Origin of the sequence: Micromonospora sp. WMMA1363 (assembly GCF_030345795.1) — a bacterium.
Classification (GTDB): Bacteria; Actinomycetota; Actinomycetes; order Mycobacteriales; family Micromonosporaceae; genus Micromonospora.
On record NZ_JAUALB010000001.1, the window covers coordinates 3,802,792 to 3,916,608 of the forward strand.

Consider the following 113,817-nt stretch of genomic DNA (forward strand, 5'->3'; position numbering starts at 1 on the left):
GAAAACGGTTGCGGAGTTTGGTGGCCGGTGGTGGTGACCATCTCCGCAACTGCCGGTGCAACTCCGCACGATCGTGCGGAGTTGCGGAGTTGGGTTTGTTCTATGGGTTGGATCTCCGCAGGGCGTTTCCCCTGGTGGTTCGGGGTTTGTGCGGAGTTGCGGAGTTGCGGAGTTGCGGAGTTGCGGAGTTGCGGAGATGGTTCAGCGGGTTTCATCGGTCGTCTCTCTTGACCCAGAACAGGCCCCGGTCGCCGCGTTCGGTTTTGCCGGCGCGTAGGACGTAGTTGCCGCGGTACCGCCCGGCCTGTCCGGTCAGGAGTTTGCCGAGGTGCAGGGGGTTGGGTAGGCGGCCGGATTCGGTGGTGATGAACTGCCCGTCCCAGGGGTCGTGTACGTCGCTGCCGAAGTGGGTCGGTTCGGCGTCGCGGCGAAGTTCGGCGGCGGTCATCGGTCGGTCGCCGTGGCGTTCGTGCCAGGTGGCGAGGAATGCCCCCCAGCGTTGTTCGCCTTGGTCGATCTCGCGGACGTCGGCGGCGTTGGTCAGGAATCCGTCGATGTCGTGGTGGGCGAGGAACCCGCCGAGGTACTGCGCCCACGGCGTGAACTGCCGCATCGTCACACCCGTCACGCGCGGGGCTCCCTGGCGGGTCCAGTCGAGCACGAGCACTAGCAGGTGCCACAGGACGATGAGTTGGTTCGCGGGGACGGTGATCCACTGGTCGAGATGGGGGATGCCGAATCCGGACTGGTCGCGGAGTTCGGGACGGGGCATGTCGGGGTCGAGATGCACCCGCACGGTGCGGGAAGCCATGTCGCCTCCGACTTGCAGGTTGTTACCGGTGGCCATCCATAGCCGGTCGTTGACGCTGGCGATGTTGCGCGACGCGCCCAACTGGCGGTCGGACCACTCTCCGGCGGTGACGAGCAGCGCGAGGGTGGGCGAGTCGATGACGGTGCCTTCGGCGAGGTTGTCCCAGATGACCACGCCGACCTGTTCGGCGAATACGGCGGTGATGGACTTGCGCAACTCTTCGTCGGAGTAGGCCCAGGGCATGACGCGCTGGCCGTAGAGCATGCCGGGGCCGGCGGTGAGGATCGACTTGCCGGATGAGGGCATGGTGGCGTCGATGAGCGCGAACGGGGTCAGGGATCGGGTGAAGTGTCGCAGGATCGGCGTGGCCAACAGGGCGATGTAGTTGGCCCGGTCGGCGGCGCTGGTCCAGGGAAAGTCGCGTAGGAATCGGCCGAGCAGGAACCGCCGCGCCTTGGCCACCTGCTCCGGGGTGGGCGCGTCCGGCACGGTCGGCAGCGCGACCTTGGAGGCGAGGTAGAAGCCGGTGGCGGGATCGTAGCCCGGCTGTTGCAGCAGGGTGCCGTCACGGCGCAGAACCGGAGCGCCGATGATTCCGCGCAGGCCAGGCACGTTTGGCCATGTCTTGCCGGCCAGCACGGACGCCAGTACCTCTCGGGAAGGGGTGGCTTCTTCCTCGTAGGTGGTGGGGTTGCCCTGCTCGTCCTTGCGGGACTTGATCCGGTAGACGTCGGCGTGTTCGGCGAGCAGCCCCGCGAGGCTGGCGGGTGTGATGGTGCTCGCCGACACCGGCAGCGGGGAGTTCTCGTCGGCGGCGGCGGCGACGCCGCCGGAGATGGCTTCCATGTGCACGAGCGTGCCGCCGGAGACGTAGGTGTTGGGCAGCAGTCCGTCTACCAGGGCGGATTTGAGCGCGCGGATGCTCTCGGGTCCGGTGCCGATCTTCACGGGTGGTTTTTCTCGTTCGGTCATGCTGCCTCCTTCCGTGGATGGGTGTTGGGCCGCGCGGCTGCGAGCACGCTTGTTCGCCAGCGCAGGGCGTAGGGCAGGCAGTTGGCGCAGTTGCGGTGTCGTCCGGCCTGGACGCATTCGGCGAGTGCGGGTCGGCGGAGTTTGCGGGCCTCGACGGACCAGGCCATCGAGTCGGCGGAGGTGAGGAGGTGGCCGTATTCGGCCAGCCCGAGGGTTTTGAAGCCGAAGCCGTGTAGCCGCCGCATGCCGCACCCGTGCAGCCCGGTCAGGATCGGCGCGGCGGCGCGGGTGCCTTGTCGTCGGCAGACGGAGCCGATCCCGACCAGCGGCATCGTGGTCAGGTCGACGCGGAGCATCGTCCAGTACAGGTCGACGCAGCGTAGGTAGTCGTCGGCTTCCCAGCCCTGTACGACGGGGATGATGGGCAGGTCGGGGGCGCGCTCGCGTAGCTGCGCGTAGTTGGCGACGGTGCGGCGCTGATGCTCGGCGACGGTGAGGTGGGTGCCGGCGAACCGCTGCCCGGCGGCGGTGCCGCCGTTGATGACGATCGGTTCGCACATCCAGTCCTGCGGGGCGGCCCACAGCATCAGCCCTGTCTCGTCTCGGTAGCGGCGTAGCCGGGTGATGTAGTCGGTGGGGGTGACGGTCCACCGGCCGTACTGCTGGAGCTCGGTGAACCCGCCGGAGTCGCACGCCCACGCCGCAGCCGCGCGGGGCAGGGTTTGTACACCCGTAGCCGCCGGTCGGACACGAACAAGGGCACACCGGCCTGTGCCAGCCATCCGGGCTGATGGGTGCCCAGCAGGAACAGCGGCCCGCTCATGCGGCCCGCCCTGCGGCGGTCAGGTGGCGGGGGTGGCGTGCGCCGGCACGCAGGCCGGATGCGATCGTGCGGGCGACCTCCCGCGCTGACAGCCCGGTCGACAGCGCGGCCGGTTCCAACGCGGCGTACACGTCGTCCTCGGTGAGCGCACCCCCGGTGGCGAGTTCACCGAGTACCGCCGCGCTGATGAACAGCACATTGTTCCGCTCCCCCTCGGGCGCGGAGGTGAGGTGGTCGACCTGCCGGCGGATCGCCGCGGCGACGTACCGGCCGTACCGGTCCGCCGGCAGCGCCACCGCGGCAGGCCGGTAGGCGGGCCGCGTGACTGGGGTGAGCAGCGACGCGAGCCATCCGGGCAGCGGGCAGGGGTCGCAGTCCAGGGCGATGGTGTAGGGGCGGGCGTTGACGGTCGATCCGGCGGCGACGACGTAGCCGCCGTGGGCGCGGGTGTCGACCTTCCAGCCGATGCCGCCGCGTTCTCCGGTGGTGTTGCGCAGCTTCGGTCCGGTGTCGGGGTGCTGGTAGAACAGGTGGCTTCCGCCCCGGCCGGTGGTCTGCGTGTAGGTGGCGTCGATGGTGCCGCCGTGCCGGGCGGCCAGGGCGGCGAGTACGTCCACCCCGTCCCGCATGCCGGCCCATTCCGGGGGCGGGGTGTCGCCGGGATGTTTGGGCACGTCCAGGTCGACCACCAGCAGCCCGGACGGGCCGCACGCGATCCCGACCCCGTACGGGCGGTGCGACCAGGCGCGGCGGATACGGTCGGGGTCGGTGGTGGCGCGTTCCTCCCACCCCACATGCCGGCCCGCAGCCTTGCAGCGCGGGTCGGCGCGGTCGCACTTCTCGGCGGTGCACCGGTTCGGGAACGCGGGCCGTTTCGCCTCATCCTCGTCCGCGTGCGGGTGGTCGGGACGCAGGGGAAACACGTGCCAGCCGCGCGCCGCACAGGCGAGCGCGGCGGCCAGCAACACGGAAGCCTCAGGCATGACGTGACGGTCCTTCCAGGGCGCAGGCGAAGGGTGGCCAGCGCCGTTCGGGCGCTGGCCACCAGGTGGTGAGCGCGCGTAGCGCGCCGGTCAGGTGTTTCGGGGTTATCCGGGGTGCTGCCGGTGGTGGGCGGCGATCAGGCGGCCGACGACTTCGGCGACGTGGGGGACGACGGCGTTGCCGAGGGCTCGGACGCGGGCAGGCTCCAACCGGTCGGGAAGCCCATCAGCCACTCGACGGCTTCCCCGCTCGGCCTCCATGAGCCCGTTTTCTGGATGACCCCACGCACCCGCTCGGTCACCGACGGGCGCATGCGCCGACCGGTGCCGCCGTCGGGGTTCGCGCGGATCGGCCAGCCGGAGCGGCCCATGCTCGCCGTGGGGGTGGGCCAGTAGGAACAGGCGTTCCCGCACGTGTGGTGCACCCACGGCGCACGCGGAAAGCACGCTCCATCGCGCATCGAACCCGAGCGTGGCTAGGTCACCGAGCAGCCACCCGAAAGCGACTCGATCGCGAAGGAGAGCTGCGACGTTTTCCACGAGCACGTATCGGGGTCGTACCTGGCGTACCACGTCGAGGAACCAGGGCCATCCCCACCGGTGGTCAGCGATCCCACGGCGGCGGCCCGCCGTGGAGAACGGGGGTGACGTTCAGACGTAGGTAGAGCCGGGCGCGGCCCGCGTCGGCACCGGTGAGCGGTCGGTGCGGGCCGCGCCACGCGAGGTGGCCGGTGGTGGTCAGGGCGCGGGCGGCGGCGTCGAGGTCGGCGGGGGTGCCGGTCAGCCGGACTTCGAGGCCGGACAGCGGGGTGTCGCGTTTTGAGGGCCGGTCGGCGTAGCCGGGCATCAGGCGGCCTGCGTTGTCGAGACGACGGCGCAGATGTCGGGCTGGTCTTCGGTGATGTGGGTGCGGTCGTAGTCGTCGGCGCAGGCGTGCAGGGTGTCGAGGACATCGGTCAGGGTTTGGGCGGTGTGGTTGTTCCAGTTGGAGACGATTTCGGTGTCGGAGCAGCAGAGCGCGCCCATGTAGTCGCCTTCGGGGACGCGGCCGTCCTGCCACAGGAAATAGGTCAGGCAGTGGATGGTGTCGTCTCGTAGGGCGGCGGTGTCGGGGTCGCTGTTTCGCCGGTCGGTGATGGTGGCGGGGTAGCCGTAGACGGCGATGGTGATGGCGTCCAGGGTGCGGGACGGTGGATATGAGGTGTGCTCGTCGGGGGTGTTTCGGGTCCAGCCGTGGAGTTCGAGGTAGCGGGCGGCGTGGCGCAGGATGGTGGCCGGGGTCAGGTCGGCCGGCATGTCGGGTCGGGGCCGGATCGGGTCAAGCGGGGCGGTGGTCACGTCGTTCTCCTTCGGCGGGTTGGCGATCGTGAGGAGCACGTCGGCGTGGCAGGGCTTATCCAGGGGGCACCAGCAGGCCAGGTTCTTGCCGGCCAGTTCGGCGCGGGCGGCGCCTGCGTAGTCGGGGTGCTCGGCGACCCAGAGACGGAACAGGCGGACGGCGCCGGTCCTGCTTGCGGAGGTGGCGTCGGCGCCGAAACGGTTCCCCCACTTGGTGGGCCGCCCGACGTAGACGGTGTTGGGGGGCATGCGCCATCCGGCGGTGCGGCGGCGTTGGATGCGGTGAGGGTTCATCGTGGGGTTCCCCTGTCGTGAGGTTGTTGCGGGCGACGTGGCGGTGCTACCCGTGGTAGCGCCGGTCGGTGTCGTCGGCGGATTCGCGCAGCGCGTCGGCGTGGGTGTTCGGGGTGAATGGGCGGGCCGGGCGGGCGGCGGGCGCGGTGGGGGCGGTGTGGGTGGCGCGGCGGTAGGTGTTCATGACGGCCCGTCCCCACCGCATCCGCACGCCCTTGCCTCGGCAGGGGCGGCAGGCGCGGGTGCGGCGGGTGCGGTGGTGTCCGCTGCCTTTGCATCGCAGGCAGGGTGAGTAGGGGGTGCGGGAGCACTGTTGGCGGTAGATCAGCGCGCCGATCGCTGTGGTCGTGAGGCCCCACCAGGGGTGCCCGAACCCGACCGTGAGGCTACCGACAGTGATCAATGTTAGTCCGGGTGTGGTGCGGGCGGTGATCCAGAGCAGGGCGGCGAGCAGGACGAACATTGCCCATAGCGGGTGTCGGGTGGGGGTGGTCACCGGGGCCTCCAGGGCGGTTTTTGGGTGTGCGCCGCCTACCGGCCGCGAGGGTGCGAGTCGGCTGGTAGGGGTGTGGTTTTGGCGCAATGTGGTCACCTTGCGGACCCGCAAGGCCTTGCGGCTGTATCCACAAGGCCTTGCGGGCGCTCGGTGATCGTTTACGAGGTGCGTCCGGGCCTGTTTCGGTCAGACGAGACGGGGTCAGGCATCCCGCTTGCTGTCACGTTCCGTGATCGCGGTTTCGAGGTGGGCAAGGCGGATGCCCTGGCGGGTCTTCTCGATCCCGGCGTCCACCGGCGCGTCGGCCGGGCGGACCTGTCCGATGGGGACGGTGGGAGACTTCCAGCCGGGTGCCTCGGCCTTGATCGCGGCCGTCAGCGCGGCTTGCGACTTCCACCGACCGGGGTGGCGGATCTCCACCCGGTGAAAGATCACATCGCCGTGCAGTGCGATCTCATCGCCGAGGAACACCGCGCGTACGTCGTCGAGCGCGTTGAAGGCGGGGGCGGTCTCGGGCTGCTCGATGATCCCGGCCGCCGCGCCGGTCAGCGTGCCGGCCTTGGTTCGCCCTGCCAGGGCGGAAGCCACGATCCGTTTGACGTCGGGGAGGACGAACGTGGTCCGCACGCGGACGGGTTCGCCGCCTTCGGAGCCGATGTACCAGCAGGATCCCCGGTCGTCGGCGGCGGTGCCGGCCGCGCCGCGGCGGAACGCGGTCGCGTCGACACCGCGCCGGTAGGCGCCGGTGCCGAGGATCATGTCGTTACCGGGCTGTCCGTTCTGGTGGAACGCGACCCGCACGATCGGCAGGGAGCTGATCGAGGTTGGGATGGAGTCGGTGTCGGTGCGCTGGGAGGCGATCTCGACGTGGATGCCGCAGGCCCGGCCGATCTTCATCAGGTTCGTCAGCAGGGCGGCGATTTCTTTGCCGTATACCGGATCGGCGAGACCCTCGTGGATCTCGTCGATGATGATCAGGATCCATGGCATGGTGTGTTTCTTCGACCGGGCGAGCCGGTCGGTGAGCGCGGCGGCGTTGTTGTCCAGCAGCTCGGAGCCGACTTTCTTCAGGTCGGTCAGGACCCGGCGGCGGCGGATGACCTCCCGCGTGGTGGCGTTGAGGAACTCGACCAGCATCCGGCCGGTCTCGGTCGGGTCGGCGTCCGCGCCGTAGGCGTAACAGACCGGTTCCAGTTCGGCGTAGTCGCCCATGCCCTTGAAATCGAAGATCGCGACCTGGGCGCCGTCCACGTCGGAGCAGCCCAGACACGCCAGCCCGATCAGGTAGGCGGTCTTCCCGGAGCCTGGGGTGCCGGTGGTGATGCCGTTCGCGCCGGGCAGCGGCCACCGCACCGGCCGGTTACGCGGGTCGTAGCCGATCGTGCATGGGGCGCCCACGTTGACCGGCTTGCCGAGGTAGGCGAACCGCTTCGGCTTGGTCTGCCCCGGGTCGATGTCCAACACCAGGATCTCCACATGCCCGGGGACGCCGGTGGGGGCCTGGGAGAGGTGCACCATCGCGGGCGGGCGTTTCAACCCACCGGCGATGACAATCGCTTTGGCCATCACCATCTGCGTGGTCACACCCGGGATCGGATGGGTTTCGGCGATCTTCCCGCCTGCGCTGTCATCGCGGAAGATCACATCGACCGGGGAGTGTCCGGCCTTCACCACCTCGCGGAACTGGCCGATGCCGGTGGCCAGCAGCGCCCCGGTCACGGTGTCGTTGGTGACCGGCGGATACGGCGACGGCTCCCGAAACTGCGGGAAGAACGGGGCGGTGCGGGCGCGGCCGTACCAGACCAGCCAGCACCCCAACCCCACCCACACCGCCACAGCGGCGCGGCCGGCGTTGCCCCGGATCACCTCACCCCGGCCGAGCCACAGCAGCACCCCGACCACTACGACCAGCCCGGCCAGTGGCAGGAGTGTGCGGGAGCGGACCACCTTCCGGCGGTCCTTGACCTCCCGGTGCCGCTCCGCGCGGGCCTTCAACCACGCGTCCACGTCGGCTTTGCCGTCCACGGCCCCGGCGGTCTGATCGGCCACCGTCAGGCCCTGCCGGTCATCAACGAACGCGAAGAAGTCCGTGACCGAGCGGGCCACGCCTCGGAACCACCAGCCGGACGCGCGCACCGACCACGCGCCGAGCACCACGAACGTGTTCCACACGTAGCGCCGCTTGTAGGTCCACAGCCGGCGGGCCTTGTGCCGCCACCCCACCGCCCACGCCCACTGCTTCAACTCCGGCGGCGCGTCGGTGACCTGCGCGGCCACGATGTCACCTTCCAACACTTCCCCCGCGTCCCCGGGCCGGCCGGTGGGCGCGGGCGGCGGGTTGTCCTGCACTGCGGGCGCAACGCCGGTCGAGTTGTCGCGCCGCTGCCGCGCGGCGTCGAGGTCGACCACCTCACCGAGGTCCTGCTCTGCGGCCTGCCAGTCGAAACGGTCCTCATTCGGGGACGTCATGATGGGGGCTCCTCCAACGGTCATGGAATCGGGTGGGGGCCGGCGGCACGGCACGGTTTGCGAGGCCAGGGCCGTGCCGCCGGGCGGGCGACGGGTCAGCGGGCGGTCAGTAGCCGTGTCGGCGGAGGGCGTCGTAGGCGGCGGCCTGGTCAGCCGGCGCGGCGGAACGGAACGCCCGCTCGAACTTGGCCTTGGCGTCGCGGAACTCGCGGCTGTCGATGTCACGATCAGCGGCGTCGGTCTCGGCCATGCCGAGCTTGAGCAGGGTGCGCACCGCATCCCGGTTGATCGGGGCGGGGGTGGGGGTGGGCTTCTTGCTGAACAGACCCATGACGGGTGCTCCCTTCCAACCGCCAGACGCTCTGGCAGCCACCACCCGGCACCGGGCAACCCGGTGCCGGACGGAGGCGGCCAGTTAGCGGCGGCGGCGCAACAGGCGGGTCAGGGGGCCTTCGGTGATCGTCTGGGTGGTGTACTCGTCGTATCCGCGCAGGTGACGCGGCAGGGTCGTCTCGACCACTTCCACCCGCCCGGAGCTGATCTGGTGGCTGTACTGGCGTTTCGTGCCGAACACGCGGGGTCCTCTCGTAGGGGGTGAGGGCAGGTGGGTTACCGGATGGTCAGGCCGCCCCGGATCTCGTCGGCCTGCCGGCCGACCGTGGCGCGGCCAGCACGGATGTTCTCGGTCCGGCCCGGTGTCGTGTCGCTGGTGTCCTTCGGGGTCTTGCTGCCGGTGTCACGGCGGCCGAAGACCTGCCCGGCCTGAACGGCGACGCGGTCGTTGCCGGATGCGCGGTTGGTGCGTCCCACGGTGGTTCTCCCTTGGTTGTGCCGTCAGCGGGTCTGGCGGCCACCGCACCCCACCGGACCGGCGACGATGATCCGGTGGGGGCGGAGGCGGTCAGGTCAGCGCCGCCACCACGGGACGTTCTTCTCCGCGTCGATGACCCGCCTGTTGGCGGCCAGGTACTCCGGCGTCACGTCCCGGCTTTTGCGACTGACCCGATCCAGCTCACGGCGGGCGTCACGGTGGCGTTGGATCGCGGCCTTCTTCTCGTCCTTGCTCTTGCCCATGTCGGGCGCTCCCTTCCGGCCGTCCAGACGGTCTGGCGGCCACCACCCGACACCAGCCCTCGGGGGTTGGTGCCGGACGGAGGCGGTCAGGTCAGCGGCGGGCGAGCCGGTCAGCCGCGGTACGGCCGGGACTGCCAGCGGGGAGTCGGGCCTCTCGGGTGGCGGTCACCGCGATGCTGGGGCAGTAGCCGCACCGGCCGGTGTTCGCGCAGGTGCAGGCAGGAGGGCGGGTATTCTTGGCCATTCGGATCGGACTCCTGTCCGTGAAGGGGCCGGCGGCACAGCACTGGTTTCTGAGGCCGTTTGGGCTGTGCCGCCGGGCGGGGGGTTAGTTGGCCGGGCGGCGTACGCAGGTCGTCAGCGCTTCACAATCCGTGCGGTCGACCCCTTGGGGTACCCGCCCGTTTTCTCCACGCTGTTCTTGATTCGCTCGGCGTCTTTCAGGTCGCGCGCATCCGTGGCCCACGTGCACGTGCGGCCCGGGTGGTTCTCCGTCGCGACTACGTAGAACGGGTCCTTCTTCGCCATAGCTGGGGGTTCTCCTTCGTCTGGTCGCCGGGGTGGCGGCCTCCGCTGACCGCCCGGCCCGGTGCGGGTCCGGGCCGGGCGGCGTACGCAGGTCGTCAGCTCTGGCTGGCCTTCCGCACCTTGGCCAGGTGCTCCTTGCCCATCCGGTACGACTCACGCTCGTACGCGATCTTCTCGGCGGCTCGCTTGAAGATGCCCATCGGTCAGTGGTCCTCTCGCATCAGGTGGCGGGTGTCGGTGAGCTGGGTCGGGTTGGTGGTGAGCTGGTCGTCACCGTCGAGCCAGCGGATGTGGCATCGCTGGGTGCACGGGACGATGTAGGGGCATCCGGGCGCTCCGCCGCGTAGCTGCGGGTCGGGATGGCACAGCGGCGGGATGGCGGTCGCGTGGGTCATACGGCAACCGCCACGCGGGTACCGTTGACCGGTGTTGCCGCAGCGTCCGGCGTGGTTGGTGAACCGGTGTCGGGGCGGGGGCGGTGTCGTTTGACGGTGCTCACGCTGACTTCCGCGAGTCGGGCGATGCGTTCGTGGTTGGCGGTCGGTTCGGCGGTGTGCGCGGCGATGACCCGCTCACCGGCGGTCAGTGACCGGGCCGTGGGCCGGGCCGGGCGGGCCGGCTCACGAACCGGTTCACGCTGGACCAGCGGCGCGGCAGGGGCAGTCTTGGGGGTGTCCTTGTCTTTCTTGGCTTCCGCGCGGGCGGCTCGTTCGGCCTTCCGGGCGGCGTGGGTTGCCTGCCGGCCGGCGGTGCGCGCGGCGCGTTCGGTGTGGTAGCCGTCCCATGCTTTACGCGGGTCGCGTTCGTTGTGCTCGATCGACCAGCGGGCCGCCATCAGGGAACGGATCGGGAACATGCGGCGGCGTTTCGGGGAGAACTCCACCCCCGCGTCGTCGATCAGGTCGGCGTCCTCTGCGAGGAGTTGCACGTGTTGGGCGCGGCGGGTGTGCAGTCCCCACAGCCATGGGGACAGCAGGGACAGCAGGGCGAACGCGACTGCTGCGGCGGTGGGGGAGCTGCCGTCGGCGAAGTGGGCGTAGTTGATGGCGGCGACCACGGCGGCGATCAGCCACGCGGCGCGGCGCAGGCTGGCGGCGGTGGCGTGGGCCTTGAGTAGGAGGGCGTCGTGGGCGTGCCACTGGACGTAGACGGCGATGGACTCCAGGGCGGCGGCGAACGCCACCGCGAACGTCACCCGAGACGGCCCGTTCCACGCGGCCGGGGCGATCTGCGAGTAGGCGTAGGCGGCTTGGGCGTAGGCCGCGCCGCCGTTGATCAGCAGTAGCGGCAGCACCGGGCGTAGCTTCGCGGCGAACTCCGCCCGGGCCGTGCGCTGCCGCTCCCGGCGCTCGGCGCGCTCGACGCGGCGGGCCGCGGCGCGGCGGCGACGTTCCTGCTCATCCGCGACCGCTTGGCGGCGGGCGTGCTCGGCGGCGGCTTCCTGCTGTTCCCGGTCGAGCTGCGCCATCAGCCGGGCGCGTTCCACCTCGGCGGCGGCGGATTCGCGGTGGGCCGCCGCGCGGGCGGCCAGGATCGCCGGGTCCTCCGGCGGGCGACGAAACATCGTCGGTGTCCTTCCTGGTCAGTCGGTGAGGATGTCGGCAAGCAGGGCACGGTGGGCGGCGAAAACCTTGCCGCGGTAGGCGTCGGCCAGGTGCCGCACGACGCAGCCGTAATCGACGGCGGGCACCCACACGGCGCGGCGGGCGTCGTCGGCGCCGGTGACGTCGGGCAGCGCTCCGACGTGGCTACCGAGGTCGATGCGGACGGGGACGGTGACCATCCACGCCTCATCGGAGGCGCGCGGGTCGGGGCACGTAGCGGGCCGGCAGCGTCTTCGCCCACGGGGCGGTGTGGGTGGCGATCAGGCCGGTTTCCTCGGCCAGTTCTCGGAACGCCGCGTGGGTGGGGTTCTCGCCGGGGTCGACGTGGCCGCCGGGCAGCGCCCACCCGTGTCCGTCGCCGCGCTCGATCATCAGCAGCCACCGCCACCCGTCCGGGTCGCAGGCGGTGACGATCGCGTCGGCGGCCAGGGCCTCGCCCCAGTGCCCGAGTTCGTTGCGGCCGTACCGGATACCGGTCGGCGCGTACGGGTTGACCGGGCGGCCGTCCACCAGGGGGAACGGGATCGCGGCGGCGGCCCGGCGGGCCGTCCAGTCGATACGGGTCGGGTCCATCTCCGGGTCCGCCCACGACGCTCCGGCGGCGATGCCCGCGAGGACGGACGGGTGGGTGAAGGTGCGGCCGGTCATCAGGCCACCGCCAGGGCGGTCAGCCGGTCGGCGGTGTCCGTGTCCAGCGGTTCGGCGTCGGGGTATTCGGTGGCGGTGGCGTAGAACTCCCAGCCGTGCCACGTCGGGTAGGCGTTCATCGACCGGTACGAGCGGCCGTCGTCGGCGGTGCCCTGGTGCTCGCCGATCAGCATGTCCGGGTCGTTGAGCCCGGCCAGGTGAAGCCACGACTTCAGTTCGGCGATGCTGTCGAACTTGACCGACAGCGACACGTTCGGGGTGTGGACGGCGATGCCGGTCGGGTTGGCCAGCAGGATCAGTTCGGCCATGACGGCGCGGCGGTTCTTGCGGGTCATCGAACCAGCTCCATTCCGGAAGTGGGACGGTCAGCGGCGGGGGTGGCGCGGCGGATGGCGGTAGCCGTGCCGTCCGCGTGCTGCTCGACCAGCCGGCGGGCGACCAGCAGGGACACGAGCATCGCCGCCGGGCCACCGGCCACGATCAGCAGGACGTACCCGGCGGCGGTCATACGGCGGCCACCGCGGGAAGGAAATCAGCCGGGGTGGTGACGGTCGGCTCGCAGCACCTCAGCCGCACCCGGATGCCGCGCCAATCGCCGTGCACGTTGGTCAGTACCTTCGGCACGTCATCGCTGCCGTAGGGCTGGCTGCGCCGGTCCGTGTCCGACAGACACAGGAACCGCACCCAGCGGCGCAGGTCGGCGTGCGTGGCGAAGTCCAGCTCCAGACCCCACGCGTCGGACGCCTCGACCCTGGCAGGCAGCGGCAAACCGTCACAGGCCATCACCGCCGCGGCGGTGAACAGCACATCAGGCAGACTCGGGGCCATCACCGGCCACCCCCGGCGAGGGTGGCGGCGAACGTGCCGATCCCGGCCACGACCGACCGCACCATGCCGGCGGTGTCAGTCGGGTTGGTGACCGCGTAGAACACCACGAAAGCGGCCACCACCCAGCCAAGAAGCTTGCGCATCACTACCTCACAAGAAAGAAAAGAAGGGAACAAGGAGGTCAGGCCGCGTCACGACGCGGCACGGCATCACGCGACACGGCACGGGCGGCCAGCAACGCGCAGGCCTCCCGCAACACCCGACGCCGCGCCCGGCGGACCTGCTGACGAGTCACCTCGCTCGGCCCGAAACGCAGCACCGCGATCTGCGCGTCCAGCAACAGCACCTCGGCCTCGATCAGCGGCATCTCCGCCTCGATCTCCGCCAGGTCATCGACGCTCGGCCCCTCAAGGCCGGCATCATCCAAATCGAAGCTCACTTACGGTTCCTCCGACGCTTCCCCGCCGCGCGACCACGGCGGGGAACACAGGTAGACGGCCGGCACGCCCGGCACAGGGTCTGCTCCGGCGAAAGCGGTGCGAGCTGGCCGCAGCTGCGGCACTCGCACCAAACGGCGCTGCTCTTGGTCGAAATCCGCACGGCGGCGGCGATGCTCACAGACATGACAGGCACCTCTCCCAGCTCGAATCAGGTCGGATCAGGTAGGACAAACAGCCCGGGGCGCGGCGCATGGGCCGCGCTCCCCGGGCGACGAACAAGGCGTGCCGCACAGGCACGCGGGCGACCCTCGGTTGAGCAAGCAAGGGGCCCAAACCCCTAAAGCGGACACGTCTTGCGGCCGGACACGTCAACAGCCGACGCTCGCCTGCCACCCCTAGATCGCATGCATCGGGACCCAATCGGGGAGACGGATCTCCCTGCGCCCCGGACCTCTGTGCAGTTGTCAAACATCGAGCGCCACGGCGGTCCATCAGATTCACGAGCGGCGCAGCCGAAGCCACCTCCGCCGGCTGTGGAGCCGCCAGCGCTACAACTTGGCGTTGTATTCGCACACTACAGCACGACGTTGTATTCGCGCAAGCACCACTACCGCGTAGGCTTGTAGTGATGACTTCGAGCGAGCTGCCCACCGACTGGTGGACCACAGAACACGTGAGGGCCTACCTGGCGTCTGTCGGCGTGCCGATCAGTCGTGCGACGTGGGCGTCCTACGTCTCACGCGGTCAGGCTCCCGCACCGGATCGGATGTTCGGCCGATCCCCGGCCTGGCGGCCGAAGACCATCCAGCAGTGGCAGGCCAGTAGGCCGCGCCGGGGCACTTCCGTCGACTAGCCCGGATCATCAGGTGTCCCCCTCTCTCGCCTCCGATCGGCAGCGGCACCTTGTCTGCCTGGAATCGAGAGTGCCCGTTGCGCTGGCGATGTGGCAGACCCCACGCGCGGACACGAGGGACACGGCCCATGTCCACTGAGGTCCCTCGCCAGCTCAAGCCGAACTTGGTGCTCGTGAACCGCCGGAAGGCAGCAGGCTGGGACTCGCGGAAGCGGGCAGCGCGTGAGCTGCACCGCTTAGGGCTGACTGGCGGGTTGCGAGAGACGCCTACAGTCGAAGCGATCGAAAAGGCAATGTACCGCCATGAAACCGGGCGAGTAGCGGTTACCGATCCGATTTACCGGCAGCTCTACTGCCTGGCGTACGGCGCGAAGCCTCATGACTTGTTCGGTCAACTTGACAGCACCGCGGCAGACCGCCCGCACTTCTCCGTGCGATCCCACAAATTCGTGCCCGCGTACATAGGCGCGGAAGGCGCAGCATTGTTGCGCGACTGCCTCTCGCTCGACCCTGCCGAGGGGCAATGGCACGCGTGCTCCGTTGCGCCCGTTGATCACCCGGAGGGTGAGTGCTTTCTTTACCTCTGGCCTTGTGGGTCCGTCGTCTTTCATCTAGTCGAAGACTTGCAGCTCTCTACCATCGCTTCACTTGCTGCATGGCGGAAGGTGTCCTACGGCGACAATATTAAGTGGGCGGCCGACTATCTCTCTCGGTACGTGCGTGCCGTTGATCAGAGCGCGCTTTACGTCCTCGGCACACACTGGTTAACCGAATCGGCTTGGCCTCCCGAGTTGCTAGACGTTGCGCTCCGGATAATGTCTACACCGTCGGTGCTTCTGCACAGGAATCGGCCGATGGACGATGAGCATCTAGCTCATGCAGAGTTGATAGAGCAATCGTTGCTGGCGGAGGGATACGACCACGCGGGTATCGAGTCATTCGGCCTGCGCGGGATCTCGTCCGGCTTCGCCTCTTGGTCTGGTGTCGTTTACCATCCGACAGCACCGGACCGGGCAATAACAGAGACCGAGCTTGTAGCATGTGAACTGGCAGTTCAGTCAATGTGGGCGTTCACCGACGCTATAACCCGCCAGATCGAACATGGGCGAGACCCTGAAGTTCCGGCGGAGCACGGATGGCGGTACCTTCGAGGAGTTCGTTCACGCCTAACAACTTCACGGCCACGGGAAACGGGCCAGCATCAGGCGATGCGGAGAGCCATCTTGCGAACAAGCGACCTCATGCCTGCGTTGGAGCAGGCAATCGAAACACTCCGAGACGCGGATAGAGGTTGAGATGACGGCAGGTCAGCCGGTGCTCGTGGTGACCGACATGCAGAACGGCTTCGTGCGAGAGCAGTCGGCGCATGTTGTGCCGATCGTTGTCGACCTGGTTCGCCGATGGCAGGAGTCTGGCGGCGACGTTCTTTTCACGCGATACTTCAACTATCCCGGTAGTCCATTCGAGCGTTTTTTCGAGTGGAGCCGGCTCCAGTCTTCCCCTGAGACTGATATTGTGCCTGAGCTGCAACCGTATCTGGGCCGTGGGACGATGCTGGACAAGCGAATTTACAGTCCGTTCACCATCGACAGTGAAGCGGCGTTTGAGCGGCGCGGGTGGAGCACTTTCTACTTCTGCGGGATTGCGACAGAGAGCTGTGTTTTGAAGGGTGCTGTCGATGCCTTCGAGCGCAACCTCACGCCGTGGCTGATTGCCGACGCGTCGGCCAGCCATGCCGGCGCTGAGGCTCATGCCGCAGGGCTCTTGGTGGCCCGCCGCTTCATCGGCCCGCGACAGGTCATCACACGGGCTGACCTTCCTGCCGCGCTCATCGGTGGCCAGCCCTTCGAGAGCTAGAGAACGGGCGGGTCGGAGTGGTCTCAGTTGCGGTCTCATTCGGGGCCGTACGCGGGGGTTCACCGGACCATCGACAGCGCTCCGGCCACAGCTCACGTACCGTGTCGGCCCACCCTGTACGGGTGGTTGCAGACTTCGAAAGCGTGTGATGGCCTGCGCACTCCAGCAGCGCGGGGAGAATTCTGGGAGACGATCATGGGGAAGGTAGCGCCAATCCCCCATGCAGACCAACACGTGCCGACACGCTGACCTGCATGGATGGCGGTACGTCAAGGTACAACAGGTAACCGGACGTAATTCGGGACGAAGAGGTCGTCGGTTCAAATCCGGCCACCCCGACAGAGGTAAGGGCCTGACCAGCGGGAACGCTGGTCAGGCCCTTACGTGTATCGATGGGGTTTTGAATCACCCCCCGAAAACCCCCGGAAACGCCGGGACGCAATCAGATTCGCCAGCGATGCGGGACGTTCGCCGTCGGACGCGGGGACCCGCGCCCGCGCCCTCCCCGGAGCGATGGCACTGACAACGTGATAGGTCGGCGCTAGCGTGACTACATGAGCGGCGGGGAGGGCCTGACACGGATGATCGTGTCAATGATGGTGGCCGGCGAGGTGGCCGCCGTCGACGCCCGGGCTCCTGCCGGCGCTCACGCTGCGGTCCTTCTGGCGGTTCGGCTACCGGGCGGTCAAGCGCTTCTTGATGTCTTCGACACGGAGGTACGCGCGGTGCCTGACCCAAGCGTCGGGCGACGCGTCCTGGGCCTGACTCAGGCTCTGTGGGCGGCGGTCGGGCGAGGCTGGCTTGAGCCGTGTGCTGCTAACGGCCAAGCGCTGCTGGTGTTGACGGACGCAGCCGCGCGGGATCTTGCTAGTTCCCTCAGCGAACTCGAGTGCACCCAGCAGTCGGCGCTTCGTCAGGCCGGTGCCGCTTGGGCGACGGCCTCGACCTGCCTGAAGAACTCGGCAAGAGCCTTGCCGTCTCCAAGATCCGCGTAGCGGTCCAAGGAGCGGATGGCTCGCCACTGCCCAGCTACCGTCCGCGAGTGTGCGACCAGGCGGATCTCACCGGCATGGGCGCCACGTGGCACTTCGGCCGCCTGCACCCGGTAGCTGCGCCGCTTCGAGGCGATCTTGTCGGGGGGCCAGGTGCCGACCCACTCGCCGAGCAGCTCCGTTCCCGCGGTCCGCCGCCAGTCCACGTATCGCAGTCCGTTGAGCTTCCGCAATGCAGCGCGGGCCGTGTCGGGCCGCTTCGTCGGGTCCACTCGGATGAGCGAGCCGACGAACCTTCGTACGTTCGGCGGAACCCAAGGTGGAAGCGTGTAGCGCCGGTCGTCAAGTGCACGCTTTCCGGCGGCAAGGCGCGCATCCACGTCGGCGAAGCCGATGGTCTCGTACTCGAACCTGCCGGCGAGCATCTCTACTGTCACGACGCCGATCGAGTACAGGTCGGATCGGGATGTCACCTGCCCCGTGACCTTGGCCTCCGGCGCGAGGTAGAGCGGTGTGCCGCCGTAGTCAGGCGCCGTGTTGCTGTGCGAGTCGATCCTGCCTGCCGAGCCAAGATCGGCAAGTACGGCATTCTCGCGTGCCTGGTCGAGTAGCACGTTGCCGGGCTTCACGTCCCTGTGGACGTACGCGAGGCCCTGGTGTAGGTACTCCAGAGCGTCCAGCATCTGACCACAGATCCGCAGCGCGCCGGCGACACCGAACTCGTGCCCGTCCATGAGCGCGTTGTAGACGCTGCCGCCCGGGTGGTAGGCGCAGATGAAGGTCACAGCCTCCAGCCCGACAAACTGCGGATCGGGTTCCCATTGGGCGTCCCATACCTCGATCAAGTGCTTGTGCCGTGCCTCCTTGAGGCCGGGAAGACCTGAGTCACATGATCAGAGAGCCCGCCCTTGCGCGGCAGGCCAAGCCGGGACCGAAGCGTCGCACGTGCGAGCCGGACGCAGGGTACAACCGCATCGACGGCGACCGACGCCAGCAGCGCCTCAGCGGTGAACCGGGTCCGCATGTCCGCGATCTTCGGGACTCGTCCGCCCGCTTCGAGGTCCAGGATCACCACCCGATCGGGGGACAACGCCTTCAACGCATGGGCGCTCTCGGCCCGGAATGCCTCGATGGCGTACCCGGCCTGGGAGCCGGTGCGCAACTCAACACAACCCGGCTCCGTTTCCTGTGCTCCCTCCTCGCTGACCAGGCAAAGCCACAGCTTGCCGCCCACGGCGTTCACACCCAAGACGTTCAACGTCGCTACTCGCTCCTCGCCGGTGCCTCGCCCGCAGAACGCCAGGGTAGGCGCTCGCTAGTCGAGGCCGCCCGATGCCAGGGTCCTAACAGGCCAATGAACGGTACTCCGGCCGGCGCCCCTGCGCGCGTCGTCGGTGGAGCTGTCGTCGGCATGTCGTCCCTAGATCGATCTTGAATCGGACGGACGGCGCGCGTTCACGACCGAAGACGACGAACGCCCCGGGCCGCAGCCCGGGGCGTTCGTCGTCTTCCTCTAGTACTGCAACGGCGGGTCGTAGCTTCGGGTGCTGATCATTCGTTGGTTGGTTGTGGTGGATGCGCGGGTGGTCGGGTCGTGGGATGCCGGGTTGGAGGAGTTGTTCTTCCGGTTCGCGCATCGGTTTGAGCGGGTGGAGCCGCGGCGGCGGGCATGGGCGTATGTGCGGGGGCTACTGGCACCGTTGGAGCGGCGTAACGGCTGGACCCTCGCGGAGCAGGCTGGGCATGTGTCGCCGGACGGGTTGCAGGGCATGCTGTGCAGCGCGGCGTGGGACCGGGACGCGGTCCGCGATGACGTGCGCGATTACGTGGTGGACCAGATCGGCGATGCGGCCGGGGTGCTCATCGCTGACGAGACGGGGTTCGTCAAGAAGGGCCGTGCGTCGGCGGGGGTCCAACGGCAGTATTCGGGTACGGCGGGCAAGACCGAGAACTGCCAGATCGGCACGTTCCTGTGCTACGCCACGCCGCGGGGTCGGGCGTTGATCGATCGGGAGTTGTACCTGCCCAAGTCGTGGACCGGTGATCGGGACCGGTGCCGGCGCTCGGCGATCCCGGACGCCGTCGGGTTCGCGACCAAGCCGCAGCAGGCGCAGGCCATGCTGGAGCGGGCGATCACCGCGGGGGTGCCGTTTTCGTGGTTCACGGCCGATGAGGCCTACGGGCAGAACCCTGGCCTGCGGGGCTGGTTGAAGGATCGGGACATCGCGTACGTGATGGCCACCCGACGCGACGATCGGGTGCCCTCCGGGCTGCACACCACCACCGGTGTCGACGAGCTGATCGGCAGGGTGCGTGCGGGCGCGTGGCAACGACTGTCGTGTGGTGACGGCGCGCACGGGCCGCGCCGCTACGACTGGGCTCGGCTGCCGATCCGCCGCACCTTTGCCCACGGCCGCCGCGGCTGGGTCCTGGCCCGACGCTCGATCACGGATCCCGGCGACATCGCCTACTACGTCTGCTTCGGCCCCCGCGGCACCCGACTACGCGACCTGGTGCGGGTCGCCGGTAGCCGTTGGTCGGTGGAGGAATCGTTCCAGACCGCGAAGAACGAGGTCGGCCTGGACCAGTACCAGGTCCGCCGCTACGACGCCTGGTACGCCCACATCACCCTCGCGATGGCCGCCGCCGCGTTCCTCGTCGTCACCCGCGCCCTCGAAGCCGCAAAGGGGGCACCACCGCAAACGAGCGCAGCCAGATCCCGGAAGGTGTCAACCTTTTTGGGGCGGTCGGTTCAGGGGTTCGTTGACTGAGTCGTGGTGTCCTCGGGCTTGTTGATCCACGCGGTGGTGGGCAGGGCGGGTGGTTGCGGGATGCCGCGGACGAATCGTTCGGGGTTGCGGGTGTAGGCGGCGGTCAGGACGTCGGCGCGGACATCGCGGACCTGCCGGGCGTGGCCGTGGTGGACGTCGTGTGGGGTGTGCCAGCCGATGCCGGAGTGCCGGTGGATGGTGTTGTACCAGGTGAAGAAGGCGCGGCAGTGAGCTCGGGCGTCCTGGACGCTGCCGAAGCGGTCGGGGAAGTCGGGCCGGTACTTCAGGGTCTTGAACTGGGCCTCGGAGAACGGGTTGTCGTTGCTGCACCTGGGCCGGGAGTGGGACTTGGTCACGCCGAGGTCGGCCATCATCTGCGCGACCGTCTTGGACGCCATTGAGGTGCCGCGGTCGGCGTGGATGGTCAACTGCTCACGCGCGACGCCCTGCTTGGTGATCGCGTCGGACAGCAGCCGTTCGGCCAGGGCGGCGTCCTCGCGCTCGGCGAGCAGCCACGCGACGGTGTAACGGCTGTAGATGTCGATCACGCTGTAGAGGTGGTAGAAGTCCCGCTTGGCCGGGCCGCGCAGCTTGGTGATGTCCCACGACCACACGCGATTGGGGGCGTCGGCGATCAGTTCGGGCTTGACCTTCGGCGGGTGCACCGCGTGACGGCGGCGCTCCCTGACTTCGCCGTGGGCACGCAGGATCCGGTACATGCTCGACACCGACGCCACGTACACGCCCTCGTCGAGGAGGGTGTGGTAGACGGCCGCGGGGGCCATGTCGGCGAAGTCCGGGCTGTTGAGCAACGCCCGGACGCTGTCACGCTCGGCCGCGCTCAGGGCACGTGGCTGCGGCCTGGGTTCACGCCCCGGCCGCGGTGGCGCAGGCGTCTGGCGGTGCCGGCGGTAATGGTTGGCCTGCGGCCGGCCGGTGGCTCGGCACGCCGCCCGGATGCCGATCAGCGACGTCAGTTCGGTGATCGCAGCGTCGATCATGGTGTCGGCTCGCTCCCGCTGTGCTGGCTGTCGGTCGCGAGTTGCCCCAACAGCGCGGAGAGTTTTCCCTGCACCTCGATCACCTTGCGGGCCTTGTCCAACTCGGCGCGCAGCCGCTCGTTGTCTGCCCGCAACCGGGCTGCCTCCAGCACCGCCGGATCGGTCTTCGGCCGCCCGGCCGGCTTGGCCAGGGCCTCGCGGGCGCCGGCGTCACGCTGATGCTTCCACGCCGCGAGCAGCGACGTGTACAGGCCTTCCCGACGAAGCAGGGCGCCCTTGCCGGCCTTATCGAGGGTCTCGTACTCGGCCAGGATCCGCGCCTTGTACGCGGCGGTGTATGTCCTTGTTCGGGGCTTTGCTGGTACCTCGGGGTCGGGCACCGGGTGATGCGATGTCACGGGGGTGGATCTCCTTGCACGCCCTCACGGGTCAGAGTTTCAGCAGGTCAACCTGCCTTCCCCAAGGATGACACAGAGGGGACTTCTTGTGTTCCAGCCACTTCTCGTCGTTGACGCAGTCAAGGACGCTCGCCTCGGTGGGCGCGTCAGACGGCTTCAGCGCCGTCACCTTGGGGTCGATCTTGAGTTCGCCGAGCGTGACGACGTCCTGGGAGCGGTTGGTGTAGAGAGCGCTGGAGATCAGCCGCAAGGCGTTGCCGGTTGCGTACTTGTTCAGATCGGGCGCCTCCGGGTCCGAGGTCTTCGCCGCCTCCACGAACGCGCTCCACATGCCGCGGTACGCGATCAGCGCATCCCGCTCAGCGGCAGCGCTCGGGCCGAGGCTCGGCGTCGCCGATGGCGTTGGCGCGCTGGTTGGCGCGCTCTTGGGCTTGTCCGAGGTACACCCCGCGCCGAGCATGACGGACGCCGCGACGAGACCAACCAGAACCGGACGGGTGAACACCGGGCAGTACCTCCCCAACTCGTAGACGGCCCCCCGTCGAGGAACCGCGTCTGCGATCCTTGACACTGGCCACTGAGGATCGAGCCAATCAAGGTCACGAATCGTGTGTACACCCTCACCCCATAGGGACCGCAACGTGTGTACCTGCACGTACGCACCTTCAAGGGGCTGAACTCACGTACCTCGACGTACGTACCTAGAGGTGTGGACATTGAGGTGCGTACCTCGCGGCTGCCCCTCAGAAGCCATCCGCGAAACTGTCACCCAGCCGACAGATCCGTCGATTTCGATTGCGGGCTACACTCCCCGAAATGCTTGTGGCCGCAAGAAAGGTGACCGCGATGAGCGACCACGGCCGCACCGACAGGGCGCTGACGCTGCTTGCGCGGCCAGGCGCCTACGAGGTGCTCCACGCGATGCAATCGCGCGACGGTACGGCCACGTTCGCCGAGATCAGGACCGCAGCACGCCAGCCGCTAGCCCTCCTGCGGGCGCTGGCGACCGAAGGCTTCGTGCGCAGCTACCACAGCGGAACCTTGGACATCGAGCCGTGCGAGCGGACCCACTTCTGCCTGACCGCCAAGGGCGAGGCGGTCACCGGCCACCTCGTGCGGCTCCAAGAGTGGGTCACCAGCCGTCCGACTCGTCGTGGCAGCCGAAGAGCTGCGGGGTAGGGATATAACCCCTCGATCTCCACATTTAAGGCGAGCAAGCCTCACCTAAACGCACTGACCCTTACCTGGTTCACAGTGGACAGAGGTCACGGCGATCACAAACGACTGGCCGAACATTTGTATGCCCCGATAGAATGATCGCTTGCTCGCGCGCTCGTGTCGGGGGAGGTGAGTCGCGCTGCCGAAAGATCTCGAACCCATCCTCAACATCGCCAAGCGAAAGCTGACCCGCGCCATCCTGACCGCCCTCCGAGACGGCCCCCTCCGGTACACCAGGGTGCTCCACGCCGTTTCGCAGACCAGTCCGGACGTCGTCCACTCGCGCACCCTGACCCGCACGCTTGCCCACCTCCAGTCGGAGGGCCTGGTCGAGCACCACCTCGACACCGAGGCCGCCGACTACCGGCTCACCAGGGCCGGTACCGAACTGGTCGACCTCCTGGCCGAACTCGACCGCTGGACCCAAGAACGATGGCCGGACGAGGACGACGAGGGCAAGTCGTAGGCCGTGGACGTTCTCGCCGCGAGCGGCCTTGCCGTCGCGGGCGCGCTTGCCGGCATCCCCATCGCCGCCATCTCATACGCCGCGCCGGCTCATGGACGCCTCCAAGTGCCGGCAGGATGGTGGCGCGGCGCGCCCGCACGACCGGCGGCCGTCCTTGCTGTCTCGCTGATGGCCGGAGCGGCAGCCTGGCTCGTGGTCTGGCGGCTTCCGACGACGATCATGCCCGCATTCTGGGCCTTCGCCGTTGTCGGCGTCGGCCTTGCCGTCATCGACGTCCGCAGACGCCGTCTGCCGTACGCCCTGACCGGAACCCTGGCGACCGTCTGCGTAATCTGCTTCCTCGTAGCTGCCGCGATTAATGGGAACTACGCCGCACTCCTGCGAGCGGTCGTGGCCGGGTCGGCCACGACGGCAGCACTACTCCTCATTGCGCTGGCCCTGCCGGGGCAACTCGGCCTCGGTGACGTGGCGCTCGCGGGGGCGATAACGCTCAGTCTCGGCTGGCTGAGCTGGCAAGCCGCGGCCGTCGGAATTCTCTGCGGGCTCATGATCCAAGGCTTCCTGGGTGTCGTCGCCAAGGCTCGAACCCGCATCGACAGCGCGCTACCGATGGGACCTGCCCTCCTCGCAGGCTGGCTCTCGGGAGCTTTGCTCGCGCCGATCCATTAGGGTGCGGCTCTGGTGAGGTGCGGCGACACGCTGTGTGGCCTGGGGATGTGTTACTGGTTGTGATGGTGAAAGGGATCCTCCCGCTATGTTCGTCGGTTGCGAGACACGAACATCAGCAAAGAGGGAGCCCGGTGCAAGAGTACGCATCCGAGACGGCGGACGATGCTTTCGCCGGCTCATCCGTGCGGTTCGGCGCGATGGTGGACTTCCTGTCCGGTGAGCATGCGGCGGGGATGACTCACGCCGAACTGGAGGAGCGGCTGCATACCGATGGCATGCGGTTGCTGTGTCAGTTGTTGCAGGACAGTCTGGATCTTCGTGCCAGTCGGGAGGAACGGCTCGACGAGGTGACCGACGCCGATAGCCATCTGCGGGGGTGGGCCGAGCGGGGGCGGCAGCGGACGCTGGCCACCCGGTTCGGTGAGGTGGTGGTGACGCGTATCGCCTACCGGGCGCGGGCGCGGGCCGATCTGAACCCGGCGGACGCGGTGTTGAACCTGCCCGTGGAGAAGCACTCGCATGGACTGCGCCGGTTGGCCGCGGCCGAGGCGGCCCGCGGCTCGTTCACCGACGCGGCGGCCGCGATTGAGCGGGCCACCACGGTGCGTATCGGGAAACGGCAGGTCGAGGCGTTGGCCGCCGCAGCGGCGATAGATGTGGATGCCTTCTACACCGCCCACGCCCCGGACTGGTCGGCCGATGATGATGTGCTGGCGTTGTCCTTCGACGCCAAAGGGGTGGTGATGCGCCCCGACGGGCTCCGCGCGGGCACCGCCAAGGCCGCGGTCAGCCAGAAACTGGCCGGCCGCCGGTCCAAGGGCGAGAAACGCAACCGCAAGCGGATGTGCGAGGTCGCCGCGGTCTTCGACGTGACCGGCAAGCCGCGCACCATCGCCGACATCCTGCCCGAGGACCCCGAAGCGGCCCAAACTGCTACCCCGGCGCCGGTCACCTCCGGCAAGTGGCTGCACGCCAGCGTGACCGACGACGCCGCGGCGGTGATCGCCGCCGGGTTCGCCGAGGCCGACCGCCGCGACCCCGACCACGCTCGGACCTGGATCGCCCTGGTCGACGGCAACACCCACCAGATCGACCGGATCCACGCCGAGGCCAAAACCCGCAAGATCACCTTGCCGGTTGTTGTGGACTTCATCCACGTCATCGAGTACCTCTGGAAGGCCACCTGGTGTTTCCACCCGGAGGGCGACCCGAACGCCGAACGGTGGGTCCGCGCCCAGGCCCGGCAGGTGTTGGCCGGACGGGCCGGCATAGTCGCCGCAGCCATCCGACGCAAGGCCACCTACCACGGCCTGGACCCCGGCAAACGCAAACCCGCCGATGTCGCCGCCGCCTACCTGCTGGCCAAAAAACCGTACCTGGACTACCCGACCGCGCTGGCCAACGGGTGGCCGATCGCCACCGGGGTGATCGAAGGCGCCTGCCGCCACCTGGTCAAAGATCGTATGGACGTCACCGGCGCTCGCTGGGGCCTCGACGGCGCCGAAGCAATCCTCAAACTCCGCACCCTGATCAGCAACGGCGACTTCGACCAGTACTGGACCTGGCACCTGGCCCAGGAACAACAACGCATCCACAACAGCCGCTACCTCGGCGGTGCCATCCCACAATAGACGATCACCTCAGAGGAGCCGCACCCGATCCATTAGGGTGCGGCTCTGGTGAGGTGCGGCGACACGCTGTGGGGACTGTACAAATAACGGCTGATCGACCGATCAAGGGAGAGACGCCAGATGACGACCGAGACCACCGTGGGACAGCCGGCCGTGGAGCCGGTGGGTGCGGTCACGGATGAGCAGTTGATCGCGATGCTGGTCGATCGGGCTCGTGGTGACGGGTTGAAGCTGACCGGCGAGGGTGGGCTGCTGCAGCAGCTGACGAAGCGGGTCCTCGAGTCGGCGTTGGATGGGGAGATCACCGACCACGTCGGCTACGACAAGCACGACCCGGCGGGTCGGGGTAGCGGGAACACCCGTAACGGCAGCCGGACCAAGACGGTGCTCACCGACGTCGGGCCGGTCGAGGTGCGGGTCCCACGCGACGCCGCCGGGACGTTCGAGCCGCAGATCGTGCGTAAGCGGCAGCGGCGTCTGACCGGCGTCGACGACATGGTCCTGTCGCTGTCGGCCAAGGGCCTGACCCACGGCGAGATCGCCGCGCACCTGGCTGAGGTCTACGGCGCTGAGGTGTCGAAGCAGACCATCTCCACGATCACCGACAAGGTCATGGACGGCATGGCCGAGTGGCAGAACCGGCCCCTGGACCGGGTCTACCCGGTCGTGTTCATCGACGCCATCAACGTCAAGATCAGGGACGGTCAGGTCGCGAACCGGCCGATCTACCTCGCGATGGCGGTCACCGTCGACGGCCACCGCGACATCCTCGGTATCTGGGCCGGTGACGGCGGCGAGGGCGCCAAGTACTGGCTGCACGTGCTCACCGAGTTGAAGAACCGCGGCGTGGCCGACGTGCTGATGCTGGTCTGTGACGGGCTCAAGGGACTGCCGGAGACGGTGGAGACGGTGTGGCCGCGCACGATCGTGCAGACGTGTGTGGTGCACCTGCTGCGCAACTCGTTCCGCTACGCCGCCCGGCAGGACTGGGACAAGATCGCCAAAGCGCTGCGGCCGGTCTACACCGCGGCGACCGAGGACGCCGCCACCGAGCGGTTCCTCGAGTTCGCCGAGGCGTGGGGCCGTAAGTATCCGGCGATCGTGAAGCTGTGGGAGAACGCGTGGGCGGAGTTCGTGCCGTTCCTCGCCTTCGACGTGGAGATCCGCAAGGTCATCTGCTCCACGAACGCGATCGAGTCCGTCAACGCCCGTATCCGCAGGGCCGTGCGAGCTCGTGGCCACTTCCCGAACGAGCAGGCCGCACTCAAGTGCGTCTACATGGCCTTGATGAGCCTCGACCCGACCGGAGCCGGCCGCCGACGCTGGACCATGCGCTGGAAAGCACCACTGAACGCCTTCCAGATCGCCTTCGAAGGCCGGCTCACCCCGGCCAACAACTGACCACCTCAACAACCAAGATCAGCCGTTAACTTGACACTCCCAGGCCCGGCAGGTGTTGGCCGGACGGGCCGGCATAGTCGCCGCAGCCATCCGACGCAAGGCCACCTACCACGGCCTGGACGACTCTGCTGCCGAATTCGTGACACGCCGTCGGGATCGTTCGTACTGGCCGGTCACGGGGTCATGATCCCTGTTCGCGGTCGTGTTCCTTCCGTCGGTGGCTGCGGGATGGGGTGTACGGGTGTCGATGCAGCCGCGGTCGCGGGTCCAGATTCCTGATCAGACGGTGCTGGTGGCCCGCGCGGCGTTCCCGAACGGCAGCGTGGCGATATCAGCGCGTGACCACCTGGGTGAGGTGTTCACCGACGAACAGTTCGCTGCCGCGTTCGGTGTCCGGGGCGCTCCGGCCGAATCGCCGGGCGCCTTAGCGCTGGTGACCGCGTTGCAGTTCGCGGAGAACCTGACCGATCGGCAGGCCGCGCGGATGGTCGCCCGGGCGATCGACTGGAAGTACGCGCTCGGCCTGGAGCTGACCGATCCCGGCTTCGACGCCAGCGTGCTGTCCAAGTTCCGTACCCGGCTGGTCGAGCACGGCCTGGAAGAACAGGTCTTCACCGCGATGCTGACCGTGTCGACCGGCAAGGGCCTGATCGCGGCTGGTGGTAAGCAGCGCACCGATTCCACTCACGTGATCAGCGCGGTGCGAGACCTCAACCGTCTGGAGGTGGCCGGCGAGTCGGTACGGGCCTGCCTGGAAACGTTGTCGGTGGCCGCACCGGACTGGCTGGCCACCGCTATCGACGTCGGCGAGTGGGCGCACCGGTACGGGCCACGCATCGATTCCTGGCGGCTACCCGCCTCGCAGGCCAAGCGGGACCGCCTCGCCCAGGTCTACGGCACCGACGCCGTCGCCCTGCTGCGCGCGGTGTTCGCCCCTGCCGCCCCGGTCTGGCTGGCCGAACTGCCCGCGGTGCGGACGCTGCGCACCGTGCTGGTGCAGAACTATCTGATCACCACCGACAGCAGGGGGCGGGAGGTGATCCGGCGGCGGGAGGCGGACACGGACGGTCTCCCGCCCGCCAGATCCCGGATCACCTCCCCGTACGACACCGACACCCGGTGGGCCGCAAAAGGCGACGACCTGTTCTGGAACGGCTACAAGGTCCACCTGACCGAGACCTGCGACCCCGACACCGAGCACGGCACCACCAGCGACCACGACGGCCAGACCGGTCCCCGGCCGACACCGAACCTGATCGTCAACGTGGCCACCACGGCGGCCACCGTCCCCGACGTGAAAGCCACCACCGGCATCCACCAGCACCTGCACGACCGCCGGCTGCTGCCCGCCGAGCACTACCTCGACTCCGGCTACCCCTCAGCCGACACCATCGCCACCGCGCAGACTTTCGGCGTCACCATGGTCACCCCGGCCCTGCTCGACCAGTCCGCCCAGGCCCGTGCCCGCACCGGCTACGACAAGACCTGCTTCACCATCGACTTCGACACCCGGCAGGTCACCTGCCCCCAAGGACACACCAACACCTCCTGGAGCCCCACGGTCCAACGCGGCACCGAGGTCATCGTGGTCAAGTTCCCCACCACCACCTGCGGCCCGTGCCCCGCCCGCGCCCAGTGCACCACCGCGAAACGCGGCGGCCGGCAACTCACCTTCTACCCCCGCGACCTCCACCACGCCCTCACCGCTGCCCGCACCCGACAGACCAGCGACAGCTGGCACGACAAGTACAAGCTGCGCGCCGGCGTCGAAGGCACCATCAACCAGGCCCTCGACATCACCGGCATCCGCCACACCCGCTACCGCGGCCTCGCGAAAACCCGCCTCCAACACGTGTTCTCCGCGATCGCCCTCAACCTCGTCCGACTCCACACCTGGTGGACCGACCACCCCCTACCAACAGCCCGGACCAGCAACCTCCAACGCCTCGATCACGCCCTCGCCGCCTGAACCCCGAATTGGGCAGCAGAGTCCTGGACCCCGGCAAACGCAAACCCGCCGATGTCGCCGCCGCCTACCTGCTGGCCAAAAAACCGTACCTGGACTACCCGACCGCGCTGGCCAACGGGTGGCCGATCGCCACCGGGGTGATCGAAGGCGCCTGCCGCCACCTGGTCAAAGATCGTATGGACGTCACCGGCGCTCGCTGGGGCCTCGACGGCGCCGAAGCAATCCTCAAACTCCGCACCCTGATCAGCAACGGCGACTTCGACCAGTACTGGACCTGGCACCTGGCCCAGGAACAACAACGCATCCACAACAGCCGCTACCTCGGCGGTGCCATCCCACAATAGACGATCACCTCAGAGGAGCCGCACCCGATCCATTACGCGTGACTACCCGGCCCCGGGCTGGCGATCTTCGATAGCCCGAGAAAGGGAACACCTCACCTCGGGGCGTCCGCGACCCGCGGCGTACTCGACGAGGTTCGCTACCAGGCGAGCGCCTCGCGCCTGTAGAACAACTGGCCACTCGGGCCGTCGTCTGGGAGCGTGGCTAGCCACGCGAACGTGTCTGCGGCCTCTTCCGGACTTTGCTCCGCCTTCCCGTATGCCAGGCGGGTATCGACCTTCCCGGGAGACGCGGCGTTGACCAGGATGTTCTGGTCATGAAGCTCGGCAGCGAGGATGCATGTCAATGCGTTCAGTCCGGTCTTAGCCACTCGGTAGGCGACGCTGCCCGTACCCATCTGCCCAAACGTGCTCATGTGGGTAGTGACGTTCACGATGCGGCCGTACTTGATCTTGCGCATCTCGGGTATGGCGGCCGTGCAGCAGCGCCAGGCACCCATCAGATTGGCGTCGATAGTCGCTCGAACCTTCTCCATGTCCACCGTGCTCGCCGCCTGGCCGCGGTCGATGGCGACGGCGGCGTTGTTGATCAGGACGTCGAGGCGTCCGTACGTGAACCCGGTGTCCGCCATCGCCCGCGCAACGCTTGCTGGATCGGTGACATCGAGTTGATGCGACGAGACGGATAGACCCTCGCCACGAAGCTTTGCAGCAGCCTGTTCTGCCGCCTGCTCGCTCCTGGCGGTCAGCACGACGTGCAAGCCTTGCTCGGCCAACCCCCGCGCAATCGCGTAACCAAGTCCCCGGTTGGCCCCCGTGACAACCGCTACCCTCTGCCCCTCGGTGCTCATGCGACTATGCGATCAGACTGTGGATCTGTTCGTCTAGAGCAACCACGGCTGGGTGCTGGTGCTTCTTGATCTTGGCATGGATGCCGGTCAGGCGGTTCTTGTTGCGCACGGACCGAGCGGCAGCGATGTCCGGCACCGCTCGACTTACCAGATCGCAGGCGTGTTCGACGTCGCCCAGTCCAAGGACGCTATCCGCACGCCAGATGAGGTAAGTTGCCCGGTCACGGCGACGCTCCTTCGGCTGCATGGCGAGCGATTGCGCCAACCAGTAGTCAGCCGTCTCCCGGCGTTCCAGCGCGAGGTAGCACGCTGCGACTTGGGCGCAATATTCCGCTTGGTCGAAGTAGCTGGCCCACGCCGGCGTCGTCCCCTCGTCGGCCTGGCCCATCGCCTTCTCTGCCACTCCTAGTAGTCGCTCGCACTCCCGCGCTTCCTTACGAACGGCATGTGTCCGGGCCTGCCGGACAGTGAGCATGGCGACTACCCGAGCAGGCGCATCCTTAGCGCCTTCGCGCGCCGCCTGCGCGAGGGTCAGGGCCTCGTCGGAGCAATCGGAGTCAACACGTTGCAGGCTCATGCACTTGAGGATGTTGGCGCCCAGCGCTCGATCATTAGCCGCATGAGCCGCACGTAGCGCAGCCACCCAGTACCTCTCGGCTGCCGCATGGTAACCGGCATCAAAACTCGTCCAACCCGCTACCCGTCCCAGCTCTGCGGCGACGGAGTACGCGCGCTTGCCAAGGCGCTCGGTGTACGTGCCCTTGGCCAGCAAGTCAGTCACCAGCCTCAGCTCGGCGTCCACAACGTTGCGAATATGCCCTCCACCAAGCGCGGCATCCATCTGGCGGAGGGCGGGCAGACGTTGCTCCAGGCAGGTCACAAGCTCCGCGTCGATGTGCCCACCTCGGAGCACTGAGACCAGTTGGGGCGGGTCGATCCTGAGCCACTGGTCGGCTAGGCTAGCGGCGGCTCCGACGCCAAGGATGAGGAAGCCGCGACGATCTAGCACGGCACCTCCCGCCGTCCCATCCAATGCCTGGACGCATCCGTCCGTCGTCCAGGGCGCATGGATGTTGATCCGTTCACCCACGGGCAACCAGTGTGGCCAACCCAGGCTATGTACCAGCTCGGCCGGAACTTCAAGCTCGGCGGCCAAGGCAAGTTGAGAGTCCGCATCAGGTACTACTCCCCAGTGCTCCCATCGCCATGCCTTCTCTCGACGGGCGGCGCTGTTGCCGACGCGAGTGGCGATCACTTGAGCGAGGTCTTGATACGTCCACCCGCGCTCGTGCCGAACGTAGCTCAGTGGGTGCACAAGCAGCGAGCCTTGACCGTTGAGTAGACGCCTTGCCATTTCGGCCTCCCTCGATACCCGAGCACTGTAGCGCTGGCATTAGTGCGGATCGGCCCCTCGCTTGGGGATGGGTCGGCCACCGGCAAGAGACAACAACGGGACAACGGGTCATCGGTGGACCCGTCAGCCCCGTGCACGGTTTGCTGTTTTGCAACCGGTCCCGTGTCGATGGCGTGACTTACCGTACAGCGCCAGGGCGGCGAACCGGAGCCTGCAATCCGCTGGTTCTCCGTGGGGTGGTGATCATGAGTCGACCTGAACCGCCGGCTGTCTGGCAGCACGATCACCCACTGAGGACGCATTTCGAGAGCGCATCGCGCCCGTCGCACCATGACACTCGGTCCGCCGCTGCTGTCACCTGGCCGGCGGCGGACCGGGCAGCGACGCCGCAGCCGACCCGGGGAACCGCACCGGTTCAGGCCCGGCACGCCGCCCCAGAACCGTCCGGACGCCCGCCAACGCCGCCATCCGGGCCACAGGCGCCCCCGAAACCGCCGGTGCCGTCAGCGACGCCGCCTCACACTCGTTGGCCGCTGCTAGCTGATGATCTCTTCCGGCTGGCGCACCACGACACGACGGGACGCCCCCTGTTGCACTCGACGGTGGCTGGTCTCGGCTTGGCCGCGGCGTTGCTGGCCGAGCTGGTCTTCACCGACACGATCGTGATCGAGCAGGACCGAATCTTCGTCGCTACCCGCGTTCCGCCGAGTGACGCGCTCGCGCACACGGTGCTGGATCAGCTCAGCGGCGAGGCGACCGCACACAGTGTGCGGACCTGGCTCGCGTTCCTGTCGCAGACCTCGCGTGAGCAGGTGGGATCACGGCTGCTGCGGTCGGGACACGTCCGTGCCGAGGTAACCCGGCGGCTGCTAACCAAGGTCACGACCTACGTCCCTACCGACGCCAACGTGGCGGCGTGGCCGTGGGCGCGGCTGTCCACCCGCCTGCGCAACGGCCAGCCGCTGGACGGCTTCGACACCGTCCTGGCCGGGCTAGTGCTCACCACTGACCTGCACCGACACGTCCTCGACGGCGCACCGGGACACGTCATCGCCGGTGTTCGCCAACTCGTCGCCACCACCTCGCCGTCCATGCGTCTACTGCTGCAACACACCGAGGCCGCCGTCGGCGACGCGGTCCTCACCGGTCACTGACCCCTTTCGCATACGAGGAGCCCTCACCATGTCCGTACCCGGCCCCCGGACGCCAGCGAGCAACGTCTCGCTCGCGCTGGCCCGCGCCCGTCTCGGCGTGTGGCCGGTGGTGTTCATCGTGATGGCCGCCGCCGCCCCGCTGACGGTGGTGGCCGGCGGCGCCACCACCGGATACGCCGTCACCGGTGTGACCGGTATCCCGATCGCTTACCTCGCCGTCGCGGTGGCCCTCGGCCTGTTCTCCGTCGGCTACGTCGCCATGTCCCGCCGCGTCGTGAACTCCGGCGCCTTCTACACCTACGTGTCCCGTGGGCTGGGCAAGGTGTCCGGCGTCGGGGCCTCGTTCGTCGCGGTCGCGGCCTACAACACCATGCAGATCGGCCTCTACGGCGGGTTCGGCGCCGTGCTCGCCGCCCGGCTGGAGGACTCGCTCGGCTGGTCGGTGCCGTGGGCGGTGTGCGCGTTCGCCGGCTGGGCGGTGGTGGCGGTCCTCGGGGTGCGGCGCATCGACCTCAACGGCCGGGTCCTCGCCGTGATCCTGCTGGTCGAGATCGCCGTCGCGGTCGTGTTCGCCGTGGTGCAGCTCGCCCACCCGGCCGATGGGAGGGTCACCTTCGACACCCTCGCGCCGGCGAACCTGCTCGGGGCCGGGATCGGTGCGGCGCTGGTGACGGCGGTGGCCGGGTTCGTCGGGTTCGAGGGCACCGCCGTGTTCTCCGAGGAGTCGAAGGACCCGCAGCGCACCGTCGCCAAGGCCACCTATCGCGCCCTGGCGATCATCGGCCTGCTCTACGCCTTCTGCGCCTGGGCCATGTCGGTCGCCACGGGACCGGACCGCATCGTCGAGGCAGCGAAGGCCGACGGCACCGAGCTGATCTTCAACCTCGTGCGCCCGTACGTCGGCTCGTTCGTGGTCGGTCTCGGGCATCTGCTGTTCGTCACGAGCTTGTTCGCCGCGCTGCTCTCGTTCCACAACACGGTGGCGCGGTACCTGTTCGCTCTCGGCCGCAAGCGGGTGTTGCCCCCGGCTCTGGGGCGGACCAGCACCCGCACCCGCGCCCCGAAGGTCGGCTCCATCACGCAGTCCGCGCTCGCCGCGATCGTCCTCGTCGTCTACGCGGCGATGGGCTGGGATCCAATAGTCCACCTGTTCTTCTGGCTCACCGTCGTGGGCGGTCTCGGCGTGCTGATCCTGATGGCCGGCACCTCGGTCGCGGTCATCGCGTACTTCGCCCGCCCGGGGAACCGCGACGGCATCAGCGGGTGGCGGTGGCTCATCGCCCCCGCGCTCGCGTCGGCGGCGCTGCTGTGGATCCTGTGGGCCACCATCGACCAGTTCCACACCCTGCTCGGTGTCGAGGCGACCAACCCGCTGCGGTGGATCTTCCCCGGGGCGTTCGCGGTCGCGGCCGTTCTCGGCGTGCTGTGGGCGCTGGTGCTGCGGGCCGCCAAGCCGGACGTGTACGCCGGCATCGGGCGCGGTGCGAACAGCGTCACCACCGAGGCGGCCGAGGCGCTCGGCCGGACCAACCCGGCGCCGGCTGGGAGCGGGTGGTGACCATGGCCCCGTTCGCACCGACGATTCGCCGCGCCACCCCGGCCGAGTCCGACACCGTGGCCGCCGTGCTCGCCGAGGCGTTCCTGCACGGCGACCTCGGCCCCTGGCTGGTCCCCAACGTCGACACCCGCGAGAAGGTGTACTGGCCGTACTTCCGGCTCCTCACCGAAGGTGCCCAGGCCGCCGGCTGGATCGACGTCACCGACGACCTCGCCGCCGTCGCCCTCTGGTACCCGGTCGGAGACCGGTTCGACGTCGAGATCCCGAACTACGACACCCGCCTCGCGCAGGCGTGCGGCCAGCACCTGCACCGGTTCGTCGCCCTCGACCAGGCGATGCACGAACACCACCCCACCGGTACGCCGCACCACTACCTCGCTCATCTCGGCGTGCACCCGGACCGGCAACGCCAGGGTCTTGGCAGCGCCCTGCTGGAGCACCACCACACCCAGCTCGACGCCATCGGAATGCCCGCCTATCTGGAGGCCACCAGCAGCCGCCATGGCGTCCTGTACCGCCGGCATGGCTACCTTCCCCGCCCGGGGTACCGGCTGCCGAAGGGGCCGGAGCTGTACCCGATGTGGCGACGCCCGCGCCCGACCGGGGAGGCGGAATGAGGGTCGGGTATAGCTGCTGGGGGTTCCTCGGCCCCGGGGTGGTGGACACGCCGGACGGGTCGCGGGCCTACCGCCGCCCGCTGATCGACGGGCTTACCGCCGCCGGGCACGAGGTGGTACTCGTCCAGCGCAACCGGGACCTGGCCGAGGCGGGCCTGGACCTGCGCGGCCAGTACACCTTCGGCGGCCTACCCGACCTCGACGTGCTGATGCTGGAGTGGCGGTGGCCGCTGCCGGGCCGCAACACCACCCCGTGCGGCACCCCAGGCCACACCTGCGACCTGCACCGGCAAACCGAGCTGCTGGAGCACTACACCCGCGCGTGCGGCACCCCCACCGTGATCTGGGACCTCGACCGGCAGCTCCCCGCCGACGACCCGCTCCGCGCGCTTCCGAACGTGACGGTGTGCGAGTTCGCCCTGCACCCGACCCCGGGCGCCACGACCCTGCTGTGCCCGGTGCCGGACACGGCGCTGGACGCCGCCGACCCCGCCGCCCTCGCCGCGCTGACCCGGCCGCTGTCGCTGGTGTACGTCGGCAACCAGTACGACCGCGACGACGCCTTCGACCGCTACTTCGCCCCGGCCGCGCGCCACGTCGGGCACCGGGTGGCCGGCAAGTGGCCGCGCACCGAGCGGTGGCCGCACGTCACCTTCACCGGCCGCTGCCCCCTTGCCGAGGTGGCGGCCATCCACCGGCAGTCCCTCGCGACGGTGCTGCTGCTACCCGAGCGGTACAACGCGGTCGGGCACATGACGTCCCGGCTGTTCGAGGCCCTGCTCGCCGGCTGCCTTCCTCTTCTGCCGGCCGAGTTCGTGGGCGGGGAGGCGTTCGTGCCGCCGGTGCTGCGCGTCAGCGACGGGGCGGACGTGGTGCAGCGGGTCGAGCAACTGCAACGCATGGCCGGCACGACCGAGCACGCGGACCTGATCGCGGCGTGTTTGGGCTTGCTCGAGCCGATGCGGCTGTCCCGGCAGGTCGCCGTCCTCGACGACGTCTTCACCACCCTGACCAGCCTGAGCCCCCGGAGGTAGCCATGGTCTACGGCCCCACCTACGACAGCTTCGAGCAGGCGTACCTCGCGGTGCTGCGCACCGTCGCCCGGCGCCACCAGTACGAGACGAACGGGCGCGGTAAGAAGGCCCGGGAGATCATCAACAGCAGCTTCACGATCACCGACCCAGTTGACCGCACCCCGTACCTGGCCGCCCGGCGGACCAACATCGTGTTCAACCACGCCGAGGCGCTGTGGTACCTGACCGGCCGCGACGACCTCGACATGATCGGCTACTACGCGCCGCGGCTGCGCGACCTCGCCATCGAGGGCCGGCTCACCGGCACCGCCTACGGACCGAGGCTGTTCACCCCGAACGGTCCGGATGGGCGCAGCCAGTTCGACCGCGTCGTGTCCCTGCTACGCGAGGACCCGGACACCAAACGCGCCGCCATGGTCATCATGCGGCCCGACGAGCTGACCGACCCGACCCACCCGGACGTGGCCTGCACCCTCGGCCTGCAGTTCCTGCTCCGTGACGGCGCGCTGCACGCCGCCGCCTACATGCGCGGCAACGACGCGGTGATCGGGCTGCTGTGCGACACGTTCTCGTTCACCTTCCTCCAGGAGTACACGGCCCGCCGCCTCGGCGTCGAGGTCGGCACGTATGCCCACCACGTCGGTTCCATGCACGTCAACCTACTCGACCTGGACCGCGTCGATGCGATCCTCGCCGAGGCCGCCGGGCCGACCGCCCGGCCGAGGTTCCCGGTTCCGTCGATGCCGGCCACCAGCCACGACGACCTTGCCCTGGTCATGGCCTGGGAGGAGAGCCTGCGCACCAACACCCGCCGCCTCGACCCGGTGCGCTTGGACCGTGTCTCGCTGCCGCTGTACTGGCAGCAGGTACTCGCCCTGTTCGAGGTGTACCGGCAGATCGTCCACGACCCGGACGGCACCGTCGGCCCGGACGCCATGGCCGCGTTGCATCCCGGCCACCGGTGGCTGGTGGCCCGCCGCTGGCCGGACCGGATGCCCGCCACGATCCGGGCCGGGTGGCCGTCGTGACCCCGCCGCCCGGGGTGGACTGGTCGGACTGGACCGTGATCATCCTCAAGCCCGACTGCCTGGCCCGTGGCCTGCGTGAACCGGTGCTCGTCTGGGTCCAACGCGAGGTCCAGGTGGTCGACGTCCGCACGGTGTGGCCCACCGAGGCGCAGATCTTCGTGCACTACTCCGACATGTTGCCGCTGTCCGCGAAGATCGGCCGCGACGTGCCCGCCGAGCTGCGGCGCATCTTCGTCGGCCAACCCACCGGCCTCGCGCTGGCCTACGGTCCCAACGCCGCACCGAGGCTGCGTGAGCGGCTCGGCCCGACCGACCCGGCCACCGCGCCGGCCGACACCATCCGGGGCCGCTTCGGCATCGACAGCCTGCGCGCCGCGATGGCCGAGGGCCGCCTGGTCGACAACCTGATCCACAGCTCCGACACCGTCGAGGTCGTACCCCGCGACTTCGGCATCTGGTACGGCCCCGGCGCCGCGCACCTGCTCCGCGCCCCTGCGACCCCTTCCGGAGGTACCCGGTGACCAGCACCGCCGCACCGACCTTCACGTCCGGCCCCCGGCTGCTGCCGGTCATGCCCGCCGACCAGCAGGCCGACCTGGACCCCTACATGGCGCAGGTCGTCGGCTACCGCAAGTCTGGGCTGAGCCTCAACCACATCATCGGCTGCCCCCTGGAGTGCGGCTACTGCGTACGGCACTTCTGGGGCAACTTCGAGGTCAAGGTCCCGCACCTGCTGATGCCCACCGACGAGGCGATCGACCGGCTCGTCGGACACGAGGCGTTCCGCCCCGACGTCACCCCGATCCAACTGTTCAACAAAGCCACCGACCCGTTCCTGCCCGGCGTCAAACCGCACCTGTTCCAGGTCCTGCGCGCCATGGACGCGAGCGGCTTCACCAATCACGTCCTGCTGATCACCCGGTTCAAGGTCACCGAGGCGGACATGGCCGCGCTGGAGAAGCTGCGGCACCTGCGGGTCACGCTGCTGTTCACCTACTCCGGGATCAGCGACCCGCGCGTGGAGCCGATCTCCAAGAGCGAGATCACGGTGACGTCGATCCGCACCGCCGCCGCGCACAAGCGCCGTACCGGGGTGGTGCTGTACTGGCGGCCGATCGTGCCCGGCTGGAACGACGCCCCCGACACCATGGCGCACGTGCTCGACATCGGCCGCGATGCCGACGCGATCGTGTTCACCGGCTACTACCACAAGCCCGAGAACGCCGACTACCTGCGCGGACTCGGCGTGCCCGTGCCGTTCGGGGAGGACTACCACCGGCGCAAGACCATGCCCGCCGACCTCGACGCCGCCGTGGTCGCCGCCTGGCGTGCCTCCGGGATCAGCACGCCGCTGTTCCGCAAGACGAGCTGCGGCGTCGCCTACGCGCACGAGGTGGCCGACTACAACGGCCACTGGGGCGTGCGCGAGCTGTGCGACATCTGCCCCGCCGCCCAGCAGCGGCGCTGCGCCGACGACCACACCCAACCCACCCCGGCCAGCATGGACCGCATCCTCGGCCAGCTCGGCTACCAGACGCAGTACGTAATCGAGGACGGCCACGTGTGGACCCACGGCCTCGGCGAGCAGCGCCGCTACGCCATCCAACACGGCCTGCGGTACCAGATCTGGGAACTCGACCAGCCCCACCACCTGCACGCCCACGGCCGATCCCTCACCGGACACGGCACCGACGCCACGCAGGTCGAGGCGTTCACGGCGGTGCGCCGGCAGTTCGAGCAGGAGGCGCGGTATGAAGATGACTGACCCCGACACCCGGCAGGACGGACCCGTGACCGGCACCGACGCCTGGCACCAGGCCGACCTCGTCGCCCTGGACCTGGAAGGCAGCGGCGCCCAGGACCGCGACCACGAGGCCATCCTGGAGATCGCGCTCGTCCCCCTTGCCGCCGGGCAGCCGGCCCTCGCCGATGCGTACGCCACCCTGGTCAACCCGGGCCGCCCCATCCCCGCCCGGGCATGGATCGCGCCCGGACTGACCAACGACGTACTCAGCCGCGCCCGGCCGTTGACCGCGATCGAGCCCGAGCTGGCCGGCCGCATCACCGGCCGGTGGCTCGTCGGGCACAACATCGGCGTCGACTGGCGCCTGCTGCACCGCCTTTGCCCCTCCATCGCGCCGGCCGGGCTCATCGACACACTGCGCCTTGCCCGCGCCTGCCGCATCGACGCCGGCGGGAACAGCCTCACCACGCTGCTCGAACACCTCGACCTCACCGCCACGGTCACCCAGGCGGTGCCCGACGGCCAGCCACACCGAGCCCTGTGGGACGCCACCGGGGCGGCCATCCTCGTTGGCGGCCTCGTCACCCGACGGTGGCCCGCCGGTGTCGCACTAGCCGGCCTGTGCGCGGTGGCCGCCCTGCCGGACCTCGTACCGACGCAGGCACCGGACACGTTGTTCTGACCCCAGCTCAGTACGTAGGTCAGCCGAAATGAACCAACCGTGACGCGGCGAGTCGAGTCGCTAGCCGCGGTGTTGACCTGAACAGCGAGAAGGCCGGGCCATCCAACCGGGCGGCCCAGATGAAAAGGAGAGTGCAACCAGTGAGCGTCGACACGGTGAGCGCCGAGGGCCTACATGCCGCCATGGTCGATCAGCTCGTCGCTGATCACGCCGACAAGGGGCTGACGATGCGGCCCGAGGTGGAGGCGGCCCTTCGCGCCGTCCGCCGCCACCTGTTCACCCCGGATGCGCCGCTGGAGGAGGCGTACCGCGCCGACCAGGCCGTGATCACCAAGCGACGCGGCGACGAGGCCGTCAGCTCGGTGTCGGCGCCCTGGCTGATCGCGGAGATGCTCGGTCAGGCGGCCGACGCCGTCGACGGCGGACTACGCGACCGGCACGTGTTGGAGATCGGCTCCGGCGGCTACAACGCGGCGCTGCTGCGCGAGCTGGTCGGGCCGGCGGGCTCGGTCACGACCGTGGACATCGACCGCGACGTGACCGACCGGGCCACGGCGTGCCTGGCGGCGGCCGGCTACGACGACGTGACCGTCGTCTGTGCCGACGCCGACCAGCCGATCGGCCACGACCGCTCCTACGACCTGATCATCGTGACGGTCGGCGCGTGGGACATCCCCCCGGCCTGGACCGGACAGCTCGCCGCGACCGGCACCCTGGTCGTGCCGCTGCGCACGTTCGGAATGACCCGCTCGTGGGCGCTGCGCCGGACCGGTAACCGGCTAACCAGCCACAGCCAACGCCTGTGCGGCTTCGTGTCCATGCAGGGCTCCGGCGCCCACGAGATGCGCTACGTCGACATCGCCGACGGCGTGCACCTGCGGCTGGACGAACTCGGGCAGCAGGTCGATCCGGAGGCCATCGGCGCGCTGCTGTCGCAACCGCCGGCGCAGGAGTGGGCCGGGGCGAGCCTGCCGCCGCGCACCGTCCTGGCCGACCTCGACCTGTGGCTCGCGGCGCGCATCACGCAGGCGGGGCAGCAGTTCGTGGTGCTCACCGCCCAGCAGGAGGCCATCGACGCCGGCCTCGTGAACCCGGCGTGGCGCTACGGCACGCCCGCCGCCCTGCACGACGGCACCTTCAGCTACCGCTCGGCGCTCAAGTGGACGGGCGACCTGTTCGACGTGGGCGCCCGCGCGCACGGCCGCGACGCAGGCGCGGCGGCCGAACGGATGGTCGAGCACATGCGCGCCTGGCTGGACGCGGGCAGCCCCTCGCCGATGCTGCACGTCCTGCCCGCTGGAACTCCCGACGGCGACCTGCCGGCCGGGACGGTGCTGGACAAGCGGCACAGCCGCGTCGTCCTCACCTTCAACCCCTCGTAGAAAGGCACGCCCATGAACGAAACGGTCGTCCCCACGGTCGCCCCTGAGTTCACCCTGGACGTCACCCTCGTCGACGCCGGCCCCGCCGCGACCGGCTACGCCACCGGCACCGACGACAACTGCGGCTCGGGCAACACGGGCTCCAACGCCTGCACGACCCGCTGCGACGCCGGCAACTGACCCGACCGCTCCCCGCACATCCAGGCCCGGCGTCGCACGGCGCCGGGCCTGCCGACCCCCTCGGTGGTGCAGCATGATTCCCGCGCCTGGTGCGGCGCTGATCAGAGTCGCCGCGTACCCGAGCGATCTCAACCTGCCCGGCTGGCCCGACCTGGCATCCGACGAACCGGAACAGTGGCGCACCTGGCTGGACACGGTGTGGAAGCTGCCACGGTTCGCGGAGGCCGTCACCTCGGCAGCGCCCGAGCTGGCCGGGCAGATCGCTCGGGCGGTAGCCGGCGAGCCAATCGCGGAGCAGCGGCTACGCCGCCTCGTCGGAGCAGCGGTCAAGTACCTGCTGCGGTGGACCACCCGCGCGACTCCGTTCGGCACGTTCGCCGGGGTCGCCCCGGTCCAGTTCGGTGCCCACGCAGCGGTCCGCCTGGGCGAGGCCCACCACGCGGTCGCCCGCCCGGACGGAGCATTCATCGCCGAGCACACCGCGCGGGCCGAACAAGACCTCGCCACCCTGCGCACCGTAGAGGTGGTCACGAACTCGCTCGGATTCCAGCGCGGCGCCACATGGGTGCTCCCATGTGCCCGTGCAGAGGGCGACCGGCGGTGGGACGCCGAGATTCGCCTCACCGGCCCCGTCCAGGCTGCGATCCAGGCGGCACAGTCGCCGATCGGCTTCGCCGACCTCGCCGCGAAGATCGCCGGTACCGCCGAGGTCGCCGCAGCCGAGCGGCTGCTGGCCGAACTGGTGCAGGTCGGGGTGCTGCTGTCGGCGCTGCGGCCGGCGATGACGGTCACCGACCCGGCCGCGCACGTAGCCGGCCGCTACGCCGTACCGCATCCCGGCCATCGGATCGCGGTCGACCTGCGCGCCGACGTCGCGGTGACGCTTCCCCCGGCGGTGCTACGCGAAGCGGGCCGAGCAGCGGCGACGCTGGTAGCAGTGGCGCCACCGCTGCCTGGGTGGGCCGAGTACCACCGCGCGTTCATCGAGCGGTGGGGTCCGGGAGCGGCCGTGCCGGTCCGCGACGTGCTCAACGTGCTGGGGTACCCAGCCGGCTACCGAGGATCGACCCGCCGCGCCCCGGCGGGCTTCACGGCCAGGGATCGGCTGCTCGGGCAGCTCGCGCAGCAGGCCGCGCTGGACGGCTGCGCCGAGGTGGTCCTCGACGACGCGCTGATCGAGCGGCTGCGCGCCGATGACGACCGGCCGCCGGTCCCGCACACCGAACTACGGTTCACCCTCGCCGCCGACACGCTTCGGGACCTGGACCGGGGCGCGTTCACCCTGACGGTGCTCAGCGGGTCACGGCACGCCGGGGTTTCCGCCGCCCGGTTCCTGCACCTGCTCACCCCCGCCGAGTTCGCCTCCTTCCAGCGGATCTACCAGGACTTGCCGACCGCCCAACCGGGTGCGGCCACCGTGCAACTGTCCGGCCCTCCGCTGGACGCCCGCCTCACGGCGGTGGCCCGCGTACCCGAGCTGCTGCCGGTGCTTCCGCTCGGCGACTATCATCCCGCCCCACCGTGGAGGGTGGAGGATCTGGCCGTGACCGGCGACGGCGAGCGGCTGTGGCTGGTGTCGCAGAGCAGCGGCCAGCCCGTCGAGCCGCTGTTGTGCAACAGCGTCCTGCTGCCCTCCCTGCAGCAACCGCTGATGCGGCTCCTCGCCGAAGTCTGGACCGCGTGGAGTGCGCCGTGCAGCCGGTTCGAGTGGGGCCACGCGGCCGGTCTGCCGTTCCTGCCCCGCCTGCGGCGCGGACGCACCATCGTGCACCCGGCCCGCTGGGTCATCGACCGCGCCGCGCTGCCCGGCCGGACCGCCGGATGGGCGCAGTGGCGCGACGCCTGGCAGCGGCACCACCGCCAGCGGTATCTTCCGCAGCACGTCCTTCTCGGCGGCGACGACGTGCGGCTGCGCCTCGACCTGGACGAACCCGCGCACCTGGCGGTTCTGCGCGAGCACCTCGGCCGGCACGCCCGCACCGTGATCACGGAGGCGCCCGGCCCGGCGGGCTGGATCGACAACCGACCGGCCGAGCTGCTGCTCACCCTCACCCACCCGGCACCGGCCACCCGGCCAGCTCGACCGGCCCGGCCCGTCTGCACCATCCAGCACCGGCCCGGCCGGTCGCGGTGGCTGGAGGCACGCCTGTACGGACGGCTCGATGCCCTCCTGGCCGACCTCGCCGGCCGGCCCGCCGACCACCTATCGGCCGGCTGGTGGTTCGTGCGCTATCCCGACCCCGAGCCCCACCTGCGGCTGCGCATCCCGCTTCCGGACGTCGACCGGTTCGCCGAGACCGCGCGCCACCTCGCCGACTGGGTGACCGATCTCCATGACGGCGCCCTCGTACACGACTACAGCCTGCACCCCTACCGGCCCGAAACCCGCCACGGCGCCGGGGCCACCCTCGCCGCTGCCGAAGCGGTGTTCGCCGCCGACTCCCGCGCTGCGATGCGCCGGCTGACCGGTGACCGGCAGGCGGCCACCGCCGCCGGCATGATCGCCATTGCCGACGGGTTCACCGGCGACGGCCTGGGCTGGTTGGCCGCCCATGTTCCCCAGCTCACCGGTTCCCGCCTGGACACGGCGCAGCTCGACCTCGCCCGAATGCCGTTCCGTGACGAGCAACTGGCCGCAGCGTTGGGCGCCTATCGGACCTTGGCCGAGAGGGACGGACTCGACCCGGACCGGGTCCTCGGCGACCTGCTGCACCTGCACCACGCCCGGATGATCGGCGTCGACTCCACGTCGGAGCGGCACTGCCTGCGGCTGGCCCGGACCGTCGCCCGTACCGCGCACGCCCGGCAGGCGGCATGAGCGCCGGACAGTCCCTCGCTGACGGTGCGGCTGGCGTCGCCCTGTTGCACCTGGAGACCGGCAACTGGCCGGCAGCGTGCGAGGCGCTGCGTCAGTCCACGGCCGGGGGCGTCAGCATCGCGGACGGTGCGAGCCTGTTCTATGGCGCCCCCGCGCTCGCGTTCGTCCTCGCCGCCACCGACCAGCCAGGGCTCGCGCAGGCCAGGGCGATCACCGCCGAGGGCACCGTCACGGTGACCCGCCACCGGCTCGACGCCGCGCACCGCCGCATCGACCGCAACGAGCAGCCGCACTTCGCCGAGTACGACCTGATCCGCGGGCTGACCGGCCTCGGCGTTGCGCTGCGCAGGCTGGGCGATAACGACCCGCTCCGCGAGGTGCTGGACTACCTCGTCCGGCTGACCGAGCCGCGAGGCTCCCTGCCCGGCTGGTGGTGCTGGAACGGCCCCGAGCGCCAGCAGGCGGCGCCGATCGGCGGCCACGCCAACCACGGCATCGCCCACGGCATCACCGGCCCGCTCGCGCTGCTCGCCCTCACGATGCGCGACCGCATCACGGTCGACGGGCACGCCGAGGCGATCACCCGGATCTGCGAGTGGCTAGACACTTGGCAGCAGCAGACGAACGGCACGACCTGGTGGCCGCAGACCGTCACCCTCACCGACCTACGGCGCGGCGCCCCAGCGCAGCAAGCCCCGCTACGGCCATCCTGGTGCTACGGCACCCCCGGCATCGCCCGCGCCCAACAGCTCGCCGCGCAGGCCCTGCGCGACACCCAACGGCAGCACCTCGCCGAGGTCGCCTTCGCCGGCTGCGTCACCGACCCGGCGCAGATCGAGCTGCTCAGCGAGCACGGGCTGTGCCACGGCACTGCCGGGCTTCTGGCCACCGCCCGGCGCATCGCCGCCGATGCGCTCACCCCGACACCACTCGCCGCTATCGAAGACCTCCACCGGCAGGTCATCCCGGGTACCGACGTACCCGAGGGGCTGCTCGTCGGCACCACCGGAGCCGATCTCGCCGCCGTCGCCAGCACCGCAACCTCCTGGGACGCCTGCCTCCTGCTCGCCTGACGAAAGGGTCCGCCGTGGATGACAGCCCCTGGCAACAGATCAACATCAGCTACCCCGGCGATACCCCGCAGGAACGCGAGCAGCGCGCGGTCGACCACCTCGGACGGGTGCTTCCCGCTGCCGAGGCTGCCGGGCTGATCACCTCGTGGTGGGTCATCCGCAAAGGCGCCTGGCGGGTCCGCTACCTGCCCACCGGGCAGCAGCGCAGCCGAGAACGAGCACGCGAGCTGATCACCGACGGGGTGAGCTGGACCCCCGACATCTACGAATCCGAGACGCACGCCTTCGGCGGCGTGGACGCCATGTCCGCCGCGCACGCACTGTTCCACCACGACAGCCGCCACCTCCTCGCCTACCTCCACCGGCACCCGACCGATCGCCGGGAACGCTCGCTCGTTCTGTGCACCGCGCTCATGCGTGCGGCAGCGCTCGACCTCAACGAGCAGGGCGACGTCTGGGCACGAGTCGTCCAGCACCGCGCCGGCCACCTGCCGCCCGTCCCCGACCACCGCACGTGGGAAGGCTTCACCGACAACGTTCGCCACCTGCTCACCGGCACCGCCCGCACGACCGACGACTGGTACGCCGCTTTTGCCGACGCCGGCACGAGTCTCCAACGCCTACGCGAGACCGGCCGTCTCACCCGTGGACTCCGTGCCGTCATCGCACTCCACGTGATCTTCCACTGGAATCGGTTCGGGCTGTCCGCCCCCACCCAAGCCACCCTCGCGCAGGCGGCCACCGAAGCGATCTTCGGCGCCGCCCCCACTCCATCGGGCCGGCACGCGCCAGCGGTGAGCACCTGAACTCGCCTGCGAGGTTGCTCCGTTGCAGGACTCCGGGCTCCGCTGACGACAAGGAGTGTTCTTCGTGCCAACGCCCCGCACCAACAACGCCGGTCCCGACGATCCCGCGCCCGTGAACGTCCCTCGCCAGGCCAGCCGCGCCGCCGACGCCTCCGTGCTGCCGGAACTGCGCAGCATGTGGTGGGAGACCGGCATCCGGGCACGCGCGGAAACCGGGCTGCTCGGGGTGTTTGCCGAACTACCCGGCCTGGTCGCCGAGGCGCTCCGGATCAGTTGGCGCGCCGATCGAACCCGTACCTCGGTCGTCGCCGTGGCGACCGTCGGCGCGGCCGTGATGTCCACGCTCGGGCTCCTCGCCACTCAGCGGGTGCTGATCGAGCTGTTCGCTGGCGGCCCGACCCCGCAAAAGGTATGGGCGGCAGCGCCCGCGCTGGCGGCCCTGGCGGCGGCCATCGCCGTACGCGCCGGTGCCGGCATCGCCACCGGGTACGCGCTCAACGGACTGACCCCCAGAGTCAACCAGCAGGTAGAGCGGGTCCTCTTCGAGGTCACCACCGCCGTGCGCCTCGACGCGTTCGACGAGGACGCGTTCGCCGACGACATGGAACGCGCCTCGCGCGGCAACGAATCCGTGGTCGAGCTGGTGCAGGGCTCGATGAATCTCCTCGCGGGCCTCGCCGGGCTACTGGCCGTCACCGTGGCGGTCGTGGTGATCCACCCGCTGCTGCTCGTCGCCCTGCTGGTCGCCACCATCCCGAACGCCTGGGCATCGCTGCGCGCCGGCCACCTGCGATACCAAACGTTCCTGGCCGGCTCCGTGCGCCGCCGCCGACGCTGGCTACTGCACCGACTCATGGCCGAGCGATACTCCGCCGCCGAGCTGCGCTCCTACGGGCTCCGGCGGTTCCTCCTCGACCAGTACGACCGCGTCATGGGCGCCGAAACCGACGTCCAGCTCGCCCTGGCCCACCGGGTCACCACGACCACCAGCATCGGCTCGGTGATCAGCGGACTCGCCACCGGCGGCGTCTACGTGCTACTCGGCGCGCTGCTGCTGGACGGGCAGATCCCGCTCGCCGCCGCAGCCACCTGCGTGATCGCCGTGCAGGCCGCCCAGCGGGCACTATCCACCGTCACGCTGCACATCGACCGGGTGTTCACCGAGGGCCAGCACTTCGCCGACTACACCGGCTTCATGAGCCGCGCCGCCGACTACCTACCCGCCGACACCGATCCAGCCGTGGCCACCGAGGCCGCCCCGCTCGCCGAACTGGCCGTCAAGGGCGCCACCCTGACCTATCCGGACCGCGACACCCCGGCCGTCGCCGGTGTCGCCCTGACCATCGAGAAGGGGCAGACCGTCGCGTTCGTCGGCGAGAACGGCTCCGGCAAGACCACCCTCGCTGCCATGATCGCCGGACTGCGCACCCCCAGCGCCGGGACCATCACCTGGAACGGCCAGCCGCTGCACGACTACGACCAGCCCTCGCTAAGAGCGCGGATCGCCGTCGTGACGCAGGAGTACCACAAGTGGCCCTTCACCGCCGCCACGAACATCGCCCTCGGCGACGCCGACGGCGAACCCGACTCAAACCGGATCCAGGCCGCCGCCGTCCGCGCGGTGGCCCACGGCATGATCACCGAACTGCCGGACGGCTACGAGACCCTGCTCGACCGGACGTTCGCCGGTGGGCAGGACCTCTCCGGCGGGCAATGGCAGCGCATCACCGCCGCTCGAGGCTTCTACCGCACCGCAGACCTGCTCATCATGGACGAGCCGTCCTCAGCCCTCGACCCGCGCGCAGAGGACGCCCTGTTCCAAGCCATCCGGGACCGGCAAGGCCGGGCCACCACCATCCTGATCACCCACCGGCTCGCCAACGTCCGCCACGCCGACCGGATCTTCGTTCTGCACCACGGGCACCTGATGGAGGCCGGCAGCCACGACGAACTCATCGCGGCCGACGGCCTCTACGCCGAGCTGTACAACCTCCAGGCCGCGGGCTACCACGGCTCGGCCGAAGAAGCGGACAAATGATCATTGACCGCAGCCGGGCGGCTGACGATCGTCGGCACAACCGAGACCGTCGAGCGCGTCTTCCGCCCGCTGCGCATGTCACCGCTGTTCCCCAGGCCGGAATACCCACCGCACCCCGGATAGCCGCCCACGCGGCGGTCGGCGTACCGGAACGCCGTTGCCGGCGACAGCCTGGCCGACGATCAGACCCCCGGCGCCGATGGTCGACGAACCGGCCGCCAGTTTTCGCCCCACGGCGGGAGGTCGGGCGGGCGCGGAAGGTCGCCACAGCCGGGACCGTACGGCGGCAGTACGACCGGCGGACAGGCTCGCCCCCGATGTTCCCAGCGACGGTGCCCGCCACAGGTGCAGTCTTGGTCGTGTACTTCGACGGGCACCCACCGCGTCCCGCACGTCGGACACGAAGGCGGATCGTCGGCCGCGTCCCACTCGCGGATAGACCAGTAGCGGTAACTTTCGATCAAGACGTTTCGACGTGCAGCCATGACGGCCGCGCGTAGGGCTGCCGCGCTCGTCGCGGTGATGATGGCCTCCGAGGCGCCCGAAGGCGAGCCGCCCGGAACCCACCGAGCGGCAACACGCCAGGTCAACGGCCACCCCGCCACGTGGCGTGATCATACGCCTGATCGAACATCCGTTCGAGGAAGATCGGGGGCGTTCGAGTCAAGGCCGAACTGTCCTACCCGGCTGGCAACATGTGCGCATGTCGATCCCGCAGGCTCCACGGACGACCGGAACGCTGATGCTGCAGGTTCTGGGGAGGGTGGCGCCTTGTCCTCGCTGCGCGCACCAGATGCTGTGGGTCCTAGCCCTCTTGCCCGTAGCCCGGCCGAGGCCCGGTGAGTTCGTGAAGGTCGACCAGGAGGGCGCATTGGCGCTCGCCGAAGAGATCCTTCGGGGCGCCGACCAGGACATCGTGGCCCGGAGGTTGCAACCCCGGCCATCCGGTTCCCGAGGCGCCAGCTTCAACCCGAACACGTGCACCGGCTGCGGCGCGCAGGCGGACTGGCACGACTTCGATGCCGTCGTAGATGCATCGATCTACCACGGACAGGTCGAGGTGGCGCGCGGACGCGTCGGCGTACGCGATTGGCGCCGCGCCGTCGCCGCACAGCACACGGTCATCTGCTGGCTTCCGGAACGCTGACCATGACGCGCGTGACCCGTGTGCCGTCACTGCCCTGATTCCGACCCGGGGGCGGTGATGGCTATTCCGCGTCGTGGATGCCGCGCGTCGCCCCCCGTTTACCCCCCGAAAACCCCTTCCAAGTGTCGACCATTAGCGACGAACGTTGATCACCAGTCGGTCGCGTTCGTGCAGGTCAGTGACAGGTTTTGACGATCAGCGACATACCCCCGGCCGCTTTGGTTGTCAAGAAGAGGTCGTCGGTTCAAATCCGGCCACCCCGACCAGAGTTAAGGGCCTGACCAGCAGGAAATGCGGTCAGGCCCTTAAGTTTATCTATGCGTTTTTCAATCCCCCCGGAAACGCCGGAGGGCAATCAGATTCGCCGGGTGGGCGCGGGCCGTACGACGGTTCGTCTGGGCGGCCTGGGACTGCCCAGGGTCGCTTGCCGCCTGGCCGGGACCGAGCCTCTCGAGGATGTGGGGGCTGTCGGGGGCAACGGCCGGCTTGACGATGTAGTGCTTCTTGGTGATCACCTCGTCCTCATGGCCGAGTTGACCGGCGGCGTTCCTGGCGTCGGCCTCCTTGTCGATGAGGCTGGCGACGGTCTTGCGGGCAGTGTGCGGCGTGACCCATTCGAGGCCGGTGTCGACACGAGCTTGACGCCACTGACGCCGCACGTTCTGCGGCGACAGCCAGGTGCCGCGCCGGGACGCGAAGATCGCATCGTGAGGGTTGTTGGCTGCGGTGAGCTTGCGTGCTATCAACATGCCAACCGCGAAGCGAGGAAGCACGACGGTCCGATAGCCGGCGCCGGTCTTCGTCCACGCCTTGCCGGACGAACCCCTTGCCCTTCACATAGGCGATCGTGCCGCAGATGGTCAGGGTCGGCTCGGCTCTCGTAAGAGTCCGGTCGGCGAGAACCGGCGCCGCAGCGCCGAGGCCGCCGAGTTGGAGCGGCTGCGGCGGCGCGACGAGCGCCTTGAGGCGGACTTGGCGCGGACGAAGACCGCCCCTGCCCTCCTGCAGGGTCGGGTTGCGCAGTCAGTCGCGACCCACCGACGGTCCTCGGGCGCAACCTCTTCCGGGCCAGCATCGCGTCGACGGCCGCGTCAAGGGACTCCGGAGGGGCCGGCACGCGCAGCCGTTCGAACAACTCCAGCGGGGGGTTCATCCGCTCATCGGACAGGTAGCCGGACTCGTCGATCACCTCTCCGCCACCGCACTCGGCTAGCGCAAGCGTGGCGGCGATGGCCATCACCTGCGAGATCCGAGTCCGCTCGGCCGTCACCCAGGCGAACAATCCCGTATCCGGATCCGCCCGAACGCGGCTCGCTCTGGCAAACGCTCACGAGGGTCGAGGCCGAGTGTTCGATGACTTCGAAGATCATCTCCGCGACGACGGTGAGATATTCGCCGGGCGGAGGGGGCGCCACTCGATACGGATCGATGGTTTGCCGCAGGATTGACTTCGGCACCGGGTCACTGGGCTCGCCTCGACGCCGGGCGGCGGTAGCCTCCCGCGCCTCAACACTCCCCCGCAGACCCGGCTGGCCGAGCAGGCCGGCCAGCCGGACGTCCGTCAGGTCGAGCGCGTCCTGAAGGGTGAACGGACGGTTGACTCTGCTGATCCACTCGATCGCCATCGCTGTCGATCCTAGCTGCAGTCGCCCCCGAAGCAGCGGATCCAGCCGGTCTTGGTCTTGATGTGGATCTCCTTGATGTAGCCCTGGGTGGGGATGGCCCGCAAGGCTCCCTCGCCCTTCGCGAAATTGAGCATCCTTGCGTGGTCCATATTCGGTGCCTCGACGTAGAGGATGACGCCGCGGTGCGGCGTACCTGCTGATCCGGCTCAACCAGATCATGCACGGCTGGGACATCTTGTGGGTGCGCCGGAGGCTTGGAGCTTGTCAGGCGGGGGTGCGATGGGCAGCCAGCGGGAGCCAGCGCGGGCGCCGTCACACCGGCCACAGACCACGGAGATCGAACGGCCGGGGCGGACGTTACCCGGGCTACCGCTCGTCGAGCAGGTCGCGCAGCTCACGTAACGCTTCGCGGAGCTGGTCGGCAAACGTGTACATCATGCCGGCGACCGGGCGCGGGGTGCTGAGGTACAGGTTGAACCGGTCCGACAGCAGCACGTACGCGATCCCGATGCAGCGACTGCTGGTGGCCCCGAACCCGAAGTAGCGGATGCTGGTCGACGGCGCCGAGCTGGTGCTCAGGTAGTCGTCGCGCATCGTGAGCCACCCCGGCGTCTCGTACAGCCGGGACGACTCGGGCACGCCGAGCGCCGCCCCACGCCGTTTTTGGATCAGCTGCAGCTGCCACAGGTGCTGTTCGGGTGCCGCACCGGCCTGGCACTGCTTCGCGCGGTCGACATGCTTGTCGGCCGCGGCCCGGAACGCTGCCCGCCGCTCGTCGGGTGAAGCGGCAGGGTCCTCCGACGTGGCCACGAACCGCAGCACCTCGGGCGTGACGACGCGCATCGCCTCGGTCCGCCCCCGCAGGTACTGGCGGGTGGCGATGGACTCGTACGTGGCGCCGATGAAGCCCTTGGCCCGCTTGTGCGCGAGCTGGTATGCCATCTGCACGAACGCGTCCGGCGACATTCGTAGCCGTTTGACCTCGTCCACCCCGAACTCGTCGAAGGGCAGGGTCACGGTGGCGGTGTCCGCGCCGTATTGGGCGAACGACCGTGCCGCGGCGACGATGTCGGCCCGCAGCGCGTCGTCGAGCACGAACGTGATCGCCTCGATCGCCGGCACCCCCTGCGCCGTCGCACCCGACTGCGCGGCGTGTTCCTCGGGCGACGCGGCGAGCATCGTGTCGACGAAGCTGAGGACGGTGGTGCCGTCCAGCCCGCAGTGCTCGACGTTGATGCCGGCCGTGCCGTCGGCGAACACGATGAGCGACATTGCCTTGTCGAACCACCGGTTGCCGCTGTCGCCGTGCAGCAACTGGTCGCAGGCCGCCAGGTCGTCGGCCGGCGTCCGGTCCTCTAGGCACACGCAGAACAGTGCCGTCTCGACGGTGTCCAGAGCCGCGGCGTTGCCGGGATCCAAGGCCATCAGACGGTCCCTGGCCGCCGCCCACTCGGTCCGGGCCATCGTGGTGAGGTGACCAGCCGCGGTGGCCGTCGCGCCCCGTGCGACACCGGCCTTCTCCACCTCACGCAGGCCGGCCGCCAGGTTGTCGAGGGAGTACGGGCGCCCGTTTGGACCGACCACGTCCATCCGGAACGCGTTGCCGCGCTGGAACACCACGATGTGCCGCGCCGTCGACGGACCTGGCATCTCGTCGCTGTACGGCGCTCGAACGGTGTCCTGCATTGGTCCCGGGATGCGGGTGGTCGAGAACAGGAACTTGTTCTGCTCCATCGACAACGGCTGCCCGCGCGTCACGATCGGCGGGATGCGCTCGTCGTCGAGCTGGGTCTTGTAGTTCACGGCGGCAGCGATGAGCCTCGCCGCGCGCTCCACCTGCGGCTCGGCGAACCCGCGCAACGGCGTGTCGCGGAACAGGAAGACAAAGTTCGCGTTCAGCGCGATCCGGTCCCGGCGACCGAGATAGCGCGCCGGCCAGAACGTGTCCAACCAGCTGTGTGTGGCTGGATCCGCGTTGTACCGAACCAGATCGGCGTGCAGTTTCGGCCCCGGACCGTCGGCGCGACCGAACTCCTGCACCGCGGCCTTGGTGTCGGCGAACTCTTCCTCCGTCAGCAGCGGCGCAGACCACTCGAGGAACCGGGCGCAGGTGTCCTCCAGCGCGGGCAACGGCACCCGCGGCAGCGTGTCCTCGTTGTGGAACGTGCTCACGTGGTCTCCTGGAAACTCGCTGCTCATCGGGCGGCCTTCCGGGTCAGTGACTGGTCCACGTCAGGTCAAGGGGTCGGGAGCGCCGATGGGCCGGGAAACACAGCGCTGAGCGTACGCCGTCGGTCTCCAGACCGTCCGGATCAACGCCGGCGGCGGACGTCGTCTTCAGCACCTGCCACTGTTCCCGGTCGGCCGCGAAACGGCGCTGCCGGAACAGCCCGGTCCACCCGCACCGTGTCGCATCCGAGGGCCGCGAGGGCTGTCGGTGATCGGTGCGAACGGGAACATCCACAGCGGGAAGTCCGCCGTCCACGGCAACCCGTCGGAATTCAATGGTCGAGCTCACGCAGGGTGGTGAGATAGGCGCGGGGATCGTATTGCGTGGGGTGCGGCTCTGGTGAGGTGCGGCGACACGCTGTGTGGCCTGGGGATGTGTTACTGGTTGTGATGGTGAAAGGGATCCTCCCGCTATGTTCGTCGGTTGCGAGACACGAACATCAGCAAAGAGGGAGCCCGGTGCAAGAGTACGCATCCGAGACGGCGGACGATGCTTTCGCCGGCTCATCCGTGCGGTTCGGCGCGATGGTGGACTTCCTGTCCGGTGAGCATGCGGCGGGGATGACTCACGCCGAACTGGAGGAGCGGCTGCATACCGATGGCATGCGGTTGCTGTGTCAGTTGTTGCAGGACAGTCTGGATCTTCGTGCCAGTCGGGAGGAACGGCTCGACGAGGTGACCGACGCCGATAGCCATCTGCGGGGGTGGGCCGAGCGGGGGCGGCAGCGGACGCTGGCCACCCGGTTCGGTGAGGTGGTGGTGACGCGTATCGCCTACCGGGCGCGGGCGCGGGCCGATCTGAACCCGGCGGACGCGGTGTTGAACCTGCCCGTGGAGAAGCACTCGCATGGACTGCGCCGGTTGGCCGCGGCCGAGGCGGCCCGCGGCTCGTTCACCGACGCGGCGGCCGCGATTGAGCGGGCCACCACGGTGCGTATCGGGAAACGGCAGGTCGAGGCGTTGGCCGCCGCAGCGGCGATAGATGTGGATGCCTTCTACACCGCCCACGCCCCGGACTGGTCGGCCGATGATGATGTGCTGGCGTTGTCCTTCGACGCCAAAGGGGTGGTGATGCGCCCCGACGGGCTCCGCGCGGGCACCGCCAAGGCCGCGGTCAGCCAGAAACTGGCCGGCCGCCGGTCCAAGGGCGAGAAACGCAACCGCAAGCGGATGTGCGAGGTCGCCGCGGTCTTCGACGTGACCGGCAAGCCGCGCACCATCGCCGACATCCTGCCCGAGGACCCCGAAGCGGCCCAAACTGCTACCCCGGCGCCGGTCACCTCCGGCAAGTGGCTGCACGCCAGCGTGACCGACGACGCCGCGGCGGTGATCGCCGCCGGGTTCGCCGAGGCCGACCGCCGCGACCCCGACCACGCTCGGACCTGGATCGCCCTGGTCGACGGCAACACCCACCAGATCGACCGGATCCACGCCGAGGCCAAAACCCGCAAGATCACCTTGCCGGTTGTTGTGGACTTCATCCACGTCATCGAGTACCTCTGGAAGGCCACCTGGTGTTTCCACCCGGAGGGCGACCCGAACGCCGAACGGTGGGTCCGCGCCCAGGCCCGGCAGGTGTTGGCCGGACGGGCCGGCATAGTCGCCGCAGCCATCCGACGCAAGGCCACCTACCACGGCCTGGACCCCGGCAAACGCAAACCCGCCGATGTCGCCGCCGCCTACCTGCTGGCCAAAAAACCGTACCTGGACTACCCGACCGCGCTGGCCAACGGGTGGCCGATCGCCACCGGGGTGATCGAAGGCGCCTGCCGCCACCTGGTCAAAGATCGTATGGACGTCACCGGCGCTCGCTGGGGCCTCGACGGCGCCGAAGCAATCCTCAAACTCCGCACCCTGATCAGCAACGGCGACTTCGACCAGTACTGGACCTGGCACCTGGCCCAGGAACAACAACGCATCCACAACAGCCGCTACCTCGGCGGTGCCATCCCACAATAGACGATCACCTCAGAGGAGCCGCACCCTATTGCGTGTGGCTGCCGCCGAGCGAACTTTTCCAGTCCGGTCGAAACGCACGGGGCGACTCCTCGCGATTACTAATCCAGCAACTGGTCGACTCGCACGGCATTGCGCTCGGCGTCGCGGTGCGCGGGCAGGACCCGGCCGAACAGCTGCCGCGTACGGGCGGCGCTGCCCGTCACGCCGGGGCGTTCGGAGTAGGCGAAGATCGCCGAGTGCCGGGCGGTGGAACCGCGCACCGCGCTCACCCGGTGCAGCGCGTACCGGCCTTTGAACAGCTGGAGGTCACCAGGGCGCAGGGCCAGGGCCCGCACCGGTGAGCGGTCGGCGCCGGTGAGCACCGAACGGACGGCGCCGAAGTTCTCCGCGCCCGCCGAACGGATGTTCGGGCAGTACTCGAAGACGCCGCCCTCCTCCGGTTCCTGGGTCAGCATGCTGACGGTGAACTCGTTGGTGTCGAAGTGCCACGGGTGCTCCATGCCGGGCTGCACGACGTTGAGCACCAGGCCGGACAGCGGGTCGGCGAGCTCGTGCAGGTCCGGGAGTTCGAAGCAAGCGGCGACGAAGCGCACGAACGACGGGTCGATGTAGAGCCGGTGGATGACACTGTCGGTGGGGATCCGGTCGCGCGGGACGAACGCGTTGCCGCGATGCATGACGATGCGGCCTGGGTGCTCGGCCGGCAGGTCGTCGATCTCGATGTTGTAGACGTTGGTTTCCTCAACGTCGTAGTACGCCAGTGGGGCAACCCCGACGCCCTCCCGCCGCAGCGCCTCCCGTCTGCTCGGCACAATGAGCTGATCTCAGCGACGCGAATGTGTTGATTGGTACGACACGGGCGAACCGGGTCACGCCGGACGGTGCTGGAAGTGGGCGTGGAGCCATCGATAGACAGGTCTTTGCGACAAGATCCACGTCTTCGAGAGGGCTCCACGTGATTGCCTATCGTGCCATGGTCGACGTCCCCAGGGAACTCGTGCAGTACCTCGGCCGGCTGCTTGCCGCGCAACGCCGAGCCAAGGGGACACGGCGCGACACCCGCGCGTTGACCTGCTTCTACCAGGCACTCCTGGTGCTCGTCTGGTTCCGCAAAGGCGAGGACGCGACCCTGCTGGGCGCCGGGTTCGGCATCTCCCGGGCCACTGCGTACCGGTATATGGCCGAGGGTGTCGCAGTGTTGGCCGCGCAGGCCCAGGATCTACACACAGCCCTGCGCCGGGTCGCCGACGACGGCTGGTCGTACGTGATCCTGGACGGAAAGCTGTTCGACTGCGACCGGGTGGCCGAGACCACCCTCAGCGTCAAGGGCGACACGATCGACGCCTGGTATTCCGGCAAGCATCGTGACTTCGGCGGAAACGTTCAAGCGGTCATGCGCCCGGACGGCCTGCCGGTGTGGACCTCCGCGGCGATGCCGGGGCATCTGCACGATCTGACCTGCGCCCAACAGCAGGGCATCACGGCTGCCCTGAACTGGGCCGCCTCCGAACTCGACCTGCCTACCCTGGCCGACTCCGGTTACGAAGGCGCAGGTCAAGGCGTCAAAGTCCCGGTCAAGCAGCCCACCGACGGGCAGCGGCTCGCTCCCGACAACCGCGCCTACAACCGGCTGCTACGCGGACTGCGCTGGCAGGGCGAACGCGGCTTCGCGATCCTGGTCGGACGCTGGAAAACCCTCCGGCATACCACCGCCAGCCCACACCGGATCAGCGACATCCTCGCCGCCGCACTCCACCTGACCCATTTCGAGTACAAGTACCTACCGCAAAGTCGCTGAGATTACTTCAATGAACTCCGCCAGCACGCTGCATCCGAGTTCGCGCAGTTCGGTGCGCGTTCGGGAAACGATGCGCTCCCATGCGTCGCTTCCCGGGTCGGCCAGTGGATAGCGCGCGGTGTCCACGATGTCCATTTGGACGGATCCCTTCTTCAATGGTGGCGACATGAAGAATCGTGGAATCCTAACAAGATTGACCCGCGGCTAGCTCGATGATGGTTACGTTCTTCACAGCGCCGCGGCCCGCTGGACCAGCCCGGCTACCGGTAGTCCGCCCCGGGACCGGCCCCGTCAGCAGGTCAACGTGGGCTCACCTCCACAACTGACGTGTCATCGATGGTCGATGTCTTGGAGCAACATGTTCCAGACATGTGCTACCTTCCCGCCGGCGCGCTCTGGGAGCTGCTTCCAATGGGGGTCCGCGAGCCCCGAGGGGCCCGCGAGTACCGCTGCGTCGCCGTCAACGCTGCATCGCCATCAACGTGGGCTCCAGGCCCGCGGTCGTGGTGAGCGACCACGCCCGGCAGACGAGGGCCAACCACCCGGCCATCTACCCGCACGCGGCGTCAACAGACGTGACCGGGCCTGGAACCAGATCCAGGCCACCATCCCGTACCAGGTCCCGGCCGGCCCCACCGTGATCGACGGCATCACCCGCGGCCCGCATCAGAGCTTCGGGCGAACTCGAACGGCTACCTGCTCAGCGCCCCAGGTCGCGATATCGCCGCACCGCCAACGGCAGGAAGATCGCAGTTAGTACCGCTGGCCAGACGAGCGCGAGGAGCACCGAGTGCCCCACGGCCCAGCCGTCGGCATTCCAGGTCGGGTTGCCGAACAGCTCCCGGATTGCCGTGGCGGTGGCGGACAGCGGGTTCCACGTGCTGATGGCGCCGAGCCAGCCCGGCATCGTGTCCGGCGATACGAACGCGCTGGATAGGAATCCGACCGGCCACACCAGGACCTGGACTGCGACGGCCGACTCCGGGGTCTTCAACAGCAACCCGAGGTAGATGCCAACCCAGGTGAAGGCGATCCGCAGCCAGAGCAGCAGACCGAGGCCCGCCAGCGTGAGCGGTAGGCCGCGGTGAGTTGTCCAGCCCACCAGGAGCCCGGTCATGATCATCACAGCGAGACCGGCCGTGGCGTTGAGCAGGTCGGCCGCACTGCGCCCGGCGAGGATGGCTGGGGTTGTGACCGGCATGGCCCTGATCCGTTCCGTGACGCCCTTCGCGGTATCGGTCGTGACGGCCACGACCATGCCCTCCAGCCCGAAAAGCATGGTCATCGCGAGCGTGCCGGGGATGAAGAAGTCCATGTAGTGCCCGTCCGGTACGGCCATGGCGCCGCCGAAGAGGTAACCGAACATGAGGACGACGAGGACCGGGAACAGCAGCCCGAGGGCGATCGAGACCGGTCGGCGTCGCCAGTGCCGCAGGATGCGTCCGGTCAGGGTGGCGGCGTCGCGTGCCGTCGACAAGGTGGTCATGACGTGCGCTCCGGCGTCTGGGTGAGGTGAAGGAAGACCTCGTCGAGGGTTGGCTTGCGGGTGACGGTTTCGACCCGATCGGGTCCAACTTTGGCTTTCAGCTCGTCTGGCGTTCCGTCGGCTACGACGCGGCCGGCGTCGATGACGGCGATCTGGTCGGCCAGTTGGTCTGCCTCCTCCAGGTACTGGGTTGTCAGCAGAACGGTGGTCCCGGCACCGACGATGGACGTGATGGTTGCCCAGACCTCGATGCGGGCGCGGGGATCCAGGCCGGTGGTCGGTTCGTCGAGGAACAGCACCGGCGGGGAGAGGATGAGGCTGGTAGCCAGGTCCAGGCGTCGACGCATGCCACCGGAGTACCCCGAGACCGACTGGTCGGCGGCAGCGGTCAGGTCGAACTGCTCAAGGAGTTCGGCGGCCCGCTCGCGGGCTGTGCCCGTGGGCAGGTGATACAGCTTGCCGAACAGCACCAGGTTTTCTCGGCCACTGAGGATCTCGTCCACGGAGGCGTTCTGGCCGACCAGGCCGATCCGGTAGCGCACGGACGCGGGATCGGTCAGGACGTCGCGGCCAGCCACGCTGATCCGGCCGCGGTCCGGATGCAGCAGGGTCGTCAGGACCCGTACCGCCGTGGTCTTTCCGGCGCCGTTCGGCCCGAGTAGCCCGCAGATGGTGCCGGCCCGAACGGTGAGGCTGAACCCGTCGAGAGCTGCCTTGTCTCCGTAGTGCTTGTGTACATCTTCGGCTCGGATGGCCATATCTTCGTACGCCATACGAAGAAGCGTAGCACAAATTCCGTACGGCGTACGACACAGGCTTCGTATGATGGTGGTCATGGAGATCAGCGGCAGTGACGATCCGGCGCGGACGGTCGAGATGCTGTGGGGCACCCGGCAACTCCCGCGGCGGGGGCCCAGGCACGCGCTGACCAGCGCGCAGGTGATTGCCGCCGCGGTGGAGATCGCCGACGGGGACCAGGACCTCGCCACACTGTCGATGCGCCGGGTCGCGGAGTCACTCGGCGTGGGCACGATGTCGCTGTATACGTATGTCACTTCGCGAGAGGAACTCGTCCAAGGCATGCTCGACGCTGTATACGGGGAAGCGGTCCGCGAACTGGGCGACCGGGGAGACCAGCCCTGGGCGGACGCGCTACGTCGGGTCGCGCACGTCAACTGGGACCTGAGTATGCGTCACCCGTGGGTCCTGCAGGTATTCACCGGCCGCCCACCGCTGGGACCGAACACGATAGCCAAATACGAGCGGGAGCTGGCTGCAGTCGACGGGATAGGCCTGACCGACATCGAAATGGACGCGGTCGTCACGCTCGTGCAGACCCACGTCGAGGGAATCGCCCGCCGCAGAATCGAGGCGGAGCGGGCTGTGCGGCGCACTGGCATCACCGACCAGCAATGGTGGGAAAGGGTCCAGCCAACCATGGCGGAAGTCTTCACCCCGGCCGACTTCCCGATCGCGGCGCGCGTCGGCCAGGCCGCCGGCGAGGCACACCAGGCGGCCCACAGCCCTGAGCACGCGTACGCCTTCGGCCTGGACCGGCTCATCCAGGGAATTGCCGAGCTGGTCAACGACGAGGATCGCCCGAGAGCCTGAGAGGACCAGCCCTTCGGGTCGATGCCACCGTCACCGCCGCGACCGAGTCACTCCTCGATGGTGGTAGTGGGCGACCCGAAATGAGCGCCGTGACCTGACAGCAATTCTCACGGCTCGCCATATTCACGGTGATCCAGAAACGGCAACCTGGAGGTAGCGTGTCAAGGATTTCCCGGATGGTCGGCTGCGCGTTGGGCGGGGGGATGTCCCTGCTGCTGATCGCGGCGTCGCCGGCGTCGGCGTCGGTGGTCATCACCGACCTCAACTCCACCCTCGAAACACAGCTTCGGCACATACTGACGAAGCCAGCAGCAGCGGGCTTTCAAGTCGATTGATGCCAAACCGACGATGAGCGGGACCGCGGTCACCCCGGTCGGCAAGCCGAACGTCAACCAGGTCACGCCGTTCTTCGTGGGCACGGCAGCACTGGACAACCCCGACGACATCAAGCAGCTGCTGACGAGTCAGCCCATGTCGAAAGAACTCACTACCGGCACCACCACCGTCACCACGGGCTTCTCCAGCTCCGCCAAGGTGTCCGTGACGTTGAAATCTCGGAGGTGGTGGGCCTCGGCGCGGACGTCACGAACACGATCTCCTACTCGGATGCGGTCTCGAGGACCGCTACGACGAAGGACACCTGCACCCTCCCCTCGCAGAAGATCGAGGTTCCGGCGCGGACGCGCGCCTGCGTCTACGGCAGCCTCGTCGGCAAGCGGGCCGTCGGGAACCTGGCCTTGCACACCAAGATCACGGGAAACGCGGACGTCCTTACCCGACCCCACGTCGTCGCCAATCTTCAACATCGTCGATGTAGCCCAGTCGCGGGGCGGCCCCGCGCTCTCGCCGGGATTCTCACTGAACCGCTCCACCAAGTCCCTGGACTTCACGGGTAACGCCACGTATGACTCGATATACGGCACGCACTACGACCTGACCTGGAAGTATTTCCCGCTCGGGACCCTCTGCCCGGAGACGGCACCGTCCGTCACCACGTCCGGGGACGCACCGGCCGACGCGTCGGCGGAGGCACCGGGCGCGGGAGTGGTCCACCGGTACACGATCCCGCTGGACGGCACGGTCCACTGACGGAGGCGTCGGACCGGCGGTGACTCCGGCAGGATCCGCACAGCTGATGGAACAGTCACCGGCGGACAGAACCCCGGGCGTCCGCCACGACGGCCCGGGGTTTCCGCATCCTGGTGTCTCACCGGAGATCAGGATGAGGTGGCTCCGGTCAGACGAGTGTGGCAAGGTCCCATGGTGCCCATGCCCACGATCCTCGTCGCGGAGGACGACCCCGCCATCCGCCGCGCAGTCGAGCAGTCCCTGCTGCTTGAGGGTTACCAGGTCGTCGCCGCGGGTGACGGCCTTGAAGCCGTCGCCGCGGTCCGCCGGGACAACCCGGATCTGCTCGTTCTGGACATGATGATGCCCGGTCTTGACGGCCTCGCGGTGTGCCGGGTCCTGCGGGCGCAGGGGGACCGGACGCCGATTCTCGTGCTCACCGCCCGAACCCTGGTCTCCGACCGCGTGGCTGGACTCGACGCCGGCGCCGACGACTACCTCGTCAAGCCCTTCGAGCCGGAGGAACTCCTGGCCAGGCTGCGCGCCCTGCTGCGCCGGGCGGCCCCGGGCGTCGGCCCGGACAACCCTGCCGGAGATCAGCTGGAAACAGCCGGTGTGCGGCTCGACCCATCCGCGCGCCGGGCGTGGCGGTGCGGCGCGGAGATCACCCTGTCGCGGACGGAGTTCGACCTGCTTGAGTTGCTGATGCGCAACCGCGGGGTGGTGCTGGACCGCGCCACGATCCACGAACGCATCTGGGGCTACGACTTCGGCGCCGGTTCGAAAAACCTGAGCGTCTTCATCAGCTACCTGCGACGTAAGCTGGCCCACCCGAACGCACCCGAGATCATTCACACCGTCCGGGGCGTCGGATACACGATCCGCGCGTCGTGACTCCCCGCTACCTGGCCAGACCCAGTCTGCGTCTGACCTTCTCCCTACTGTTCGCCTCGGTAGCGGCACTGGTCGCCGTCGGCGTGGGCGCCCTGAGCTACGGTCTGGCGTCCACGTTGATCTGGCGGGAGACCGACGACCACTTCGACCGCGCGGCCGAGACCGTGGCGGAATTGACGATCGACGCCGGCGATCTGACGCCGGAGGACCTGGCCGAGCCGGACGAGTACGAGGTCAATCTCGGTGACCTCCTCGCCGGATCCGACACACTGATCGGCCAGATCCTGGGCCCCGGAGGGCAGGTGGTCGACGAGGGCTACCCCCGGCCGCTTCCGGTGTCGTACACCGATCGAACGGTGGCCGCGTCCGAGGAACCGGGGCGTACCAGGATCAGCGAGGCAGAAGTTGACGGCACCCGGGTACGGATCATCACGGTCTCACTCGGCGGGGGGCGCGGAGCCATCCAGGTGGCACAGCAGCTGAGCGAGGTGGACGGGCTGCTCACGAGCCTCAGGACCAGAATCATGGCGGTCGGCGTCGCGGTCTCGGTGGCGGCCGGGGTGTGCGGCTGGTTCGTCGCGGGTCGGGTGACCCGTGGGCTCGTCCGGCTGACCCGGGTGGCGGAGGAGGTGGCCCTCACCGGACGGCTGGACCTTCCCGTGCCGGCGGGCGGGCGGGACGAGGTCGGCCGCCTCGGTGCGGCCTTCGACACGATGTTGGGTCAGCTCGCCCGGTCCAAGGACGCCCAGCAGCGGCTGGTGCAGGAGGCGGGCCACGAGCTGCGTACCCCGCTGACGAGCTTGCGGACCAACATCGCTCTGCTGCACCGCTTCGACGAGTTGCCGCTCGCCGCCCGCGGTCCGCTGCTGACCGACCTCACCGTGGAGTCCCGGGAACTGATCAATCTGGTCAACGAGTTGGTGGAGCTTGCCACGGACACCCGGGAACTGGAGGCGGCCGAGCCCGTCGACCTCACGGAAATCGCGGAGAAGGTTGCTCAGCGGTTTCGAACCCGCTCCGGCCGGGAGATCATCGTACGGGCCGACGCCGCCGCCGTCACCGGCCGGCCACAGGCCCTGGAACGAGCCCTCGCCAACCTGGTGGAGAACGCCACCAAGTTCGATTCCTCCGGAGGCCCGGTGGAGATCGTGATCCGCAGGGGTCGCGTCGAGGTGCGGGACCGTGGCCCCGGGGTGCCGGATCTGCCGGAGGGCCGGCTCTTCGACCGCTTCTACCGCGCTCCCGAGGCCCGGCGCATGCGAGGCTCGGGGCTGGGGCTGGCGATCGTACGGGATGTGGTGACAGCACACGACGGAACGGTGTTCGCCCGCAACCGCGAAGGCGGAGGCGCCGTGATCGGCTTCGAGCTGCCGGAACGCTGGCCCGACTGAGCCCGACCGCTCGTGGTGCCGGCTTGCCGGTCGCCGACCACGCTGTGGCCCGTGTGGAAAGGGACTCCCGATCCGGTCGGCCCGCGAGCCCCTCACCCGCGTGCCGGGTGCAGCTTCCGGCCCCCGCCCAGCAGCGACGGACGCCTGCGGGCAGCGAGATCCTCGACCCACCCGAACGCGCACGCCGCGACCAGGACCAGCAAGAACTCCACGCAGATCAGGGCCACCGCCGCCGGCATGGGCCATCCGGCGAACACGCCACCCTCGGCGAGCGACCAGACCAGGGGCAGCAACGGGTAGTGCCAGAGATAGACGGTCACCGCACGAGCATTCACCCGGTCGGTCAACGCGCGGAGTCGAGGAGACCGGTCGACCAGCCCGGCACCCGGCCGGAAGCGCAGAAGCACCACCGCGAACGCGAGGGAGAGCAGGGTGTTCAGCACCAGGTTGTCGTAGAGGCTGAGGGAGCCGAACTCGATCTCTTCCGCTGCCCGGTACGTCCACCACAGACCGGTGGCCGCCAGCGCGGCGGCCAGGAGCACGGTTACCCGGCCGTTCATCCGGGACAGCAGACCGTCGTGGTGGGCGAACCCGATCAGCCAGCAGGCCAGATAGACGACGAAACTGCTCAGCAGCCCCTCCGAGCCGCCCAGCATCGAGCTCAGGACCCCCTCGGAACTCAGGACCCCCTCGCCTTCGGCGGCCCACAGGTCGAGGACAACCACCCCGCACACCGCCACGGCCAGCACCGCCCAGGGGCTCAGCCGGAACACGCGCAGCAACACGGGTGAGAGCAGCACGAACCACAAGTACGCGCGCAAGTACCACAGGACTCCGGTGAAGGCGTCGCCCAGCTCGGACCCGTTGGAGGGCGGATCACCGACCGGAAGGATCCAGTAGAGGTACTGCCACGTCGGGAGGAAGGGCTCGTCCGTCCCGCGCGCCTCCCACCACATCAAGGGTACGGCGATCAGCGCCACCATCCACAGTGGCGGCAACAGCCGGCGCAGCCTCCCGCGAATGACCCGTGTGGTTCCCTTCCGGCGATCGAGGGACGCGGCCATCAACGATCCGCCGAGCGCGAACATGATTCCCATGGACGGGAAGACCAATGTCATCCAGGGAGCCCCGACGGTGTGCAGCACGACCACGCGCAGGATGGCGACGCCCCGCAGGAGGTCGAGGTAGCGGTCACGTCCCACCGCTGACGCGGGGACCGGAGGGGTGGACGCGTCCTTCCCCTCGTCGCCGGTCAGCGGGGAACCTTTCCCGGTGTAGAGCACAGAAGTCTTCCTCACTCGGTGAATCCCACAGGGGCAGCGCCCCCACGATGGCCGCGCCAGGTGAAGGCACGTTTGGAGGAAGTCAAGAAGTCGGTAAGAACCCCGACCGCAGCGGGCGGCGCTGCCCGATGCCCCACCGCCGCGGGACGTTCCCGGCGGCACCCGGCCGTCGATACGGCCCCGAGTCATCTTCCCCGCACGCCGACGGGACAGCGCTCGGCGACGATCCTGGATACCGTGACGTCGCGGGCTGGAGCCCAGCGCCCACGGATTGTCCACGACGGCGGTATTCCTGGCAGGAATAAATATGCGTGGCCGGAATACCGCTCGAGGACGGGTGCCCCAACATGACCAAGGGTGATCGGCAGTCCGCACCGGAAGCCGCACGTCGTGCCGCGGCGCGACCACCTACCAGCCACGCTGTCGCCACGGGGCGCGACGCGGGCCCGGCCCCGGGGAACGCACCGGCCGGCCACGCCAGAGATCGCACGTGTGTACGAACTGGGCAGCACCCGCGCCGCGCTCGCTACCCTTGGTCTCGCGACCCGGCACCCGCCGGGCCCCTGCCGACCTGGGACGACGTACGAGTGGATCACCAGCGAGTCATCCGTGACGTCACGGTCCGACTGCCGATGGCGTCGACCGCTGCCGAGGCGTGCCAATGGACCGTCACCGCACTGGCCCGGTACACACCGGCCACCATCTCAGTGCTACTCCAGGTCCACGACAGGCTACGCTGCATCGCGGCCACCGGATCCTGGCAGGTCTACTCGACCGTCCCGCCGGCCACCGGCATCGTCGGGCGGGTCTACGCGTCCGGCCGCGCCGCTGTCATTCCGGCCGTGACGGCGGACCCGGGCTCCATCCCGGTACACCCCGACGCCAAGAGCGAGCTCTGCGTACCGGTCCCGGATCCGAGCGGCCGTTCGATCGGCGTCCTCGACCTCCAGTGGAGCGGGCCGGCCGACCTGGCAGCCTGGCGGGACACGGCGGAACGTCTGGCGGCCCGGCTCGGGGCACGGATCGTCGCGCTCGGCGGGCCGCCGGCCGAGAGCCGCAGCGAGAAACTACTCCGGCATGCCGCCGCGCTGGCCTCCGCGCCCACCGAGTGGGACCTGATGCACGCGGCGATCACCGCCGCCCGGGAGGTCTCGACACTCTCCGCAGCCGTCCTGGTCCTGGCCGACCAACGCGGCCCCCGGCTGGGCGCGCCCACGGCCGCGCCGGGCGAGTTGGAGTCCCGCATCCGGGCGGAGCTGGCCGAGTCCGGCCCCGATGCGCTCGGTCGGATGACCAGTCTCGCCCACCGGTACGGCGCCGGCTACACCCTCGGAGAGGCCGGCCACCCGCCGACCGCGGACCACACCCCGCTCACCCGTGCCGGGGCCCGCACCCTGGTGGTGGTGCCGGTGGGCCCACCCGACGGCGGCGGGCTGCTGCTGGTCGCCGATGAGCGGCTGCTGCGCCCCGACCCGACGACGGTCAACCTGGTGGAACTGCTCGCCAACCAGGCATGGAGCGCCCTGGACCGGCTGCGCGCGCTGGCCCGGCTCCGGGAGCAGGCCAGCTCCGACCCGTTGACCGGCTTGCGGCACACCGGGCCGTTCGGTCAGCGGATCGCCGCGGCGATCCCGGGGCGTACGGCCCTGCTCGCGATCGACGTGGACGGGTTCAAGAGCGTCAACGACACGTACGGTCACCAAGCCGGTGACCGGGTGCTGGTCGGCCTGGCCCGGGCGTTGGAGGGGGCGCTGCGGCACGGCGATGAGCTGTACCGGATCGGCGGCGACGAGTTCGTGGCGGTGATCGAGGTGAACCGTCCCGAGGAGGCCATTCGGATCGCCGAACGCCTGACCGTGGCGGCCCGGCGGATCGGCCGGACGATCAGCGTCGGCGTCGCCCTCCCCCACCCGGGCGAGTCACCCGACCGCACCCTCCGCCGCGCGGATCAGGCCCTCTACGCGGTCAAACGGTACGGCCGCGACGGTGTCCGCCTCGCCGCCTGAACGTGGCGCGCGGTGCGGCCCGTAGGGCCGTTCATGCCTCGGACCGCAGCCAGGTCCGCCGTCAGTCGGCGGACCCGCGCCGGGCGGCCCGCCACCGCTCCGGGTCCAGGGTCCGGCGGACTCCGGACATCGCCACGTGCGCGAGGTCGCCGCCCTGGGCCGCGCGGTCGAGCCGGCCGGCCGGCTCGAAGCCCAGTTTTTCCAGCACCCGGACGGACGGGTCGTTTTCCGGCACGGCGTCCGCCCGGATCTCCCGGATACCCGGCTGGGCGACGATGTGGTCCAGCAGCAGGGCTGCCGCCCGGGTAGCCACTCCCCGGCCCTGCCAGGCCGGCAGGACGGTGAAGTAGATCTCCACCACACCGGGTGTCTCGGTCGGGGCGGCGCCCAGCGATCCGAGGTAGCTGTCGTCGGCGGCGTCGGCGATCGTCAGGGAGACGACCTCCTCGTTCGTGCCGTACGACGAGATGACGTAGTCGAGCATGACCCGAGCGCCCTCGACCGTTTTCTGCTCCGGCGTGAATGCCATGTAACGGGTGGCATCGGGATCAGTCAGAAACCGTGCGAAGGCGGCCAGATCGGCAGGCTGGTGCGGTCGGATGACGATGCCACCGTCACGCGTCGGTGGCGGGCAGGTGAGGTGCACCTTCGCGGCTCCCGTTCGTTCGGTTGTACGAATAGCGGAGATCGTCCCCGCACCAGGAGCCGTCAGGCCCGGGCCAGTTCCGTGGCCAGGAGTTCGGCGATCTGGGCGGTGTTCAGAGCGGCGCCCTTGCGCAGGTTGTCGCCGGTGACGAAGAAGTCGAGGGCGCGGGGATCGTCGAGGGCGCGGCGGATTCGGCCGATCCAGGACGGGTCGGTGCCGACGGCGTCGATCGGCATCGGAAACTCACCTGCCAGCGGGTCGTCCACGAGGATCACGCCGGGCGCGTTGCGCAGCACCTCGCGGGCGCCCTCCGCGTCGACCTCGGTGGCGAAGACCGCGTGCACGGCCACCGAGTGCCCGGTCACGACCGGCACCTGGACGCAGGTCGCGGAGACCTTGAGGTCGGGCAGCGCGAGGATCTTGCGCGACTCGTCGCGCAGCTCCATCTCCTCCGACGAGGATCCGCCGTCGCCAGGCGATCCGGCCCAGGGCACCACGTTCAGCGCGAGCGGCGCGGGGAACGGGCCCAGTTCGTCGCCGACCGCCTGCCGGACGTCACCGGGGCGGGAGCCGAGCCCACGATCACCGGCGATCTTGCTGAGCTGGGTGTGCAGAGCATCCACACCGGCTTGACCGGCCCCGGAGACCGCCTGGTACGACGACAGCACCAACTCGCGCAGGCCGTACTCGCGGTGCAGCGGGGCGACCGCGACAATCATGGCGAGCGTCGTGCAGTTCGCGTTGGCGATGATGCCCCTGGGCCGGTTGCCGACCTGCTCGGGGTTGACCTCGGGGACGACCAGCGGGACGTCGCGGTCCAGCCGGAACGCGCCCGAGTTGTCCACCGCGATGGCACCCCGGCGCACCGCCACCGGCGCCCACTCGGCGGACACCTCGTCGGGCACATCGAACATCGCCACGTCGACGCCGTCGAACACCTCCGGGGTCAGCGCCTGGACGGTCAGCTCCTCGCCCCGGCAACGGATCAGCCGACCGACCGACCGGGCGGAGGCGATGAGCCGAATCCCTCCCCAGACGTTTCGGCGCCCGGTGAGCAGCTCGCACATCACCGTACCGACGGCACCCGTCGCCCCGACCACAGCCAGGGTGGGCAGCGACGCCACCGCGCTACCGCCCGGTCCCCGCGTACACCACCGCCTCGGTGTCGCCGCTGAGGTCGAAGGCTTCGTGGATGGCGCGCACGGCGGCGTCCAGGTCGGTGTCGCGGCACACCACGGACACCCGGATCTCCGAGGTGGAGATCATCTCGATGTTCACCCCGGCTTGGCCGAGCGCCGCGAAGAAGCCGGCGGCCACCCCGGGGTGCGATCGCATGCCGGCGCCGATCAGCGAGACCTTGCCGACGTGGTCGTCGTAGAGCAGACCCTTGAACTTGACCACGTCCTGGATCTTGCTGAGCGCAGCCATGGCGGTGGGGCCGTCGGTCTTGGGCAGGGTGAAGGAGATGTCCGTCCGGCCGGTGCCCTCGGTGGAGACGTTCTGCACGATCATGTCGATGTTGATCTCAGCCGCGGCGACCGTGTCGAAGATCCGCGCGGCCGCACCCGGCTCGTCGGGCACACCGACAATCGTGATCTTGGCTTCGCTGCGGTCGTGGGCGACCCCGGTGATCAGCGCCTGTTCCACGGAAAGGTCCTCCATCGATCCGGTGACCATCGTGCCGGTGTTGGTCGAGTATGACGAACGGACGTGGATCGGCAACCCCGCTCGGCGGGCGTACTCCACGCTTCGCAGGTGCAGGATCTTGGCGCCGCAGGCGGCCAGCTCCAGCATCTCCTCGTAGGTGATCTGCTCGATGTGCCGCGCGTTCGGCACGATGCGCGGGTCGGCGCTGAACACTCCGTCGACGTCGGTGTAGATCTCGCAGACATCCGCGTTCAGCGCGGCGGCCAACGCGACCGCGGTGGTGTCCGACCCACCGCGCCCCAGCGTGGTGACGTCCTTGGTGTCCTGTGAGACGCCCTGGAAGCCGGCGACGATGACCACCGCGCCCTCGTCGAGCGCGCCCTTGAGCCGCCCGGGCGTGACATCGATGATCCGCGCCCTGCCGTGCACCGAGGTGGTGATGACGCCGGCCTGCGAGCCGGTGAACGAGCGGGCTTCGTACCCCAGGTTGTGGATCGCCATGGCGAGCAGCGCCATGGATATCCGCTCCCCCGCGGTGAGCAGCATGTCCAGCTCGCGGCCCGGCGGCAGCGGGCTGACCTGGTTGGCCAGGTCCGTCAGCTCGTCGGTGGTGTCCCCCATCGCGGAGACCACCACCACGACGTCGTCGCCGGCCTTGCGGGCGGCGACGATCCGCTCGGCCACCCGCTTGATCCGCTCGGCGTTGGCGACGGAGGACCCGCCGTACTTCTGCACCACGAGTGCCACGACGGCGCACTCCCCTCCCAGTGACCCTGAGCGTGCCGACGCCGCCGGATGGGGGCCGGCGGCGCATGTCAGCTACGTTCAGCCTATCGGGCGGGCCGGTCTGCCGGGTCGGGTGATCCCACCATCCGGCCGAGGTGACAGGGGTCCGGTGGCGTACGACACGCCGGCCCGACCCCGCGGGCGGGAGCCCGAACCCGGGCCTGCACACCCGAGAATGGGCGGGTGCCCGTCCGCCTCCGCCCCGCCGTGCCCAACCGACACCCGGCGACGCCGCCCTGCCGGCGACTGACCGGTCCGCTCGCCCTGGCACTGCCGGCGCTCCTCGTCGTCTCCTGCGCCGCCGACCGGTCGGCTGCCCCACCGACGCCGGCGGCGCCGCTGCCCGGGGCGGGCGGGGCGGACACGGCGCGGGACGAGCTGGCCGCCCGGGCGGCGGCGGCCCAGGACCGCCATCTGGTCGCCAGCTACACGCTGCGTGCCCCGGGGGCTCCGGACCGGACGGTCCTGGTGACCACCGCCGCCGACGGCGGATGGCGGGTCGACGTGCCGGGGGGCGTGTCGGGCGGGGAAGTTGACGTATCACTCGCCGCGACCGGGGATGGACTTTTCCAGTGCGTCCTGCCGTCGGCCGGTCGCCCCGAGCCGGCCGGCTGCGTCCGGCTCGGGGACCCTGACGAGCCTGTGCCACACCGACTGGACCCCTGGGTCCAGCACCCGTTCACCGACTGGCTCGACGTGCTGACCGACCGCCGGTCGCCGTTGTCGGTGTCCTCCGCGCAGCCTCCGGCCGGCGCGGCCGGGAGCTGCTACTCGGTGGAGACCACCTCCGCGTCCGTGAACGCACCGCTGGACGTGGGGATCTACTGCTACGACGCCGACGGGACGCCCACCGCGGTCCATACGGCCGCCGGGGCGCTGACGCTGGCCGGGGCGCCCGCGCCCGGCCCGGTCAGCGTCCAGCTTCCGGGCCCGACGGTGGAGGGTGGACCCGCGGGGACGGCCGCGCCCGGGGCGAGCAACGGAACGCTCTAGCACTCTATCCGTTACGGGTGGTTCCGCCCACATTCATCCCCACCGTCACGGCCAGAAACCGCCTATAGGGGATAGTTAGCCCTATGCCCGACCTCACTCCGTTGCTCGCCTTCCGGTGGAGCCCCCGTTCCTTCGACCCGCGCACCGACCTCAATCCCGCCGAGATCGGTGTCCTTCTCGAGGCGGCCCGGTGGGGCGCCGTCGGCAGGCAACCGGCAGCCCTGGCGGTTCGCCGTCGGCCATCGGGACGACGAGACATGGAAGCGGATCATGGCCAACCTGTCGGAGCGCGACCAACGATGGGCCGGCCGCGCGTCGGCGCTGCTGCTCGCGGCGCACATCGCGCCGGATGCCGAGTCGTCCGGGTACGGGGCCTACGACCTCGGCCACGCGGTGGCGCACCTGACCGTGCAGGCGACCGCCCTCGGGCTACACGTGTGCCAGCTACGCGACCTGAACCGGGCTGGCCTCGCGGCCGACCTCGACCTGCCTGGGGACGTCCGGCCCGCCGTCGTGGTGGCGGTGGGTCGGCTCGGTGATCCGCTCAGCCTCCCCGCCGACCTGCTGGACTCGGAGTCCGGCCTGCGCCGCCGCCACCCCGTCGCCACGCTGCTGCTCTCCGGCGCCACCGCGAACTCGGTCTCATAGTGCGGACGATCCCTCCCGAAGGCCGCCCCACCACGTAGGGTGAGTCTGTCATGTGGCAGGCGCTTCTTCTCCTTGGTCGCCGCGACGAGGCCTGACGGCCGGCACCTCGTCGCGGGGTCGAACCGCGCGCCGCCCAGCACTTCCGATCTCTTCGGCACCACCGCGAACACTCGACTGCTGACGTCACATGACCACAGGAGCATTCCGTCATGGCTCACCCGACCGGCACCACCAACGCCGAAACCGATCCGATCGCACGGCAGCGGCCCAGCCGCATGCCCTACCACCGCTACCAGCCGTACCAGCGGCAGTTCCGCATCGACCTGCCGGACCGCACCTGGCCGACCCGGCACGTCGAGGCCGCCCCACGCTGGTGCGCCGTGGACCTCCGGGACGGCAACCAGGCCCTGATCGACCCGATGTCGCCGGAGCGCAAACGCCGGATGTTCCAGCTCCTGGTGGAGATGGGCTACAAGGAGATCGAGGTCGGCTTCCCCTCGGCCAGTCAGGCCGACTTCGACTTCGTCCGCCAGCTCATCGAGCAGGACCTGATCCCCTCCGACGTCACCATCCAGGTGCTCACCCAGTGCCGGGAACACCTGATCGACCGCACCTTCTCCTCGCTGCGCGGCGCTCGACAGGCCATCGTGCACTTCTACAACTCGACCTCCGCGCTGCAACGCCGGGTGGTCTTCGGGCTCGACCACGACGGCATCACCGACATCGCCGCCCAGGGCGCCCGGCTCTGCCAGAAGTATGCGGAGATCCACACCCCGAACACCGCAATCCACTACGAGTACTCACCGGAGTCGTACACCGGCACCGAGCTGGACTACGCGCTGGAGGTCTGCGCCAAGGTCATCGAGGTGGTCGACCCGACCCCGGACCGAAAGTTGATCGTCAACCTGCCGGCCACGGTCGAGATGGCAATGCCCAACGTGTACGCCGACTCCATCGAGTGGATGCACCGGCACCTGCCTCGACGGGACAGCCTGGTGCTGAGCCTGCACCCGCACAACGATCGGGGAACCGGGGCGGCCGCAGCCGAGCTGGGACTGCTGGCCGGCGCCGACCGCATCGAGGGTTGCCTGTTCGGCAACGGCGAGCGCACCGGCAACGTCGACCTGGTGACCCTCGGGCTGAACCTGTTCTCCCAGGGCATCGACCCCATGATCGACTTCTCGAACATCGACGAGATCAAGCGCACCGTGGAGTACTGCAACCAGCTGCCGGTGCACGAGCGCCACCCGTACGCGGGCGACCTCGTCTACACCGCCTTCTCCGGCTCCCACCAGGACGCGATCAAGAAGGGCCTCGACGCCCTGACGATGGACGCGGTAGCGGCCGGCGTGCCGATCGACGAGTACCCGTGGGCGGTGCCGTACCTGCCGATCGACCCGAAGGACCTGGGCCGCTCCTACGAGGCGGTCATCCGGGTCAACTCGCAGTCCGGCAAGGGCGGCGTCGCGTACATCATGAAAACCGAGCACCAGCTCGACCTGCCGCGCCGGCTCCAGATCGAGTTCTCCGGCGTGGTCCAGCAGGTCACCGACCACGACGGCGGCGAGGTCGACCCGCGTGCCATGTGGGAGATCTTCGCCGGGCAGTACCTGCTCGACCACCAGGCCGACCCGGCCGTCACGCTGACCGACTACACGATCGGCACCGTCGCGGGCAAGGTCGAGATCACTGCCCGCGTCGGTCACGGCGACCGGCAGCATGCCATCACCGCTGTCGGCAACGGCCCGGTCGACGCGTACGTCAACGCGCTTCAGTCACTCGGCGTCAGCGTCCGCGTGCTCGACTACCACGAGCACGCGCTCTCCTCCGGCGGAGACGCCCAGGCCGCGGCGTACGTCGAATGCGTGGTCGACGGCCGCACGGTCTGGGGCGTCGGCGTCGACGCCAACATCGTCACCGCCACCATCAAGGCGGTGACCAGCGCCGTCAACCGCGCCCACTAAGCCGAGGGAAAGGGTCCCCGGTCAACGCCTGGCGTACCGCAGGGACCCTTCCCCGCACTCGTCAGGCGGGCGCCACGCGTGGCTCGGCCGCACCGTCCCACACCACCGCCTGGGCGACGACCACCCGGTGGCCGTCGGTGGCCACCGACGGCGACCCGTGCAGTCGGTAGCCCTCGGCCAGCGCCTCGCTCACCCGGCGGCAGAAGTCAACGTCGTCGGGCCCGGTGAGCAGCCGGTACCGGAGCCGCTTGTCATGATCACTCATCAGACGACGGTAGCACCCACCCGGTGTGTTCGCCGCCCGGTGTGTTCGCCGCTCGCCGCTCGGGAGTGTCGACAGCGGACCCTTACGCTACCGCGGGCATCGATCCTGTCAATCACCTCGGCGGGGTGGACGCGGGGAGGGTGTGGCAGGGCTGGGAGGCGGGCGCCGCGCGGGGTGGCCGGTGGATGAGCAGGACGGCCAGCGCGGCGCCCGCCAGCAGCAGCCCCGCGCACCACACCATCGCGGACCGGTAGGCGCTGGTCAGCTCGGCCGGCTGCTCGTAGTCGGTGCCGGAGAGCCCGACCAGCAGCGGCAGTGCGGCCACCGCGAGCAGGCTACCGGCGCGCGAGGCCGCGTTGTTGAAGCCGCTCGCCACCCCGGCGAAACGGTCCCCCACCGCGGCCAGCACCGAGGCGGTCAGCGGCGCGACCACCAGGGTCAGCCCGACCCCGAAGAGGGTCACCCCGGGCACCACGTCCCACCAGTACGACGCGTCCGGCCCCGCGCCCCGCAGCAGCAACAGTCCGGCGGCGGCGATCGTCGGACCGACGGTCAGCGGCAGCCGCGGCCCGATCCGCGCCGACAGGGCGCCGGCCCTCGGTGACCCGATCAACAGCAGGATGGTCATCGGTAGAAGTGCGATCCCGGTGCGGAACGCCGACCAACCGACCACGTTCTGGAGGTAGACGGCGAGGAAGAACGTGAAGCCGCTGAGCGCCGCGTAGACCACCACCGTGAAGACGTTCAACACCGAGAAGAGCCGGCTGGTGAACAGCCCGGTCGGAAGCATCGCGGTGTCTCCCCGGCGCCGCTCCACCAGGACGAAGACCACCGCGCCGAGCACCCCGGCCAGGGCCGCCGACAGCACCGGCACCGAGCCGAAGCCCCGGGTGGGCGCGTCGATCAGGGTGTACGCGACGCCGGCCAGGGCGATCGCCCCGAGCAGCGCGCCGAGTACGTCGAAGCGACGCCGTCGACGACCGGTCCCCTCGGTCCGCGAGACGTCCTCGTCCCGACTCTCCGGCACCCACCGCATCGCGGCCAGCACCACCAGCACCGCCAACGGGACGTTGAGAAAGAAGATCCAACGCCAGGAGAGTGCGTCGATCAGCCAGCCGCCGACGAACGGGCCGAGCGCGGTGGAGACGCCGGAAAGCCCGGACCAGGCACCGATCGCCTTCCCCCGGTCGTCCGGATCGAAGCTGGCCTGGAGCACCGACAGCGATCCCGGGGTGAGCAGCGCGGCGCCCGCGCCCTGAAGGATCCGGGACGCGACCAACTGCCCGGTGTCCTGAGCCAGCCCGCAGAGCAGCGACGCGATGGTGAACCAGGCAACCCCGAGCAGGAACACCCGCCGCCGCCCGAAGCGGTCGCCGAGCGCGCCGCCGAGCAGGACGAACGCGGCGAGCATCAGCAGATACCCGTTGATCGTCCACTGCAGACCGGACACGGTGGCACCGAGGTCGGCACCGAGTCGGGGTAGCGCCACGTTGACCACGGTGGTGTCCAGGAAGACCATGCCTGAGGCGAGAACCGCCGCGAGCAGTGTGCCACGGCCTGGGGCGGTGCCCATCCGAAGGGCGGGTGCTGTCATGGCTCCCAATCTGCCGTGCACCATGAAGGGAGACGCTACGAAACGCCGAAACCTTCCCGGGGTACTGTGCGGGATCGCCGGGAGCCGCCAAGCTGGAGGGGTGTCGTCTGTGCGTACCAGATCAGGACCGGGCGCGGTGGTGCTCGTGGCGGCGCTGGCGCTCGGCGCGACCGGCTGCGTCCCGGTGGACGAGCCCGGCGCGGCGCCGACGAGCGACGGTGGGACCGCGGCCGAGATGCTGGCCGAGCTGACGGTGGCGAGCGCCGGGTCGATGCGGGGCTACAGCCGCAGCCGTTTCCCGCACTGGCGAAACACCGGCAAGAACTGCGACGTCCGGGACACGGTGCTCAAGCGTGACGGGGAGGACATCAAGCTCTCCGGTTGCAACGTGGTCGGAGGGCGCTGGACGAGCGTGTACGACGGCCGCGTCCTGACCGATCCATCCGACGTGGACGTCGACCACATGGTGCCACTCGCCAACGCGTGGCGATCCGGCGCCGACGAGTGGACCGACGCGAAGCGGGGCGACTTCGCCAACGACACGGAGCAACCGCAACTCTTCGCGGTTTCGCAGAACTCCAACCGGGCAAAGGGTGACCAGGATCCGTCCCAGTGGAAGCCGGCGAACCGCTCGTACTGGTGCCGCTATGCGGAGAGCTGGGTCGCGGTCAAGCACCACTGGCAACTCACGGTGACCAGCGCCGAGAGGGGTGCCCTGGCCGACATGTTGGAGGGCTGCACATGGGCGAGCAAGCCGTGACCGGACCCGGGGCGGGCCCGGCGCCCGAGGGGATGCCGGGTGTCGGCGACGACGGGTCGGCGGCGACCGGCGACCGCGCCCCGAGCACGGCCGGCATGACCGTGGACGGCGCGGCCGGCGCCGCCCTCCCGGGGGCGGGCATGAGCGCCGACACCCCGACCGCCACCGCCAGCGGGACGTTGGGCGCCGGGATGAGCGCCGACGCCGAAGGACCGGCCGGTGGGCCGCGAGCCCGGACCACCGACATCGTCCCGGGGCCGGGCGGGGTGATGACCGACGAGGTCGGCGTGGTCACCGGGGACCTGACGCTCCGCACGGAGCACGCCGACGGTCAGGTCACCCTCCGCGTGCAGTACCGGGAGGCCGACGAGTGGTACGCGGTGACCGGCGCTCGGGCGGTGCTCGCCGACCCGGCCGGCGTGGACGCCGTGCACACGATCGCGGTCGCGCTCCTGCACCGCCCCGAGGGCTGAGACGACGCCGTTCAACACCAGTTGGCTACGCCGGCTCACCGTCGACTAGACGTACGAGCCGGGCTCGCTCGGGGTGGCGACGGTCTGCGGGTCGTCGCCGTCGTCGAGCGGGTGGGTGACCCGCACGTCGACCTTGTGCGGGCGTAGTTCGCCGCTGGCGATGTGCTCGGCCCAGTGGCAGGCCACCCGGCTGCCGCCGACTTCCCGCAGCGCCGGCCGCTCGTCGGCGCAGCGGGTCGGCTGCGCCCACGGGCAACGGGTGTGGAAACGACAGCCCGCTGGCGGGTTGGCCGGCGACGGCAGGTCACCGGCGAGCAGGATGCGCTCCCGGCGGTCCTCCACGTCCGGGTCCGGCACCGGCACCGCGGACATGAGCGCCCGGGTGTACGGGTGCAGCGGCTCGGTGTAGAGGCGGTCGCTCGACGCCTCTTCGACCAGCGCGCCCAGATACATCACGCCGACAGTGTCGGAGATGTGCCGGACGACGGCCAGGTCGTGCGCGATCACCAGGTAGGTGAGGCCGAGGCTCTCCTGAAGCTCGTCGAGGAGGTTGACCACCTGGGCCTGGATCGACACGTCGAGCGCGGAGACCGGCTCGTCGGCGACGATCAGCTCGGGCCCGAGGACCAGCGCCCGGGCGAGGCCGATACGCTGCCGCTGCCCGCCGGAGAACTCGTGCGGGTAGCGCGACAGCGCCCAGCGGGGCAGCCCCACCTTGTCGAGCGTCTCGCCGATGATCGTCCGCCGCTCGTCCCGGTTGCCGCCGATACCGTGGGTCTGCAGGCCCTCGGTGAGGATCGACTCGACGTTCTGCCGAGGGTCCAGGCTCGACATCGGATCCTGGAAGATCATCTGCATCCGGCGGCGCATCGACCGCAGCCGGCCCGCCGGCAGCCTGGTCAGCTCCACGCCGTCGAAGACGACCTCGCCCCCGGTGGGCGGGGTCAGCTGGAGCAGTGCCCGGCCGAGCGTGGACTTGCCGCACCCGGACTCGCCCACCAGGCCGTACGTCTTCCCGCGCGGGATCCGCAGGTCGACCCCGTCGACCGCCTTGACATGGCCGACCGTCCGGTCGAAGAGCACCCCCCGCTTGATCGGGAAGTGCACCGTGAGGTCGCGTACCTCGACGAGGACGTCGTTCTCGCTCACGCCGCCACTCCGCTTCGCTCGGCACCAGCGCGAGGCATGACGCGCTCGGGCCCGACGGTTCGCTCGCTCACTGGTCCTCCTCCTCGCTGGGCGCCGGACTTTGGCCCGGTACCGCGGGTGGGTCGTTCTGGGCGGCCTGCGCCCGCACCGGGCCGGGCTCGGCGTCGGTGGACACCGCTGCCCGAGTCTCCTCGGGCGGCGTCGTCCCGGGCAGCGGTGCCGGGTTGACGCACCGGTAGCTGCGACGGTCGTGGGTGAGCACCAGGGCCGGTGGCTCGCCCACGCAGGCGTCGACCCGCCGGGAGCAGCGCGGGGCGAAGGCGCAGCCGTCCGGCCAGGGCAGCACGTCGCGCACCGAGCCGGGGATCGGGGTCAGCCGCTCGCCGCGCCCGCTGTCCAGGCGCGGCACCGAGCCGAGCAGACCCACCGTGTACGGGTGGTGCGGCTCCCGGAAGAGCGGACGCCGCCGGGCCGTCTCCACCACCCGGCCGCCGTACAGCACGTTGATCGTGTCGCACAGGCCGGCGACCACACCCAGGTCGTGTGTGATCATCACCAGCGCGGTGCCCGATTCCCGGACCAGTTCCTTGAGCAGTTCCAGGATCTGCGCCTGGATGGTGACGTCCAGCGCGGTGGTCGGCTCGTCCGCGATCAGCAGCCGGGGCCGGCAGGCCACCGCCATGGCGATCAGGGCGCGCTGCCGCATGCCGCCGGAGAGCTGGTGCGGGTACTCCTTCAGCCGGCGCCTCGGGTCCGGGATGCCGACCCGGTCCAGCAGCTGGGCGGCCTCCTTCTGCGCCGCCTCGCCCTTCATTCCGCGGTGGCGGGCCAGCACCTCGGTCACCTGCAACCCGATCGGGATCACCGGGTTCAGCGACGAGAGCGGATCCTGGAAGATCATCGCAACGTCCCGGCCGCGGATGTCGCGGCGGGACCGGTCATCGAGCTGGAGCAGGTCGGTGCCGTCGAAGACGGCCTTGCCGCCGACGCGGGTGCCCGGCTGCTTGGGGAGCAACCCCATGATCGCCAGCGAGGTGACGCTCTTGCCGCAGCCGGACTCGCCGACCAGGCCGACGATCTCACCGGCGTCGACGGAGAACGAGACCCCGTCGACCGCGTGCACGGCGCGCTGGCCACGCCGGGCGAAGGTGATGGAGAGGTCTTCAACATCAAGCAGCGCCATGCTGTGCCGCCCTTTCGATCGCGACTGCGGGGCTCGCAAGCTCACTTCTCGCGCTCACCGGACCTACTTCCGCAGTTTCGGGTCGAGGGCCTCGCGCATCGCCTCACCGAGCAGGGTGAAGCCGAGCGCGGTGATGATGATCGCCACCGCGGGCAGGATCGCCAGCCGGGGCGCGGCGTCGAGGTAGCGCTGTGCGTCAGCGAGCATCACGCCCCACTCCGGGATGGAGGCGTCGTTGTTGCCGAGTCCGAGGAAGGACAGGGCCGCGGCCTCGATGATCGCGGTCGCCAGGGTCAGGGTGGCCTGCACGATGACCGGAGCGAGCGAGTTCGGCACCACGTGGGTCAGCGCGATCTTCGGCCGACGGACACCGAGCGAGGTGGCCGCGAGGACGTAGTCGCTGTTCGACTGGGAGATCATCGAGCCGCGCAGCAGCCGGGCGAAGACCGGAACCGACACCACACCAACCGCGATCATGACGGTGGTCAGACCGGCGCCGAGGAGCGCCGCGATGCTGATCGCGAGCAGCAGGCTCGGCATCGCCAGCAGCATGTCGACGAAGCGCATCAGCACGTTGTCGACGGCCCGGCCCATCTGGCCGCCGAGCCCGGCGGCGGCGCCGGCGACGCCACCGATCAGCGAGCCGACGGCGAGACCGATCAACGTGGCGACCACGCCGACCAGCAGGGTCTGCCGAGCGCCGACGACCATCCGGCTGAACTCGTCGCGGCCGATGTGGTCGACGCCGAACCAGTTCTCCGCACGCCAGCCCGGGATGAAGCCGATGTTCTCCCGGACCTCACCCTTCCAGAGCTGGGCGTCCGGGGCGTACGGGACGAAGAGCGGCCCGATCAGTGCCACCAGGACGAAGACCGTCAGGACGCTCGCGCCGACGATCGCCGCGGGGTTGCGGCGCAGCCGGCGGAACGCCTCCTGCCAGAGGCTGACGCCGCGCTCGTCGTCCCGGGCGGCCAGTTCGGCGAGCCGGTCGATCTGCTCCTTCTTCCGCCGGCCAGTGATGATCGTCATCGGACCCTCACTCTCGGGTCGATCAGGCTGTAGGAGAGGTCGACCATGAGGTTCACCAGCACGTACACCACCGCGATGATCAGGATGAAGCCCATCAGCACCGGGTAGTCGCGCTGGCTGATCGCCTCGGCGACGAACGCCCCGATGCCGCTGAAGGCGAATACGGTCTCGGTCAGCACCGCGCCGGAGAGCAGGCCGCCGGTGAGCAGGCCGATCGAGGTCACCACCGGGAGCAGCGAGTTACGCAGCACGTGGCGGCGTCGCACGGTCGGCTCGGTGAGGCCCTTGGCCTCGGCGGTCCGGACGAAGTCCTCGTTGAGTACTTCCAGGACGCTGGCCCGGGTGATCCGGACGATGATCGCCAGGGGGATGCTGGCCAGCGCGACGCCGGGCAGCACGAGGTGCCAGATGGCGTCGGCGGCTGCGTCCCACTCCCGGGTCATCAGTCCGTCGAGGACGAAGAAGTTGGTTATCCGGGTGGCGTCGATGGTCGGGTCCTGGCGCCCGCTGGACGGGAACCAGCCGAGGTTCTCCGAGAAGATCGCCTTGAGCACGTACGCGAGGAAGAAGACCGGGATGCAGATCCCGATCAGCGAGCCACCGACCGAGAGATGGTCCAGCAATCGGCCGCGGCGGCGGGCGGCCAGGTAGCCCAGCGGGATGCCGACACCGATCGCGATGATCATCGCCGTCGCGGTCAGCTCGACGGTGCCGGGGAAACGCTCCACGAACTCGGTGATCACCGAGCGTTTGGTCGAGGTCGAGGTACCGAGGTCGAGCCGGACCAGCCGCCGGACGAAGCGGCCGTACTGCACCAGGATCGGCTCGTCGAGCCCGAGATTCCGCCGGATCGCGGCGCGCATCTCGGGAGTGCCGCGCTCGCCCAGGATGGCGGTCTCGGGGCCGCCGGGCAGACGGCGCAGCCAGATGAAAAGCAGGAGGGAGAGCCCGAACAGCGTGGGTATCAGCTGGAGCAGGCGTCTGACGATGAACCGGAACACGGTGACCTCGAAGGGGTGCGGAGGGGCGCGGGCGGACGCTGATCTCCCAGCGTCCGCCCGCGGTCCGTTGCGTCAGGTCAGGACTTGAACTCGGCGGTGGCGTACCGCTCGTCGGTGAGCGGGCTCGCCTTGATGCCGGTCACGTCCTTGCCGAACACGATCGCCGGCGGCGAGTGCGAGACCGGCACACCCGGCAGGAAGTCCATGATGGACTTGTTCAGGGCCTTGTACTTCTCCACCCGGGCCGCCGCGTCGGCGGTCGAGTCGGCGTCCTTGAACTGGGCGAAGAGAGCCGGGTTGGTGAAACCCCACTCGTCCTTCGGCCGGTCGAAGAAGGTGCCGATGAAGTTGTAGGCGTCGCCGTAGTCGCCGGTCCAGCCCAGCATGTGCAGGTCGTGCTTGTCGCCGGAGGTGGTGGCGTTCAGGTAGTCCGGGCTCCACTTCAGCGGGATCTGCTCGACGGTGATGCCGACCGCCTTGAGGTCCGCCGACAGCAGTTCGAAGATGTCCTTCGGGTTCGGCATGTACGGGCGGGTGACCTCGGTCGGGTAGTGGAACCGGAGGGTCAGGTTCTCCGCACCAGCCTCCTTGAGGAGCTGCTTGGCCTTCTCCACGTTGTACTCGTACTTGGTGACGTCACCGTTCCAGCCCTCGACGGTGTCGGGGATGAAGTTCTCGGCCACCTTGGCGCCCGGGGGCAGCTTCGAGTCGACCAGGGCCTGACGGTTGAGCGCGTGTGCGATCGCCTGCCGAACCTTGATGTCGGCCAGCTTCGGGTTCCCCTTCTGGTTCATCGCCAGGTAGAGGATGTTGAAGGCCGGACGGGTCAGGACGTTGAAGCCCTCGTTCTTCAGCGGCTCGACGTCGGCCGGGCCGACCAGGTCGTAGCCCTGGATGTCGCCGGAACGCAGCGCCTGCTTGCGTGCGTTCTCGTCGGAGATGGTCTTGAAGATGATGGTCTTCAGCCTGGCCTTGTCGCCCCAGTAGTCGTCGTTGCGCTCGATGGTGAGCGTCTTGTTGGCGACATCCCAGGCCTTGAACCTGAACGGACCGGTGCCGGTCGGGTGCGCCGTCGCGTACTCCGGGTACTTGATGTCCTCGGCGGTGCCGCCGACGTTGCTGGCGTCGTACTTCTCCAGCGCGGTGGGGCTGTGGATCGAGAACGACGGCAGCATCAGGGCGGCCGGGACCTTGCTGGAAACCCGGGTGAAGGCCAGGTCGACGGTGGTCGCGTCCTTGGCGGTGCAGGACTTGAAGAGGCTCTCCGGCAGGTCGGCGCTCTCGTTCTTGGCGAAGCCGCCCATGACGTCCTGCCAGTACGCGGTCACGTCGGGGCTCTGCATGAGGCCCGTGGCGTTGTACCAGCGGTCGAAGTTCGTGCAGACCGCCTCGGCGTTGAAGTCGGTGCCGTCGTGGAACTTCACGCCCGAGCGGAGCTTGAAGGTCCAGGTGGTGCCGGCGTCATCCGGCGTCCAGGACTCGGCCAGACCGGGAGTGACCTTGGTGCCACCCTCCTCCGGACGGACCAGGGTCTCGAAGACCTGACGGGCCACGCGCAGCGACTCACCGTCGCTGGCGAAGCTCGGGTCGAGCACCTTCGGATCTCCGGCGACGCCGAAGACGAGGGTCTCCTTCTTGCTACCGCCGGAACTGTCGTCGCGGTCGCTCTCGGCGCAGCCGGCTACCGCGAGCGCCGCGACCGTCACGGCCGCGAACGCGGCCTTCGGCCTGGATGCACGCATGGTGCTTCACCTCGTCCTTAGGGGTGCGGACAGACTGGTGACCGGGGTCACCGATGGCCGGAACCATAGCTCCCGGGTCGACGGTGCGGAAACTGCCGGATAGGCGGTTGGTATCGGATCGTGTCTTGTCCGCGATCTGGCCGACGATTCGAAGGCAAATGGACGGATCTACCGAATGATCCGCATCCGCGATGCCAAACTGTTACGTCGAATCGACCTTTGAGGCCGCCAGGTGTCACGGCTGTCGGCCCAGCTCAGCGAGGAGACACGGCGGCCGGCATCAGACCGCCCGGCGGCCCTCGAAGGCACGGCCGAGGGTGATCTCGTCGGCGTACTCCAGGTCGCCGCCCACCGGCAGGCCGCTGGCCAGCCGGGTCACCGCGATCCCCATCGGCTTGACCATCAGCGCCAGGTAGGTGGCGGTCGCCTCGCCCTCGGTGTTCGGATCGGTGGCCAGGATCAGTTCCCGTACCGCGCCCCCGCCCAGTCGGGTCAGCAGCTCCCGGATCCGCAGGTTGTCGGGACCGATCCCCTCCAACGGATTGATCGCGCCGCCGAGCACGTGGTACCGGCCGCGGAACTCACCTGTCCGCTCGATGGCCACCACGTCCTTCGGCTCCTCGACCACGCAGAGCACCTCGTCGGTGCGACGCGGGTCGCGGCAGATCCGGCACTGCTCGGACTCGGCCACGTTGTAACAGCTGGTGCAGAACCGCACCAGCTCCTTGACCTTGCGCAGCGCGCCGGCCAGCCGGTTGACGTCGACCGAGTCGGCGGACAGGACGTGGAAGGCGATTCGCTGGGCGCTCTTCGGGCCGACACCCGGCAGCCGGCCCAGCTCGTCGATCAGGTCCTGGATGGCGCCCTCGTACATCGGCTACTCAGAAACCCGACAGGCCGAGGCCGCCCATGCCCCCCGCGACCGGGCCCATCTTCGTCTCGGTCAGCGCCCGGGCCGCCTCCGCCGCGTTGTGCACGGCCGCGACCACCAGATCCTCCAGGGTCTCGACGTCCTCCGGATCGACCGCACCCGGATCGATCTTGACGGACTTGAGCTCCCCGGTGCCGGCGACGGTCGCGGTGACCAGACCCCCACCCGCGGTGCCGGTCAGCTCAGCCTCGGCGAGCTCGGCCTGCGCCTTGGCGATCTGCTGCTGCATCTTCTGCGCCTGCTTCAGCATCTGCTGCATGTTCGGCTGTCCACCTGGGCGCACGGATGGCTCCTTCTCGCACTCGTCTGCACGGCCGCCGCCCAGCCTAGCCGTTGTGGCCGACCTCGCCCCGCCCGGTGCTTCCCACGCCGCCACGCGCCACCCATGATCGGGACAGTCCAGCGAGGGGAGCGACGGATGCCCTATGACCAGGCGGCCGCGGCCATGGAGAAGCAGGCGCAGGCGTGCCGGAACATGGACGCCGGCCTCTACGCGGACCTGCTGGTCCGGGCCGCCGACGACGTCCGCGCCGCCGGTCCGTGCGCCGACGTCGTCGAGGGGTACGCCGACGCGCCCGTCTCCGCCGTCGTACCGCTACGGGTACTCGGTGGGGTGCACGCGCTCGTGCTCACCGGGCGGGCACCCGAGCTGGCCCGGTTCTATCCCAGCGCCGGTGGCGCGTATCGGGCCGGGGACGCGAACGCCGCCTGGACCGCGTTCCGGGCTGTCGTCGCCACCGAACGGGACGCCGTCCGGGCCTGGTTGCCGCGGCCGCCACAGACCAACGAGGTGGGCCGGGCAAACCTCCTACTGGCCGGGCTACTGCACGCCGTCGCCGAGACTGGGCAGCGGCCGGTACGCCTGATCGAGCTCGGCGCCAGCGCCGGGCTGAACCTGCGCGCCGACCGGTTCCGAATCGTCTCCGGAGACTTCGCGTGGGGCCCGGTCGACTCACCCGTCGTGCTGCCCGACGCGTGGCGGGGCGGCGTACCCGGCTGGCTGCGGGACACGACGCACACCGTCCCCGAGTTGACCGTGGTGGAACGTCTCGGCTGCGACACCACTCCGCTGGACCCGGAAAGCGCCGCCGGCGCACTGGCGCTGCACGCGTACGTCTGGCCGGAGCACACCGCCCGCGCCGCCCGGCTGGCCGGCGCGCTGGATCTTGCCGCCCGTATGCCGGTGGAGGTGGTCCCGGCCGGCGCCGCGGACTTCCTGGCCGGGATACGGCCGGAGGCCGGGACGCTCACCGTGGTGTGGCACTCGGTGATGCGGCAGTACGTGCCAGCGCAGGAGTGGGCTCGGGTCATCGACGAATTGGCCCGGCTCGGTGCCGCAGCCACCCCCGACGCCCCGGTGGCGCACCTGCTGTTCGAGCCGTATCCGAGGGCCGGCCGGTACCGGTTCCAACTACGCGCTCGGCTCAACACCAGACCGGAGCGGCTGCTCGCCGAGGCCCACCCGCACGGCCTACCCGCCAGAGCGATCTGAGATCTCTCCCTGCCGGCCCACACGGACGGTCTCGCTCCACCGGACGCCGGCGGCATCGTGGCATCCCGCCGGCCCCGCGACGACGCGGCAGGGCGGACCGTTCGGCTGTCAGGCGTCGACCTCGTTGATCGTCTCGGCACCGAACGCCTCGCGGAGCAACTGGACCGCCTGCTCCTCGCTGGACTGCCGGGCGGTTCGCTCGTCGATCACCTCGTCCAGCGGCTCGTCACCCGGATCGAAGCCCTCGTAGACCGGGGTCGCCGTCGGGGCGGCGCGCGCGCCGCCCCGACGCGCCGCCCCGTCGTGGTCCGGGTCGTAGGGCGGCTCGCCGGCCCAGTTCGGGTCGGCCGTCCTCCGCGCCGGAACACCCGCCCGCTGTCCTTTGCCCGCCCCGGCGGCAGCCGCTGCCGCCCGGGCAGCAGCGATCGCGCTGCTCACCGACGCACCGCCGGTCTGGGCCGCAGCCGGTCCGGCCAGCCGAGGCACGGCGGACAGCGCGGCTGCTCCGCTCCGGTCCGCCGAAGCACCACCCCCGCCGGGCCCAGCCACCGGGTCCGCTGCCGCCGAGCCACCCCCCGACCAAGCCACGCCCGCGTCGGCTGCCGCCGTGGCGCCACCGGGACGGGCCGGCTCCGGCCAGTCGCCCGCACCACCCGCGTCACCACCGGCTCGGGCCGGCGCCGGCCAGTCCTCGTCGTTCCCGGCAGCACCGCCCGGTCGGGCCGGTTCCGGCCAGTCCGTATCGTCGCCGGACGCCGACCCGTCGTCGGATCCAGCGGCCCGACCGCCCAACCCGTGCCCGGAACCATCGCCCCGACCGGCCGCGCCACCGGGGTGATCCCCCGCACCACCACCGGCACCCCCCGGTCCCGGCGCCCGGTCATGACCAGCTCCGTCGTTTGCGTCCCCCGCGCCCCCGGTCGTGTCACGACCGCCGGTGGAGCCGTTCGCACCACCGGCCGCGTCGCGACCAGGACTGCCCTCGGCGCTACCGGACAGGACGGAAGACCCGCTTCGGGCGGGCGATGAAGCGGGGCGGGACGCGCCGCCGCGCTCGCCAGCCACCTCGCAACGGATCTGCCAGCGCCCGCCCAGCTCCTCGTACAGGGCGTCGGTGAGCACTACGGCGTGGTCGGCCACCATCCGGGCCAGCACCGACGACTTGACGGTCAGAACCAGGGTGTCCCCGTCGAGGTCGCGGACCACCGCGTCGCGCATCAGCGCCGCGATCCGCTTGTTGGTCCGGTTGACCTTGCTCACGACCTCGGGCCACGCCCGTCGCACGGCGACCGCGTCCAGCGCCCCCGGAGCCACCGCGCCAGGCCGCGGCGGAGCTGGCGTCGCCGGGTCCGGCATCACCGCCGGCGGGGGGGCGGACCGACGGCCGGGACTCCCCGGGTCGGCCGGTGCCACGGGACCGCGGGTGGCGCCAGCCGCCTCCGGCGTGGTCCGGCCGCCCAGCTCGCCCCCACCGCCCGGCCCGCCCACGCCATCGGATACGGCGACGTCGGTCGGCCCGGAGTCCGCAGCGGTGGCTGCCCGCACCCGCACCGGCGTGTCGTGGGCGGCGGCCGGCTCGTCGGGACCAGCCCCCGACGCGGCGGTCGACCGGGCGCCGGCCCGGACGCTGGCGTTGGCGGCGGCGACACGGGCGGCGGCCACCCCGGACGGGCCCGCTGGGTCGCCCGTGGCCGCGGCGGGAGCCACACCCGCGGCGGGAGACGCCGGGCGGACCTCCGGGTGGTCAGTGGTCGGCACGGAGCCGGCGGCGGCCGGCACGTCGGTGCCAGCGAGGGCGAGCCGACGCTCCATGCGCTCCAAACGCTGAAGGAGGCCGCCGGCCGAGTCGTCGACACCCGGCAGCAACATCCGGGCGGAGATGAGCTCCAGCAGCAGGCGCGGCGCGGTGGTGCCGCGCATCTCGACCAGCCCGTCGTGCACGATGTCCGCGCACCGGGACAGGGTGCCAGGGCCGAGCCGCTGGGCCTGGCTGGTCATCCGCTCGACCTGATCGTCCGGCCCGTCGATGAGTCCCTTGGCCACGGCGTCCGGCACCTGCTGGAGCACGATCAGGTCGCGTAGCCGCTCCAGCAGATCGGCGGCGAACCGGCGGGGATCGTGCCCGGCCTCGGCGACCCGGTCGACGGTGACGTACGCCGCCGCGCCGTCCCCGGCGGCGAGTGCGTCGCACATCTCGTCGATCAGGGCCGAGTCGGTGACGCCGAGCAGGGCGGCGGCCCGGACGTAGGTGACGCCCTCCGGGCCTGCGCCAGCGATGAGCTGGTCCAGCACGGAGAGGCTGTCCCGGGCGCTGCCGCCGCCGGCGCGCACCACCAGCGGGAAGACCGCCGGCTCAACCTGGACGTCCTCAGCCTGGCAGAGCTGCTCCAGGTACGGCCGGAGCACCTTCGGCGGAATCAGCCGAAACGGGTAGTGGTGGGTCCGCGACTTGATCGTGCCGAGGACCTTCTCCGGCTCGGTGGTGGCGAAGACGAACTTGACGTACTCCGGAGGCTCCTCGACCAGCTTGAGCAACGCGTTGAAGCCGGCTGACGAGACCATGTGCGCCTCGTCGATGACGTATATCTTGAAGCGGCTCTGCGCCGGCGCGAAGAACGCCTTCTCGCGCAGCTCGCGGGCATCGTCGACACCGCCGTGGCTGGCCGCGTCGATCTCGATGACGTCGATCGAGCCGGCGCCGTCGGTGGCCAGCGCCCGGCAGGAGTCACAGGTGCCGCAGGGCTCCGGGGTCGGACCATGCTCGCAGTTGAGCGAGCGGGCCAGGATGCGGGCACTGGAGGTCTTGCCGCAGCCTCGCGGGCCGGAGAAGAGGTACGCGTGGTTGAGCCGCCCACCGCGCAACGCCCGCGACAGCGGCTCGGTGACGTGCTCCTGACCGATGACCTCGGCGAAGGTGCGCGGCCGGTACTTGCGGTAGAGCGCCAGCGCCACGGCGTCCGCCTCCTCTCGACCGAGCCATTCTGCGCCGGTCCGGCCCGGGTGACCACCCACCACCCCGGTCCGCGTGCGGAAGGCCCCCATTGCTGACACCTGCGGCAGCGGAAGGGACCCTGTCGACGCTCACCGTCAGGCGGTCGCCAGGGGCAGAAAGGCCCCCCGTGCACCCGTCAGAGCCCGTTTATCCTTGCTGCCTTCCGGCCCTGGGGAGGTTCACGAGATGCACGCCGCACGGGGGGTAAGCCCAGCGTACCCGACCCGGCGGTGGATCTTCAGGGGGTGGTGGGCTAGGCAGTCCCGACCGGACCTGTATCCTGTTCGGCGGAGGATTCGCCTAGAGGCCTAGGGCGCACGCTTGGAAAGCGTGTTGGGTTCACACCCTCACGAGTTCGAATCTCGTATCCTCCGCTCGCGGTGACAGCGCAGAGAAGCAGGTCAGGCCCCGGTTTCCGCCGGGGCCTGACGATCTTCAGGGGACTCGTAGGGGAGATCATCCAGCAGGCTCGCCACTCCCCCGCGACGGCCGCTTCAACACTCCGGTCACCTACCCCCCTCGCGTCAACCTCCCGCCGCGCCTCCTCCACTTCGGCGGCGAGCTGGTCACGAAGACGGACCTCCATCAGGCGCCGCTGATCGACGGCCACCGCATGCCCTACCCGCCGGTAGGGAGATTCGGAGGCCAACTCCACAAGGCGAACCATCGAGTCGACGACATCGTCGTGACACCGCACCTCCTCCCGAAGCAACTGCACCTCCCCTGGAGTTGTTGGGTCTCCTGCTGATACCGGCGTTCCCGCCTGCCGGCCGTGGCCGCCTTCGCCGCGCGCTGGTAAACGGCCGTGGCGAAATATCAGATCCGACGACCGGGCAGCAAAGTTTGTCAATGAGATTCGCGTCTGATGTGGAAGCCTGTATATCCGACACCTATCCGCAGAAGTCCCATGACCGAATTCTCCCGCAGCTAGGGATTGCGCTTCCATGTTATTGCGCGCGCGTAAGCACCGAGAATACGGCTCTGCCGGTAGGTGGCAGCGCGACGGAGGAGTATCGTCATAGGTACATCGTGTACCCAGCGTGCGAGGTGCCCCATGGTTGATCAGCAACCCACCCCCGGCCAGCGCGTTGAACGGCTTCGTCGAGCAGCCGGCCTGTCCCGCGAACGCCTCGCCGGTCTCGCGGGACTCAGCGCAACCACCGTCAAGTTCATCGAGAACGGCAGGCGTTCACTGACCTTGAGGGCGGCGCAGCAACTCGCCCCGCACCTCGGCGTACACGACCTCGGCGACCTGTTCGGCCCTCAGGTGTCCCTGTCATTGGATGGCCGGCCCAGTCACCCCGCCGTTGACGACGTCCGTAGGGCGCTTACCACCTGGCAAGTCATCGTCAGTGGCGAACCCGAGTCCACTGACTACCTGCGTGGCGCGATCGACTCCGCCTGGCAGACGTGGCACACCAGCCGTCACCAGCGCACCGAAGCCGGTCACCTGCTACCGGGGCTGCTCGAGGCGACCCAACGCGCTACCAGATTGCACCGCGGCGAGGACCGGCGCACCTCACTGGCGCTGCTCGCCCAGGCATACCACCTTGCCCAGGCGTTCCTAGCATGGCACGGTGACCGCGAGCTGTGCTGGCTGGCCGTTGACCGGGGCATGACTGCCGCCCTAGACGCGGACGACCCGCTAGCGATCGCCCAGTCCATCTGGTATGTGGCACATGTCTTGCGTGCAACCGGCCGCGGCGGCGACGCCTTGGAGCGGCTGGGCGAGGCGCGAGCGTTGATCGAGCCCCACGTGACTGACGGCGGTGTCGAGTGGGCGGAGATGCTCGCCGATCTACACCTGTGCAGCGCCTTGACAAGGGCGCGAATGGGAGATCAGAGCGCGTGGTCCGACTGGGACACCGCTCGGCGCGTCGTCGAGCGGGCGCTGCCCGATGGGTTTGTCGGGCTACGCACCCGCGTATCCCGCCCGCTGGTTGACGTGTACGCGGTGATGTGTGCCGTAGACCTAGGCGACCCGGACGAGGCGCGGCGGCGCGCTCACGCTCTGGATCCCGCTCTGATTCCGTCAACCGAACGTCGCGGACGCCACTATGTGGAACTTGCCCGGTCGGCTGACCTTGAAGGGGCGCGTGAGGCGACCCTGCATCTGTTGACCAAGGCAGAGGCTACAAGCCCGGAAACCGTGCGGTACTCCCCGGCAGCGCAGGACATGCTGGCACGGTTGACACGAGAGGCACCGGCCTCTGTGAGGGCTGAAGCGGTGGACCTAGCCCGCCGCGTGGGCGTAGCCAACTAGGTACGCCCTGTTACCAGGTACGGCACGTACCCCTTCGCTTTCCCTGTTGCGACTTAACGTCCCGGAGGTGGCCGCAGGGAGTCGCACGGCCTAGGACGGCGCTGCTCGTCCCTGCCTGCCACGTCTACAGACGAGGGAGGCGACATCGTGACAATCATCCGCAACGCCTGGCGGCGGCTTACGGGCCGACCCGTACCCGTCCCGCCTGGCCCCGGACAACGCCGTCGTCGCCGCCGGTCCGTGCCGTTGGACGTGGTCGGTCCTGCCACCTGCTACGGGCGGCGGGTCGGCGGGCACGCGGGCGCCGGCTCGCCGACGTGGGACGGACCGACCTTCGTCTATGACGTGGCGCCGTTGCTGACTCGTGGGCAGCGGTACCGGTCCGGTGGCCGGCGGTGACCGGGCGCGGTGAGACCGGCGCCCCGGACTCGGCGGTCGCGTGGGCGGTCATCGACCGGCATGACAGCGGCGGTACCTGCGGGTCGTGTCGGCCGGAGGAGTGCGAGACCCTCGGGTGGGCGCGGCGTGTGCTGGCGGAGCACCGTGCCGCCCGTGCCGCCCTCCTCGACGGGCCGGTGTGGTGATGGACCTGACGGCGGTGCAGGTGCGCAACCGGATGGTCCTGTCCGCCCGACTGATCATCACCGATCACTGGCCACGCGTCGGCCGGTCGGGCTGGTGCCCGGTCTGCCGGTACCGGTGGCCGTGCTCGGCGACGAGCACCGCGTACGCCTACCTGACCGTGGTTGGTCAGGGTTTGTGGGTGCCGTCGGATCGGCGGGGCCGGCGGTGAGCCCGGTACCCGAGGCCATCGGCTGGCCCCGATCCTGTCCCCGTGTTTCCGAACGATCTGAAGGAGACCCGCCGTGTGTGTCCGGTTCTGGCGCTGCGATCGGCCGTCGTTGCCCCGGCGGGTCCGGGGCGCGAGCCTGCCGGAGCGCGTGAACAGGCCGACCGGGCCTGGTCGTCTCGGGTGGCTTGCCCCGGGTGCGTGGTGGCCGGTGAACAGGGACCGGTCGTGAGCGACCGCACCCTGAGGGCCGGGGATGTCGTGCGTCTGGACCGACGTTCGTCTCCGCAGTTCGCCCGCCCGATCGTGGTTCGGGTGATCCGGGAGATGACCGGCCAGCACCCGTACGAGGGTTGGGTGTGGTTCGAGGGCTACGAGTTGAGCCCTTGCGGTGAGGCGGTCCGCCGGCGCGAGTTGTACGCCAGACGCGACGGGATCACCCGGCCGGCGGTGCACGCATCGGCGCCGCGAGCCCAGCCGTCGGATTTCCCACGGGCCGCACCCGTGGGTTCAACCGAAGCAAGGCAATGCAAACCCCTCAATGATGGAGGTCAGTAGTGAGTACGTTCGCCCCGGACCGCTGCCTGTTGCCGTTGTACGACGCCACCACCGAGCAGGGACGGGCTACCGCTGCCCGTCCGTTCGGTCTGAGTCTGTCCGCCCGGGTAGGCGACGGGATGCCATCGGTTGACCTGACCGGCGCGTACCTGGACCCGGTGACGCAGACCGTGGTCGGCCTCGACGGCGCCGTTGTGGCCAACAAGCCGCAGACCACGCAGAAGGTCACCACGAACAGCAAAACCTCGTACGACCACCAGAACTTCAACGACTCCACCACGGACACCTACCAGGACTGACAGGGGGTCACGGTGACGATCCTGGTGCTGACCGAGCCTCGCGACGTGACCGCTGACCTGGTCATCGCCGCTCTTCACGACGGTGAGGCGCGGGTGCACCGCGTCGACACCGGAGACTTTCCCCAGTCCCTCGCCGTGGCCGCCACCCTCGGCGGCCACGGCGGCTGGTCCGGTGTCCTCACCGACGCGCACCGGCTGACTGGTCTGGAGGACATCACCGCGGTCTACTACCGGCGGCCGAGCCCGTTCCGATTCGCCGGCGGTCTCGACGACTACGAACGGCGTTGGGCCGCGCAGGAGGCCCGGATGGGTTTCGGTGGTCTGCTGGCGTCGTTGCCGGTGCGGTGGGTCAACCATCCCCACCACATGGCGTCCGCGGACTACAAACCCCGGCAACTCGCTGTCGCCGCCCGCTGCGGCCTGACAACTCCCGAAACGTTGATCACCAACGATCCGGAGACGGCGCGGTCCTTCGTCGCTGCCGCCCCCGACGGGGCGATCTACAAACCGTTCCACGTGCGCCCCTACCTCGACGCCGACACCGGGCACCTGATGGCGTTGGCCACCACCCCCGTGACCGCCGGGCAGATCACCGACGCGGTCACCGGCACCGCCCACCTCTTCCAACACCAGGTGCCCAAGGACCACGAGCTACGCGTCACCCTCGTCGGACCCCGGGCGTTCGCCACCCGCATCGACGCGCATTCCGACGCCGCCCGCACCGACTGGCGCACCGACTACGACAGCCTGACCTACCAGCCGATCACCCTGCCCGACACGCTCACCGAACAGCTCGTGTCGCTGACATCCGCCCTCGGACTCGTATTCGCCGCGGTCGACCTGATCGTCACTCCAGACGGCGACTACGTGTTCTTGGAAGTGAACCCCGGCGGACAGTGGGCCTGGATCGAACACCACACGGGCCTGCCCATCGCCGCCGCTGTCGCCGAGTACCTGGAGACGCCGTGACCCTCACCGTCGACTACCGGCAACTACGACAACACCTCGTCACCCGACTACACGCCTCGGGACATCTGACCAGCCCCACCGTCGCGGGCGCGTTCGCCTCGGTGCCCCGCCACCCGTTCGCCCCCGCCGTCTACGACGTCGACTCCCGAGGACAGGTCGGCGACGTGCTGCACGCCGCCCGACCAGACCACCACGCCGCCTACCTCGCTGCGGTGTACGGCGACGAGGCGATCGTTACTCAGATCAGCGCGGACGGGCGCCCGACCAGCTCATCCACCCAGCCTGGGGTGATGGCGGTGATGCTGGAGGCTCTCGACCCACAGCCCGGCATGACCGTGCTGGAGATCGGCACGGGCACCGGCTACAACGCCGCTCTCCTGGCGCACCTGGTCGGCGACCAGGCGGTCACCTCCGTGGACATAGACCCGGGCCTGGTCACCAACGCCGCCGCCGCTCTCGACCACGCCGGGTACCGGCCGACCCTGGCCGCCGCTGACGGCCTGTCCGGGTATCCGCCGCGGGCACCGTACGACCGGCTGATCGCGACGTGCTCGGTACGCAGAGTGCCGGTGGCGTGGCTGCGACAGACCAACCCCGGCGGCCTGATTCTGGCCAACCTGTCCTACGGGGTCGTGCCGCTGCGGGTCGACGACACCGGGACAGGCCACGGCCGGTTCCTACCGCAGATAGCCGCGTTCATCGAGGCCCGCCCCGCCGACGGACCGATCGGCCCGACCGTGGCAGACATGGTGACACGGTGCATGAGCGGCACAGGCACAACATCACCAGGCAGCGAACGCGACGTCGAACTGTTCACCGACCCGGGCGGCGAGTTCTTCTGGCGACTCACCGGACCAAGCATCTACCAATGCACCCTGCTACCCGACGGCGAAGAAGTCCACTGCCTCGTCGACGCCGACACCGGATCCTGGGCGCGAATCCACACCCAGGGACCGACCGTCACCGTCGTGCAGAGCGGACCACGCCAGCTCTGGCACGCAGTAGCCACAGCCTGCCGCCGCTGGGCTGACGCCGGCCGCCCCACCCACGACCACCTAGTACTGCAACGGCGGGTCGTGACTTATGGCGGTTTGAGTCGTTTGCGGTAGTGGGCGGCTCGGGCTTGTTCCTGGCGGCGACGGCGGAAGTCGGACCAGCGCAGGATGTGGTCGGCTCGACGGCGGGTGGTCAGGACGAGGTGGGCGAACAGGCGGCGGATTTCGTTGCTGCTCAGCGGGATCTGGCTGCGCTCGTTTGCGGTGGTGCCCCCTTTGCGGCTTCGAGGGCGCGGGTGACGACGAGGAACGCGGCGGCGGCCATCGCGAGGGTGATGTGGGCGTACCAGGCGTCGTAGCGGCGGACCTGGTACTGGTCCAGGCCGACCTCGTTCTTCGCGGTCTGGAACGATTCCTCCACCGACCAACGGCTACCGGCGACCCGCACCAGGTCGCGTAGTCGGGTGCCGCGGGGGCCGAAGCAGACGTAGTAGGCGATGTCGCCGGGATCCGTGATCGAGCGTCGGGCCAGGACCCAGCCGCGGCGGCCGTGGGCAAAGGTGCGGCGGATCGGCAGCCGAGCCCAGTCGTAGCGGCGCGGCCCGTGCGCGCCGTCACCACACGACAGTCGTTGCCACGCGCCCGCACGCACCCTGCCGATCAGCTCGTCGACACCGGTGGTGGTGTGCAGCCCGGAGGGCACCCGATCGTCGCGTCGGGTGGCCATCACGTACGCGATGTCCCGATCCTCCAACCAGCCCCGCAGGCCAGGGTTCTGCCCGTAGGCCTCATCGGCCGTGAACCACGAAAACGGCACCCCCGCGGTGACCGCCCGCTCCAGCATGGCCTGCGCCTGCTGCGGCTTGGTCGCGAACCCGACGGCGTCCGGGATCGCCGAGCGCCGGCACCGGTCCCGATCACCGGTCCACGACTTCGGCAGGTACAACTCCCGATCGATCAACGCCCGACCCCGCGGCGTGGCGTAGCACAGGAACGTGCCGATCTGGCAGTTCTCGGTCTTGCCCGCCGTACCCGAATACTGCCGTTGGACCCCCGCCGACGCACGGCCCTTCTTGACGAACCCCGTCTCGTCAGCGATGAGCACCCCGGCCGCATCGCCGATCTGGTCCACCACGTAATCGCGCACGTCATCGCGGACCGCGTCCCGATCCCACGCCGCGCTGCACAACATGCCCTGCAACCCGTCCGGCGACACATGCCCAGCCTGCTCCGCGAGGGTCCAGCCGTTACGCCGCTCCAACGGTGCCAGTAGCCCCCGCACATACGCCCATGCCCGCCGCCGCGGCTCCACCCGCTCAAACCGATGCGCGAACCGGAAGAACAACTCCTCCAACCCGGCATCCCACGACCCGACCACCCGCGCATCCACCACAACCAACCAACGAATGATCAGCACCCGAAGCTACGACCCGCCGTTGCAGTACTAGGGCTAACCGTCGACCGCAACGGCACCCACACCCTCTGGATCGACACGCCCGACGGGTCACACACCTGGCCACTCGACACGCCCCACTAGACCGCCCACCAACCCGAGGCGACCCGGACACGACGTGACGCCCCGCCCGGCCGTGAGGCCAAGGGCGGGGCGCTTGCTTTGGTGATCCACCCCTTCATTAACCCTTGTCTAAGGAAAGAGTTCCTGTTAGTATTTTCTTGACAGGGGCAAGGGGAGGGGGTGGGACTGGATGAGTAACCGGATGGACCAGATCGTCGCAACGGCGGTACGGCAGGGCTTCAGCGTCCGCCAAACCCGCACCGGACGTGGATCTTCGCCAAGGGGATCACGACCCTGACGTTCGAGCACACGCGCCACACACCCCGAAGGAGTGGATGGACCTGCTGAACGCGCTTCGCGGCGCTGGCCTGCGGCTCCCCGCCCACCGGCGGTGACCGCGTGGGGGCCGCGTAGCGGCGCGGCCCCCACCCCATCCGGATCCGCGACAGGAACAAGGGGATGGAGGAATCCAGTATGACCCAGCAACCCCAGCAGTGGCACTCCGCCGTGACCATCCGCCGCTGGACCCAGCAGCCCACCGACGACCAACTAGCCGAGATCACCCGCACCCTACCCGGCTTCGGCATCATCATCGACAACGGCGCCGACCGGGTGCGCCTGGAGATGACCATCGAGGCGCCCACCACACGACAGGCCGCCGACACCGCCACCCGCGCGGCGCGCACCGCACACAGCCAGGCCATCGGCGGCGCACCGGACATCACCGCCCTACGCGTGATCACCGCCGAGGACCATGAGCGGGAGATCTCCCGCCCGCACCCGATGGACCTGGTCGGCAACGCCGAGATCGCCCGGATCCTCGGCGTGTCCCGGCAACGAGTCGAGCAACTCGCCCGCGAACACGACGCGTTCCCGGACCCGGTCGCCCGCCTCGCCGCCGGCCCCGTCTACACCCGCGGCAGCGTCGACGCCTTCACAAACGGCTGGCAGCGCAAACCGGGCCGCCCACCGAAAACGAGCTGACCCAGATCGACAACAGCTACCACCCGGCCTCACCGCCAGACCTGAGTTGTAGCGTTCTGGCGATCTTGTGATCGCGGGTGCCGCTGACCTCGGCGTTTGCCGGCGGATTGGCGCCGATGTGGTCACTAACGCGGCTTGGCGGCGTGGGTAGTCTCGCGGGGTGGGCGCTTTCGTGCGGCGGGTGAAGACCGCCTCCGGAGCGACCGCGGTCCAGATCGTGCACAAACGAGGCCGGCGGGTGCTGAGCATCGAGCACATCGGCTCGGCCCATACCGACGACGAGTTGGCGCTGCTGCTGCAGGTCGCTGAGGAACGCCTGCATGGTGGGCAGTTGGCCCTGGACCTGGACGGCGTCGGCACCGGTGCGGGCGGGGCGTCGGCGGTGGTCGAGGGCACGTCCTCGCTGATCTTGTGGGATGTCCTGAACAGCCTCTACGACGACCTCGGCCTGGATCGCCTCGGCGACGAGGCGTTTCGGGCGTTGGTTCTGGGCCGGGTGATCGAGCCGACCAGCAAGGCCGACACCGTGCGTGTGTTGACCGAGATCGGGATCGCCTCGCCGCATCGGGTGACGTTCATGCGCTGCCTCAAGCGGGTGGTCGAGCGGGACTACCGGGCCGTGATCGCGCAGGCCTGTCACCGGCACGCCACCCGCGGCGGCGGGCTGGCGGTCGTGCTCTACGACGTAACCACCCTGCACTTCGAGGTCGAACGCGAAGACCAGCTGCGCAAGGTCGGGATGAGCAAGGAACGCCGCGTCGACCCGCAGGTCACCGTCGGGCTGCTCACCACCGCCGACGGGTTCCCGCTGGAGATAGACCTGTTCGCCGGCAACAAAGCCGAGACCAAAACCCTGATCCCGGTGCTGACCCGATTCCGCGACCGCCACCAGGCCGACGACCTGGTCGTGGTGGCCGACGCCGGGATGCTGTCCGCGGCCAACCTGCTGGCCTTGGAAGACAACGGATTCCGGTTCATCGTCGGCTCCAAGACCAGCAAAATCCCCTACGAACTTGAGGCCCACGTCGAGCGGCACGGCAACCACCTGCCCGACGGCGCGACGATCGAGACCACCCGGCGCATGGGCACCGGGACCAAGGCCCGCGACCGGCGGGTGGTCTACCAGTACACGTTCACACGAGCCCAGCACGACAACCGCGCGATCAACGCCATGGTCGAACGCGCCGAAAAGGTCGCCGCCGGCGAACGACCGCTGAAGAAGGACCGCTTCGTCACCTTCACCGACAGCACCACCAGCGTGAACTGGGACCTCGTCGAACGCGCCCGATCCCTGATCGGGATCAAGGGCTACGTCACCAACATCGACCCCACCGTGATGGACGGCGCGGCCGTCGTGGCCGCCTACCACGACCTCTACCAGGTCGAACGTTCCTTCCGGATGACCAAGTCCGACCTGGCCGCACGACCGGTCTTCCACCGCCTCGAAGACAGCATCCAGGCCCACCTGACCGTCGTGTTCGCCGCCCTGGCCATCTCCCGCGAAGCCCAAGCACGCTCCGGGCTGAGCATCAACAAGATCCTCAAGACCCTGCGGCCCCTCCGCTCAGCCACCGTCACCATCAGCACCCAGCAAGTGACCGCCCAGCCACGCATCACCGCCGAGACCCGAACCCTCCTGACCACCCTCGGCTGGAGTGGTCACTAAATCGCTACAACTCAGGCCAGACAGGGTGCTGTCGTTGTTGGTCGGCGCCGGCCGGGACGTCACCGGCGGCACCGCATCGATGATCCTATCGGGGCAGACGCTGGTTGCTTGCCTCAGATCAGACTCCCACAAGGCGCACGCTGCTGCTCGTCCGAACAGCAGCGTGCACTCGTAGTTATCTCTTCTTCGCCTGCCGCATTAACCGGAATATCTGAACAAGCGCATTTATGACAAGGATTGTTGTCAGCAAGGGGAGTAAATCGACCAACCAATCCGCTTTCCTCCACTCGCCCGGCTCCAAAAAGAGCGTCATAAGAAAAGCGAAAGCGACTACCACTGCGGCGACCTGCAGCGTGGTGATCAATAAGAAGCGGGTTGCTTTTTGCATGTCAGCCCCCTTGCTAGCTATATAACGTCCCGCGAGGTCAGCCCGCAGAACTGCCCGTAACCTTCCAACTCCAGGGGTTGGAGCCCGCCGTGGTCCCTAGCTCAACATTGATGCAGGGATAGGTGCAATGCCACGTAGCCTAGTTTGATCATGCTGCGTGGGGTTGAAGTCGGTAGATGTGGACGGTGGCTGAGCCCTGGTGGCGGATGCTGGCTGGCTCGTCGCGTTTCTTGACGCGGTAGCTGTTGTGGCGGGCGCGTTTGACGGCGCGGGGGCAGGTGCGTTCGCGTCGGGTGGGGATCAGGAGAGCGGCGATCTGGGCAAGGTGGGTCGGTAGTCGGTCAGTCCAGTCCTGAGGGGGGAATGTCCGCCGTCCCGGTGGCGGTGCGGCGGATCAGGCGCAGGGCCTTGGTGAAGGAGATCCGATCTGGATCGAGGTCAGCGGCGGCGGACGCTTTCGCGGTCAGTGCGCTGATCGCGTGGTGGACGATCAGGTAGGCCCAGATCTCCTGATGGGCCAGGTCCGGCAGGCGGGACCGCAGCACCCGTCCGGGACCACGGAGGTGGGTTTTGAGCTGGTCGTTGGCGGTTTCTTCCTCCCAGCGTTCGTGGTACGCGGCGGCCAGTTCGTCGGCGCGGGCGTCGGCGGGGTCGATGATTGTGGTGATCAGGGCGATCAGTTCGCCGGTGCCGTTACCGACGCGGTCGGGTACGTCGTACTCGACCACTCTGGCGAGGTGGACGACCGGCAGGCCCAGGGCTGTTGCGTAGTCGATCAAAGGGCGGTTGAACTGGGGTTTCGCAGGGGGTTCGGCGAGGTCCGGGGTCCATGTGGGACGGGTACGGCCCGTTGGTGATCATGGTGTTTGCGAAGACAACCGTGATCGAGAACAGGACCGTACCCGCTGATGTCATCATCACTGACCGAGATCGTGCTGCCGCACCGACCCCCCAGCCTGCCGTCACCGGTTGTGGTCACCGGTAGCGACCGTGACAGTGACCGCCGCAGCTTGTTCGTGGCGTTGGCGGTCATCAACGACCCGCGCGATCCGCGGGGCCGGCGGTATCCGCTGGTCAGTGTCCTGGCGGCGGCGGTGTGCGCGGTACTCGCCGGGGCGTGCACGTTCGCCGCGGTCGCGGACTGGATGCGCTTCCAGGACGAGTCGGTGTGGACCCGGCTCGGGTTCGACGGCCGGGTACCGGCCGCGACGACGGTGTGGCGGCTGCTGATCCGGCTCGACGCCGAGGTGTTGTCGCAGGTCCTCGCGTGTTGGTTGCGGGAGCGGGCCGGGCCGGTCGTGATCGGCGGGCGCCGGGGGCGACTCGTCATCGCCATCGACGGGAAGGTCGCCCGGGGTGCCCGCCTCGCCGACGGGCGGCAGGTGCATCTGCTCTCGGCCTACGACACCAGCACCGGGATCGTGCTCGCCCAGGTTCAGATCACGGCGAAGTCGAACGAAATCCCGGCGTTCACCCCACTACTACGCCTGGTTGCGGCCGTGCTGGGATCCCTGAAGGACGTCCTGGTCGTCGCCGACGCGCTGCACGCCCAGACCGGGCACGCCGATCTGCTCGCCTCCGCCGACGCTCATCTGATGGTCCCGATCAAGGCCAACCAACCCAAGCTGTTCGCCCAGCTCAAGGCCCTGCCCTGGGCGCAGGTCCCGGTCGGGGCACAGACCCGCGAGACCGGTCACGGCCGCAAAGAGACCCGCACCGTCAAGGCACTCACCGTCAAGACCCCCGGCGGGCTGGGCTTTCCCAACGCCGAACAGGCCGTCCGGATCACCCGGACCCGCACGATCAAGGGCAAGACCACTCGCGAAACGGAGTACCTGACTATCTCGCTGCCCGCCGACCAGGCCCAACCCGCCGACCTCGGCACCTGGGCGCGCTCTGAATGGCATATCGAGAACCGCCTGTGCGCCACGCAACGCCTCGTCTGTATTCCCGGCTCAGCCGGGAGAGATTGGAGGGACATCTCTGGGTCTGATGGCTTACCCGGATGCCGAAAGGCGAAGGGGATCAGAGCATGCCAGCAAACCATCGGCCGTGTCCAAGCGTGAGGAGCGGTGCGGTGGGAGACCCGCGTGATATGGCGAAAGCTGAATTGCCTGAAGCCCAATCTCCAGCGAGGCAGATTTCGACTCCGTCGGCACCACGCTCGAAGCCGACGCCGCGCTCTGCACCGGCATGTATCTACGGGGCTGGTGCAACCTCCGGGCGCTGGGCGATGCCCAACGAGGGCATTTAAGGAGATGAGTGGGACGCCTACGTCACGCTGTCACGTACGACGAGGACGAACGTGGGATCGCCTAACGGGCGCGAGCCCTATGGCGACGGAGGCCCCGTAGTAGTCGCCGGAGTCACGACCGGCCAGGGAGGACGGGAAAGCCGTCCGCACGGGCGAAGGGGGCCAGGTGATCGGACACCACAGAACTGGGAGGTATGCGTAATGCAGAGCGCCGAAACGGTGCTGGGTGTCCTGCGTGAGCGCGGCAGGCGTGGCCTGCCGCTGGAAGAACTGTATCGACAGATGTTCAACCCGCAGTTGTATCTGCTGGCCTACGGACGCATCTACGCCAACAAGGGTGCGATGACGCCCGGGGTCACCCAGGAGACCGTGGACGGCATGTCGCTGGGCAAGATCGGCCGCATCATCGAGGCGATGCGCCACGAGCGTTACCGGTTCCGTCCGGTGCGCAGGGTCATGATCTCGAAGAAGGGCGGCAAGCTCAGGCCCCTCGGCCTGCCTACCTGGTCAGACAAGCTGGTCGGCGAAGTGGTGCGCCTGCTGTTGGAGGCCTACTACGAGCCCCAGTTCTCCGACCGGTCCCACGGATTTCGTCCCGGCCGGGGCTGCCATACCGCGTTGCGGGAGGTGGCCAACACCTGGACCGGAACGGCCTGGTTCATCGAGGGAGACATCGCCGACTGTTTCGGGAGTCTCGATCACGAGATCTTGATCTCGATCCTGGCGGAGAAGATCCACGACAACCGGTTCCTGCGGCTGGTGCGCAACATGCTCACCGCCGGATACCTGGAGGACTGGAGATGGGGCGCCACGCTGTCCGGCGCGCCGCAGGGTGGGGTCGCCAGCCCGATCCTGTCCAACCTCTACCTGCACAAGCTGGACGTCTTCGTCGAGAAGGTTCTGATTCCCGAGTACACCCGAGGGGGACGCCGGGCACGTAACCCGGCCTACCTTGAGGTGGCCAACCTGCTGGCGACGGCCCGTCGACGCGGCGACCGAGCCGAGGCCCGGACGCTGCTCAAACGGATGCGCACCCTGCCCAGTTCCGATCCTGACGATCCGGAGTACCGGAGGCTGCGCTACTGCCGCTACGCAGATGATCACCTACTCGGGTTCACCGGACCGAAGGCCGAAGCTGAGGAGATCAAGCAGCGACTCGCGGCGTTCCTGCGAGACGAACTCAAGCTGGAACTGTCGCACGAGAAGACGCTGATCACCCACGCCCGCTCCAGCGCGGCGCGGTTCCTCGGCTACGACATCACCATCCAGCACGACAGCCGCAGGATCGTCCGTGGCCGCCGTTCGGCGAACGCGGCGATCGGGCTGCGCGTGCCCAAGGACGTGATCAAGGCCAAGTGCTCCCGTTACCTCGCAAGCGGCAAACCCGCCCACCGGGGTGCCCTGATCCACAACGATGATCACCCAATCATCGCCACGTTCGGGGCCGAGTATCGGGGCATCGTCCAGTACTACCTGCTGGCCGGTGACGTTCACCGGCTGCACCGCCTCGAATGGGTCATGAAGACCTCCATGCTCAAGACCCTCGCAGGCAAGCACCACTCGACGGTGTCGAAGATGGCGGCCCGACACAAAGCCAAGATCGAAACACCGCACGGGTTGCGCACCTGCTTCGAGGCACGCATCGAACGCGACGGCAGGCAACCACTGGTAGCACGGTTCGGGGGCATTCCACTCAAGCGACAGAAAACGGCGGTCATCTCCGACCGTCGGCCGCTCCAGGTGAGTTACCCGCACAAGGAGCTGATCAGCAGGCTCCTGGCGAACACGTGCGAGATCTGCAAGCAGACGGACAACATTCAGGTTCACCACGTCCGAAAACTCGCTGACCTCGCCAGAACCGGAGACGCACAGCCCGACTGGATGCAGCTCATGGCACGACGACGCCGCAAGTCCCTCGTGGTCTGCGGCTCATGCTACGACCGCATCCAGGGCTGGCAGTCGGCCTGAACGCTCACGCAGCAGTCACTGGAGAGCCGGATGATCAGGAAACTATCATGTCCGGTTCGGAGGGAGGCCGCATGGAAAAGGACCTGCCCAACAGGCACCTCGCCATGCGGCCGACCCTACACATCACGTCCGAGACGTCACGCTACGTGAAGACGCCCACCAGGCCAGGACCCACAACGGTCCTGCCGTGTTCGCCACCCTCCGTAACACCGCAATCGGATACCACCACACCGACGGCGCCACCAACATCGCCGAAGCAACTCGCCGGGCCAGTCACCGCCCACACGAGCTCATCGACGCCGTGACTACCGGAAAACCGACCGTGACCAGCAGCAACACGACAATGCAATAGCCCTGCCGGCAGGCCCTGGTCGTCGAACGCGTCGGGAACAGTGTTGATGTCGGTCAGATCAGCCTCGCCGCGGGCGGCTGCGAGGAGCCGTTCCCGTCGACCGCCATGGACAGTCGGCTTGATCAGGACGGTGAGATAGGTGCCGTCGGACAGGACCTTGACCACGGGCAGGTCGAGCTGGTTCGGGGTCCGCCACAGCAACGCCGCGCCGGTGGCCTGGGCGGCATCCCACGCCTGCCAGGAGTAGAACCCCCGGTCAGCGGTGAGCAGTTCGTCGGACCGCAGCCGCGGGTACAGGCGCTGCGCGAGGGTCTTCTCTCCCACGGCGTAGCCGCCGATCTCGGCGGCGACGAAGGCGTGGGTGCCGCACTCTGCGAGGGCCACTACCCGGGCCTTCGGGAACGCCGAACGGTTTCCCCCGACCCGGCGTACCCCAACTCGGCCGCGTTCTCGTCGCTGTCGGGCAGGTCGACCTCGAACCCGTCGATCGCCAGCAGCCGCCACCGGCGCAGGAAAGACCCCCGCGCGGTGCCCAGCGCGGCCACCTGCACGTGCGGGCCCGCCTCACCCGCGACCGGCCCGCACGTGCGCTCGAACACCTCGGCGAACACCTGGCGACCCAACCGTTTCCGCGCCTGAGTGATGGCGCTGGACGTCGGCACGCTCCACCCCGCACTCCAGCACCCGAACCGGTCCAACGACCCGGTGACCCTGCTCGCGACCTCGGTGTAGTCATCGTCGGGGAACAACGCCAGCCCCAACGTCAGATACGCGGTCACATGCGCCGGCAGTCTCCCGTCCGACCGCTTCTCCCGCACCCCGCACACCTCAACCGCCGCGTCGACCTCCTCCCGCGACACCTGCGAGATCAACACCCCGAGCGTGACCTGATCCGACCGCACCGCCGGACGATCCACCACATCCACCGACATGACCCGAGATCAAAACAGCCCGCCGAACCACGGCCACCCCGCCACGCCGCACCACCCGCGAGTCCACACAAAACCGCAGGCCACACCCAAGATCAACCTAGCCTACGTGGCATTGGGGATAGGTGGTGGTGTAACACCCGACATCCCCCCCAACGCAGTACTGTACGTTCGCTTTTTGTCGTGCCATCCGCTCCACTTGGTGCTCCGCACGCCATGGCTGTCGACCTGCCAGCCGTTGAAGTTGATCCCCCAAGTCTCGTAGTTGATGTAACCGACCGCTCGATCGACGTTCACCAGTTTTTTGGTGCCCGTGTCATAGCACCAGTCGGTCTCGACATTGAAGCGGTAAATCCGAGATCCGAAGATGTCCTTCTTCTCTACATAGCTCCACTGATTCCAGCAACTAATCGCTAGCGCGCCAGCGGCGGACTCGCTGACCGAATCCTTCATCTTCGCCTCGGATGAGATCGGTCGCGCCGGCATCGTCGTAAGGGTGCCTGGATCCCGCGGGTCCGGTACGTTGCGGCCGACCTCGGGCACCTTCTGGAGTAGGCGATGTCCGATTCATCCCACGTGCCGTTAGAAATCCGTTCGAGCGCCCCTCGGATTTCCGAGATGCTCGGATCTCCCGAGGCACCCGCGGCTGAGGCAGGTGTTCCCACTGCAGCGATTCCGGCGCCAACCATGAGCGTGACTGCAGTGACTCGTCCGAGCCGTTGGAGTAGAGTGGTACCGATTCTCATGCTGCCTCCAGGCGATTGAGGGTCCGACGGCCCGCAGGCCCCAATCCTGAGCCATTTTCATCCTGCGTAGCGGTCGGCTTCGACGTGGTGCAGGACGAGGATGGCCTGCACGATCGCGGTCGCTCGGCGTGGGCAGCAGCGCAGCTTGGTCAGGATCTTCCAGGTTTTGAGGGTGGCGATGGCTCGTTCGCCGCGGGCGCGGATCTTCGCGTGGGCCCGGTTGACGGCCTTCTGCCGGCGTGACAGCTTCGGCCGGAAGCGGCGCCGCTTGAACGGGGTGCGCACGCTGCCGTGGGCGCCTTGATAGCCCTTGTCGGCGAAGGTCATCACGTCGGCGCTGGTCAGGGCGTCGATGATGCCGTGGCCGCGGGCGGCGGTCAGGTCGTGCGTCGAGCCGGGCAGCGCGCCCGAGGCCCACACGAGACGCCCGGCCGCGTCGGCGATGACCTGCACGTTCACTCCGTGACGCTTGTGCTTCCCGGAGTAGTACGGCTTCTGGTTGGCGACCCGGTCGATCGGGATCAGGGTGCCGTCGAGGATTGCGTAGGCGAGCAGCCGGATCCTGGTCATGGCCGTGGCCAGGTCGTCGGCGGTCGCGGCGAGCAGGTCGATGGCCTCGCGGACATAACGCCAGGCCGTCGTGACGCCGATCTCGAATCCGGCGGCCAGGCGGGTCAGGGTGTCGCCGTTGCGCAGGTGGGCCAGGGCGAGCAGGGCTTGCCGGCCGGGGTCGAGGCGTCGCCACCGGGACCGTCGCTGCTGGCGGCGGGCTCGGATGAGGGCGGCGAGGTGGTTCAGGCTGCGGGTGGACAACGGAATCGCGGCAGGGTAAGACAGCACAGCGAGGCTCCCGGTTGGGGCATCTGATCTTGGTCGATTGCTGTCTTACCGGGAGCCTCGTCCTACATGGACACCGGCCTCCCCGCACCGCCCATGACCTGCACCGTCACGATGAAAATGGCTCCCTGTGGGCCGTCCCCATGCGAGCGAACCTGCCAACGTCGGCCGTTCCCACGCAGCCCGCAAGAAGCCCGGTGCTTTCGTCATCTACCTGCCTGCAATTTGCAGCACCCGCAAACCTTGATCATTCCGGACAATACGCACCGGGTCGCACACGTAAAGTGATCATAACGAATCGGTAACGTTGATCGTTCGCTTCGATGCCGACCGAAGCATCTACTCGACTCCAGACGTCCTCACGGTTGCGCCGAACTACCTAAAGTCGATGTTGGACATCTCACCCGCGATCCCTACCGAGGGTATAAGCCGGCAGCTCGGACGGCGATGTCACTGCTGCTGGACGGCCGAGACCGGATACGTGGGCGCGCTCGGCTTGCCCAGCAGGACACCCAGCCGCGGCCACCGCACCTCCAGGACACGGACTGCGGCGTAGTAGCCGGCGATGGTCAACGCCACCACCCCGGTGGTGAGGGCGGTGGACGAGTCTCCGTCGAGGATGATTCCGGCTTCGGAGGCCAACCGCGCCAGGGCGGCGCCGACAGCGGCGGGGACGGCGGTGCGGATCAGGGAGATCAGGTAGTCGTGGGTCAAGGGGTGCCTCCTGGTTAGGGTCGTGGGATGGTGCATGTGCCGTCGTTGCCGCAGTCGCAGCGGCTGGTGCTGGCTGTGTTGTCGGGGACGGCTGCCCGGTACGGCATCGGGGACCGGCGGGACGTCCCGCGTGAGGTGGCGGTCGCGGCGGTCCACTCGGTCACCACTGACCCGGTGCTGTTGGGGATCCAGGCCGGGGTGGCGTTGGTCGACCCGCACGGGATCAACGGGCAGATCGTGGAACTGCTCCGGGCGGCGGGCGCGGACATGACCGTCGCGCAGCAGCATGCGGTCGAGGTCAGCGAACGGCTGGGGTGGACCGGCATCGTCGGTTCATCCGACGGTGGCGTAGCCGATGATGGCCACGATCAGGGCGGCGACGGACACCAGCGCGGCTACTGAGGGCAGCGGCCACCGTGTGTTCTCCAGGGCGCGTAGCCGGTTTTCGTGGTCTTCGCCTTGTCGGGTGAGGTCTTTCAGATCGCTGGCGAGGATCTGGACGTTGGTGTTCAACGCGGCCAACTGGTCGTAGATCTCTTTCAGGCCGATCTCCACGACCGGAGGCACAGCGCGGCCCCCGCGCCGGGTACGGTCCGAGGTAGGCGCGGCGGCTTCGTCCTTGAGCTGATCCACCCGTCGGACGGGGGGTGTCCCTATGGGTTTTGTCAAGCCGCGAGGTGGGGTTCGTCCGCCGGTTTCGGCTGGTATGGGGTCTTGGTGCGCAGCATGGCGTGTAGGACGTCGACGCGGCGTCGGGCGAGGCAGATGAGGGCGGCGTTGTGTTTCTTGCCCTCGGCGCGTTTCCGGTCGTAGTAGGTGCGGCTGGTCGGGTCGGTCAGGGCGGCGAACGCGGACAGGAAGAACGCGCGTTTGAGCTGCTTGTTGCCGCCCTTGGGTGGGTGCTCGCCGCGGATGCTGGTGCCGGAGCGGCGGGTGACTGGGGCCAGGCCGGCGTAGGCGGCGAGGTGGCCGGAGGTGGGGAAGGTGGTGCCGTCGCCGACTTCGAGCAGGATGCGGGCTGCGGTCCTGACGCCGATGCCGGGCATCGAGGTCAGGACCCCGGCAAGAGGGTGCGCATCAAGCATCCCCTCAACCTGTTCGGCGACTTGGTCACGCTGGTGCAGCAGGTCACGCAGGTTGTCAGCCAGTCGCGGCAGGACGGTCTCGGCCGCCGCGGTGCCAGGCACGACGACGGTCTGCGCGTCGAGCGCGGTGAGGATCTGCGCGACCAGGCGTACGCCTATGCGTGGCGCACGCTTCTTGACCATCTCGACCAGTTTCGTCCGGCCGGCCTTGCGCAGCCCGGCTGGTCCACCGCACTGCGACAGCAGCTCCAGCACGGCTGGATGCTGCAGTTTCGGGCCCAGGACCCGCTCCAGCGGCGGGTGGATCTGGGTGAGCAGACCACGAATCCGGTTGGAGATCCGGGTGACCTCGCCGGCGAGGTCGTCGTCGTAGCCGACCAGGACTTCCAGCTCAGCGAGGGCGTCGTCGCCGGCGTCGACGCGGCGCAGCGTGTGCGGCAGGGTGCGGGCGGCGTCGGCGATCACGTAGGCGTCGCGGGCGTCGGTCTTCGCGGTGCCGGGGTGCAGGTCGGCCAGTCGGCGCATGACCAGGCCGGGCAGGTAGGCCACCTGATGCCCACACACGCGGGCCACCGCCACGGGCAGCGCGCCGATCGATGCGGGCTGGTCGACCACCATCAGGACCCGGCCGTGCCGGGCGAGCTTGTCGAACAGTTTCCGCAGGCCGGCCTCGGTATTGGGCAGCGTAGCGTCGTGCAGCCGCTTCCCTTCCGGGGTTAGCGCGACCGCATGGTGTCCTTCCTTGCCGACATCCAGTCCGATAAAGACGCCGTACTCGTCGTACAACGCTGTGCCTCCCCAACTGCTACCGTGGCTCGGCCGCTGGTCAGCGTCGGACTGCCGGCATCCACGTTACGAAGAGACCTACCCCGCACGCGGGGCGGCCGGGTCCCTATCAGCGGTCCGCCGACGCCACCCGGCCCGGCGACAACACCCCCCGGATCATGCGTACGACAGGGGCGGTTAGTCATACCGAGCCGGGCGACCGAGCAGTCCCCGGCTGGGGACGATCAAAAAGGTAACGGGGGGGGAACGCCGACAGCCCGCGCACCGGATCGGCTCCGGCCCGTCACCCAGTCGTACACATGTTCTATCCACAGGTTGTGGACGCCGGAGAGGTTCGGATGGGGTACCAGATCAACGCCGTTGTCGCAGACACCGATCTGCTCGACGAGGAGACCGGCGAGCTGGATCACGCCGTTCTCGGCGAGCTCCGTCAGGACTTCGCGCTCCTACCCGTCACCCCGCAGCTGGTGCAGGAGCTGACCGGGGCGCTGCCGGACTTCTCGGTCGCGGAGCGCGGCGCGGCGCACCCGTTCCACCTGGCGCTCGTCCCACCGCTGGCCGACGCGTTCCGCCGGTGGTCGCACCGAGGACCGGTGGCCTACCTGGAGGCGGAGTTCGCCGGCGGGATCGGACGTCAGTCGGCGGTGGTGTGGCTGGGCGGAGCCGTGTCGTGGGGGCCGCGTTTCGACGACACGTTCGACGGTCCCCGGACCGGGTGGCCGATCAACGCCGCCCTCGTCGAGCTGGGCGTCGAGCTCGGCGCCTGGATCGATCCCTTCGCCGAGTTGGGGCTGCACGTGGAGCGGGACACCGCGGGTTGGCTGACGCACGGGCGGCGCGGGCTGAGCGTCGACTACTGGGACGAGCTGGCCGAGGAGTGGGAGGGGCGGCAATCCGCAGCCGGCCAGCAACCAGATCGCCCCCGTTCCGTTGTGGACTGGGGGATTCCATGAAATTGCGACAATTCGGCTTCATTGCCGCTCTGCTGACGGCTGCCTCGATCGCCGGCAGCGGCTCCGTTCCATCGGATCAGGTGGCCGTCCACGAACCGGCCGGCAAGGTCACGGTGATCGACCTCGACGGGCTGCCCGAGGTCGACTTCGGTGACTCCGAGGACGATCTCACCCGCCGGGGGATCCTGCGGAGCGACGTCAACGCGTGTGGACCGACGCTGGCCGGACACGAGACGATCAGCCCGATCTTCGTCGACGACCGACTGGTGCTGCTCTGGGTCGGCGACCCGGTCCGCACGCCCGAGGGGGTGGCTGCCGGCACTCCGCTGACCGAAGTGCGGAGGCGCTACCCGGCAGCCCGGTACCTCGACGCTCCACAAGAGACAATTCGGTTCGACGGCCTGCTCGCCCGCGACGGCGACCGAGCGTACCTCTTCCTGCACGACGGGCGAACCGTCCGCAAGGTCATCGCCGGGTACGCCGACTGGGCCCAGCGGGCCTTCGACGAGGGGCACAGCCCCTGCTGACGGCGAAATCGACAGCCTCAACCGTTACCACTCGTCAAAGGACAGGTGAACTCTTCGTACAGACGTGCGACAACGACCACGGAAGGTGACCGTCCGGCTAGCGTTGATCCGTGGGGAGGAGCGATACCGTCGGCGGCCGGCGTTCCTACTCGGTCCGGACGCTGAAGCTTCTCTTTGCCCTGTCCGGGGGGTGCTGCGCCTTCCCGGGGTGCCGGATACTTCTGGTCGACCGGCGTCCCGACGTGACCGACCCGGCCAACCTGAGCAACATCGCCCACATCCGCGGCGCCGCGGACGACGGGCCACGGGCCGATCCGACCCTGGACCCGCGCACCCGCAACGCCTATCCCAACCTGCTGCTGCTCTGCCCGACACACCACAAGCTCGTCGACGACCACCCCGACCGCTACCCGGTGGAGGTGCTCCAGGCCTACAAGTCGGGGCTGGAGCGCTGGGTGCACCACCGGCTCACCGCAGCCATGGTCCGGGTCACCTCCGCCGAACTGGACGTGGTCTGCCGGCACCTCGTCGACGCCGAACCGCTGCCGTCCACCCCCCTACGCGCGGTACAGCCCGAGGAGAAGATGCGGCGCAACGCCCTGGGGGCCCCGGCGCGGCTTCGGCTGACCCTCGGCCTGGCGCAGAGCCCACTCGTCGCCGACTACCTGCAACGGATGGCCAGCCACGTCGACCACCGTTTCCCCGCGAACCTGCGCCGCGCCTTCGTGACCGAGTACGAACGGCTCTGGGGCGAGGGCCTACGTGGTGATAGCCTGTTCGTCGCACTGAGTGACTTCGCCGGTGGTGAGGGCACCGCCGGCGGTGACCTTCCCCGCCAGGCCGCCGGGCTGGCGGTACTCGCCCACTTGTTTCACGTCTGCGACGTGTTCGAGGAGGCGCCATGATCCTGCCCGACAAGTACGTCGACCTCGAACACTCCCTGCTCGGTCAGGCGGCTTCCCTGATCGCCGCGCGACGGTCCGCCACCACCGTGTCCGACCTGTGGACGGCGGTGCAGGAGGGAATGACCTACGACCGGTTCATTCTCGCTCTCGACCTCCTCTTCGCCCTCGGGGTGATCGACAGCGACGGCGGCATCCTCCGGTGGTTACGGTGAGAATCCGCCGGATCTCCGCCAACCTCCCCGGCTTCCGGGAGGTACGCCTCAACCCCGGGTTCAACCTGGTCGTCGCGGATCGCGTCGTCGACCAGAATGGACCAGGACGGGGACTGGGCAAGACCAGCCTCATCGAGATCGTGAACTACTGCCTCGGCGCCAATCTGGGCACCGCTCAGAACCTCGTTCACATCAAGGCTCTCGACGACTCCTGGGCCTTCGCCCTCGACCTGGAGCTGGATGGGCAGTCCGTGCGGGTCACCCGGGGACTTCGGCGCCCCAACGAGATCCGGGTGCACGGCGACCTCGGCGACGACCGGCCAGGTGTCGTGGAGCCCGACGGCTCCCGCCTGCTCAGGCTCGGCGAATGGCGCACCCACCTGGGGGAACGATGCTACGGGTTGAGTGCCGACCGGCCGCACAAGTACGTCCCCGGGTTCCGCTCGCTCTTCGCGTACTCGGCCCGCAGCGGACCCGGCGCGTTCGTCGATCCCTTCCGCACCGGCACCGAGCAGAAGGCGTGGCAGGTGCAGCTCAGCAACGCCTTTCTGCTCGGGCTCAACTGGCGAACGGTGGCCAGCTGGCAGCAGCTCAAGCAGGACGAGGCCGCACTCCGAATGCTCAGCGATCGCAACCTCGAGTCGATCGAGCGGATGGAGGGCGGGCTGGGCGAACTGGAGTCGGAGCGGATCCGGGTGGCCGCCGACCTGGCGGAGCTCCGTCGGGCGATCGGTGACTTCCGGGTCGTGCCGCAGTACCGCGACGCCCAGCTGCGGCTCGACAAGGCGGCATCGCGGATCAAGGAACTCATCTCCGAGATCACCCTCAACGAGAACCTGCTCGACCTGTACTCCGAGCGCATGGCCGCCGAACCCGACGTGGGCATCGCCGAGGTCGTCGCCCTGTACGAAGAGATCGGTATCACCCTGGCGGGCAGCACCCGACGGTCCCTGGACGAGGTGATCGAGTTCCACCGCACGGTCACCCGTAATCGCCGCGACTACCTGCAGCTGGAGATGAGTCGGCTGCGTACCGCCAACACAGCGGCACAGAGCCGGGTCCGGCGGATCGAGGAGGAGCAACGTCAGGCGCTGCGCCTGCTCAGCTCGGGAGGCGCCCTCGACGACCTGGCCGAGCTCCAGGCCCGGTTCGGCCAGCTCAGCAGCCGCCTCGAGACGCTCGACCGGCGGGCCGAGGACATCCGTCGGCTCCGGACCGACCTGGAGAAGCTCCGCACCCAACGCCAGGTTCTCCGGCAACAGACGTTCATCGACCACTACGAACGGCGGGAGCAGTGGACCGGCGTGGTGGCCACCTTCGCCCGGATCACGAACGCGCTCTTCGGCGAGCCCGGCGACCTGGTCATTGACGTCACGGACTCCGGCTACGCCTTTCGCACGAAAGTGCGCCCGGACGGAGGACGCGGAGGCGACCGGATGGACGTCTTCGCCTACGACCTGACGCTGGCCGCGACCTGGGCGGACCGCACGCACTCGCCGGGCATGCTCATCCATGACAGTGCGGTGTTCGAGCGGGCGGACGACCGGCAGCTCGTCCGCGCCCTCTCGGTCGCGGCGTCGCTCAGCGCCGAGCGGAGCATCCAGTACGTCGCCACCATCAACTCAGAAGTCCTGCCAGAGGAGGAACTCGCGGCACTCGGCGTCGACCTCGACAGCGGGATAGTGCTGCGCCTCACCGATGCCCATCCCGGCGGCGCGCTCTTCGGCCAGTCCTTCTGACCTGCGGAAGAAGCGAGGCACCCGGGATGCTCCCGGGTGCCTCGTCGGTTGGCGGTGGCGGCGGGATTTGAACCCGCGGAGGGCGTGAACCCTCACACGCTTTCGAGGCGTGCTCCTTAGGCCACTCGGACACGCCACCGCCGAGTAGGCTACAGGAACACGGGATCGGACGCCGAACCGGTATACCGCCGGCCGGCCTGGCAGGATCTCTGCCATGAGTACGCACATCGGCGCGAAGCCGGGAGAGATCGCCGAGCGAGTTCTGATGCCGGGTGACCCGCTGCGGGCCAAGTGGATCGCTGAGACCTACCTCGAGGGCGCACAGTGCTACTCGACGGTCCGCGGGATGCTCGGCTTTACCGGCCGCTGGAACGGCGTCGACGTCTCCGTCCAGGGTTCCGGGATGGGCATGCCGTCCGCCTCGATCTACGCCCACGAACTGGTCAACGAGTACGGCGTGCGGTCGCTGATCCGGATCGGGTCCTGCGGCGCCCTCACCGAGGATCTCCAGCTTCGCGACGTGGTCGCCGCGATCGGATCGTCCACCGACTCAAACATGAACCGGATGCGCTTCGACGGGCTGATCGACTACGCCCCGGTCGCCGACTTCGGGCTGCTGCGCACCTCGGTCGAGGTAGCCGACCGGCGGGGCATCACGATGCGGGTCGGGCCGATCCTGGCGGCGGACGCCTTCTACACCGACCGGCCGGACCTTTACGACACGCTCGCCGACTACGGCATCCTGGCGGTCGAGATGGAGTCGGCCGCGCTTTACACCATCGCCGCCCGGTTCAGGGCCCGCGCCCTGACGATCCTGACGGTCAGCGACCACATCCGCACCGGCGAGAAGACCACCTCCCAGGAGCGCGAGCAGACCTTCAGCCAGATGGTGGAGATCGCCCTCGACACGATCATCGCCTGACCAACGCACGACACCGCGCCGCCCCGCCGTCGGTCTGACGGCGGGGCGGCGTGCGTCGGGGAATGGGTGACGCCCGTCACCGAAAAACAACACGACCGATCGTACTTTTTATGTACGCTGTCACCATGACCGTCGACGGCCGCCGCGTACGCGGCGAGCGCACCCGCACCGCCGTGCTGGACGCCGCGGTGGTGCTCGCCACGGAGGCCGGGCTGCACGGCCTCTCCCTCGGGCAACTCGCGGACGCGTTGGACGTCAGCAAGTCGGGCCTGTTCGCACACTGGCGCTCGAAGGAGGCACTCCAGCTCGCCACCGTCGACCGGGCCGTCGAGCAGTGGCAGGAGCGGATCGTCGACCCCGCGCTTCGGGCACCCCGCGGAGTGCGCCGGCTGTTGGCCTTGCACGAGGCCCGGATCTCCTTCTACGCGACCGGGACGCTCCCCGGCGGCTGCTTCTTCGCCAACACCCAATTCGAGTACAACGCCCGCCCCGGCCCGGTCCGGGACAGGCTCGCCGAGGTCTTCGCCCGCTGGACCGCGTTCCTGGAGCGGCTCGTGACGGAGGCGGTCGACGCCGGCGAACTCCCCACCGACACCGATGCCACCCGGCTGGCGTACGAGATCGACGCCCTCGGTATCGCCGCCGCCATGCGCTCCCGCCTGCTGGACCCGGAGACCACCTACGCGCACGCGCGCCACACCGTGCTGACCCGGCTCCGGACGCTGTGCCCGGACCCGACCCTGCTACCGGAAGGCCTGAGATGAGCCACGCCCTCGCCGACCCGCCCGCCGTCGACTTCGGGCACGTCGCCCACACCACCGTGCACTTCGATGACCTCGACGCCCTCGGGGTCCTGCACAACGCCCGGTACGCGGTGCTGCTGGAACGTGCACTCACCCCGTACTGGGCCGAGCGTGGGGTGGCCTTCCAGGGCGCACGAAGCGCGCCGGACGCCGTCCACGCGGTCCGCGAGTTCGCCATCACCTACCGGGCGCCGATCACCGCCACCGGACCGGTGGCGGTGCACTTCTGGCTCGAACGCCTCGGCACCAGCAGCGCCGAATACGCGTTCCAGATCCGCTCCGTCGACGGCACGACGGTGTACGCCGAGGGCCGGCGGGCGATCGTCCGGATCGACCCGGCGACGATGCGTCCGGCGCCGTGGACCGACGCCGCCCGAGCGGTGGGCGCGACCCTGCTCCGGCCGCAGGGGTAGGCGGCAGCGGCCGAACCCGCGGCATGGCGGCGCGCCCTGCGCATCGTGAGCAGAGGCCGTTTCCGCTGCCGAGCCAGGGCGTCAGGGGGCCCTGTCCTCACCTGAAGAAGGCGCGCAGGAGCGCAGCGGTCTCGGTTTCGAGGACCCCGCCGTAGACCTCGGGACGGTGGTTGAGGCGGCGGTCACGCAGCACGTCCCAGAGCGAGCCGGCCGCGCCGGTCTTCGGCTCCCACGCCCCGAACACGACAGTCGAGACCC

The 113,817-nt window shown here is 69.2% G+C and carries 110 protein-coding genes, 2 tRNA genes, 1 other RNA gene and 9 pseudogenes (1 of these 122 only partly in view); 61 read left to right on the forward strand and 61 right to left on the reverse strand.

What is annotated here, in order from left to right:
* Window positions 1–211: 211 nt before the first annotated feature.
* From QTQ03_RS17670 to QTQ03_RS17680, 3 genes and pseudogenes are all read right to left on the reverse strand, one after another.
* Window positions 212–1,783, reverse strand: coding sequence for a hypothetical protein (locus tag QTQ03_RS17670; protein ID WP_289279025.1), 1,572 nt, complete (start codon window positions 1,781–1,783; stop codon window positions 212–214).
* Window positions 1,780–2,606, reverse strand: a pseudogene (locus QTQ03_RS17675) (deazapurine DNA modification protein DpdA family protein). Before QTQ03_RS17675 ends, QTQ03_RS17670 begins: the two are co-directional and overlap by 4 nt.
* Window positions 2,603–3,589, reverse strand: a complete 987-nt coding sequence (locus QTQ03_RS17680; protein ID WP_289279027.1) for a bifunctional DNA primase/polymerase — start codon at window positions 3,587–3,589, stop codon at window positions 2,603–2,605. Before QTQ03_RS17680 ends, QTQ03_RS17675 begins: the two are co-directional and overlap by 4 nt.
* A 114-nt stretch (window positions 3,590–3,703) precedes the next feature.
* Here QTQ03_RS17680 and QTQ03_RS17685 point away from each other — a divergent pair, with 114 nt between their 5' ends.
* Window positions 3,704–3,985, forward strand: a complete 282-nt coding sequence (locus tag QTQ03_RS17685; protein WP_289279028.1) for a hypothetical protein — start codon at window positions 3,704–3,706, stop codon at window positions 3,983–3,985.
* Between the two features lie 36 nt (window positions 3,986–4,021).
* On the opposite strand, the pseudogene QTQ03_RS17690 reads toward QTQ03_RS17685, so the two are convergent.
* From QTQ03_RS17690 to QTQ03_RS17775, 18 genes and pseudogenes are all read right to left on the reverse strand, one after another.
* Window positions 4,022–4,201: pseudogene (locus tag QTQ03_RS17690) on the reverse strand (DNA (cytosine-5-)-methyltransferase); the annotation flags it as partial.
* Window positions 4,194–4,436, reverse strand: coding sequence for a hypothetical protein (locus tag QTQ03_RS17695; RefSeq protein ID WP_502889772.1), 243 nt, complete (start codon window positions 4,434–4,436; stop codon window positions 4,194–4,196). The gene QTQ03_RS17695 and the pseudogene QTQ03_RS17690, both read right to left, overlap by 8 nt.
* A complete protein-coding gene (locus tag QTQ03_RS17700) occupies window positions 4,436–5,221 on the reverse strand; it encodes a DUF4326 domain-containing protein (protein ID WP_289279029.1) in 786 nt (261 codons plus the stop codon). Before QTQ03_RS17700 ends, QTQ03_RS17695 begins: the two co-directional genes overlap by 1 nt.
* Window positions 5,222–5,267: 46 nt before the next feature.
* Window positions 5,268–5,717 (reverse strand): hypothetical protein, encoded by a 450-nt coding sequence (locus QTQ03_RS17705; RefSeq protein ID WP_289279030.1) that lies wholly within the window; start codon window positions 5,715–5,717, stop codon window positions 5,268–5,270.
* A 201-nt stretch (window positions 5,718–5,918) separates the two neighbouring features.
* The gene (locus QTQ03_RS17710; protein ID WP_289279031.1) at window positions 5,919–8,186 is read right to left on the reverse strand and encodes a P-loop NTPase family protein; all 2,268 of its coding nucleotides are present in this window, start codon (window positions 8,184–8,186) and stop codon (window positions 5,919–5,921) included.
* 106 nt (window positions 8,187–8,292) lie between these two features.
* Complete coding sequence (locus tag QTQ03_RS17715; protein ID WP_289279032.1) at window positions 8,293–8,517, reverse strand: hypothetical protein; 225 nt, start codon at window positions 8,515–8,517, stop codon at window positions 8,293–8,295.
* An 84-nt stretch (window positions 8,518–8,601) separates the two neighbouring features.
* A complete protein-coding gene (locus QTQ03_RS17720; RefSeq protein ID WP_289277961.1) occupies window positions 8,602–8,760 on the reverse strand; it encodes a hypothetical protein in 159 nt (52 codons plus the stop codon).
* 35 nt (window positions 8,761–8,795) lie between these two features.
* The gene (locus QTQ03_RS17725; protein WP_289277962.1) at window positions 8,796–8,996 is read right to left on the reverse strand and encodes a hypothetical protein; all 201 of its coding nucleotides are present in this window, start codon (window positions 8,994–8,996) and stop codon (window positions 8,796–8,798) included.
* 96 nt (window positions 8,997–9,092) lie between these two features.
* On the reverse strand, window positions 9,093–9,260 hold the full coding sequence (locus tag QTQ03_RS17730; RefSeq protein WP_289277963.1) for a hypothetical protein: 168 nt from the start codon (window positions 9,258–9,260) through the stop codon (window positions 9,093–9,095).
* Window positions 9,261–9,617: 357 nt separating this feature from the next.
* Entirely contained in the window at window positions 9,618–9,788 is a 171-nt protein-coding gene (locus tag QTQ03_RS17735) for a hypothetical protein (RefSeq protein WP_289279033.1), read from the reverse strand.
* Window positions 9,789–9,991: 203 nt separating this feature from the next.
* Window positions 9,992–10,183, reverse strand: a complete 192-nt coding sequence (locus QTQ03_RS17740) for a hypothetical protein (protein WP_289279034.1) — start codon at window positions 10,181–10,183, stop codon at window positions 9,992–9,994.
* Window positions 10,180–11,352, reverse strand: a complete 1,173-nt coding sequence (locus QTQ03_RS17745) for a hypothetical protein (protein WP_289279035.1) — start codon at window positions 11,350–11,352, stop codon at window positions 10,180–10,182. Before QTQ03_RS17745 ends, QTQ03_RS17740 begins: the two co-directional genes overlap by 4 nt.
* An 18-nt stretch (window positions 11,353–11,370) precedes the next feature.
* Window positions 11,371–12,040 (reverse strand): annotated as a pseudogene (locus tag QTQ03_RS17750) (NUDIX domain-containing protein).
* Window positions 12,040–12,348 (reverse strand): hypothetical protein, encoded by a 309-nt coding sequence (locus QTQ03_RS17755; protein WP_289280877.1) that lies wholly within the window; start codon window positions 12,346–12,348, stop codon window positions 12,040–12,042. Before QTQ03_RS17755 ends, QTQ03_RS17750 begins: the two are co-directional and overlap by 1 nt.
* Before the next feature lie 23 nt (window positions 12,349–12,371).
* Window positions 12,372–12,548 (reverse strand): hypothetical protein, encoded by a 177-nt coding sequence (locus QTQ03_RS17760; protein WP_289279036.1) that lies wholly within the window; start codon window positions 12,546–12,548, stop codon window positions 12,372–12,374.
* Entirely contained in the window at window positions 12,545–12,868 is a 324-nt protein-coding gene (locus tag QTQ03_RS17765; protein ID WP_289279037.1) for a hypothetical protein, read from the reverse strand. Before QTQ03_RS17765 ends, QTQ03_RS17760 begins: the two co-directional genes overlap by 4 nt.
* Window positions 12,868–13,011 (reverse strand): hypothetical protein, encoded by a 144-nt coding sequence (locus QTQ03_RS17770; RefSeq protein WP_289279038.1) that lies wholly within the window; start codon window positions 13,009–13,011, stop codon window positions 12,868–12,870. The genes QTQ03_RS17765 and QTQ03_RS17770 overlap by 1 nt, the downstream gene beginning before the upstream one ends.
* Before the next feature lie 38 nt (window positions 13,012–13,049).
* The gene (locus QTQ03_RS17775) at window positions 13,050–13,307 is read right to left on the reverse strand and encodes a DUF6284 family protein (protein WP_289279039.1); all 258 of its coding nucleotides are present in this window, start codon (window positions 13,305–13,307) and stop codon (window positions 13,050–13,052) included.
* A gap of 2,150 nt (window positions 13,308–15,457) precedes the next feature.
* Between QTQ03_RS17775 and QTQ03_RS17780 the strand changes: the two genes are divergently transcribed.
* On the forward strand, window positions 15,458–16,018 hold the full coding sequence (locus tag QTQ03_RS17780; RefSeq protein ID WP_289279040.1) for a cysteine hydrolase family protein: 561 nt from the start codon (window positions 15,458–15,460) through the stop codon (window positions 16,016–16,018).
* Window positions 16,019–16,931: 913 nt separating this feature from the next.
* Here the strand turns inward: QTQ03_RS17780 and QTQ03_RS17785 are convergent.
* Both QTQ03_RS17785 and QTQ03_RS17790 read right to left on the reverse strand, forming a co-directional pair.
* Entirely contained in the window at window positions 16,932–17,855 is a 924-nt protein-coding gene (locus QTQ03_RS17785; protein WP_289279041.1) for a protein kinase domain-containing protein, read from the reverse strand.
* The gene (locus QTQ03_RS17790) at window positions 17,852–18,253 is read right to left on the reverse strand and encodes a hypothetical protein (RefSeq protein WP_289279042.1); all 402 of its coding nucleotides are present in this window, start codon (window positions 18,251–18,253) and stop codon (window positions 17,852–17,854) included. Before QTQ03_RS17790 ends, QTQ03_RS17785 begins: the two co-directional genes overlap by 4 nt.
* Window positions 18,254–18,593: 340 nt before the next feature.
* Between QTQ03_RS17790 and QTQ03_RS17795 the strand changes: the two genes are divergently transcribed.
* On the forward strand, window positions 18,594–19,781 hold the full coding sequence (locus QTQ03_RS17795) for an IS701 family transposase (RefSeq protein WP_289280878.1): 1,188 nt from the start codon (window positions 18,594–18,596) through the stop codon (window positions 19,779–19,781).
* On the opposite strand, the gene QTQ03_RS17800 is transcribed toward QTQ03_RS17795, so the two are convergent.
* Both QTQ03_RS17800 and QTQ03_RS17805 read right to left on the reverse strand, forming a co-directional pair.
* A protein-coding gene (locus QTQ03_RS17800) for an IS3 family transposase (RefSeq protein ID WP_502889743.1) occupies window positions 19,763–21,180 on the reverse strand; the annotation gives its coding sequence in 2 pieces (ribosomal slippage) (window positions 19,763–20,850 and window positions 20,850–21,180; 1,419 coding nt in all). The genes QTQ03_RS17795 and QTQ03_RS17800 overlap by 19 nt on opposite strands.
* Window positions 21,181–21,211: 31 nt before the next feature.
* Window positions 21,212–21,685, reverse strand: coding sequence for a hypothetical protein (locus QTQ03_RS17805; RefSeq protein WP_289279043.1), 474 nt, complete (start codon window positions 21,683–21,685; stop codon window positions 21,212–21,214).
* A 341-nt stretch (window positions 21,686–22,026) separates the two neighbouring features.
* Here QTQ03_RS17805 and QTQ03_RS17810 point away from each other — a divergent pair, with 341 nt between their 5' ends.
* The 7 genes and pseudogenes from QTQ03_RS17810 to QTQ03_RS17840 form a co-directional block, all read left to right on the forward strand.
* Window positions 22,027–22,359, forward strand: coding sequence for a helix-turn-helix domain-containing protein (locus QTQ03_RS17810; RefSeq protein ID WP_289279044.1), 333 nt, complete (start codon window positions 22,027–22,029; stop codon window positions 22,357–22,359).
* Window positions 22,360–22,582: 223 nt separating this feature from the next.
* Entirely contained in the window at window positions 22,583–22,864 is a 282-nt protein-coding gene (locus tag QTQ03_RS17815; RefSeq protein WP_289280879.1) for a winged helix-turn-helix transcriptional regulator, read from the forward strand.
* Between the two features lie 3 nt (window positions 22,865–22,867).
* Window positions 22,868–23,533, forward strand: a complete 666-nt coding sequence (locus QTQ03_RS17820; protein ID WP_289279045.1) for a prepilin peptidase — start codon at window positions 22,868–22,870, stop codon at window positions 23,531–23,533.
* A 197-nt stretch (window positions 23,534–23,730) separates the two neighbouring features.
* Window positions 23,731–25,164, forward strand: coding sequence for an ISKra4 family transposase (locus QTQ03_RS17825; protein WP_289280660.1), 1,434 nt, complete (start codon window positions 23,731–23,733; stop codon window positions 25,162–25,164).
* Window positions 25,165–25,359: 195 nt separating this feature from the next.
* Window positions 25,360–26,565 (forward strand): IS256 family transposase, encoded by a 1,206-nt coding sequence (locus tag QTQ03_RS17830; protein WP_289280611.1) that lies wholly within the window; start codon window positions 25,360–25,362, stop codon window positions 26,563–26,565.
* A gap of 247 nt (window positions 26,566–26,812) precedes the next feature.
* Window positions 26,813–28,534, forward strand: coding sequence for an IS1182 family transposase (locus QTQ03_RS17835; protein ID WP_289280782.1), 1,722 nt, complete (start codon window positions 26,813–26,815; stop codon window positions 28,532–28,534).
* 35 nt (window positions 28,535–28,569) lie between these two features.
* A pseudogene (locus tag QTQ03_RS17840) lies at window positions 28,570–28,878 on the forward strand (ISKra4 family transposase); the annotation flags it as partial.
* 137 nt (window positions 28,879–29,015) lie between these two features.
* Here the strand turns inward: QTQ03_RS17840 and QTQ03_RS17845 are convergent.
* Complete coding sequence (locus QTQ03_RS17845) at window positions 29,016–29,726, reverse strand: SDR family NAD(P)-dependent oxidoreductase (RefSeq protein ID WP_289279046.1); 711 nt, start codon at window positions 29,724–29,726, stop codon at window positions 29,016–29,018.
* A 4-nt stretch (window positions 29,727–29,730) separates the two neighbouring features.
* Window positions 29,731–31,080, reverse strand: coding sequence for an NsdA family TPR-like regulatory protein (locus QTQ03_RS17850; protein ID WP_502889775.1), 1,350 nt, complete (start codon window positions 31,078–31,080; stop codon window positions 29,731–29,733).
* A gap of 533 nt (window positions 31,081–31,613) precedes the next feature.
* Here QTQ03_RS17850 and QTQ03_RS17855 point away from each other — a divergent pair.
* The 15 genes from QTQ03_RS17855 to QTQ03_RS17925 all read left to right on the forward strand — a co-directional run bounded on the left by QTQ03_RS17855 (window position 31,614) and on the right by QTQ03_RS17925 (window position 48,341).
* Window positions 31,614–32,234 (forward strand): GOLPH3/VPS74 family protein, encoded by a 621-nt coding sequence (locus tag QTQ03_RS17855; RefSeq protein ID WP_289280880.1) that lies wholly within the window; start codon window positions 31,614–31,616, stop codon window positions 32,232–32,234.
* Between the two features lie 28 nt (window positions 32,235–32,262).
* On the forward strand, window positions 32,263–33,792 hold the full coding sequence (locus QTQ03_RS17860) for an APC family permease (RefSeq protein ID WP_289279048.1): 1,530 nt from the start codon (window positions 32,263–32,265) through the stop codon (window positions 33,790–33,792).
* A 2-nt stretch (window positions 33,793–33,794) separates the two neighbouring features.
* Window positions 33,795–34,409, forward strand: a complete 615-nt coding sequence (locus QTQ03_RS17865; protein ID WP_289280881.1) for a GNAT family N-acetyltransferase — start codon at window positions 33,795–33,797, stop codon at window positions 34,407–34,409.
* Complete coding sequence (locus tag QTQ03_RS17870; protein ID WP_289279049.1) at window positions 34,406–35,443, forward strand: CgeB family protein; 1,038 nt, start codon at window positions 34,406–34,408, stop codon at window positions 35,441–35,443. The genes QTQ03_RS17865 and QTQ03_RS17870 overlap by 4 nt, the downstream gene beginning before the upstream one ends.
* A gap of 2 nt (window positions 35,444–35,445) precedes the next feature.
* Complete coding sequence (locus tag QTQ03_RS17875; protein WP_289279050.1) at window positions 35,446–36,471, forward strand: thymidylate synthase; 1,026 nt, start codon at window positions 35,446–35,448, stop codon at window positions 36,469–36,471.
* Window positions 36,405–36,992 carry a nucleoside-diphosphate kinase gene (locus QTQ03_RS17880; RefSeq protein WP_353890597.1) on the forward strand — a complete coding sequence of 196 codons (588 nt, stop codon included), beginning with the start codon at window positions 36,405–36,407 and terminating at the stop codon, window positions 36,990–36,992. The genes QTQ03_RS17875 and QTQ03_RS17880 overlap by 67 nt, the downstream gene beginning before the upstream one ends.
* Window positions 36,989–38,236: a hypothetical protein gene (locus QTQ03_RS17885; RefSeq protein ID WP_289279052.1), complete on the forward strand. Its 1,248-nt coding sequence runs from the start codon at window positions 36,989–36,991 to the stop codon at window positions 38,234–38,236. The genes QTQ03_RS17880 and QTQ03_RS17885 overlap by 4 nt, the downstream gene beginning before the upstream one ends.
* Window positions 38,223–38,897 carry a 3'-5' exonuclease gene (locus tag QTQ03_RS17890; RefSeq protein ID WP_289279053.1) on the forward strand — a complete coding sequence of 225 codons (675 nt, stop codon included), beginning with the start codon at window positions 38,223–38,225 and terminating at the stop codon, window positions 38,895–38,897. Before QTQ03_RS17885 ends, QTQ03_RS17890 begins: the two co-directional genes overlap by 14 nt.
* Window positions 38,898–39,037: 140 nt before the next feature.
* Window positions 39,038–40,279 (forward strand): methyltransferase, FxLD system, encoded by a 1,242-nt coding sequence (gene fxlM / locus QTQ03_RS17895; RefSeq protein ID WP_289279054.1) that lies wholly within the window; start codon window positions 39,038–39,040, stop codon window positions 40,277–40,279.
* A 12-nt stretch (window positions 40,280–40,291) separates the two neighbouring features.
* Window positions 40,292–40,459: an FxLD family lanthipeptide gene (locus QTQ03_RS17900; protein ID WP_289279055.1), complete on the forward strand. Its 168-nt coding sequence runs from the start codon at window positions 40,292–40,294 to the stop codon at window positions 40,457–40,459.
* 73 nt (window positions 40,460–40,532) lie between these two features.
* The gene (locus QTQ03_RS17905) at window positions 40,533–43,277 is read left to right on the forward strand and encodes a lantibiotic dehydratase (protein WP_289279056.1); all 2,745 of its coding nucleotides are present in this window, start codon (window positions 40,533–40,535) and stop codon (window positions 43,275–43,277) included.
* Entirely contained in the window at window positions 43,274–44,350 is a 1,077-nt protein-coding gene (locus tag QTQ03_RS17910) for a lanthionine synthetase C family protein (protein ID WP_289279057.1), read from the forward strand. The genes QTQ03_RS17905 and QTQ03_RS17910 overlap by 4 nt, the downstream gene beginning before the upstream one ends.
* A 14-nt stretch (window positions 44,351–44,364) precedes the next feature.
* On the forward strand, window positions 44,365–45,156 hold the full coding sequence (locus QTQ03_RS17915) for a thiopeptide-type bacteriocin biosynthesis protein (RefSeq protein ID WP_289279058.1): 792 nt from the start codon (window positions 44,365–44,367) through the stop codon (window positions 45,154–45,156).
* Window positions 45,157–45,220: 64 nt separating this feature from the next.
* Window positions 45,221–47,194: an ABC transporter ATP-binding protein gene (locus QTQ03_RS17920; protein WP_502889776.1), complete on the forward strand. Its 1,974-nt coding sequence runs from the start codon at window positions 45,221–45,223 to the stop codon at window positions 47,192–47,194.
* Window positions 47,195–47,897: 703 nt separating this feature from the next.
* On the forward strand, window positions 47,898–48,341 hold the full coding sequence (locus tag QTQ03_RS17925) for a hypothetical protein (RefSeq protein ID WP_289279059.1): 444 nt from the start codon (window positions 47,898–47,900) through the stop codon (window positions 48,339–48,341).
* Between the two features lie 326 nt (window positions 48,342–48,667).
* Here QTQ03_RS17925 and QTQ03_RS17930 read toward each other — a convergent pair.
* The 4 genes and pseudogenes from QTQ03_RS17930 to QTQ03_RS17945 all read right to left on the reverse strand — a co-directional run.
* Window positions 48,668–49,217: pseudogene (locus QTQ03_RS17930) on the reverse strand (tyrosine-type recombinase/integrase); the annotation flags it as partial.
* Between the two features lie 281 nt (window positions 49,218–49,498).
* Window positions 49,499–49,966: a hypothetical protein gene (locus QTQ03_RS17935; RefSeq protein ID WP_289279060.1), complete on the reverse strand. Its 468-nt coding sequence runs from the start codon at window positions 49,964–49,966 to the stop codon at window positions 49,499–49,501.
* Between the two features lie 11 nt (window positions 49,967–49,977).
* Window positions 49,978–50,100: a hypothetical protein gene (locus tag QTQ03_RS17940; protein WP_289279061.1), complete on the reverse strand. Its 123-nt coding sequence runs from the start codon at window positions 50,098–50,100 to the stop codon at window positions 49,978–49,980.
* Between the two features lie 232 nt (window positions 50,101–50,332).
* On the reverse strand, window positions 50,333–52,138 hold the full coding sequence (locus QTQ03_RS17945; RefSeq protein ID WP_289279062.1) for a choline/carnitine O-acyltransferase: 1,806 nt from the start codon (window positions 52,136–52,138) through the stop codon (window positions 50,333–50,335).
* A 582-nt stretch (window positions 52,139–52,720) separates the two neighbouring features.
* Here QTQ03_RS17945 and QTQ03_RS17950 point away from each other — a divergent pair.
* Window positions 52,721–54,154 (forward strand): ISKra4 family transposase, encoded by a 1,434-nt coding sequence (locus QTQ03_RS17950; RefSeq protein ID WP_289280660.1) that lies wholly within the window; start codon window positions 52,721–52,723, stop codon window positions 54,152–54,154.
* Between the two features lie 98 nt (window positions 54,155–54,252).
* Here QTQ03_RS17950 and QTQ03_RS17955 read toward each other — a convergent pair whose 3' ends face one another.
* On the reverse strand, window positions 54,253–54,969 hold the full coding sequence (locus tag QTQ03_RS17955; RefSeq protein ID WP_289280883.1) for a HalD/BesD family halogenase: 717 nt from the start codon (window positions 54,967–54,969) through the stop codon (window positions 54,253–54,255).
* A 140-nt stretch (window positions 54,970–55,109) separates the two neighbouring features.
* Here QTQ03_RS17955 and QTQ03_RS17960 point away from each other — a divergent pair, with 140 nt between their 5' ends.
* Entirely contained in the window at window positions 55,110–55,952 is an 843-nt protein-coding gene (locus QTQ03_RS17960; protein WP_289276277.1) for a transposase family protein, read from the forward strand.
* On the opposite strand, the pseudogene QTQ03_RS17965 reads toward QTQ03_RS17960, so the two are convergent.
* The 3 genes and pseudogenes from QTQ03_RS17965 to QTQ03_RS17975 form a co-directional block, all read right to left on the reverse strand.
* Window positions 55,938–56,087: pseudogene (locus tag QTQ03_RS17965) on the reverse strand (HalD/BesD family halogenase); the annotation flags it as partial. The gene QTQ03_RS17960 and the pseudogene QTQ03_RS17965 sit on opposite strands and share 15 nt — an antisense overlap.
* Before the next feature lie 565 nt (window positions 56,088–56,652).
* The gene (locus QTQ03_RS17970) at window positions 56,653–57,438 is read right to left on the reverse strand and encodes an ABC transporter permease (protein WP_289279063.1); all 786 of its coding nucleotides are present in this window, start codon (window positions 57,436–57,438) and stop codon (window positions 56,653–56,655) included.
* A 62-nt stretch (window positions 57,439–57,500) separates the two neighbouring features.
* Window positions 57,501–58,211, reverse strand: a pseudogene (locus QTQ03_RS17975) (ABC transporter ATP-binding protein); the annotation flags it as partial.
* A 61-nt stretch (window positions 58,212–58,272) separates the two neighbouring features.
* Here QTQ03_RS17975 and QTQ03_RS17980 point away from each other — a divergent pair.
* The 6 genes and pseudogenes from QTQ03_RS17980 (at window position 58,273) to QTQ03_RS18000 (ending at window position 62,402) form a co-directional block, all read left to right on the forward strand.
* Window positions 58,273–59,049, forward strand: coding sequence for a TetR/AcrR family transcriptional regulator (locus QTQ03_RS17980; RefSeq protein WP_289279064.1), 777 nt, complete (start codon window positions 58,273–58,275; stop codon window positions 59,047–59,049).
* Between the two features lie 176 nt (window positions 59,050–59,225).
* Complete coding sequence (locus QTQ03_RS17985) at window positions 59,226–59,384, forward strand: hypothetical protein (protein ID WP_289279065.1); 159 nt, start codon at window positions 59,226–59,228, stop codon at window positions 59,382–59,384.
* Window positions 59,385–59,397: 13 nt separating this feature from the next.
* A pseudogene (locus tag QTQ03_RS30360) lies at window positions 59,398–59,541 on the forward strand (hypothetical protein); the annotation flags it as partial.
* 71 nt (window positions 59,542–59,612) lie between these two features.
* On the forward strand, window positions 59,613–59,945 hold the full coding sequence (locus QTQ03_RS30365) for an ETX/MTX2 family pore-forming toxin (RefSeq protein ID WP_353890635.1): 333 nt from the start codon (window positions 59,613–59,615) through the stop codon (window positions 59,943–59,945).
* A 364-nt stretch (window positions 59,946–60,309) separates the two neighbouring features.
* Complete coding sequence (locus QTQ03_RS17995) at window positions 60,310–61,011, forward strand: response regulator transcription factor (protein ID WP_502889777.1); 702 nt, start codon at window positions 60,310–60,312, stop codon at window positions 61,009–61,011.
* Window positions 61,012–61,022: 11 nt separating this feature from the next.
* The gene (locus QTQ03_RS18000) at window positions 61,023–62,402 is read left to right on the forward strand and encodes a sensor histidine kinase (RefSeq protein ID WP_289280884.1); all 1,380 of its coding nucleotides are present in this window, start codon (window positions 61,023–61,025) and stop codon (window positions 62,400–62,402) included.
* 92 nt (window positions 62,403–62,494) lie between these two features.
* Here QTQ03_RS18000 and QTQ03_RS18005 read toward each other — a convergent pair whose 3' ends face one another.
* Complete coding sequence (locus QTQ03_RS18005) at window positions 62,495–63,604, reverse strand: acyltransferase family protein (protein WP_502889872.1); 1,110 nt, start codon at window positions 63,602–63,604, stop codon at window positions 62,495–62,497.
* 713 nt (window positions 63,605–64,317) lie between these two features.
* Between QTQ03_RS18005 and QTQ03_RS18010 the strand changes: the two genes are divergently transcribed.
* Window positions 64,318–65,691 (forward strand): diguanylate cyclase, encoded by a 1,374-nt coding sequence (locus tag QTQ03_RS18010; RefSeq protein ID WP_502889778.1) that lies wholly within the window; start codon window positions 64,318–64,320, stop codon window positions 65,689–65,691.
* Between the two features lie 61 nt (window positions 65,692–65,752).
* Here QTQ03_RS18010 and QTQ03_RS18015 read toward each other — a convergent pair whose 3' ends face one another.
* The 3 genes from QTQ03_RS18015 to QTQ03_RS18025 all read right to left on the reverse strand — a co-directional run bounded on the left by QTQ03_RS18015 (window position 65,753) and on the right by QTQ03_RS18025 (window position 68,731).
* Window positions 65,753–66,337 (reverse strand): GNAT family N-acetyltransferase, encoded by a 585-nt coding sequence (locus QTQ03_RS18015; protein WP_289279069.1) that lies wholly within the window; start codon window positions 66,335–66,337, stop codon window positions 65,753–65,755.
* Window positions 66,338–66,399: 62 nt separating this feature from the next.
* The gene (locus QTQ03_RS18020) at window positions 66,400–67,461 is read right to left on the reverse strand and encodes an aspartate-semialdehyde dehydrogenase (protein ID WP_289279070.1); all 1,062 of its coding nucleotides are present in this window, start codon (window positions 67,459–67,461) and stop codon (window positions 66,400–66,402) included.
* Between the two features lie 4 nt (window positions 67,462–67,465).
* Window positions 67,466–68,731, reverse strand: coding sequence for an aspartate kinase (locus tag QTQ03_RS18025; RefSeq protein ID WP_289279071.1), 1,266 nt, complete (start codon window positions 68,729–68,731; stop codon window positions 67,466–67,468).
* Between the two features lie 222 nt (window positions 68,732–68,953).
* Between QTQ03_RS18025 and QTQ03_RS18030 the strand changes: the two genes are divergently transcribed.
* The 3 genes and pseudogenes from QTQ03_RS18030 to leuA all read left to right on the forward strand — a co-directional run bounded on the left by QTQ03_RS18030 (window position 68,954) and on the right by leuA (window position 72,375).
* A complete protein-coding gene (locus QTQ03_RS18030) occupies window positions 68,954–69,763 on the forward strand; it encodes a hypothetical protein (protein ID WP_289279072.1) in 810 nt (269 codons plus the stop codon).
* Window positions 69,764–69,846: 83 nt separating this feature from the next.
* Window positions 69,847–70,411: pseudogene (locus QTQ03_RS18035) on the forward strand (nitroreductase family protein).
* A gap of 209 nt (window positions 70,412–70,620) precedes the next feature.
* On the forward strand, window positions 70,621–72,375 hold the full coding sequence (leuA, locus tag QTQ03_RS18040) for a 2-isopropylmalate synthase (RefSeq protein WP_289279073.1): 1,755 nt from the start codon (window positions 70,621–70,623) through the stop codon (window positions 72,373–72,375).
* A 61-nt stretch (window positions 72,376–72,436) separates the two neighbouring features.
* Here leuA and QTQ03_RS18045 read toward each other — a convergent pair whose 3' ends face one another.
* Together QTQ03_RS18045 and QTQ03_RS18050 are read right to left on the reverse strand one after the other, a co-directional pair.
* The gene (locus tag QTQ03_RS18045) at window positions 72,437–72,640 is read right to left on the reverse strand and encodes a DUF1737 domain-containing protein (protein WP_289279074.1); all 204 of its coding nucleotides are present in this window, start codon (window positions 72,638–72,640) and stop codon (window positions 72,437–72,439) included.
* 112 nt (window positions 72,641–72,752) lie between these two features.
* The gene (locus tag QTQ03_RS18050; protein ID WP_289279075.1) at window positions 72,753–74,234 is read right to left on the reverse strand and encodes an MFS transporter; all 1,482 of its coding nucleotides are present in this window, start codon (window positions 74,232–74,234) and stop codon (window positions 72,753–72,755) included.
* 100 nt (window positions 74,235–74,334) lie between these two features.
* On the opposite strand from QTQ03_RS18050, the gene QTQ03_RS18055 reads away from it, so the two are divergent.
* On the forward strand, window positions 74,335–74,994 hold the full coding sequence (locus QTQ03_RS18055; protein WP_289279076.1) for an HNH endonuclease family protein: 660 nt from the start codon (window positions 74,335–74,337) through the stop codon (window positions 74,992–74,994).
* Complete coding sequence (locus QTQ03_RS18060; RefSeq protein ID WP_289279077.1) at window positions 74,976–75,467, forward strand: hypothetical protein; 492 nt, start codon at window positions 74,976–74,978, stop codon at window positions 75,465–75,467. Before QTQ03_RS18055 ends, QTQ03_RS18060 begins: the two co-directional genes overlap by 19 nt.
* Window positions 75,468–75,512: 45 nt before the next feature.
* On the opposite strand, the gene QTQ03_RS18065 is transcribed toward QTQ03_RS18060, so the two are convergent.
* The 7 genes from QTQ03_RS18065 to QTQ03_RS18095 all read right to left on the reverse strand — a co-directional run bounded on the left by QTQ03_RS18065 (window position 75,513) and on the right by QTQ03_RS18095 (window position 82,761).
* A complete protein-coding gene (locus tag QTQ03_RS18065) occupies window positions 75,513–76,616 on the reverse strand; it encodes an ABC transporter ATP-binding protein (RefSeq protein ID WP_289279078.1) in 1,104 nt (367 codons plus the stop codon).
* A gap of 67 nt (window positions 76,617–76,683) precedes the next feature.
* Complete coding sequence (locus tag QTQ03_RS18070; RefSeq protein WP_289279079.1) at window positions 76,684–77,799, reverse strand: ABC transporter ATP-binding protein; 1,116 nt, start codon at window positions 77,797–77,799, stop codon at window positions 76,684–76,686.
* Window positions 77,800–77,862: 63 nt separating this feature from the next.
* Window positions 77,863–78,828 (reverse strand): ABC transporter permease, encoded by a 966-nt coding sequence (locus tag QTQ03_RS18075; protein ID WP_289279080.1) that lies wholly within the window; start codon window positions 78,826–78,828, stop codon window positions 77,863–77,865.
* Window positions 78,825–79,829, reverse strand: a complete 1,005-nt coding sequence (locus QTQ03_RS18080; RefSeq protein WP_289279081.1) for an ABC transporter permease — start codon at window positions 79,827–79,829, stop codon at window positions 78,825–78,827. Before QTQ03_RS18080 ends, QTQ03_RS18075 begins: the two co-directional genes overlap by 4 nt.
* A 77-nt stretch (window positions 79,830–79,906) precedes the next feature.
* Window positions 79,907–81,571, reverse strand: coding sequence for an ABC transporter substrate-binding protein (locus QTQ03_RS18085; protein WP_289279082.1), 1,665 nt, complete (start codon window positions 81,569–81,571; stop codon window positions 79,907–79,909).
* A 280-nt stretch (window positions 81,572–81,851) separates the two neighbouring features.
* Window positions 81,852–82,445 carry a recombination mediator RecR gene (gene recR, locus QTQ03_RS18090; RefSeq protein ID WP_289279083.1) on the reverse strand — a complete coding sequence of 198 codons (594 nt, stop codon included), beginning with the start codon at window positions 82,443–82,445 and terminating at the stop codon, window positions 81,852–81,854.
* A gap of 7 nt (window positions 82,446–82,452) precedes the next feature.
* Window positions 82,453–82,761, reverse strand: coding sequence for a YbaB/EbfC family nucleoid-associated protein (locus tag QTQ03_RS18095; protein ID WP_289279084.1), 309 nt, complete (start codon window positions 82,759–82,761; stop codon window positions 82,453–82,455).
* Between the two features lie 159 nt (window positions 82,762–82,920).
* Between QTQ03_RS18095 and QTQ03_RS18100 the strand changes: the two genes are divergently transcribed.
* Window positions 82,921–83,994, forward strand: coding sequence for a DUF2332 domain-containing protein (locus QTQ03_RS18100; protein WP_289279085.1), 1,074 nt, complete (start codon window positions 82,921–82,923; stop codon window positions 83,992–83,994).
* A gap of 108 nt (window positions 83,995–84,102) precedes the next feature.
* On the opposite strand, the gene QTQ03_RS18105 is transcribed toward QTQ03_RS18100, so the two are convergent.
* Both QTQ03_RS18105 and ffs read right to left on the reverse strand, forming a co-directional pair.
* Window positions 84,103–86,946 carry a DNA polymerase III subunit gamma and tau gene (locus QTQ03_RS18105; protein WP_289280886.1) on the reverse strand — a complete coding sequence of 948 codons (2,844 nt, stop codon included), beginning with the start codon at window positions 86,944–86,946 and terminating at the stop codon, window positions 84,103–84,105.
* A 156-nt stretch (window positions 86,947–87,102) separates the two neighbouring features.
* An RNA gene (gene ffs, locus QTQ03_RS18110) (signal recognition particle sRNA small type) lies at window positions 87,103–87,193 on the reverse strand.
* Window positions 87,194–87,275: 82 nt separating this feature from the next.
* Between ffs and QTQ03_RS18115 the strand changes: the two genes are divergently transcribed.
* From QTQ03_RS18115 to tgmC, 8 genes are all read left to right on the forward strand, one after another.
* Window positions 87,276–87,360 (forward strand) — tRNA-Ser (locus QTQ03_RS18115).
* A gap of 680 nt (window positions 87,361–88,040) precedes the next feature.
* Window positions 88,041–89,249: a helix-turn-helix domain-containing protein gene (locus QTQ03_RS18120; protein ID WP_289279086.1), complete on the forward strand. Its 1,209-nt coding sequence runs from the start codon at window positions 88,041–88,043 to the stop codon at window positions 89,247–89,249.
* Between the two features lie 147 nt (window positions 89,250–89,396).
* Window positions 89,397–89,648: a hypothetical protein gene (locus tag QTQ03_RS18125; protein WP_289279087.1), complete on the forward strand. Its 252-nt coding sequence runs from the start codon at window positions 89,397–89,399 to the stop codon at window positions 89,646–89,648.
* Entirely contained in the window at window positions 89,645–89,833 is a 189-nt protein-coding gene (locus tag QTQ03_RS18130; protein WP_289279088.1) for a hypothetical protein, read from the forward strand. Before QTQ03_RS18125 ends, QTQ03_RS18130 begins: the two co-directional genes overlap by 4 nt.
* A complete protein-coding gene (locus tag QTQ03_RS18135) occupies window positions 89,833–90,042 on the forward strand; it encodes a hypothetical protein (RefSeq protein WP_289279089.1) in 210 nt (69 codons plus the stop codon). The genes QTQ03_RS18130 and QTQ03_RS18135 overlap by 1 nt, the downstream gene beginning before the upstream one ends.
* Before the next feature lie 554 nt (window positions 90,043–90,596).
* Window positions 90,597–90,896 carry a putative ATP-grasp-modified RiPP gene (tgmA, locus tag QTQ03_RS18140; protein WP_289279090.1) on the forward strand — a complete coding sequence of 100 codons (300 nt, stop codon included), beginning with the start codon at window positions 90,597–90,599 and terminating at the stop codon, window positions 90,894–90,896.
* Between the two features lie 12 nt (window positions 90,897–90,908).
* Entirely contained in the window at window positions 90,909–91,865 is a 957-nt protein-coding gene (gene tgmB, locus QTQ03_RS18145) for an ATP-grasp ribosomal peptide maturase (RefSeq protein WP_289279091.1), read from the forward strand.
* Window positions 91,862–92,974 (forward strand): ATP-grasp peptide maturase system methyltransferase, encoded by a 1,113-nt coding sequence (gene tgmC / locus QTQ03_RS18150; protein ID WP_289279092.1) that lies wholly within the window; start codon window positions 91,862–91,864, stop codon window positions 92,972–92,974. Before tgmB ends, tgmC begins: the two co-directional genes overlap by 4 nt.
* 121 nt (window positions 92,975–93,095) lie before the next feature.
* On the opposite strand, the gene QTQ03_RS18155 is transcribed toward tgmC, so the two are convergent.
* The gene (locus QTQ03_RS18155) at window positions 93,096–94,238 is read right to left on the reverse strand and encodes an IS701 family transposase (protein ID WP_289279559.1); all 1,143 of its coding nucleotides are present in this window, start codon (window positions 94,236–94,238) and stop codon (window positions 93,096–93,098) included.
* A 612-nt stretch (window positions 94,239–94,850) separates the two neighbouring features.
* On the opposite strand from QTQ03_RS18155, the gene QTQ03_RS18160 reads away from it, so the two are divergent.
* Together QTQ03_RS18160 and QTQ03_RS18165 are read left to right on the forward strand one after the other, a co-directional pair.
* Entirely contained in the window at window positions 94,851–95,360 is a 510-nt protein-coding gene (locus tag QTQ03_RS18160) for a hypothetical protein (protein WP_289279093.1), read from the forward strand.
* 160 nt (window positions 95,361–95,520) lie between these two features.
* The gene (locus QTQ03_RS18165; RefSeq protein WP_289279094.1) at window positions 95,521–97,026 is read left to right on the forward strand and encodes an IS1634 family transposase; all 1,506 of its coding nucleotides are present in this window, start codon (window positions 95,521–95,523) and stop codon (window positions 97,024–97,026) included.
* Window positions 97,027–97,755: 729 nt separating this feature from the next.
* On the opposite strand, the gene QTQ03_RS18170 is transcribed toward QTQ03_RS18165, so the two are convergent.
* The gene (locus QTQ03_RS18170; protein ID WP_289279095.1) at window positions 97,756–98,193 is read right to left on the reverse strand and encodes a hypothetical protein; all 438 of its coding nucleotides are present in this window, start codon (window positions 98,191–98,193) and stop codon (window positions 97,756–97,758) included.
* Window positions 98,194–98,322: 129 nt separating this feature from the next.
* On the opposite strand from QTQ03_RS18170, the gene QTQ03_RS18175 reads away from it, so the two are divergent.
* Window positions 98,323–99,480, forward strand: a complete 1,158-nt coding sequence (locus QTQ03_RS18175; RefSeq protein ID WP_289277101.1) for an ISAs1 family transposase — start codon at window positions 98,323–98,325, stop codon at window positions 99,478–99,480.
* Window positions 99,481–99,869: 389 nt separating this feature from the next.
* On the forward strand, window positions 99,870–101,636 hold the full coding sequence (locus QTQ03_RS18180) for a reverse transcriptase/maturase family protein (protein WP_289277102.1): 1,767 nt from the start codon (window positions 99,870–99,872) through the stop codon (window positions 101,634–101,636).
* 142 nt (window positions 101,637–101,778) lie between these two features.
* Here QTQ03_RS18180 and QTQ03_RS18185 read toward each other — a convergent pair whose 3' ends face one another.
* The 5 genes from QTQ03_RS18185 to QTQ03_RS18205 all read right to left on the reverse strand — a co-directional run bounded on the left by QTQ03_RS18185 (window position 101,779) and on the right by QTQ03_RS18205 (window position 105,214).
* Window positions 101,779–102,372, reverse strand: coding sequence for a hypothetical protein (locus QTQ03_RS18185; RefSeq protein WP_289279096.1), 594 nt, complete (start codon window positions 102,370–102,372; stop codon window positions 101,779–101,781).
* Window positions 102,372–102,890, reverse strand: a complete 519-nt coding sequence (locus QTQ03_RS18190; protein WP_289279097.1) for a transposase domain-containing protein — start codon at window positions 102,888–102,890, stop codon at window positions 102,372–102,374. Before QTQ03_RS18190 ends, QTQ03_RS18185 begins: the two co-directional genes overlap by 1 nt.
* Before the next feature lie 132 nt (window positions 102,891–103,022).
* On the reverse strand, window positions 103,023–103,460 hold the full coding sequence (locus QTQ03_RS18195) for a hypothetical protein (RefSeq protein ID WP_289279098.1): 438 nt from the start codon (window positions 103,458–103,460) through the stop codon (window positions 103,023–103,025).
* Between the two features lie 260 nt (window positions 103,461–103,720).
* The gene (locus tag QTQ03_RS18200) at window positions 103,721–104,503 is read right to left on the reverse strand and encodes a transposase family protein (protein ID WP_289279099.1); all 783 of its coding nucleotides are present in this window, start codon (window positions 104,501–104,503) and stop codon (window positions 103,721–103,723) included.
* Window positions 104,504–104,950: 447 nt separating this feature from the next.
* Complete coding sequence (locus QTQ03_RS18205) at window positions 104,951–105,214, reverse strand: hypothetical protein (RefSeq protein WP_289279100.1); 264 nt, start codon at window positions 105,212–105,214, stop codon at window positions 104,951–104,953.
* A 27-nt stretch (window positions 105,215–105,241) separates the two neighbouring features.
* On the opposite strand from QTQ03_RS18205, the gene QTQ03_RS18210 reads away from it, so the two are divergent.
* Complete coding sequence (locus QTQ03_RS18210; RefSeq protein ID WP_289279101.1) at window positions 105,242–105,616, forward strand: hypothetical protein; 375 nt, start codon at window positions 105,242–105,244, stop codon at window positions 105,614–105,616.
* Here QTQ03_RS18210 and QTQ03_RS18215 read toward each other — a convergent pair.
* Window positions 105,548–105,847, reverse strand: coding sequence for a hypothetical protein (locus QTQ03_RS18215; RefSeq protein ID WP_289279102.1), 300 nt, complete (start codon window positions 105,845–105,847; stop codon window positions 105,548–105,550). The two genes, QTQ03_RS18210 and QTQ03_RS18215, sit on opposite strands and share 69 nt — an antisense overlap.
* 32 nt (window positions 105,848–105,879) lie before the next feature.
* Window positions 105,880–107,085 carry an IS110 family RNA-guided transposase gene (locus tag QTQ03_RS18220; RefSeq protein ID WP_289279103.1) on the reverse strand — a complete coding sequence of 402 codons (1,206 nt, stop codon included), beginning with the start codon at window positions 107,083–107,085 and terminating at the stop codon, window positions 105,880–105,882.
* A gap of 338 nt (window positions 107,086–107,423) precedes the next feature.
* Between QTQ03_RS18220 and QTQ03_RS18225 the strand changes: the two genes are divergently transcribed.
* From QTQ03_RS18225 to QTQ03_RS18245, 5 genes are all read left to right on the forward strand, one after another.
* A complete protein-coding gene (locus tag QTQ03_RS18225) occupies window positions 107,424–108,038 on the forward strand; it encodes a hypothetical protein (RefSeq protein WP_289280887.1) in 615 nt (204 codons plus the stop codon).
* Window positions 108,039–108,070: 32 nt separating this feature from the next.
* Window positions 108,071–108,565 carry a thioredoxin domain-containing protein gene (locus tag QTQ03_RS18230; RefSeq protein WP_353890636.1) on the forward strand — a complete coding sequence of 165 codons (495 nt, stop codon included), beginning with the start codon at window positions 108,071–108,073 and terminating at the stop codon, window positions 108,563–108,565.
* A gap of 110 nt (window positions 108,566–108,675) precedes the next feature.
* Window positions 108,676–109,470, forward strand: a complete 795-nt coding sequence (locus QTQ03_RS18235) for an HNH endonuclease (protein WP_289279105.1) — start codon at window positions 108,676–108,678, stop codon at window positions 109,468–109,470.
* Window positions 109,467–109,682, forward strand: a complete 216-nt coding sequence (locus QTQ03_RS18240) for an ABC-three component system middle component 6 (protein WP_289279106.1) — start codon at window positions 109,467–109,469, stop codon at window positions 109,680–109,682. Before QTQ03_RS18235 ends, QTQ03_RS18240 begins: the two co-directional genes overlap by 4 nt.
* On the forward strand, window positions 109,679–111,421 hold the full coding sequence (locus QTQ03_RS18245; protein ID WP_289279107.1) for a DUF2326 domain-containing protein: 1,743 nt from the start codon (window positions 109,679–109,681) through the stop codon (window positions 111,419–111,421). Before QTQ03_RS18240 ends, QTQ03_RS18245 begins: the two co-directional genes overlap by 4 nt.
* Before the next feature lie 49 nt (window positions 111,422–111,470).
* Here the strand turns inward: QTQ03_RS18245 and QTQ03_RS18250 are convergent.
* Window positions 111,471–111,560 (reverse strand) — tRNA-Ser (locus tag QTQ03_RS18250).
* Between the two features lie 75 nt (window positions 111,561–111,635).
* On the opposite strand from QTQ03_RS18250, the gene deoD reads away from it, so the two are divergent.
* The 3 genes from deoD (at window position 111,636) to QTQ03_RS18265 (ending at window position 113,559) form a co-directional block, all read left to right on the forward strand.
* Window positions 111,636–112,343, forward strand: coding sequence for a purine-nucleoside phosphorylase (deoD, locus tag QTQ03_RS18255; RefSeq protein WP_289279108.1), 708 nt, complete (start codon window positions 111,636–111,638; stop codon window positions 112,341–112,343).
* A 125-nt stretch (window positions 112,344–112,468) separates the two neighbouring features.
* Window positions 112,469–113,107, forward strand: coding sequence for a TetR/AcrR family transcriptional regulator (locus QTQ03_RS18260; protein WP_289279109.1), 639 nt, complete (start codon window positions 112,469–112,471; stop codon window positions 113,105–113,107).
* Window positions 113,104–113,559: an acyl-CoA thioesterase gene (locus QTQ03_RS18265; protein ID WP_289279110.1), complete on the forward strand. Its 456-nt coding sequence runs from the start codon at window positions 113,104–113,106 to the stop codon at window positions 113,557–113,559. Before QTQ03_RS18260 ends, QTQ03_RS18265 begins: the two co-directional genes overlap by 4 nt.
* 97 nt (window positions 113,560–113,656) lie before the next feature.
* On the opposite strand, the gene QTQ03_RS18270 is transcribed toward QTQ03_RS18265, so the two are convergent.
* On the reverse strand, window positions 113,657–113,817 hold the final stretch of the coding sequence (locus QTQ03_RS18270; RefSeq protein WP_289280888.1) for a nucleoside deaminase. The gene runs 277 nt beyond the window's last position; 161 of the gene's 438 nt are visible here — the last part of the coding sequence; its start codon lies beyond the right edge, outside the window; its stop codon occupies window positions 113,657–113,659.

Excerpts from the sequence above, each read along its gene's own strand:
- QTQ03_RS17910 (WP_289279057.1), top strand. The coding sequence starts at position 43,274 with ATGAGCGCCGGACAGTCCCTCGCTGACGGTGCGGCTGGCGTCGCCCTG.
- QTQ03_RS18010 (WP_502889778.1), top strand. The coding sequence starts at position 64,318 with ATGGCGTCGACCGCTGCCGAGGCGTGCCAATGGACCGTCACCGCACTG.
- QTQ03_RS17740 (WP_289279034.1), bottom strand. The coding sequence starts at position 10,183 with ATGACCCACGCGACCGCCATCCCGCCGCTGTGCCATCCCGACCCGCAG.
- QTQ03_RS17850 (WP_502889775.1), bottom strand. The coding sequence starts at position 31,080 with ATGGCAAGGCGTCTACTCAACGGTCAAGGCTCGCTGCTTGTGCACCCA.
- QTQ03_RS17670 (WP_289279025.1), bottom strand. The coding sequence starts at position 1,783 with ATGACCGAACGAGAAAAACCACCCGTGAAGATCGGCACCGGACCCGAG.
- QTQ03_RS17870 (WP_289279049.1), top strand. The coding sequence starts at position 34,406 with ATGAGGGTCGGGTATAGCTGCTGGGGGTTCCTCGGCCCCGGGGTGGTG.
- QTQ03_RS17770 (WP_289279038.1), bottom strand. The coding sequence starts at position 13,011 with ATGCGCAAGCTTCTTGGCTGGGTGGTGGCCGCTTTCGTGGTGTTCTAC.
- QTQ03_RS17695 (WP_502889772.1), bottom strand. The coding sequence starts at position 4,436 with ATGCCCGGCTACGCCGACCGGCCCTCAAAACGCGACACCCCGCTGTCC.
- QTQ03_RS18050 (WP_289279075.1), bottom strand. The coding sequence starts at position 74,234 with ATGACAGCACCCGCCCTTCGGATGGGCACCGCCCCAGGCCGTGGCACA.
- QTQ03_RS17845 (WP_289279046.1), bottom strand. The coding sequence starts at position 29,726 with ATGAGCACCGAGGGGCAGAGGGTAGCGGTTGTCACGGGGGCCAACCGG.
- QTQ03_RS18225 (WP_289280887.1), top strand. The coding sequence starts at position 107,424 with ATGGGGTACCAGATCAACGCCGTTGTCGCAGACACCGATCTGCTCGAC.
- QTQ03_RS17760 (WP_289279036.1), bottom strand. The coding sequence starts at position 12,548 with ATGACCGCCGCCGGGTACGTCCTGCTGATCGTGGCCGGTGGCCCGGCG.
- QTQ03_RS18095 (WP_289279084.1), bottom strand. The coding sequence starts at position 82,761 with ATGCAGCAGATGCTGAAGCAGGCGCAGAAGATGCAGCAGCAGATCGCC.
- QTQ03_RS17780 (WP_289279040.1), top strand. The coding sequence starts at position 15,458 with ATGACGGCAGGTCAGCCGGTGCTCGTGGTGACCGACATGCAGAACGGC.
- QTQ03_RS17940 (WP_289279061.1), bottom strand. The coding sequence starts at position 50,100 with ATGCTCAATTTCGCGAAGGGCGAGGGAGCCTTGCGGGCCATCCCCACC.
- QTQ03_RS17995 (WP_502889777.1), top strand. The coding sequence starts at position 60,310 with ATGGTGCCCATGCCCACGATCCTCGTCGCGGAGGACGACCCCGCCATC.
- QTQ03_RS18180 (WP_289277102.1), top strand. The coding sequence starts at position 99,870 with ATGCAGAGCGCCGAAACGGTGCTGGGTGTCCTGCGTGAGCGCGGCAGG.
- QTQ03_RS17985 (WP_289279065.1), top strand. The coding sequence starts at position 59,226 with ATGGTCGGCTGCGCGTTGGGCGGGGGGATGTCCCTGCTGCTGATCGCG.
- QTQ03_RS17710 (WP_289279031.1), bottom strand. The coding sequence starts at position 8,186 with ATGACGTCCCCGAATGAGGACCGTTTCGACTGGCAGGCCGCAGAGCAG.
- QTQ03_RS18175 (WP_289277101.1), top strand. The coding sequence starts at position 98,323 with ATGTCATCATCACTGACCGAGATCGTGCTGCCGCACCGACCCCCCAGC.
- QTQ03_RS18160 (WP_289279093.1), top strand. The coding sequence starts at position 94,851 with ATGACCCAGCAACCCCAGCAGTGGCACTCCGCCGTGACCATCCGCCGC.
- QTQ03_RS17730 (WP_289277963.1), bottom strand. The coding sequence starts at position 9,260 with ATGGGCAAGAGCAAGGACGAGAAGAAGGCCGCGATCCAACGCCACCGT.
- deoD (WP_289279108.1), top strand. The coding sequence starts at position 111,636 with ATGAGTACGCACATCGGCGCGAAGCCGGGAGAGATCGCCGAGCGAGTT.
- QTQ03_RS18120 (WP_289279086.1), top strand. The coding sequence starts at position 88,041 with ATGGTTGATCAGCAACCCACCCCCGGCCAGCGCGTTGAACGGCTTCGT.
- QTQ03_RS18240 (WP_289279106.1), top strand. The coding sequence starts at position 109,467 with ATGATCCTGCCCGACAAGTACGTCGACCTCGAACACTCCCTGCTCGGT.
- QTQ03_RS17925 (WP_289279059.1), top strand. The coding sequence starts at position 47,898 with ATGTCGATCCCGCAGGCTCCACGGACGACCGGAACGCTGATGCTGCAG.
- QTQ03_RS17875 (WP_289279050.1), top strand. The coding sequence starts at position 35,446 with ATGGTCTACGGCCCCACCTACGACAGCTTCGAGCAGGCGTACCTCGCG.
- leuA (WP_289279073.1), top strand. The coding sequence starts at position 70,621 with ATGGCTCACCCGACCGGCACCACCAACGCCGAAACCGATCCGATCGCA.
- QTQ03_RS17745 (WP_289279035.1), bottom strand. The coding sequence starts at position 11,352 with ATGTTTCGTCGCCCGCCGGAGGACCCGGCGATCCTGGCCGCCCGCGCG.
- QTQ03_RS17700 (WP_289279029.1), bottom strand. The coding sequence starts at position 5,221 with ATGAACCCTCACCGCATCCAACGCCGCCGCACCGCCGGATGGCGCATG.
- QTQ03_RS17835 (WP_289280782.1), top strand. The coding sequence starts at position 26,813 with ATGCAGCCGCGGTCGCGGGTCCAGATTCCTGATCAGACGGTGCTGGTG.
- QTQ03_RS17715 (WP_289279032.1), bottom strand. The coding sequence starts at position 8,517 with ATGGGTCTGTTCAGCAAGAAGCCCACCCCCACCCCCGCCCCGATCAAC.
- QTQ03_RS17860 (WP_289279048.1), top strand. The coding sequence starts at position 32,263 with ATGTCCGTACCCGGCCCCCGGACGCCAGCGAGCAACGTCTCGCTCGCG.
- QTQ03_RS17900 (WP_289279055.1), top strand. The coding sequence starts at position 40,292 with ATGAACGAAACGGTCGTCCCCACGGTCGCCCCTGAGTTCACCCTGGAC.
- QTQ03_RS17825 (WP_289280660.1), top strand. The coding sequence starts at position 23,731 with ATGGTGGACTTCCTGTCCGGTGAGCATGCGGCGGGGATGACTCACGCC.
- QTQ03_RS17935 (WP_289279060.1), bottom strand. The coding sequence starts at position 49,966 with ATGGCGATCGAGTGGATCAGCAGAGTCAACCGTCCGTTCACCCTTCAG.
- QTQ03_RS18060 (WP_289279077.1), top strand. The coding sequence starts at position 74,976 with ATGGGCGAGCAAGCCGTGACCGGACCCGGGGCGGGCCCGGCGCCCGAG.
- recR (WP_289279083.1), bottom strand. The coding sequence starts at position 82,445 with ATGTACGAGGGCGCCATCCAGGACCTGATCGACGAGCTGGGCCGGCTG.
- QTQ03_RS17890 (WP_289279053.1), top strand. The coding sequence starts at position 38,223 with ATGAAGATGACTGACCCCGACACCCGGCAGGACGGACCCGTGACCGGC.
- QTQ03_RS17970 (WP_289279063.1), bottom strand. The coding sequence starts at position 57,438 with ATGACCACCTTGTCGACGGCACGCGACGCCGCCACCCTGACCGGACGC.
- QTQ03_RS17950 (WP_289280660.1), top strand. The coding sequence starts at position 52,721 with ATGGTGGACTTCCTGTCCGGTGAGCATGCGGCGGGGATGACTCACGCC.
- QTQ03_RS18265 (WP_289279110.1), top strand. The coding sequence starts at position 113,104 with ATGAGCCACGCCCTCGCCGACCCGCCCGCCGTCGACTTCGGGCACGTC.
- QTQ03_RS18260 (WP_289279109.1), top strand. The coding sequence starts at position 112,469 with ATGACCGTCGACGGCCGCCGCGTACGCGGCGAGCGCACCCGCACCGCC.
- QTQ03_RS17905 (WP_289279056.1), top strand. The coding sequence starts at position 40,533 with ATGATTCCCGCGCCTGGTGCGGCGCTGATCAGAGTCGCCGCGTACCCG.
- QTQ03_RS17830 (WP_289280611.1), top strand. The coding sequence starts at position 25,360 with ATGCTGGTCGATCGGGCTCGTGGTGACGGGTTGAAGCTGACCGGCGAG.
- QTQ03_RS18210 (WP_289279101.1), top strand. The coding sequence starts at position 105,242 with ATGGTGCATGTGCCGTCGTTGCCGCAGTCGCAGCGGCTGGTGCTGGCT.
- QTQ03_RS18070 (WP_289279079.1), bottom strand. The coding sequence starts at position 77,799 with ATGGCGCTGCTTGATGTTGAAGACCTCTCCATCACCTTCGCCCGGCGT.
- QTQ03_RS18075 (WP_289279080.1), bottom strand. The coding sequence starts at position 78,828 with ATGACGATCATCACTGGCCGGCGGAAGAAGGAGCAGATCGACCGGCTC.
- QTQ03_RS18100 (WP_289279085.1), top strand. The coding sequence starts at position 82,921 with ATGCCCTATGACCAGGCGGCCGCGGCCATGGAGAAGCAGGCGCAGGCG.
- QTQ03_RS17765 (WP_289279037.1), bottom strand. The coding sequence starts at position 12,868 with ATGGCCCCGAGTCTGCCTGATGTGCTGTTCACCGCCGCGGCGGTGATG.
- QTQ03_RS17755 (WP_289280877.1), bottom strand. The coding sequence starts at position 12,348 with ATGGCCGAACTGATCCTGCTGGCCAACCCGACCGGCATCGCCGTCCAC.
- QTQ03_RS18085 (WP_289279082.1), bottom strand. The coding sequence starts at position 81,571 with ATGCGTGCATCCAGGCCGAAGGCCGCGTTCGCGGCCGTGACGGTCGCG.
- QTQ03_RS17980 (WP_289279064.1), top strand. The coding sequence starts at position 58,273 with ATGGAGATCAGCGGCAGTGACGATCCGGCGCGGACGGTCGAGATGCTG.
- QTQ03_RS17735 (WP_289279033.1), bottom strand. The coding sequence starts at position 9,788 with ATGGCGAAGAAGGACCCGTTCTACGTAGTCGCGACGGAGAACCACCCG.
- QTQ03_RS17680 (WP_289279027.1), bottom strand. The coding sequence starts at position 3,589 with ATGCCTGAGGCTTCCGTGTTGCTGGCCGCCGCGCTCGCCTGTGCGGCG.
- QTQ03_RS17865 (WP_289280881.1), top strand. The coding sequence starts at position 33,795 with ATGGCCCCGTTCGCACCGACGATTCGCCGCGCCACCCCGGCCGAGTCC.
- QTQ03_RS18135 (WP_289279089.1), top strand. The coding sequence starts at position 89,833 with ATGGACCTGACGGCGGTGCAGGTGCGCAACCGGATGGTCCTGTCCGCC.
- QTQ03_RS17810 (WP_289279044.1), top strand. The coding sequence starts at position 22,027 with ATGAGCGACCACGGCCGCACCGACAGGGCGCTGACGCTGCTTGCGCGG.
- QTQ03_RS18045 (WP_289279074.1), bottom strand. The coding sequence starts at position 72,640 with ATGAGTGATCATGACAAGCGGCTCCGGTACCGGCTGCTCACCGGGCCC.